88 protein-coding genes, 5 tRNA genes and 3 rRNA genes (2 of these 96 cut by a window edge) are annotated in these 101,955 nt (G+C 45.1%); 54 read left to right on the top strand and 42 right to left on the bottom strand.

What is annotated here, in order from left to right:
* From MTR11_RS17175 to MTR11_RS17135, 9 genes are all read left to right on the top strand, one after another.
* Window positions 1–307 (top strand): 16S ribosomal RNA (locus MTR11_RS17175) (it extends 1,246 nt beyond the left edge of the window).
* Between the two features lie 90 nt (window positions 308–397).
* A tRNA-Glu gene (locus tag MTR11_RS17170) sits at window positions 398–473 on the top strand.
* A 2-nt stretch (window positions 474–475) separates the two neighbouring features.
* Window positions 476–551, top strand: a tRNA-Lys gene (locus MTR11_RS17165).
* 30 nt (window positions 552–581) lie between these two features.
* Window positions 582–657: transfer RNA gene (locus MTR11_RS17160), tRNA-Val, on the top strand.
* 323 nt (window positions 658–980) lie between these two features.
* A 23S ribosomal RNA gene (locus MTR11_RS17155) occupies window positions 981–3,870 on the top strand.
* Between the two features lie 93 nt (window positions 3,871–3,963).
* Window positions 3,964–4,080: ribosomal RNA gene (gene rrf / locus MTR11_RS17150) — 5S ribosomal RNA — on the top strand.
* Together the 16S, 23S and 5S rRNA genes with 4 tRNA genes alongside form the textbook arrangement of a ribosomal RNA operon.
* 100 nt (window positions 4,081–4,180) lie before the next feature.
* Window positions 4,181–4,271, top strand: a tRNA-Ser gene (locus MTR11_RS17145).
* 277 nt (window positions 4,272–4,548) lie between these two features.
* On the top strand, window positions 4,549–5,310 hold the full coding sequence (locus MTR11_RS17140) for a hypothetical protein (protein WP_006741208.1): 762 nt from the start codon (window positions 4,549–4,551) through the stop codon (window positions 5,308–5,310).
* Window positions 5,311–5,413: 103 nt separating this feature from the next.
* Window positions 5,414–6,445: a hypothetical protein gene (locus MTR11_RS17135; protein ID WP_005374275.1), complete on the top strand. Its 1,032-nt coding sequence runs from the start codon at window positions 5,414–5,416 to the stop codon at window positions 6,443–6,445.
* Between the two features lie 163 nt (window positions 6,446–6,608).
* Here the strand turns inward: MTR11_RS17135 and MTR11_RS17130 are convergent, their stop codons facing one another.
* Both MTR11_RS17130 and MTR11_RS17125 read right to left on the bottom strand, forming a co-directional pair.
* On the bottom strand, window positions 6,609–6,965 hold the full coding sequence (locus MTR11_RS17130; RefSeq protein WP_005374274.1) for a YibL family ribosome-associated protein: 357 nt from the start codon (window positions 6,963–6,965) through the stop codon (window positions 6,609–6,611).
* 85 nt (window positions 6,966–7,050) lie between these two features.
* Window positions 7,051–8,046: a 2-hydroxyacid dehydrogenase gene (locus MTR11_RS17125; protein WP_047007948.1), complete on the bottom strand. Its 996-nt coding sequence runs from the start codon at window positions 8,044–8,046 to the stop codon at window positions 7,051–7,053.
* A gap of 289 nt (window positions 8,047–8,335) precedes the next feature.
* Between MTR11_RS17125 and MTR11_RS17120 the strand changes: the two genes are divergently transcribed.
* Window positions 8,336–8,818: a L,D-transpeptidase family protein gene (locus MTR11_RS17120; RefSeq protein ID WP_048624649.1), complete on the top strand. Its 483-nt coding sequence runs from the start codon at window positions 8,336–8,338 to the stop codon at window positions 8,816–8,818.
* 35 nt (window positions 8,819–8,853) lie between these two features.
* On the opposite strand, the gene MTR11_RS17115 is transcribed toward MTR11_RS17120, so the two are convergent.
* On the bottom strand, window positions 8,854–9,564 hold the full coding sequence (locus tag MTR11_RS17115) for a glycerophosphodiester phosphodiesterase family protein (RefSeq protein ID WP_048625142.1): 711 nt from the start codon (window positions 9,562–9,564) through the stop codon (window positions 8,854–8,856).
* Between the two features lie 239 nt (window positions 9,565–9,803).
* Between MTR11_RS17115 and MTR11_RS17110 the strand changes: the two genes are divergently transcribed.
* The 10 genes from MTR11_RS17110 to MTR11_RS17065 all read left to right on the top strand — a co-directional run bounded on the left by MTR11_RS17110 (window position 9,804) and on the right by MTR11_RS17065 (window position 20,204).
* Window positions 9,804–10,757 (top strand): lactate/malate family dehydrogenase, encoded by a 954-nt coding sequence (locus MTR11_RS17110; protein ID WP_243328106.1) that lies wholly within the window; start codon window positions 9,804–9,806, stop codon window positions 10,755–10,757.
* A gap of 147 nt (window positions 10,758–10,904) precedes the next feature.
* On the top strand, window positions 10,905–11,570 hold the full coding sequence (locus MTR11_RS17105; protein WP_046873911.1) for a response regulator transcription factor: 666 nt from the start codon (window positions 10,905–10,907) through the stop codon (window positions 11,568–11,570).
* A complete protein-coding gene (locus MTR11_RS17100) occupies window positions 11,570–12,943 on the top strand; it encodes a sensor histidine kinase (protein WP_243328105.1) in 1,374 nt (457 codons plus the stop codon). The genes MTR11_RS17105 and MTR11_RS17100 overlap by 1 nt, the downstream gene beginning before the upstream one ends.
* Window positions 12,944–13,150: 207 nt before the next feature.
* Window positions 13,151–15,250, top strand: a complete 2,100-nt coding sequence (locus MTR11_RS17095; RefSeq protein ID WP_243328104.1) for a TonB-dependent siderophore receptor — start codon at window positions 13,151–13,153, stop codon at window positions 15,248–15,250.
* Between the two features lie 74 nt (window positions 15,251–15,324).
* The gene (locus tag MTR11_RS17090; protein WP_054574483.1) at window positions 15,325–16,092 is read left to right on the top strand and encodes a DUF3450 domain-containing protein; all 768 of its coding nucleotides are present in this window, start codon (window positions 15,325–15,327) and stop codon (window positions 16,090–16,092) included.
* Window positions 16,093–17,460: a MotA/TolQ/ExbB proton channel family protein gene (locus MTR11_RS17085; protein WP_124007437.1), complete on the top strand. Its 1,368-nt coding sequence runs from the start codon at window positions 16,093–16,095 to the stop codon at window positions 17,458–17,460. It abuts the gene before it with no gap.
* Window positions 17,460–18,014, top strand: a complete 555-nt coding sequence (locus tag MTR11_RS17080; protein WP_006741219.1) for a MotA/TolQ/ExbB proton channel family protein — start codon at window positions 17,460–17,462, stop codon at window positions 18,012–18,014. Before MTR11_RS17085 ends, MTR11_RS17080 begins: the two co-directional genes overlap by 1 nt.
* A complete protein-coding gene (locus tag MTR11_RS17075) occupies window positions 18,011–18,415 on the top strand; it encodes an ExbD/TolR family protein (RefSeq protein WP_005374257.1) in 405 nt (134 codons plus the stop codon). The genes MTR11_RS17080 and MTR11_RS17075 overlap by 4 nt, the downstream gene beginning before the upstream one ends.
* Complete coding sequence (locus MTR11_RS17070) at window positions 18,415–19,035, top strand: energy transducer TonB (RefSeq protein WP_243328103.1); 621 nt, start codon at window positions 18,415–18,417, stop codon at window positions 19,033–19,035. The genes MTR11_RS17075 and MTR11_RS17070 overlap by 1 nt, the downstream gene beginning before the upstream one ends.
* Window positions 19,032–20,204 carry a tetratricopeptide repeat protein gene (locus tag MTR11_RS17065; RefSeq protein WP_243328102.1) on the top strand — a complete coding sequence of 391 codons (1,173 nt, stop codon included), beginning with the start codon at window positions 19,032–19,034 and terminating at the stop codon, window positions 20,202–20,204. Before MTR11_RS17070 ends, MTR11_RS17065 begins: the two co-directional genes overlap by 4 nt.
* Window positions 20,205–20,270: 66 nt before the next feature.
* On the opposite strand, the gene MTR11_RS17060 is transcribed toward MTR11_RS17065, so the two are convergent.
* Both MTR11_RS17060 and MTR11_RS17055 read right to left on the bottom strand, forming a co-directional pair.
* Window positions 20,271–20,759, bottom strand: a complete 489-nt coding sequence (locus tag MTR11_RS17060; protein ID WP_065645578.1) for a hypothetical protein — start codon at window positions 20,757–20,759, stop codon at window positions 20,271–20,273.
* Window positions 20,756–21,208, bottom strand: a complete 453-nt coding sequence (locus MTR11_RS17055; protein ID WP_243328101.1) for a hypothetical protein — start codon at window positions 21,206–21,208, stop codon at window positions 20,756–20,758. The genes MTR11_RS17060 and MTR11_RS17055 overlap by 4 nt, the downstream gene beginning before the upstream one ends.
* Window positions 21,209–21,489: 281 nt before the next feature.
* Between MTR11_RS17055 and MTR11_RS17050 the strand changes: the two genes are divergently transcribed.
* The 10 genes from MTR11_RS17050 to MTR11_RS17005 all read left to right on the top strand — a co-directional run bounded on the left by MTR11_RS17050 (window position 21,490) and on the right by MTR11_RS17005 (window position 29,094).
* Window positions 21,490–22,119, top strand: coding sequence for a PepSY-associated TM helix domain-containing protein (locus MTR11_RS17050; protein ID WP_048625143.1), 630 nt, complete (start codon window positions 21,490–21,492; stop codon window positions 22,117–22,119).
* Window positions 22,120–22,140: 21 nt separating this feature from the next.
* Complete coding sequence (locus MTR11_RS17045) at window positions 22,141–22,680, top strand: DUF2271 domain-containing protein (protein ID WP_243328100.1); 540 nt, start codon at window positions 22,141–22,143, stop codon at window positions 22,678–22,680.
* A gap of 15 nt (window positions 22,681–22,695) precedes the next feature.
* A complete protein-coding gene (locus tag MTR11_RS17040) occupies window positions 22,696–23,526 on the top strand; it encodes a DUF4198 domain-containing protein (RefSeq protein WP_104973341.1) in 831 nt (276 codons plus the stop codon).
* A gap of 42 nt (window positions 23,527–23,568) precedes the next feature.
* On the top strand, window positions 23,569–23,889 hold the full coding sequence (locus MTR11_RS17035; RefSeq protein WP_046873904.1) for a hypothetical protein: 321 nt from the start codon (window positions 23,569–23,571) through the stop codon (window positions 23,887–23,889).
* Window positions 23,886–24,440, top strand: a complete 555-nt coding sequence (locus MTR11_RS17030; protein WP_237309331.1) for a DUF6162 family protein — start codon at window positions 23,886–23,888, stop codon at window positions 24,438–24,440. The genes MTR11_RS17035 and MTR11_RS17030 overlap by 4 nt, the downstream gene beginning before the upstream one ends.
* A gap of 22 nt (window positions 24,441–24,462) precedes the next feature.
* A complete protein-coding gene (locus MTR11_RS17025; RefSeq protein WP_243328099.1) occupies window positions 24,463–25,389 on the top strand; it encodes a metal ABC transporter solute-binding protein, Zn/Mn family in 927 nt (308 codons plus the stop codon).
* Window positions 25,389–26,117, top strand: a complete 729-nt coding sequence (locus MTR11_RS17020) for a metal ABC transporter ATP-binding protein (RefSeq protein WP_243328098.1) — start codon at window positions 25,389–25,391, stop codon at window positions 26,115–26,117. The genes MTR11_RS17025 and MTR11_RS17020 overlap by 1 nt, the downstream gene beginning before the upstream one ends.
* The gene (locus MTR11_RS17015; RefSeq protein WP_182034865.1) at window positions 26,117–26,992 is read left to right on the top strand and encodes a metal ABC transporter permease; all 876 of its coding nucleotides are present in this window, start codon (window positions 26,117–26,119) and stop codon (window positions 26,990–26,992) included. The genes MTR11_RS17020 and MTR11_RS17015 overlap by 1 nt, the downstream gene beginning before the upstream one ends.
* 22 nt (window positions 26,993–27,014) lie before the next feature.
* A complete protein-coding gene (locus tag MTR11_RS17010; protein ID WP_243328097.1) occupies window positions 27,015–27,884 on the top strand; it encodes a metal ABC transporter solute-binding protein, Zn/Mn family in 870 nt (289 codons plus the stop codon).
* A 214-nt stretch (window positions 27,885–28,098) separates the two neighbouring features.
* Window positions 28,099–29,094, top strand: coding sequence for a porin (locus MTR11_RS17005; RefSeq protein ID WP_006741232.1), 996 nt, complete (start codon window positions 28,099–28,101; stop codon window positions 29,092–29,094).
* 213 nt (window positions 29,095–29,307) lie between these two features.
* Here the strand turns inward: MTR11_RS17005 and MTR11_RS17000 are convergent, their stop codons facing one another.
* The 4 genes from MTR11_RS17000 to speA all read right to left on the bottom strand — a co-directional run bounded on the left by MTR11_RS17000 (window position 29,308) and on the right by speA (window position 36,233).
* Window positions 29,308–31,473 carry a S9 family peptidase gene (locus MTR11_RS17000; RefSeq protein ID WP_243328096.1) on the bottom strand — a complete coding sequence of 722 codons (2,166 nt, stop codon included), beginning with the start codon at window positions 31,471–31,473 and terminating at the stop codon, window positions 29,308–29,310.
* Between the two features lie 310 nt (window positions 31,474–31,783).
* Window positions 31,784–32,989, bottom strand: a complete 1,206-nt coding sequence (emrD, locus tag MTR11_RS16995) for a multidrug efflux MFS transporter EmrD (protein ID WP_005393574.1) — start codon at window positions 32,987–32,989, stop codon at window positions 31,784–31,786.
* A gap of 411 nt (window positions 32,990–33,400) precedes the next feature.
* Window positions 33,401–34,321, bottom strand: coding sequence for an agmatinase (gene speB, locus MTR11_RS16990; protein WP_243328095.1), 921 nt, complete (start codon window positions 34,319–34,321; stop codon window positions 33,401–33,403).
* Window position 34,322: 1 nt separating this feature from the next.
* Window positions 34,323–36,233: an arginine decarboxylase gene (gene speA, locus MTR11_RS16985; protein ID WP_243328094.1), complete on the bottom strand. Its 1,911-nt coding sequence runs from the start codon at window positions 36,231–36,233 to the stop codon at window positions 34,323–34,325.
* Window positions 36,234–36,556: 323 nt separating this feature from the next.
* Between speA and MTR11_RS16980 the strand changes: the two genes are divergently transcribed.
* Complete coding sequence (locus MTR11_RS16980; protein WP_243328125.1) at window positions 36,557–37,282, top strand: MBL fold metallo-hydrolase; 726 nt, start codon at window positions 36,557–36,559, stop codon at window positions 37,280–37,282.
* A gap of 66 nt (window positions 37,283–37,348) precedes the next feature.
* Here MTR11_RS16980 and MTR11_RS16975 read toward each other — a convergent pair whose 3' ends face one another.
* The 4 genes from MTR11_RS16975 to MTR11_RS16960 form a co-directional block, all read right to left on the bottom strand.
* Window positions 37,349–37,777, bottom strand: coding sequence for an ATP-dependent zinc protease (locus tag MTR11_RS16975; protein ID WP_005393584.1), 429 nt, complete (start codon window positions 37,775–37,777; stop codon window positions 37,349–37,351).
* Window positions 37,778–37,839: 62 nt separating this feature from the next.
* On the bottom strand, window positions 37,840–38,745 hold the full coding sequence (gene rimK / locus MTR11_RS16970; protein ID WP_005393586.1) for a 30S ribosomal protein S6--L-glutamate ligase: 906 nt from the start codon (window positions 38,743–38,745) through the stop codon (window positions 37,840–37,842).
* A gap of 301 nt (window positions 38,746–39,046) precedes the next feature.
* Complete coding sequence (locus MTR11_RS16965; protein ID WP_065645588.1) at window positions 39,047–39,955, bottom strand: LysR family transcriptional regulator; 909 nt, start codon at window positions 39,953–39,955, stop codon at window positions 39,047–39,049.
* 529 nt (window positions 39,956–40,484) lie between these two features.
* Entirely contained in the window at window positions 40,485–40,730 is a 246-nt protein-coding gene (locus MTR11_RS16960) for a hypothetical protein (RefSeq protein WP_005393590.1), read from the bottom strand.
* Window positions 40,731–40,897: 167 nt separating this feature from the next.
* Between MTR11_RS16960 and MTR11_RS16955 the strand changes: the two genes are divergently transcribed.
* Entirely contained in the window at window positions 40,898–41,764 is an 867-nt protein-coding gene (locus MTR11_RS16955; RefSeq protein ID WP_104972222.1) for a helix-turn-helix transcriptional regulator, read from the top strand.
* A 648-nt stretch (window positions 41,765–42,412) separates the two neighbouring features.
* On the opposite strand, the gene MTR11_RS16950 is transcribed toward MTR11_RS16955, so the two are convergent.
* A complete protein-coding gene (locus tag MTR11_RS16950; RefSeq protein WP_005374208.1) occupies window positions 42,413–42,751 on the bottom strand; it encodes a YggL family protein in 339 nt (112 codons plus the stop codon).
* A gap of 266 nt (window positions 42,752–43,017) precedes the next feature.
* Here MTR11_RS16950 and MTR11_RS16945 point away from each other — a divergent pair, with 266 nt between their 5' ends.
* Complete coding sequence (locus MTR11_RS16945; RefSeq protein WP_243328093.1) at window positions 43,018–45,054, top strand: PhoX family protein; 2,037 nt, start codon at window positions 43,018–43,020, stop codon at window positions 45,052–45,054.
* Window positions 45,055–45,153: 99 nt separating this feature from the next.
* On the opposite strand, the gene MTR11_RS16940 is transcribed toward MTR11_RS16945, so the two are convergent.
* From MTR11_RS16940 to MTR11_RS16930, 3 genes are all read right to left on the bottom strand, one after another.
* A complete protein-coding gene (locus tag MTR11_RS16940; protein ID WP_243328092.1) occupies window positions 45,154–46,545 on the bottom strand; it encodes a glycoside hydrolase family 1 protein in 1,392 nt (463 codons plus the stop codon).
* 191 nt (window positions 46,546–46,736) lie between these two features.
* Complete coding sequence (locus tag MTR11_RS16935) at window positions 46,737–47,864, bottom strand: conjugal transfer protein TraF (RefSeq protein ID WP_243328091.1); 1,128 nt, start codon at window positions 47,862–47,864, stop codon at window positions 46,737–46,739.
* Window positions 47,865–48,077: 213 nt separating this feature from the next.
* Complete coding sequence (locus tag MTR11_RS16930; RefSeq protein WP_104972226.1) at window positions 48,078–50,150, bottom strand: sensor histidine kinase; 2,073 nt, start codon at window positions 50,148–50,150, stop codon at window positions 48,078–48,080.
* A gap of 169 nt (window positions 50,151–50,319) precedes the next feature.
* On the opposite strand from MTR11_RS16930, the gene MTR11_RS16925 reads away from it, so the two are divergent.
* A complete protein-coding gene (locus tag MTR11_RS16925) occupies window positions 50,320–51,669 on the top strand; it encodes a sigma-54-dependent transcriptional regulator (RefSeq protein WP_006741248.1) in 1,350 nt (449 codons plus the stop codon).
* Window positions 51,670–51,714: 45 nt separating this feature from the next.
* Here the strand turns inward: MTR11_RS16925 and MTR11_RS16920 are convergent, their stop codons facing one another.
* Complete coding sequence (locus MTR11_RS16920) at window positions 51,715–52,923, bottom strand: sensor domain-containing diguanylate cyclase (RefSeq protein ID WP_134645368.1); 1,209 nt, start codon at window positions 52,921–52,923, stop codon at window positions 51,715–51,717.
* A 103-nt stretch (window positions 52,924–53,026) separates the two neighbouring features.
* Entirely contained in the window at window positions 53,027–54,337 is a 1,311-nt protein-coding gene (gene brnQ / locus MTR11_RS16915) for a branched-chain amino acid transport system II carrier protein (RefSeq protein WP_104970290.1), read from the bottom strand.
* Window positions 54,338–55,172: 835 nt separating this feature from the next.
* Between brnQ and MTR11_RS16910 the strand changes: the two genes are divergently transcribed.
* The 3 genes from MTR11_RS16910 (at window position 55,173) to lhgO (ending at window position 59,630) form a co-directional block, all read left to right on the top strand.
* On the top strand, window positions 55,173–56,183 hold the full coding sequence (locus MTR11_RS16910) for a TAXI family TRAP transporter solute-binding subunit (protein WP_005374185.1): 1,011 nt from the start codon (window positions 55,173–55,175) through the stop codon (window positions 56,181–56,183).
* 88 nt (window positions 56,184–56,271) lie between these two features.
* The gene (locus MTR11_RS16905) at window positions 56,272–58,395 is read left to right on the top strand and encodes a TRAP transporter permease (protein WP_182036949.1); all 2,124 of its coding nucleotides are present in this window, start codon (window positions 56,272–56,274) and stop codon (window positions 58,393–58,395) included.
* 8 nt (window positions 58,396–58,403) lie between these two features.
* Window positions 58,404–59,630, top strand: coding sequence for an L-2-hydroxyglutarate oxidase (lhgO, locus tag MTR11_RS16900; RefSeq protein WP_243328090.1), 1,227 nt, complete (start codon window positions 58,404–58,406; stop codon window positions 59,628–59,630).
* Between the two features lie 47 nt (window positions 59,631–59,677).
* Here the strand turns inward: lhgO and MTR11_RS16895 are convergent, their stop codons facing one another.
* The 4 genes from MTR11_RS16895 to MTR11_RS16885 form a co-directional block, all read right to left on the bottom strand.
* Window positions 59,678–60,082 (bottom strand): cystatin, encoded by a 405-nt coding sequence (locus MTR11_RS16895; protein ID WP_243328089.1) that lies wholly within the window; start codon window positions 60,080–60,082, stop codon window positions 59,678–59,680.
* A gap of 76 nt (window positions 60,083–60,158) precedes the next feature.
* The gene (locus tag MTR11_RS24225) at window positions 60,159–60,257 is read right to left on the bottom strand and encodes a DUF2474 family protein (RefSeq protein WP_134645372.1); all 99 of its coding nucleotides are present in this window, start codon (window positions 60,255–60,257) and stop codon (window positions 60,159–60,161) included.
* Complete coding sequence (cydB, locus tag MTR11_RS16890; protein ID WP_243328088.1) at window positions 60,257–61,255, bottom strand: cytochrome d ubiquinol oxidase subunit II; 999 nt, start codon at window positions 61,253–61,255, stop codon at window positions 60,257–60,259. The genes MTR11_RS24225 and cydB overlap by 1 nt, the downstream gene beginning before the upstream one ends.
* 10 nt (window positions 61,256–61,265) lie before the next feature.
* A complete protein-coding gene (locus tag MTR11_RS16885) occupies window positions 61,266–62,654 on the bottom strand; it encodes a cytochrome ubiquinol oxidase subunit I (protein WP_243328087.1) in 1,389 nt (462 codons plus the stop codon).
* A 162-nt stretch (window positions 62,655–62,816) separates the two neighbouring features.
* Between MTR11_RS16885 and MTR11_RS16880 the strand changes: the two genes are divergently transcribed.
* Window positions 62,817–64,061, top strand: coding sequence for an NADH:ubiquinone reductase (Na(+)-transporting) subunit B (locus MTR11_RS16880; RefSeq protein WP_047007977.1), 1,245 nt, complete (start codon window positions 62,817–62,819; stop codon window positions 64,059–64,061).
* Between the two features lie 299 nt (window positions 64,062–64,360).
* A complete protein-coding gene (locus MTR11_RS16875) occupies window positions 64,361–65,761 on the top strand; it encodes a tryptophanase (protein WP_048624681.1) in 1,401 nt (466 codons plus the stop codon).
* Between the two features lie 74 nt (window positions 65,762–65,835).
* Here MTR11_RS16875 and MTR11_RS16870 read toward each other — a convergent pair whose 3' ends face one another.
* Both MTR11_RS16870 and MTR11_RS16865 read right to left on the bottom strand, forming a co-directional pair.
* Window positions 65,836–66,447 (bottom strand): DUF2913 family protein, encoded by a 612-nt coding sequence (locus MTR11_RS16870; protein WP_243328086.1) that lies wholly within the window; start codon window positions 66,445–66,447, stop codon window positions 65,836–65,838.
* 32 nt (window positions 66,448–66,479) lie between these two features.
* Window positions 66,480–66,563, bottom strand: a tRNA-Leu gene (locus MTR11_RS16865).
* A 562-nt stretch (window positions 66,564–67,125) separates the two neighbouring features.
* Here MTR11_RS16865 and MTR11_RS16860 point away from each other — a divergent pair.
* A complete protein-coding gene (locus tag MTR11_RS16860; RefSeq protein ID WP_005393641.1) occupies window positions 67,126–68,334 on the top strand; it encodes a NupC/NupG family nucleoside CNT transporter in 1,209 nt (402 codons plus the stop codon).
* A 54-nt stretch (window positions 68,335–68,388) separates the two neighbouring features.
* Here the strand turns inward: MTR11_RS16860 and MTR11_RS16855 are convergent, their stop codons facing one another.
* Both MTR11_RS16855 and MTR11_RS16850 read right to left on the bottom strand, forming a co-directional pair.
* Window positions 68,389–69,477, bottom strand: a complete 1,089-nt coding sequence (locus MTR11_RS16855) for a DUF3541 domain-containing protein (RefSeq protein ID WP_243328085.1) — start codon at window positions 69,475–69,477, stop codon at window positions 68,389–68,391.
* A gap of 69 nt (window positions 69,478–69,546) precedes the next feature.
* Window positions 69,547–70,152, bottom strand: a complete 606-nt coding sequence (locus MTR11_RS16850) for an alpha-ketoglutarate-dependent dioxygenase AlkB family protein (protein WP_243328124.1) — start codon at window positions 70,150–70,152, stop codon at window positions 69,547–69,549.
* A gap of 131 nt (window positions 70,153–70,283) precedes the next feature.
* Here MTR11_RS16850 and MTR11_RS16845 point away from each other — a divergent pair, with 131 nt between their 5' ends.
* On the top strand, window positions 70,284–71,639 hold the full coding sequence (locus MTR11_RS16845; protein ID WP_243328084.1) for a diguanylate cyclase: 1,356 nt from the start codon (window positions 70,284–70,286) through the stop codon (window positions 71,637–71,639).
* Between the two features lie 388 nt (window positions 71,640–72,027).
* Here MTR11_RS16845 and MTR11_RS16840 read toward each other — a convergent pair whose 3' ends face one another.
* A complete protein-coding gene (locus tag MTR11_RS16840) occupies window positions 72,028–73,584 on the bottom strand; it encodes a DUF3612 domain-containing protein (RefSeq protein ID WP_243328083.1) in 1,557 nt (518 codons plus the stop codon).
* 175 nt (window positions 73,585–73,759) lie between these two features.
* Here MTR11_RS16840 and MTR11_RS16835 point away from each other — a divergent pair, with 175 nt between their 5' ends.
* The gene (locus tag MTR11_RS16835) at window positions 73,760–74,338 is read left to right on the top strand and encodes a hypothetical protein (RefSeq protein ID WP_243328082.1); all 579 of its coding nucleotides are present in this window, start codon (window positions 73,760–73,762) and stop codon (window positions 74,336–74,338) included.
* Window positions 74,339–74,442: 104 nt separating this feature from the next.
* Here the strand turns inward: MTR11_RS16835 and MTR11_RS16830 are convergent, their stop codons facing one another.
* Window positions 74,443–75,456, bottom strand: a complete 1,014-nt coding sequence (locus MTR11_RS16830; protein WP_005393654.1) for a GGDEF domain-containing protein — start codon at window positions 75,454–75,456, stop codon at window positions 74,443–74,445.
* Window positions 75,457–75,821: 365 nt separating this feature from the next.
* Between MTR11_RS16830 and MTR11_RS16825 the strand changes: the two genes are divergently transcribed.
* Genes MTR11_RS16825 through MTR11_RS16815 form a run of 3 tightly spaced genes read left to right on the top strand, consistent with a single transcriptional unit; the run spans window position 75,822 to window position 79,411 of the window.
* The gene (locus MTR11_RS16825) at window positions 75,822–77,156 is read left to right on the top strand and encodes a DASH family cryptochrome (protein WP_243328081.1); all 1,335 of its coding nucleotides are present in this window, start codon (window positions 75,822–75,824) and stop codon (window positions 77,154–77,156) included.
* A gap of 3 nt (window positions 77,157–77,159) precedes the next feature.
* On the top strand, window positions 77,160–78,704 hold the full coding sequence (locus MTR11_RS16820; protein WP_243328080.1) for a cryptochrome/photolyase family protein: 1,545 nt from the start codon (window positions 77,160–77,162) through the stop codon (window positions 78,702–78,704).
* Window positions 78,704–79,411: an SDR family oxidoreductase gene (locus tag MTR11_RS16815; protein WP_167427216.1), complete on the top strand. Its 708-nt coding sequence runs from the start codon at window positions 78,704–78,706 to the stop codon at window positions 79,409–79,411. Before MTR11_RS16820 ends, MTR11_RS16815 begins: the two co-directional genes overlap by 1 nt.
* A 71-nt stretch (window positions 79,412–79,482) precedes the next feature.
* Here MTR11_RS16815 and MTR11_RS16810 read toward each other — a convergent pair whose 3' ends face one another.
* The gene (locus tag MTR11_RS16810) at window positions 79,483–79,629 is read right to left on the bottom strand and encodes a DUF2256 domain-containing protein (RefSeq protein ID WP_074189751.1); all 147 of its coding nucleotides are present in this window, start codon (window positions 79,627–79,629) and stop codon (window positions 79,483–79,485) included.
* Between the two features lie 51 nt (window positions 79,630–79,680).
* Window positions 79,681–80,823 carry a peptide-methionine (R)-S-oxide reductase MsrB gene (msrB, locus tag MTR11_RS16805; RefSeq protein WP_167427217.1) on the bottom strand — a complete coding sequence of 381 codons (1,143 nt, stop codon included), beginning with the start codon at window positions 80,821–80,823 and terminating at the stop codon, window positions 79,681–79,683.
* 203 nt (window positions 80,824–81,026) lie between these two features.
* On the opposite strand from msrB, the gene MTR11_RS16800 reads away from it, so the two are divergent.
* The 5 genes from MTR11_RS16800 (at window position 81,027) to MTR11_RS16780 (ending at window position 88,483) form a co-directional block, all read left to right on the top strand.
* Complete coding sequence (locus MTR11_RS16800) at window positions 81,027–81,425, top strand: OsmC family protein (protein WP_005393675.1); 399 nt, start codon at window positions 81,027–81,029, stop codon at window positions 81,423–81,425.
* Window positions 81,426–81,554: 129 nt separating this feature from the next.
* On the top strand, window positions 81,555–82,109 hold the full coding sequence (locus MTR11_RS16795; protein ID WP_005393677.1) for a sugar O-acetyltransferase: 555 nt from the start codon (window positions 81,555–81,557) through the stop codon (window positions 82,107–82,109).
* Window positions 82,110–82,196: 87 nt separating this feature from the next.
* Window positions 82,197–82,430, top strand: coding sequence for a hypothetical protein (locus MTR11_RS16790; RefSeq protein ID WP_005393681.1), 234 nt, complete (start codon window positions 82,197–82,199; stop codon window positions 82,428–82,430).
* 1,033 nt (window positions 82,431–83,463) lie between these two features.
* On the top strand, window positions 83,464–84,333 hold the full coding sequence (locus MTR11_RS16785; protein WP_005393683.1) for a hypothetical protein: 870 nt from the start codon (window positions 83,464–83,466) through the stop codon (window positions 84,331–84,333).
* A 31-nt stretch (window positions 84,334–84,364) separates the two neighbouring features.
* Window positions 84,365–88,483: a M66 family metalloprotease gene (locus tag MTR11_RS16780; RefSeq protein WP_167427219.1), complete on the top strand. Its 4,119-nt coding sequence runs from the start codon at window positions 84,365–84,367 to the stop codon at window positions 88,481–88,483.
* Window positions 88,484–88,553: 70 nt separating this feature from the next.
* Here the strand turns inward: MTR11_RS16780 and MTR11_RS16775 are convergent, their stop codons facing one another.
* The 4 genes from MTR11_RS16775 to MTR11_RS16760 all read right to left on the bottom strand — a co-directional run bounded on the left by MTR11_RS16775 (window position 88,554) and on the right by MTR11_RS16760 (window position 90,988).
* Complete coding sequence (locus MTR11_RS16775) at window positions 88,554–88,736, bottom strand: hypothetical protein (protein WP_005393690.1); 183 nt, start codon at window positions 88,734–88,736, stop codon at window positions 88,554–88,556.
* 164 nt (window positions 88,737–88,900) lie between these two features.
* Entirely contained in the window at window positions 88,901–89,587 is a 687-nt protein-coding gene (locus MTR11_RS16770; protein ID WP_005497912.1) for a helix-turn-helix transcriptional regulator, read from the bottom strand.
* A gap of 47 nt (window positions 89,588–89,634) precedes the next feature.
* Entirely contained in the window at window positions 89,635–89,949 is a 315-nt protein-coding gene (locus tag MTR11_RS16765) for a hypothetical protein (RefSeq protein ID WP_005497913.1), read from the bottom strand.
* A 115-nt stretch (window positions 89,950–90,064) separates the two neighbouring features.
* Window positions 90,065–90,988 (bottom strand): LysR family transcriptional regulator, encoded by a 924-nt coding sequence (locus MTR11_RS16760; RefSeq protein ID WP_005384329.1) that lies wholly within the window; start codon window positions 90,986–90,988, stop codon window positions 90,065–90,067.
* Window positions 90,989–91,126: 138 nt separating this feature from the next.
* On the opposite strand from MTR11_RS16760, the gene yjjG reads away from it, so the two are divergent.
* Entirely contained in the window at window positions 91,127–91,801 is a 675-nt protein-coding gene (gene yjjG, locus MTR11_RS16755) for a pyrimidine 5'-nucleotidase (protein ID WP_029800868.1), read from the top strand.
* A 51-nt stretch (window positions 91,802–91,852) separates the two neighbouring features.
* A complete protein-coding gene (locus MTR11_RS16750; protein WP_005393699.1) occupies window positions 91,853–92,392 on the top strand; it encodes an NUDIX domain-containing protein in 540 nt (179 codons plus the stop codon).
* Between the two features lie 79 nt (window positions 92,393–92,471).
* Here the strand turns inward: MTR11_RS16750 and MTR11_RS16745 are convergent, their stop codons facing one another.
* From MTR11_RS16745 to MTR11_RS16725, 5 genes are all read right to left on the bottom strand, one after another.
* Complete coding sequence (locus MTR11_RS16745; protein ID WP_005480927.1) at window positions 92,472–92,906, bottom strand: hypothetical protein; 435 nt, start codon at window positions 92,904–92,906, stop codon at window positions 92,472–92,474.
* Between the two features lie 20 nt (window positions 92,907–92,926).
* A complete protein-coding gene (locus MTR11_RS16740) occupies window positions 92,927–93,478 on the bottom strand; it encodes a YtfJ family protein (RefSeq protein ID WP_167427220.1) in 552 nt (183 codons plus the stop codon).
* A gap of 79 nt (window positions 93,479–93,557) precedes the next feature.
* Window positions 93,558–94,277: a carbonic anhydrase gene (locus MTR11_RS16735; protein ID WP_104972244.1), complete on the bottom strand. Its 720-nt coding sequence runs from the start codon at window positions 94,275–94,277 to the stop codon at window positions 93,558–93,560.
* A gap of 78 nt (window positions 94,278–94,355) precedes the next feature.
* Window positions 94,356–95,699 carry an OmpP1/FadL family transporter gene (locus MTR11_RS16730; RefSeq protein WP_243328079.1) on the bottom strand — a complete coding sequence of 448 codons (1,344 nt, stop codon included), beginning with the start codon at window positions 95,697–95,699 and terminating at the stop codon, window positions 94,356–94,358.
* 717 nt (window positions 95,700–96,416) lie between these two features.
* Window positions 96,417–97,673 carry a type 2 secretion system lipase gene (locus tag MTR11_RS16725; RefSeq protein ID WP_150917147.1) on the bottom strand — a complete coding sequence of 419 codons (1,257 nt, stop codon included), beginning with the start codon at window positions 97,671–97,673 and terminating at the stop codon, window positions 96,417–96,419.
* 466 nt (window positions 97,674–98,139) lie between these two features.
* Between MTR11_RS16725 and MTR11_RS16720 the strand changes: the two genes are divergently transcribed.
* Both MTR11_RS16720 and MTR11_RS16715 read left to right on the top strand, forming a co-directional pair.
* Complete coding sequence (locus tag MTR11_RS16720) at window positions 98,140–100,173, top strand: S8 family serine peptidase (protein ID WP_006741281.1); 2,034 nt, start codon at window positions 98,140–98,142, stop codon at window positions 100,171–100,173.
* Window positions 100,174–100,182: 9 nt separating this feature from the next.
* Window positions 100,183–100,530: a hypothetical protein gene (locus MTR11_RS16715; RefSeq protein ID WP_005395359.1), complete on the top strand. Its 348-nt coding sequence runs from the start codon at window positions 100,183–100,185 to the stop codon at window positions 100,528–100,530.
* A gap of 109 nt (window positions 100,531–100,639) precedes the next feature.
* Here MTR11_RS16715 and MTR11_RS16710 read toward each other — a convergent pair whose 3' ends face one another.
* Together MTR11_RS16710 and MTR11_RS16705 are read right to left on the bottom strand one after the other, a co-directional pair.
* Window positions 100,640–101,896 carry a PTS ascorbate transporter subunit IIC gene (locus tag MTR11_RS16710; RefSeq protein WP_047007992.1) on the bottom strand — a complete coding sequence of 419 codons (1,257 nt, stop codon included), beginning with the start codon at window positions 101,894–101,896 and terminating at the stop codon, window positions 100,640–100,642.
* Between the two features lie 9 nt (window positions 101,897–101,905).
* A protein-coding gene (locus tag MTR11_RS16705; RefSeq protein WP_104970272.1) for a PTS sugar transporter subunit IIB crosses the window boundary here: on the bottom strand, window positions 101,906–101,955 show its 3' portion. It continues 238 nt past the right edge of the window; only the last 50 of its 288 coding nucleotides appear in the window; the start codon falls outside the window, past its right edge; the stop codon is at window positions 101,906–101,908.

The raw sequence follows: 101,955 nt of genomic DNA, 5'->3' as shown, positions 1-101,955 counted from the left end.
ACAATGGCGCATACAGAGGGCGGCCAACTTGCGAAAGTGAGCGAATCCCAAAAAGTGCGTCGTAGTCCGGATTGGAGTCTGCAACTCGACTCCATGAAGTCGGAATCGCTAGTAATCGTGGATCAGAATGCCACGGTGAATACGTTCCCGGGCCTTGTACACACCGCCCGTCACACCATGGGAGTGGGCTGCAAAAGAAGTAGGTAGTTTAACCTTCGGGGGGACGCTTACCACTTTGTGGTTCATGACTGGGGTGAAGTCGTAACAAGGTAGCGCTAGGGGAACCTGGCGCTGGATCACCTCCTTATACGATGATTATTGCGATGAGTGTTCACACAGATTGATATGGTTTATGAAGTTTAAGAGATAGAACATCCCCCAAGATGTTCAACTTAGTGTCCCGTTCGTCTAGAGGCCTAGGACACCGCCCTTTCACGGCGGTAACAGGGGTTCGACTCCCCTACGGGATACCATTGGGTCGTTAGCTCAGTTGGTAGAGCAGTTGACTTTTAATCAATTGGTCGCAGGTTCGAATCCTGCACGACCCACCATTCTTCTCCACGAAGAATTAAAACTTATGTGGGCGATTAGCTCAGTTGGGAGAGCACCTGCCTTACAAGCAGGGGGTCACTGGTTCGAGCCCGGTATCGCCCACCATTCTCTAAGTATTTTTGGAATAAAACGTCCAAACCAGAACAAGCAATTGATACTGGTTGGCATTTTTGACTCTGAAAGTCTTTAGAAAATGTAACTTCCTTGTGAAGCAACATAGCTCTTTAACAATTTGGAAAGCTGACAAAACAACAATTTATTGTTGTTTGTAAAGTTCTCAAAGTATTCATTTATGAATACAACTAAAAACACATTCAAGTGTTCTTGGAATTTGAGTCCGGCAAAATCGATATGTCTCTCGCTCATTCAAATAATGAGAGACAACTTTGGTGATTTGAACATCAACTCGAAACTCCTTCGGGTTGTATGGTTAAGTGACTAAGCGTACACGGTGGATGCCTTGGCAGTCAGAGGCGATGAAGGACGTATTAACTTGCGATAAGCCCAGATTAGGTAGTAAAAACCACTTGAGTCTGGGATTTCCGAATGGGGAAACCCACTTACATAAGTAAGTATCGTTATGTGAATACATAGCATAACGAGGCGAACCGGGGGAACTGAAACATCTAAGTACCCCGAGGAAAAGAAATCAACCGAGATTCCGAAAGTAGCGGCGAGCGAAATTGGACTAGCCCTTAAGCTTTATAGGCGTTAGGTGAACAAGCTGGAAAGCTTGGCGATACAGGGTGATAGCCCCGTAACTGACGACGCATATTCAGTGAAATCGAGTAGGGCGGGACACGTGATATCCTGTCTGAATATGGGGGGACCATCCTCCAAGGCTAAATACTACTGACTGACCGATAGTGAACCAGTACCGTGAGGGAAAGGCGAAAAGAACCCCTGTGAGGGGAGTGAAATAGAACCTGAAACCGTGTACGTACAAGCAGTAGGAGCAGGCTTGTCCTGTGACTGCGTACCTTTTGTATAATGGGTCAGCGACTTATATTCAGTGGCAAGGTTAACCATCTAGGGGAGCCGTAGGGAAACCGAGTCTTAACTGGGCGTTCAGTCTCTGGATATAGACCCGAAACCAGGTGATCTAGCCATGGGCAGGTTGAAGGTTGAGTAACATCAACTGGAGGACCGAACCGACTAATGTTGAAAAATTAGCGGATGACTTGTGGCTAGGGGTGAAAGGCCAATCAAACCTGGAGATAGCTGGTTCTCCCCGAAAGCTATTTAGGTAGCGCCTCGGACGAATACTACTGGGGGTAGAGCACTGTTAAGGCTAGGGGGTCATCCCGACTTACCAACCCTTTGCAAACTCCGAATACCAGTAAGTACTATCCGGGAGACACACGGCGGGTGCTAACGTCCGTCGTGGAGAGGGAAACAACCCAGACCGCCAGCTAAGGTCCCAAATTACTACTAAGTGGGAAACGATGTGGGAAGGCTCAGACAGCCAGGATGTTGGCTTAGAAGCAGCCATCATTTAAAGAAAGCGTAATAGCTCACTGGTCGAGTCGGCCTGCGCGGAAGATGTAACGGGGCTAAGTAGTAAACCGAAGCTGCGGCAATGCACTTTAGTGCATTGGGTAGGGGAGCGTTCTGTAAGCGGTTGAAGGTGTGTGGTAACGCATGCTGGACGTATCAGAAGTGCGAATGCTGACATGAGTAACGATAAAGGGGGTGAAAAACCTCCTCGCCGGAAGACCAAGGGTTCCTGTCCAACGTTAATCGGGGCAGGGTAAGTCGACCCCTAAGGCGAGGCCGAAAGGCGTAGTCGATGGGAAACGGGTTAATATTCCCGTACTTCTTACAATTGCGATGGGGGGACGGAGAAGGCTAGGTGGGCCTGGCGACGGTTGTCCAGGTTCAAGTGCGTAGGCTGAAGAGTTAGGTAAATCCGGCTCTTCTTAAGGCTGAGACACGACGTCGAGCATCTACGGATGTGAAGTCATTGATGCCATGCTTCCAGGAAAAGCCTCTAAGCTTCAGATTGTAAGGAATCGTACCCCAAACCGACACAGGTGGTCGGGTAGAGAATACCAAGGCGCTTGAGAGAACTCGGGTGAAGGAACTAGGCAAAATGGTACCGTAACTTCGGGAGAAGGTACGCTCTCGACGGTGAAGTCCCTCGCGGATGGAGCTATTGAGAGTCGCAGATACCAGGTGGCTGCAACTGTTTATTAAAAACACAGCACTGTGCAAAATCGCAAGATGACGTATACGGTGTGACGCCTGCCCGGTGCCGGAAGGTTAATTGATGGGGTTAGACTTCGGTCGAAGCTCTTGATCGAAGCCCCGGTAAACGGCGGCCGTAACTATAACGGTCCTAAGGTAGCGAAATTCCTTGTCGGGTAAGTTCCGACCTGCACGAATGGCGTAATGATGGCCACGCTGTCTCCACCCGAGACTCAGTGAAATTGAAATCGCTGTGAAGATGCAGTGTACCCGCGGCTAGACGGAAAGACCCCGTGAACCTTTACTACAGCTTGGCACTGAACATTGACCCTACATGTGTAGGATAGGTGGGAGGCTTTGAAGCGCAGTCGCTAGATTGCGTGGAGCCGTCCTTGAAATACCACCCTTGTAGTGTTGATGTTCTAACGTCGACCCCTTATCGGGGTTGCGGACAGTGCCTGGTGGGTAGTTTGACTGGGGCGGTCTCCTCCCAAAGCGTAACGGAGGAGCACGAAGGTGGGCTAATCACGGTTGGACATCGTGAGGTTAGTGCAATGGCATAAGCCCGCTTGACTGCGAGAATGACAATTCGAGCAGGTGCGAAAGCAGGTCATAGTGATCCGGTGGTTCTGAATGGAAGGGCCATCGCTCAACGGATAAAAGGTACTCCGGGGATAACAGGCTGATACCGCCCAAGAGTTCATATCGACGGCGGTGTTTGGCACCTCGATGTCGGCTCATCACATCCTGGGGCTGAAGTCGGTCCCAAGGGTATGGCTGTTCGCCATTTAAAGTGGTACGCGAGCTGGGTTTAGAACGTCGTGAGACAGTTCGGTCCCTATCTGCCGTGGGCGTTGGAGAATTGAAAGGGGCTGCTCCTAGTACGAGAGGACCGGAGTGGACGAACCTCTGGTGTTCGGGTTGTGTCGCCAGACGCATTGCCCGGTAGCTAAGTTCGGGATCGATAACCGCTGAAAGCATCTAAGCGGGAAGCGAGCCTTGAGATGAGTTCTCCCTGATACTTTAAGTATCCTAAAGGGTTGTCGTAGACTACGACGTTGATAGGCAGGGTGTGTAAGCGTTGTGAGGCGTTGAGCTAACCTGTACTAATTGCCCGTGAGGCTTAACCATACAACACCCAAGGGGTTTTGATGGACTCAATGAAAGAACGTTGAATGTGTAAGAACGAGAATTAAGAAACAGCTTTCCGAATTAAAGAATTTGCTTGGCGACCATAGCGTTTTGGACCCACCTGATTTCCATGCCGAACTCAGAAGTGAAACGAAATAGCGCCGATGGTAGTGTGGGGCTTCCCCATGTGAGAGTAGGACATCGCCAGGCTTTAAATATCGCTTTCAAGTTTTATCTTAATTGAGATAACTTAAGGCAAAACTAAAAATTAGCATCGATAGTATAAGACTAAGTTTTAGTGACAATTTGTGGAGAGATGGCTGAGTGGTTGAAAGCACCGGTCTTGAAAACCGGCATACGTTAATAGCGTATCTAGGGTTCAAATCCCTATCTCTCCGCCACCTTTAAAAAACCGCTGTTCTTACAGCGGTTTTTTTGTATCTGCTGTTTTTTAACAGCTGTTATCGAAAACTTCTAATTGGCTTTTCTCCGGCCCTTTCTCTAAGTTCTTTAGCGTACTCACTTTGGGTTTAGTTTACGCAGTAATATCTGCAATCGAAGACATTTTCATAGGTCATTTAGGCTTTAAGTAGAGCTTTGTTAAGTCTCAACGTGGGATGCTTAAAAGCATTTTGATAGAGTTTCAGTCTAAATACTGCGGATGCACTTGGAGAAAAAATGAAGCTACTTTACTGGTTAGATGAATGGCAAGCGCTTACTCAACAAGAACAAGAGATGGCTTTACCTATCTCTGGCTACGATTTACTTGATGATGTATTTGTGAAGTATGAACTCGTCGATCTTAACAAGCCATTGTTGTTCACATTTTCTCCTTCCGGCACTGATGTGCAGGTACAAGATTTAACTCCGAATTTTTCTCCTTGGGGCTACGAGCTCGGAATACAACAAAAAGTAAACATTATTGCCTTTCAACATTTAGGACAAAGTAATTGGTTCCGTAGTCGGAATTTGATTTTCTTTCTGGAGCAGCTGTCTGAGTTGCTTCATCCCTTCCAATGTCGTTTGGGTTATGGGCAAAGTCGAGGTGGCTTTGCAATTGGCGCGTTCGCTAACTTGCTGAAATTAGAACATCTTTTGTTGTTTTATCCTGTGAGCACAAAAAATAAAGCTTTAGTGCCTTGGGATGATCGGCCCAGCACTGAGCTTGCTCAGCAGTTTGCTTGGGAAAGCGGCTACCATGATCGAGATTTGGGCAATGCCAAAGGTTATATTATTTATGACCCATCCAATCGTATTGATCGTCTTCATGCTGAACGTTACCCAGAGCTAACTCATTTAAAAGTCGTCGGTATGGGGCACGGCACTCAATCCACACAATTAGATAAATTAGAATTTTTTAATCTGGTGGCGAAGGAGTTTGTTCGTCATCAAACCATAGATATTGACCAATTTAATAAGCAAATTCACGCTTTGTTTTAAAAGAGGACTGATATCAGAGTCCCCTGTAACCAGGGGGAGATGATCACACACTAAAAACTAGATTTTTAACACAATTGCTAGGCGCAATTTAGATGGAGGATTAATGAAGTTACTGTACTGGTTGGATGAATGGCTGGCTCTTTCTCGTGAAGAACAGCAAACCAGGCTACCGATGTCCGGGGAGGACTTACTTGATGATGTGTTTGTTAAGTATGAGTTTGTCGACCGAAATAAACCGCTGTTGTTCACCTTTTCCCCTGCTGGTACGAATCTACAAGTACAGGACTTACACTCAGACTTTGCGCCTTGGGGCTATCGATTAGCCCAGAAACAAAAAGTAAATATTATTTCTTTTCAGCACCTTGGGAAAAGTAACTGGTTTCGCAGCCGTAATTTGATTTTCTTTCTAGAGCAGTTATCGACATTACTTGAGCCTTTTGAATGCCGTTTAGGTTATGGCCTTAGCCGCGGTGGTTTTGCTATTGGCGCTTTTTCCAATCTATTAAAGTTGGATCAAGTATTGATGTTTCACCCGGTCAGCACAAAAAACAAAGTGCTAGTGCCATGGGATGACAGGCCAAGTACTGAACTTGCCCAACAATTTGATTGGGAAGGAAAGTACCACGACCTCGACCTTGGAGATGCAAAAGGTTACATCATTTATGATCCAACCAATGAAATCGACCGCCTTCACGCCAAACGCTACCCAGAGCTCACTCACTTGAGAGTCTTCGGTATGGGACATGGTACACACGCGACGTATTTGAATAAATTCGGTTTTTATAAGCAAGTGGCTGTAGACTTTATACGTTATCAGAAGATAGATATAGCGCAGTTTCGTCATCAGACCAAAACGCTGCGATTAAAAGAAGATTACTATCAGTGCCTTAACAAGGCGAATGCGAGTTCACAGCATCGTTTGAACTTACTGAGTACCGCTCATAATGTGTTAATTGAAGAAAAGAAAGAACATGTGAAGGAGCATCAAGCGCAAATCGATATTCAGCCACTTGTTGATATTGCACTTAAGCATGAGTATGACAACCCGCAAGATGCAGTACAGCTTTTGGAAGTAGCTCAACAGCTGGTTCCGAATGATCCCGTTGTGGAGCACAAGTTGCAGCAACTGTCGTAGCGTTGAGATGTAATGCAGACGGTATTGGTCGAAATAGGTCAGTGGCTTTTGTCGCTGGCCTTTTTAATAGTTTATGGATTGATATGTAGATGAAATCTAATGAAGCAGTAAAAAATAAAAAGCCCAAGCAAATGCTTGGGCTCCATAAGTTTTAATACGAGTTTTAAAACTCTTTTGGCGCAAAGCCTGTCATCACATCAAGGCGAAGTTCTTTACCAACTTTTGTTAGTGGGTGAACGATTACTAAGCCGCGTACGCGTTTTTTCAGTTTGCCGATGTCCGCTTGTTCTGCTTTGGTGATTTCACGAGAGAATGGCATATCAAGTAAGCTTTTACGTTCTTTGTTCAGCTCATAGTTTTGCTTATGCTTTAACTGGTTAAGCTTTTTGGTTAGCTGTTCTACTTCATCCGTGAACTTTGTAATCATTTCGTGATCACCACGAGAACGTGCCGCATCAAGTTTACGTTGGCATGTATCTAAACGGTTGTGCAGCTTTTGAATATCAGTTTTTATGCTCATGGTAATTTGGCTCAAATTTTAAATAGTCGAGAAGTATAGCATAGCTGAGATCACACGCTCTACTATACTTCTCGATTGTCTGGCTTTAGTTAATCAGTTCATTGCCCGATACGTTACCAGAGAAGAAGGCTTCGACGTTATCAAGGGTCACAGAGGCAATATTATTAAGTGCTTCGTGAGTCAAGAATGCTTGGTGGCCAGTAAACAGCACGTTATGACAAGCCGATAAGCGACGGAAAACATCGTCTACGATGACATCGTTAGATTTATCTTGGAAGAACAAGTCTTTTTCATTGTCATACACGTCTAGACCAAGCGCGCCAATCTTACCTTGTTTCAATGCTTCTATCGCTGCTAGTGAATCTAGCAACTCGCCTCGACTAGTGTTAATGATCATCACACCATCTTTCATTTGTGCGAAGGCTTTTTCGTTCAATAGGTGATAGTTTTCTTCACTCATTGGACAATGGAGAGAGATAATATCCGCACTAGCGTAGATTTCTTCAAGCGAACAGTAACGCGCTCCCATTTCTAGTGCTAATGGATTTTCGTAAGGATCATAGCAAAGCAGCTCCATGCCAAGCCCTTTGAAGATACGCATCGTCGCGATACCAATCTTACCTGTACCAATGACACCAACGGTTTTTCCGTAAAAGTTAAAGCCAACTAGGCCCTCTAGCGAGAAGTTGGCGTCACGTGTACGTTGGTAGGCTTTGTGGAGGCGACGATTTAGGCACATCATCAAACCGACTGTGTGCTCTGCCACCGCCTCTGGTGAGTAAGCTGGAACTCGAACTACTTGTAAGCCAAGTTCTTTAGCAGCTTGTTGATCCACTTTATCAAAACCCGCGCAGCGCATGGCAATAAGCTTAGTTCCGCCTAGAGAAAGCTGTTTAAGAACGGGAGCTGAAAGGTCATCATTGACGAAAGCACACACGACATCGCAACCATGTGCCATTTTGGCGGTTTTTTCGGTTAGCCGGAAGTCGTGATAGTGGAATTCAAAATCTCGGTTATTTTTAATTTTATTAAAAGAGGCCTCGTCGTAGGATTTTGCACTAAAAAAAGCAATATTAATCATGGTTCCCTCTCAAAAAGTGCGGACTTTATAAATAAATATACTTATAAAGTAATGCAACTTCGCCGGAATGAATAGAGAAATCTTCTCTTTAACTTTTGCCATATCAAACAACGATAACGATCACGCCTTTCAATGAGTATTATCTTACGATTCTGCACTTGTGCGTTCATCACATTAGCTCCTGGGGTAATACAGGTTTTACTCTAGATACTGTTTGCTTTACGGGCGCTAACTGACTAGCATAATCGCTCTTTTCTTGTTCACTTTAGTTAGGTTAGGCGTTCCGGCAATGTCAGTGAAATGGTGCTCTATGTTCTTGTGTTGTGTGTTGGCTTCTGGCGTCCATGCAGCTGTAGATTTTGTTAAAGTCGACAAGTCAAAGCGTCGAATGTATTTAATGGAACAAGGCACAATACTAAAAGAATACCGCATTGCTTTAGGAGCGAACCCTAAAGGGCATAAACAAGAAGAGGGAGACAATCGTACACCTGAGGGCGAATACACCTTAGATTACGTCATAGAAGACTCGGCTTTTTATCGTTCTGTGCATATTAGCTACCCTGATGCGATTGATACGTTGGAAGCGAAGCGCCGAGGTGTGTCCCCAGGAGGGAACATCAAAATTCATGGTTTAAAAAACGGTGAGAGTCAGTTGCCGATTTATATCCAAAGCTTTGATTGGACCAATGGGTGTATTGCGATTACCAATGAAGAGATGGATGAATTTATCCAGCTTGTAGAGATGGGGACACCAATTCAGATTGAGTGGTAACGAAATGGTGCCTCTGAAGCTCAAGGTGGTATGTGCTATGGCATAAAGCGTTGTGGATGATCACTGAATATACCGTCTAACTGAGGTAGGTACTTCAGTTTGTTTGGATTGTTCACTGTATAACACATCACTTTGTAACCCGCCTGCTGGAGTTTGTTTATTTGGCGCGAGCGAACCCAGTTAATGTTTAGGTTGCAGCTATAGGCGTTAACTTCTTCCAAAAGGCGTTTATCTTTTCTCGTTAAGAATTCACTCAATACACCTAATCGATACTCATTGCAGTATTTATGCAGCGCTCTAATGACATCATGACTAAAACTGGAGAGTAGTACCTTCTCTTGCGGCATGGGACTTTTTGCTAGTACGTTGGCGAGAGCTTGTGCCACTTCTTCTGCTGGGTGGCGATCTACCTTAACTTCAATATTCAAGTTAAGTTTATGCTCAGTAGCTAAAGTGAGCAGCTCATCTAATGTCATGATTTTCTCACCTGAAAAATCTGCGCTGAACCAGCTACCAAAATCCAACGCCTTTAACTCTTCCAGAGTCAGTTCATCGACACGCCCTTGTCCATTACTGCATCGATTTATGGTGTGATCATGGCAAACCACTAAAACATTATCTTTGGTCGGTTGTACATCAACTTCAACCCAATTTAATCCGAGGTCAATGGCGGCCTGAACGCTCACTTTTGTATTTTCTGGGTATGAGCCAGCAACACCACGATGACCAATTACTAATGTTTCCATGTTCTTCATCTTCTGCTTTGTGATGAGCCGATTGTACTCGCTTTTTGCTTTGAAGATATACCTCAAGGTGCATGTTGTAAGATCGTCTTAATAAAAGCTACATCGCCCATTCGTCAAGGTAGGTCGTTGGAAGCACTCCTGTCGAATCATGAACCAAAGTTGGACTTTTATTCTCCTGCCGCTCATTTTTAAAGAGCAAGGTAGTTGCGAATGCATCATGGTTATCGGGAGAGAGAAATATGAAGATCGGTGTTATTGGTGCAGGTGCTGTTGGTGTGGGAGTATGTAATTACTTACTCACTCTGGGTGGTTTTAGCGAGCTTGTTCTACTTGATAAAAATTTAGAACGTGCCGAGGGTGAAGTGTTTGATTTTCGTCACACGATGGCACTGACTTTTTCAAAAAACACACGCATTATGCCGTCGGATGATTACTTAGATTTACTCGAAGCCTCTCTTGTTGTTATCACCGCTGGTACGCAGATTAAACAAGGACAAACTCGTTTGGATATTGCTGAGGTTAATGCTCAAATTGGAGTTGATATTGCGCGTCAAATAGAACGTGTAGCGCCAAATGCGGTGTTGATTGTTGTGTCAAACCCATGCGATATCGTGGCGCACTTTATTGTCACCAACACCGGTTTTGAGCCGAGTAAAGTTATTAGCAGTGGCTGTGTAGTTGATACCGCTCGTTTAATGAGTATTGTTGCTGGCCGTGTAGACCTAGACCCGAAGAACGTGTTTGGTTATGTATTAGGAGAGTATGGTAGCCATTGCTTTACTCCTAAGAGCTTAATTTCTATCGCTGGGCAACCGGCCGACTATTACTGCGATACCCATAACATTGAGAGAATTGATCCGCACGCACTTCTTGAGGCGGTGAAACAGGCGGGATACGAAATCTTTCGGCGTAAGCAGAACACCGTTCATGGCATTGCCGCCAGTGTCTTTCGAATCATTCAAGCTGTGACGATTAACGAACGATCGGTGTTGCCCGTCGGTACGATGATGTCGGGGCAATATGGTTTGCATGATGTTGTTCTCAGCCTACCTACGGTTATTGGAAAAAACGGAGCAAATTCAGTTCTGATGCATCCCTTCACTGAAGAGGAGCTTGTCACATTAAAAACGATCAGCGCCCACTTAAAACACATCGTCGAAAATGTCGCTAAGGAGACGAAGCTAAAGCCCTGATCTACCCTCATTATCAGGTGCTAGTTAGCTTAGCACTCCGGTCTACTGCTATAGAGCTATTTGTACTAAAGCCCTAGGATGTGTAGTTGTTTAATTTGTAAATGAGTAATAGAATGCGAACCATTTTTATTTGAATGGTGAGTGGTAATGTCTCGAGTTTTGATAGTGGATGATGACGTTCCTTTGTGTGAGCTATTAGAGGCAGTTTTGCAAGAGGAGGGCTATATTGTCTCTTCTGTACATTGCGGTGAAAGTGCTTTGCAATATATGGAAAAAACGCCGGTAGATCTTGTACTGCTTGATGTCATGTTACCAAACCTTAACGGCATGCAAGTTGCCCGTAGAATCTGTCAACGCTTCGCGACACCTATTCTAATGCTTACTGCTCTTAATGATGAAAACTCGATGCTTGATGGCTACCAAGCGGGAGCCGATCAGTACATAGGAAAGCCTTTTAATGTTGCTGAGCTTCTGATGCGCATCAAAGCGATTCTTCGTCGTGTTGGTTTAGAGCGCCAACGTCAGGCGATGTGCAGTACCGTTCAAACGATCAGTGATCAGCTCAATAGCTTACCACTCACAAGCACGGAAGCCGAGTTACTGAGCTATCTAGTCAAAAACCAGGGTGTGGTGATTTCAAAAGCGGAACTCCAAACCGAAGTATTAAAGAAAGAGCTAAGCCCTTTTGACCGCAACCTTGATATGCACATCAGTAATATACGCCGCAAGCTAGTAGAAGCAGGGCTCTCTAAGCAACATATCAAAACCTTCCGTGGCAAAGGTTACAGCTACCTAGAGGCTGTAAACAATTAATGAAGCTCACGTGCCCACCTTTTATCGCGAAACGTAAAGACAGCTTAGCGTTTAAGTTGTTTAGTTATATGACTGCAATTGTGATAAGTATTTTGGTCGTACAAGCAATGGCGGAGCAAGCTCTCGTGAAAGCCATGCTAAAAGTGCCGGACAGTGTGCGAGAAGAAATGCTCGATCTTGCACATCAAGCCAATGTGCTGATTGAGCACGGAGACATGGATGAACTTGCTGACTGGGCGAACGCGCAAAACTTTTATCTGTTTGTGCTGAATGAGCACCAGCAACCCGTCACTCACCGTTTAATGCATCCACACTTCGAGTTCAAGCTTCAATTTAAAAGAAGTATTGATGATCAACTTGAGGGAAAGGTAAATCGCCCGATTATCAATATCCCTTTAGTTAAAGATAATAGCTTGGTGATTCAACTGCCACATCGACTGCATCCCGCACATGACTTCATTTTATATTTCTCTATTCTCAAAGTGGTGATTGCGGTAGTTATTTTGGCGTTGTTCTCATTGCTAATGGCACGTAACTTACAACAGCCGCTTGATCGCTTAAGAGAAGCAAGCAAAAAGCTATCTAACGGCGACTTTAATGTCAGTGTGGTGAAAGAGTTAAAATCGAATACGCGCGAGTTTAACGAGCTGGCGCAAGACTTCGACCACATGACACAGCAAATTCATTCTCTTGCCGAAAAGCAGCGATTGCTTATAAGAGATGTCTCCCACGAGCTCCGAACGCCGTTGGCAAGACAGAATTTAGTTCTACACCTTTTGCGGAAGCGAGTTGGGGAGAACGAGCAAAGCTTGGTGACCAGGCTAGAAGACGAAGCTAAAGAGCTAAACCATTTGATAAGCGATATCTTGGAGTTCAGTCGCTTGGAAAATGCGCGTTTCGACAAAGGTGCGAAACGCCGTGATTTAGAGGTGTTGCTCGCACCGCAAGTAGAGCGGTGCAAAATCGATTTAAAACCAGAACAAGCATTGTCATTCCGTTCAGAAGCAACATGCGCCAAAGCTTTTTGCGAAGAAACGCTCATCATTCGTTGTTTGAATAACCTTGTTGGAAATGCCATCAAATATTCAGGGCAAGCATCTCAGATAGAAGTTTCTCTGGCTAATCATGTCAAAGATGGGCAGCAATTGATTTCCATGTCTGTATCCGACAATGGGCCAGGTATTCCAGAGAACAAGTTGGTCGATATTTTTGACCCGTTTACTCGCTTAGATGCATCAAGAGATAAGAAGCTTGGCGGCTATGGTTTAGGTCTCGCGATTGTCAAAGAATCCATGCGCATTATGGGTGGATCCGTTACGGCGAAAAATCGTGAACAAGGAGGTCTGAGTGTTACTTTGGTGTTCAAGCAGTAAGTATGGTTAAGTCTTATTAACTGTGATATTTATCACGTTATTGTGGCTCATCATCAGAGAGTACTTTACAAAAGTTTGCAAATGCAAAGAATGTAAATTTAATGCAAATGGTAATACTTATCACTTATATTCACCCGCGAAATAATTAAGAGGGAATCGCATTCAACAAGCATGTGACCCGAAAAATAATAATCGGAGTGAAAGGATATGTTTACTAAGAGCCATTTGGCGCTAGTGATCGGTGCGGTGTTAGCAACACCTGCAGTGGCGGACGTTCAAACAGACGAACATGTAGTTGTAGAAGGTCGAGAGTTCGGCTACAAGGCGGATACAAACAGTACAGCAATGCGCATGGAAATGACGCAACTGGAAACGCCAGGACAAGTAGCGGTTATCGATGAAACGGTAATTGATGAGCAGCGTGCAAGTACACTTGGTGAAGTGCTACGTAACGATGCAAGTGTTAGCGCGGGTGGTACAAGCCGTAACCGCGAACGTTTCTCTCTACGTGGTTTTGAACTTAGCAGTTCAGACGGTTTTCTTCGTGATGGCCGTCAACACTGGTCACACTACCGTCAGCCAATTGAGCTTTTAGAGCGTGTTGAAGTGCTTAAAGGTCCATCAGGCTTGCTATACGGTAAATCTGAGCCGGGTGGCTTGGTAAACATGGTTTCGAAAAAACCAACAACTCAAACACAAGCTAGTTTGAGTCAAGATCTAGGTTCGAATGATCACTCACGCACTGTGCTTGATGTGAGTGGCGCGCTAAATGATGCAGAGACACTGCGCGCGCGCGCAATTTTTGCCAAAGAAAGCTACGGCTCTTGGCGCAGCTACGGCGATGGTACCGAGCCAGAAACGGATCGTACGGTTGCGGGTCTAGTGGTTGAGTACGACATCACCGACAACTTTATGGTGTCAGCGCATTACGATCGCACGAAAGACGATGGTAGCGTGGATTCTGGTGCTTACATTGTGGATGGTAAAGCGGTTCGCGGTGACAAGCACATCTGGGATGCCCAGTGGTCAAAGATTGACAACGAAGTAGAAAACTACGGTATCGATATTAATGCTCAAGTGACTGACAATGTAAACGTAAAAGCGGGTTACAACCGTCAAGACTTTAAGCGTTTTGATGTGGAGTCTTACCCAGGTTTCGATACTTATGACCAAGATACTAAGATCGACCATTCTGGTAACGAACGCAAAGATAATTGGGTGTTTGATACTGCATATATAGATGTGACGACGGACTTTTCTCTGTTTGGTACAGATAACACGTTTTTGGTAGGTGCGAACTATCTAGAGTATACCTATGACCGTTTCCAAAAGTATTACAACCCTATAAGTATAGAAGCTGGTCAGTCTGTGCCTCGTCCTGGATACTCTGGGAAAGTTAAACAGTCCACAAGCGAGCACGACACTTGGGGTATCTACGCGCAAAACATGATGACGATTAATGATTACTGGCAAGTGCTTGCAGGTGTTCGTTATGACGAAAAGCGTGACGATGACCTGACTGAAAACCAGGTTTCTCCAAAATTTGGTGTAATTTTCCACCCAGCGACGAATGGCTCGGTTTACGTTCAGTACTCTGAAAGCTTTATGCCGCAAGGTGAAGTCAGCAGTGGTCGTGGCAAAACTTACGTGAACGATGGCGAGAAGCTAGATGCAGAGCGCGGAATTTCTTATGAAATCGGTACGAAGTGGGAACTTTTTGATCAGCGCTTATTTGTATCCGGTGCAGTGTTTGATATCACATTAGAGAACATCTCGCTGGATGTTGAAAGCGGCAAAGACGCGGGCGGTAACCTCCTACACAAGAAAACGCAAGGTGGTGAGCAAGTTCACAAAGGTGCTGAGTTAATGGCTCAAGGTTTTGTGACCCCAGAGTTGTCGCTAACGGCTTCTGCAATGTATTTGGATGCAGAGTTGACGAAAGCGGATAAAAAATTCGAGGGTAACCGCCCTGTAGACGTGCCAGAGTTCTCGGCAAGTCTATGGTCTAGCTACAAGGTTCAAGACAACACTAACTTAAACCTCGGTTTGATTTATGAAGGTGATCGCTACGGTGATGCAAAGAACACCTTCAAGAAAGATGGCTACGCTCGCGTTGATATGGGCGTGTCATACAAACATAAGTACGATGAAAACTTGGATATCATTGCTCGATTCAATGTCGAGAACTTATTCGATACCGACTACTTCGCAGGTGGCGGTAGCACGAATAGCGAGCAAAAAGGTGCGAGTGGGGTTGTGGTTGGAGAAGACCGCAACTACATGGCAACAATCCAGTTCAAGTACTGATAACAATTTGATTATTAAAGGGGAAGGGTAGTCTTCCCCTTTGGTCGTTTTTGGAACACAGAAATATAACTCGTATGAATCTAATGAAATCAAGTATCGCTCTGTTGATATCATCGGTTTTGATTCCCGCTCACGCGGCGAACTTAAACGATGCACAAGCTGTGCAGAGTAAAACAAACCAGTCGTCGGCGGTAAGCCAAAAACGTATTGATGCAAGCGCAGAAAAATCACTTACTCTAGAAGCTGAAATTGAGCAGCTGCAAGAGGAAGTCGGTAACTTGAAGATTTATCGCGATCATCTTGCAAGCCTTGTTGAGAGCCAAAATCAAGAAGTTGATAGCTTGAACGAGCAAATTGAGCAGATTGCTCAAACTCGTCAAGGTGTCGTGCCTTTGATGTATCACATGCTTGAAGGCTTAAAAGCGCTCGTTGCTAACGACAAACCTATACGCAAAGCGCAACGTGAGGAACGAATTGCAAAGCTGGATTCCATGATGACGCGTGCAGACGTTGCGGATGCAGAGAAGTTTCGTCGTATTTTAGAAGCGTACCAAATTGAAATGGATTACGGCACCAAGCTTGGCGTTTACCAAGGCAAGATTAACCTGGGTGACAATGAAGCTGTGGAGGCGGACATTCTCTATTTAGGGCGTTTGTCTTTGGTAGCACGTAGCTTATCTGGTGAGACATTCTGGAGCTGGTCACAGCAACAACAAGCATGGCAACAAGTGGGTTCTGAGCAAAAATCAGAGCTAGATAAAGCGTTCGCTATGGCGAATAAACAGATCGCGCCGAGTATGTTAACTCTGCCAGTGTCGTTAACCGCTGCGGAGGGCAAATAAATGATGAAAAAATGGTTATCGGTTGCACTAATCTCGACAGCCGCATTAATGCCTCATACAACTGTTGCTAGTGATGCGTTGTTACAAAAGGCGCAGCAAGAAAATCGTCAACAGCAATCGCACAATGTCACGCGTGAATCAGGTTTTAAGAAAACAGAGCAAGAGCTACAGGCTATAAAGAATAAATTGGCTGCAGAGCGGGCTGCTCTTCAAGCAGAAGCGGACTCATTAAGTGTTACTTTCGGTGAAAACGAAGCGGAACTGGCGCAGCTAGAAGAAAAGCTACGTCTAGAAACCGGGAGCTTAGGTGAGCTATTTGGCGTCGTTCGCCAGAACGCAAAAGAGCTAGAGTCAGAGCTCAAGAGTTCAGTAACGGGTGTAGATGCAAACTCATATCAGAAAGATATCGATGCTATTGTTGCGGCTAAATCACTGCCAACGTTGACCCAACTTCAGGCGATGTGGCACAGCATGGAAGAACAAATCAAAGCAAGTGGTGAGATGGCAAACGTCTCTTTCACACTGCTAAATGGCGAAGGTCGTGAACAAACAGTTAATGGTGTTCGTCTTGGTTCTATGGCGCTGCTGGATGACACTGGCTACGTTAAGTGGAATGGTCAACGCGGAGATGCGGTAAACTATCTTCGTCAGCCTGAAAGCGGTCCAACAGCGAATACTATTTCCTCTGGTGACATTGATGCGCTTGTCATTGACCCGTCACGCGGCATTCTTCTTGAGCAGCTCGCAAACTCACCGACTTTGGCTGATCGCCTAAATGCAGGCGGCGTTGTCGGTAAAATCATCCTTGGTTTATTAGCTATCGGCCTATTGATTGCTCTCGTACGTGGTGCATCTCTGATGATTTCGCGCCAGAAAATCATGAAGCAACTGAAAACTCCAGCGCAGCCAGGAGACAACCCTTTGGGTCGTGTGCTTGCGGTGTATCAGAAAGATAAGCATCGCAGCGTAGAAGCGTTAGAGCTACGTCTTTTGGAAGCCGTTGTTGATGAGCAAACCCACCTAGAAAAAGGGTTGTCGATGCTGAAGCTTCTTGCTGCGCTGGCTCCTATGCTTGGTCTACTGGGCACGGTAACGGGTATGATCGAAACCTTCCAAGTCATCACTCAATTTGGTAATGGTGATCCGAAAGTAATGGCGGGTGGTATTTCGATGGCGCTTGTAACTACTGTACTTGGCCTTGTTTCAGCCATGCCATTGTTATTGGCGCACAACGTATTGAGCTCTCAAGCAGAAAATATTCGCAGTATCTTAGAAAAGCAAGGCATCGGTTTAGTTGCAGAACAAGCTGAGCGTGATATGCCGAGCAACAAAAGTCACTCTAACACCTTAGCGGAGAACGCAGCGTAATGGAGCAGATCCTACTCAACACATTGGGTTTGATCAGTGAGGATTGGGCCACAACCTTGATGAGCTTTATGCAGCAAGGTGGTCAAATCCTATGGTGGCTGGCTGCCGTCGTGGCGGTGTGCTGGCTGTTGGTTATGGAGCGAGTTATTTATCTCACAACGGTTTTCCCTGGGGTAAAGAAACAGCTTTGTGAGCAGTGGCAAGCAAGATCAGAGCACCACTCTTGGTACGCGCATCAAATCCGTGAAGGATGGATTGCAAAAGCGCAAATCGAACTGCGCCAAAACCTATCGACTATTAAGCTGCTTGTGGCGGTTTGCCCAATGCTAGGGTTGTTAGGGACGGTGACGGGCATGATTACGGTGTTTGACGTAATGGCATCGCAAGGCAGCAGCAATCCGAAATTGATGGCTTCTGGTATCTCACTTGCTACGCTGCCAACCATGGCGGGTATGGTAGCAGCGCTTGCGGGCATGTTTATTCATGCTCGCCTTAGCAAAGTGTGTGAACGAAAAGCTATCCAGTTAGAACAATCTTTAAGGAGTCAAAAGTGAGACTCGGACGCAGACCTAACCAACAAGATGAAGCTCAAGTCGATTTAACGTCGATGCTTGATATCGTCTTCATCATGTTGATCTTCTTCATTGTGACCAGTTCGTTTGTACGTGAATCCGGTGTAGAAGTGAACCGCCCTCAGGCTTCTAATGTGGTAAGCCAAAAAGATGCGGGCATTTTTATCGCGGTAACGGCAGCAAATGACGTGTACATCGACAAACGAGTGGTTGATATTGAGCGTGTTGAGGCCTCTATTGAGCACTTGTTACTTGATCAGCCTGATGCTTCGTTAGTTATCCAAGCTGACGAGCATGCTTATAATGGCACTGTCGTGAAAGTGATGGACGCTGCAAAGGCGGCAGGTGTGAAAAACATTGCATTGGCGGCGGAGAAACCTTAATGGGCAGGCTGTTACTTGCACTACCAGCATCACTGTTAATTTCTGTGAGCTTGTTTAGCTTTATGGCGTGGATGGTTGATAAAGGCAACCAGCGTGCGTCAGAAGCTTCAGAAGCCGTTCGTTTTGATATGGTGATGGTAGAGAATGAAGCAGACGTGCAGCGTCGTCAACGTTCAGTGCCGGAGCAACCAGAACCACCCCAAGCGCCGGAGCCAATGGATCTGTCTCAAGCTGACACTCAAATGGAGCCAATGAGCCAGATGACGCCAGTCAGTGCTTTAGGTTTGAACACTGCTCTTGAAGGTATCGCGATCAGCGCGCCAAACTTGAAGGGAACAATGGGCAACCAACAAGCACTGCCGTTGTATCGTGTTGATCCTCGTTATCCAAGTAAGGCGCTGAAACGTAGAGTTGAAGGCTATGTCATTATGCGTTTCACGATCGATGCAACAGGACGACCAAAAGATATTGAAGTGATCGAGGCTGAGCCACAGCGTATGTTCGAAAGGGAAGCAATCCGTGCGCTTAAAAAATGGAAGTATCAGCCAAAAGTTGAGGATGGTGTGTCAATTGAGCAGTATGGACAAACCGCTAAAGTGGAGTTCAAGTTAGCCAAATGATGAAAAAATTCTTAATCGGTACGGTATTAAGCCTGAGTGCACTTTCAACCATTGCCAGTGAGTTAAGCCAATACACTGCCGCGAGAGTTCAACGAGCACACAACTTGGCTCAAGAGGAGAAACTAAAAGAAGCGATTTCATCTCTTGAAGCTATGGAGCTTTCTCGTGGATATGACCAAGCTTATGTCGCTCGAATGTTGGGTATTTTTTACTGGCAGAATGAACAAACTCAAGCAGCAATTAAGCAACTTGAGTTGGCAGTCAATAGTGGTTTGCTACAAGATGAGCAAGCATGGCAAACCCGAAAGATGTTGGCAGATATACTGCTGAACGAGCAACGCTTTTCTAAGGCGTTACCTCATTACTATGCCTTGAGCAAAAACATTCCTAAAGGTCAAAAAGCGCATGAGCTATGGCTGCGTATTTCCCAATCTCATTATCAACTGAGTCAGTGGCAGAAAGTGCTTTCAGCAATGGCTCGTTATGAGAAGTTTGGTCAGCCAGACAAGCTTGGCGCATTGTCGATAAAGCTTTCTGCTGAGCTAGAACTGAAAAAGTGGAAGCCGGCAATCTCGACCATCAAACGCTTGATCGCGATTGAACCTGAGCGAATTGAATGGTGGCGTCAGCTTGTTGCTCTTTACCTGCGTGTTGATGACAACAAACGTGCTCTAGACTCTTTGGCGTTGGCAAAACTGAAAGGATTACAACTTAGCCAAGATGACTTAAAGCTGCTGGCACAATTGTACGCGAAACGAGGTATTCCTGAGAGAGCTGCGTTGGTGATGAACGAGCTAGAGGATGTAAACTCGAATAGTAAACTGAAAGCTCAGCAAGCGACGTATTGGCAAATGGCAAAAGAGTGGGAAGAGTCTATCGATAGTTGGCGTGTTGCTGCTCAGTTAGACCGACAGTATTACTGGAACTACTCTCAATTATTGGTGCAAGAAGGCCACTATAAAGATGCCCTTGTCGCGCTCGATAAGGTCAGCGGTCGTAAAGCGGATGTCGCACTTATCAAAACTCGCGCTTACTACAAGCTTAAGCGGTTTGACGATGCACTTGCTAATGCCAAAAGAGCGGATGAGATAAAACCGTCGAATCAGGCAAAAAGTTGGGTTAAGTATCTATCTCAGCTACGCAAAGTAGAATCGACGCAAAACTCATAGCGAACATTTTTATTAAATACCCGAGCTCAGTCTCGGGTATTTTTTGTCTAAAGTCATAAAGGCTATTTACTGTATGAGCTTTTCATAAAAAGCTAATGCATCAAATGGTCGGGAGAAAAAAGGGCTTTTCTCTATATATTCTTGATGTACCTTGCTCAGTGTTTCAAACTTTTCTCTCGATGTAGGTTCGATATGAAAAGTAAGGCTTTCAGTCGATTCTACAAGCTTTAATGTTGAGGTTCTTGAAGCGTTATTTTTTGCTATTAATAGATAATATGCTAGCTCTTGCTTCTCTTTTAATACACAAGCCTCAAAAGCTTTCTCGCTTAAAAACGGCAGAACAGGAGTTAATGCTTCTATATGCTTCTTTGAATACTCTAGGGTTTGTTTGTCAGGTGTATTCTGGTCTGCCATAGATTCGCACAGCTTTATCTTAGCACCATAATTATCAATAGATTGGCTTACGTTTTTAAACAAACTGGCTTCAAATTTTTCACTTGCTAAAGTGGCACTTGAGAAAAGTGATAAGAGTATTATTACAACATTCTTGTTCATATTTTACATCCATCTGAGATCGCTTTCCAAAATCTATATTGCTTGCTATCGTGCACATGGTCAAGTGCTTGGAAAGTGGCGATTTTTTCGATTTCTCTTAGCTTGATTTGGTCTAAGGCACTATATGATTTGAAGTAATACTCCCAATTGGCTTGTGATATACTCCAAGCAGTTTGGCTCGCATCGGAAGAAATGCCTCTTCCTAATCCAACACTAACATTCTTAGCGGTTTCCAATCTTGCTGTGGCAGGAATAGCGGTAATTGCTTTAGAAAGACCACTACTCGCTGTCCCCTTCAGGGAGTTTCCTCCAAAAATACTCCAAAGGTTACCCAAGCTAATAAATACTTTGGCCGATCTCTCTAATTCATGTAATTCATTTATTCTATCGATAGCTTTCAAACTCTTTTCATCAAATACAACACCGATGATCGCAGGACATTTATTCATGTTTTGCACCGAAATTAGTTAAGTTGAAAAAGAACATACTAATTTATATTGGTATGCAATTTGTGTCATTTTTGCGAATTGAGAAAGTGGTTTAACTTTTGGTTATTTTAATTGAGATGATTGTTTCTAGAGAGTAAGCAATCGGTAACTCACATTGGCTCAAATAGTTACAACATGCGCCAGCCAAGCTGAATTGAAAAGGTAAACAATGTAAATTAAATGCCAATACGAATGATTATCACCTAAATTATGCCCCACATTTATTGGTGATGATTGTTTCTATGTTGCTTAAAAGCAAAGGTGTTCAAACTTGGGCTCGCCGCCTACATATCTATATTTCGATGGCTCTTCTCTTAGTTACGCTGTTTTTTGCAATAACTGGTATTACCCTCAATCGCCCCGAATTATTTGAACGCCGTGAACCTATCATTCAACAACATACTCTTACGGTTCCACACTCAGTTCTATTCTCACATTCAGATACTTTTCAACCTAGCCGTGAAGAACTGCTTGCTTTCCTGACTAAAGAAACCGAGCTTCGCGGCACTCCCTCTGCGTTAGATGTGTATACCGAAGTTGAGCAAGGTGAGTTGTTACTCGGAGAGTTGTCTATGGATTTTAAAGGCCCAGGTTATAACGCTACGGTCTTTATTGATATGACCACCGGTGCGGCAGAGGTTGAAACGACGCACTACGGTATTGTTGCGCTGCTGAACGATCTACATAAAGGACGCAACAGTGGTGGGATTTGGAAGTGGTTTATCGACGTCACTGCGCTTTTGATGGTGTTTTTTGTTCTAACAGGTGTGTGCTTATTACTGCCTAAGAAGAAGACGCTTAGAACGTCAATGCAATGGATGAGCTTTGGTACGTTACTGTCGCTCGTGATTTATTTTGTTGCTGTTCCATAACAGCTTTTTTAGAGAACACTTATGTTGAACACAGGAAGATTTTTCCGCCGTAATCACTTTTGTAAAGCCGCTTTGATCGCGGCTTTTGCTCCTTTCTCTCTTTCTGCGGCTCCTCTACCAGATAACGCGAAGATCGATTTCGAATTCGAACTTCCAAAGATAGACACTTCAATGTACGCACGCCCTTATGTGGCGGTGTGGGTTGAAAATGACCAGCGTAAATCGGTTAAAACCATTCAGCTATGGGTAGGAAAAGACGAATGGCTAAAAGACCTGCGCAGCTGGTGGAGAAAAGCGGGTCGTTATGATCGTGAACTTGTTGATGCGGTGACGTCTGCAACGCGCCCTGCTGGACAGTACCGTTTTGTCTGGGACGGAACCAATGATGCAGGAAAGCGTTTGGAGCAAGGAAATTACACGTTGTACGTCGAAGTTGTTCGTGAACATGGTGGGCGAAACTACTTACGTCAAAAAATAACGCTAGCGGACAGTGACGTGCGCTATGAGCTTAAACCAACACAAGAGACGGGTGTCATCACCGTCAATTATCAAGTTAAGTGATTAAAGGACACAACAATGAAAACCAAAATCAAAGCAGTGGCATTGGCGAGTGTAATGGCAATGGGATTGGCTGCAACAACCACCGCACAAGCGCATCCACGTTGGGTTCTGCCTTCTCACTTTACGGTTTCAAAAGAAGGCGGTGACTGGCTGACATTTGATGTTACTGCTTCTCACGGAACGTTTGTTTTTGATAAGCCTGCGGGTAGTGACCAAGCGTTCGTGGTGATGCCGGATGGCCGTTCTGAGCGTCCTAACTTTGTTGTTCGTGGCAAACGTCGTTCTATGTTTGATTTCTTTTTTACGGAAGAAGGCACGCACAAAGTCGCGATCAATAATCAGCCGAGCTACTACACCCAATACAAAGCGGGTCGTCGTGATACGGTGAAATGGGCGCGAGCAAACAAAGCTGAGCGTCATGATGTTCTTCCAGAACAGGCGCGTGATGTAGTTACTCAACTAAGCTACACCCGAGCAGAAAGCTACATCACGGTTGGTATGCCAACGGACAAAGCGTTGGAGATTGAAGGCAAAATGCTGGAGATGAAGCCGGTCACGCATCCATCGGACATCATTGAAGGTGAACCAGTCACTTTCCAGTTTTTCTTCAATGGTGAGCCACAAGAGGGCGTCACAGCGGAGATTACACGAGAAGGCACCATGTACCGAAATCATCAAGAACAAATCGATGTGGTGAGTGATAAAGATGGCAAAGTGATCTTCACGCCAGAGGTCGCAGGGCGCTACTTAATGAAAGCGAACTACAAAGGTGAATTAAAAGATAATCCATTGGCGGATAAAGCGAGTGCCAATGTTCACCTTACGTTTGAAACTCAACTTAACTAATCGAATTAGGCTCAGCAATCGCTGGGCCATTTTGGAATCATCATGAATAACACTTCTCTTCTAAAAGCTGCTTTGCTTTTTTCTGGATTTGCTTCTTTTCACGCTGCTGCACACTTCCCTCTGATGAGTTGTCACTTGGCGCAAGATAAAGTGATTTGTGAAGCGGGCTACTCGGATGGATCGACAGCGGTCGACTACGATGTCGAAATGTACGATTACGACGACAATCTGATCGCCAAAGAGAAAACAGATAAGCGTTCCATCGCAGAATTTACTCACCCTGAAACAGATTTCTATTTGGTATTTGATGCCGGACATGAAAGCCCGGTGGAAGTGGATATCGTTGAGCTGAAAGAGAAATGAGTGTACAGAAAGTTCGCCCCGATGATGGTAACCGAGAAGGAAAGTGGGTCGCACTGACAATCGCAGCGATTCTCAGTTCAGCAGCCATACTTATGCCCTACCATCAGGTTGCGACTGAAAAGCCAGACATACAGGCTCATCAAGTTTTAATCACGGACTTACATCAAAACGAGTTGGGTTTGATCGCTGAACTTAAGCTTGCTCATGAAGAGATTCGTGATTTGCAGCTAGAAACTGGAACTTGGCCTGAGGTCTCTGACATGGAGGCGATTTGGATTGCTCCATTCGTGAAAGACCAAAACTGGAAGCGTAAAGGTTCTCATCAGTGGCAACGAATTGATGACGGTGTCTACATTGGCGTGAAGACCAGTGCCCAAGGCTCTGCTTCCATGCTGTTGGATAGCCGCAGTTCTCAAGCTGATATTTGGTTTAATGATTCTAGCCGATCGTTAAATGCGGAGGTACTAAGCGATCTAGCAAAACGCCGCCAGCATGGCTGGCAACAAATCGTTCTGTCAGATTCCTCTTCTTCCCATTCTCACGCCCATTAAGACAACATAATTGATAACTACTATGATCAAACGCTCTCTTTTACGTCGTATTCTTACAGTCACCGCGTTATTGACGGTGTCTTCTACTGGCTTTGCTGCCGATAAACTCAGTATTGGTATTACGCTTCAACCTTATTACAGCTATGTTAAAGCCGTTGTTGGTGAGAAGGCGGACATCGTTCCTTTGGTTGATGCCGGTTTTAATCCTCACAACTATTTGCCACAACCTAATGATCTTAAGCGCTTAAATGAAATGGACGTAATAGTGATCAATGGTATTGGTCATGACGATTTTGCACTGAAAGTGATCAAGGCTTCTCAGCGTGATGATCTCGTGGTTATCGAAGCGAACAAAGAAGTGCCTCTGTTACCGGCGATGGGGCAGTCAGTTGGTCAAGGTGCAGTGAACCCTCACACCTTTGTTGGTCTATCGACCACTATTCAAAAGGTTTACACCATCGCGAGTGAGCTAAGTAAACTGGACCCAGACAACGCTACTTTTTATCGCCAAAATGCTCGTAAATACGCAAAAACATTTCGCCTGATGAAGCGTGATGCAATGTTGTCTCTTGGTGAGTTGGACACGGCTGGTATGAAGGTGGCGACAACCCATAATGCTTACGGCTATATCCTTCAGGAGTTTGGTGTTGACGTCGCAGCTGTCATTGAGCCTGCTCATGGCGTTGAACCAAGTGCCAGTCAGTTGCAGGAAACGATTGAGAAAATTCGTGAATCCGGCATTGATGTGCTGTTTTATGAGCTCAATATGCCGAACCGTTTTGTTGATACCATCGAAGAGGCGACAGGGGTGCAGCTTTATCGCTTTTCTCACATGACTCACGGTGAGTATGAGGCTGATAAAGTAGAGGTTGAGATGCGAGATAACGTGGAAACGCTCATTGAAGCAATGAAGTTTGTTGCGAGCAAGCGAGCAGGGGAAAAGGCGTAATGACAGGTCCTTCCGTTTCCTTAAATAACGTGGGCCTGAAATACGCCGACAATATTATTTTGCAGAACATCAACGCTGAATTCGAGAGTGCGAAATGCCACGTGATTATGGGGCCGAATGGTGGTGGGAAAACCTCTTTGCTTCGTTCGATACTTGGGCTAACACCATTTTCGGGAAACATTGCACTCAATTGGCCAGAGCAATCAGCTGCATCGGGTAAGATAGGATATGTACCACAAAAGGCGATGTTCGAGGCAAGCCTCCCGTTAACCGTGATGGATTTTGTGCTGCTTAATCAAACCCGTATCCCTCTATTTTGGCGACGTAAAACAAAGCAAACTCAACATGCTCTGGCCCAGCTGGATCGTCTGGGCATGGCAACGCGTTGCGATCGTCGTATGGGGCAACTCTCTGGCGGAGAGCAACAGCGTGTTTTGTTTGCGCAAGCTTTACTGGATGAGCCCAATTTATTGGTTTTAGATGAACCTACAACTGGGATGGACGAGCAAGGTGTTCGGTACCTTGAAGGTTTGATTCATGAAGTCGTTGGAGAAGGCAAAACGGTACTGGCAGTACACCATGACGTGACCGCAGTGCGCCGTTTAGATGCGCAGGTCCATGTCGTAAATCGTCAAATTGTGGCGTCAGGGCACCATTCAGATGTGCTAAGTCCTGATCGTATAGAAACATTATTCAAGCACTACACAGCAAAAGTGGAGGCTGCATAATGAATTGGTTACGAGAGTTAGCGGTTAGCGGCGTTGAAGCTGGATGGTTAAGCGATAGCTTTTCTTATGCCTTCATGGTGAACGCAATTGTGGCAGCGCTGATATTAGGACCATTACTTGGTGGCCTTGGTACATTAGTCATCGCCAAGCGACTGGCTTTTTTCTCCGAAGCGGTTGGGCACGCTGCGCTTACCGGAATCGCGATTGGTGTATTACTCGGTGAGCCGCCAGAGAATCCGATCATCGGATTGTTTAGCTTTTGTATGATTTTTGCGCTGTTGCTTCACTTTGTTCGTAATCGTACGAATGTACCTTACGACACACTGGTTGGGGTTTTTCTTGCACTAGCGTTAGCGGTTGGTGCTGCGCTGTTAATGTACGTCGCTCGTAAGATCAACATTCACATGTTGGAGAACGTGTTGTTTGGATCGATCTTGACGGTGACGGACAACGATATCCTTATTTTAGCGATCAGTTGTTTGATCATATTACTGCTTCTTATTCCAACGTTTAACCGCATTTTGCTGACTTGTATTAGCCCGGATATTGCACGTGTACGCGGCTTTAATACCAGCTTTTATGATTACTTATTTGTCATGATGATCACCTTGGTCACCATCGCCGCGGTAAAGATTATTGGCGCGGTATTGGTTGGTGCATTGCTACTGATTCCTGGTGCAACGGCTAGGTTATTGACTAAACGCATGGGCAGTTTTGTTCTCCTTTCTTCTTTATTGGCAACCATTGCGTGTTTAGTCGGAACCATACTGCCGATGGAGCTTGAGCTACCAGTGCCATCAGGCGCATCCATCATCATTGTTTCTGCGGCATTTTTCCTAACAGCAACGGTTTACCGAATTATCAAAAAAGCGTAACCCTTTTTATAAAGTAATGAACATGAAGATAAAAAAATTAGCGATAACTTTTGGTTTGGTTATAGCGACGACACTTCCATCGTTGGCAAGCGCCAAAGACATTTTAACCAGCACTCCCGTCACGTACATGTTGTCTGAGCAACTCATGAAAGGTACAGGGATAGAGACTCAGTATCTGCCTCCAAAGCGTTACGGCGTTGAGCGTCTTGAGAACTGGTTCGCAAATAAAGGTACAGAGCAAGTTAAGCAAGCGGGTCAAGCCGCGACGGTTGCTATTACTCTTGGTGCGATTTGGAAACAAGACCCGACTTATGTTTACGCTCGACAGGGCAACATTCACTTGATTGAAATCGATGCATCGCAGGCCATTTCTCCTAGAGCTCAAGGAGTTGCAGTACTGACATTGGAAAACGGGTCAACATCGAAGTACGCGTGGCTGAACCCTACAAACTTAATCCGAATGGCGGGCATTGTTGGAGAGGATCTACAACGTGTATATCCTGAGCACCAAAAGGCGATTCAAACGAATCAACAGGCTTTTATGCTCAATGTGCGTGAACTGATCAACCAACAACAGGCAGAGATCTTCGATAAAGGCATCGATTCAGTGGTACTGATGAGTGAGTCACTAGAGGACTTTGCCTCTGGCAACCAATTGTTTGTGGTTGGGCGCGATTTTAAGCCAGAACTCGAGTGGACAGAAGAAGACAAATTATCTTTAAAAGCTCAGTTTGAACAAGATAAAACGCTATGGTTAGTTACGGATAAACGACCGTCGAAAACCTTGACATCGCTTATTAAACCGAATCGTATACTGCAAATTGATGTTATTGACCGCTGGGGCAGTAAGGGTATCAAAACTGAGAAGCCACTCGCACGTTGGGAGATGTGACACGTAAAAAGCCACAGATTTTATGATGGGGAATGAAAGTTCCCTATTTTTTTGTGACTTAGTTCAAAACGTGAGCATTAATACCACTGGTTGCATAAGAAAGTGTTTGTTTCATTTCTATTTCATTACTACTTTGTTATGTGTTCGTTGCGATTGATTCGGATTTAATCTGTCTCTAAGCGAACCGGTACAAACAACTATACGGATGTTAACAATGAAAATGAAAACTCTAGCCGTTGCAGTGGCGGCACTAGCATGTGGTTCACAGGCCTTCGCAGCAGAAGTTTATAACAGCGATGGTACATCTTTATCGATCGGCGGTCACGTTTCAGTTGGCGTGGGTGAGTACTACGAGGAAGATGTGAAAGTTCATCAAGTGTCTCCACGTATTAACGTCGCGGGTAAGAAAGACATTGGCAACGGTATCACTATCGACGCTAAAGGCGAATGGGCGCTTAACTACCTAAATGGTGGTGAACAGTCATTCAAAACTCGTCTAGGTTACATCGGTGCAACTCACGAGCAGTACGGTCGCCTTGTTGCAGGTACTCAATGGTCACCTTACTACGATGTCGCTGGTGTTGCGGATCTACCAATCGCGTTTGCGAACGACTTTTTGTACGACAACCACGGCAACCTAGGCTCAGCTCGTGCTGATAAAATGCTTAGCTACCGTAAAGGTTTTGAATTTGGTGAAGGCTTTGCTTTCAACCTAGGTCTAGGTTGGCAAGGTGAGCAAACTTCAGATGCAACAACATACGAGCAACGTGGTCAAGTTGCACTGAGCGGTTCTGTAGCTGGCTTTGGCCTAGGCTACGTATACAGCGGCGGTGATGTTAAAAACGCGACTCTAGGTACTAAGAACGCTGAATCACACCTATTCTCTGTAAACTACGGTCAGTACGGTTCAGGTCTATACGCAGCAGTAGTATACGGTATGAACGATTACTTCTACGAGATGCGTAAAGAGACTTCTCAAATTGAAGCTCTTTTGGCATACGGCGTGAACGATTGGACATTCAGCGTTAACTACGAAGGCGTAGAAGACGAAGAAGACAACAAGACAGTTTCAAGCGAAACTGCGCTACAAGCAGAGTACGCTGTAACTCCTGCTTTCGTAACGTTTGCTGCTTACCAGTTTGACCTAGGTAACGATTACACTAGCGAAGAGAACGACTACTGGACTCTAGGTGCTCGTTACTACTTCTAATAAATAGGCCAGTTTCTACTGCCTAAACACATTTATTGTGTTAACGCCTACTCGTTGTGAGTAGGCGTTTTTCTTTCTGCTTTCCGTTGGCTATAAGAGACACTGGTAATGATGTGCTTAGGTACCCCAACTCTCTGTTTAGAGAGTGCGTCTATAAAAAATGCCCGCAACTGCGGGCATTTTGTTGTTAGAGATACAGTTCAATTGAAACGATTATTTTTTATCGAGTAAATCGAGAAAGAACGCATACTCTAGCGCATCTTCTTTTAAGCGTTTAAATCGACCAGATGCGCCGCCGTGTCCGGCTTCCATATCGGTTTTGAACAACAAGACGTTATCGTCTGTCTTCATTTCACGAAGTTTGGCGACCCACTTCATTGGTTCAAAGTACTGTACTTGAGAGTCGTGCAAGCCAGTCGTTACCAACATGTTTGGGTAGTTTTGCGCCTTGATGTTGTCGTAAGGCGAGTAACTCAACATATAGTCATAGTATGTTTTGTTATTTGGGTTACCCCATTCATCATATTCATTGGTGGTCAATGGAATTGATTCATCGAGCATGGTGGTTACCACGTCCACAAACGGAACATGTGCACCGATACCGCGATACAATTCTGGTGCTTGGTTGATGACTGCCCCCATTAAGAGACCACCTGCAGAGCCACCAACAGCGAAGACTTTATCTTTCGCGCCGTAGCCTTGTTCAACCAAACCTTTAGTTATATCAATAAAGTCGTTGAATGTGTTTTGCTTGGTGAGTTTTTTACCATCCTCATACCAAGGACGGCCAAGCATTTCAGAACCGCGAATGTGAGCGATGGCGTAAACAAAGCCGCGGTCTAATAGACTCAAACGTGTCGAGCGGAAAGTTGGCTCAATGGTTGCGCCATAAGATCCATAACCATATTGGTAGAGTGGATTCGTACCATCCTTCTTAAATAAGTCTTTACGATACACCAAAGAAACGGGTACTTCTTTACCGTCACGGGCTGTGATCATAATGCGTTCTGATTGGTAATTGTCAGGATTAAAATCACCAAGTACAGGTGTTTGCTTCATGATTTCTGACTCGCCCGTTTTTAGATCGAAATCGTAGTAGGTTCCTGGAGTGGTTAAACTGCTGTAATAAATACGAACTTTCTCGTTATCCAGCTCTAGGTTACCTGTCAAATAGGCTGCAAACGCATCGTCATTAAATGTGAGGGGGAATTCTTTTCCTGTAGAGAGCTGACGTACAGTGACGCTTGCTAGGCCGTTAGAGCGCTGCTCATAGACGAGGTGATCATCGAATAGCTCGAAGTCGACAAGTTGAGTGTTGTCGTCTGCGGCAATCACGTCTTGCCACTTAGAGCGATCGTGCATCTCTTCTTGCTTAACTTTCATCAAACGGAAGTTCACGGCTTGATAGTTGGTATAAATGTAATACCAATCGCCTAGCTTAGAAATGCTGTATTCAATGCCATTTTCACGAGGATAAAAAGGCTTCGCCTTTGCTTTAGGGTTGTTCGCATCGATGATGGAGACGCCGCTGGTTTCTGTACTGGAATGCCAGATATAAATATCTTCGCCATCTTTGCTTTTGTTTAGTGAGGTGTAATAGGCGCTGTCGGTTTCTTCAAAAATCAACTCATCACTGCTTTGTGGCGTGCCTAAAACATGACGATACACTTGGTAGCCCAGCAAGGTCTGTGGATCTTTTTTGATGTAGTAAAAGGCGTTGTTATCGTTCTGCCATGCAATCGCGCTTGAGGCGCCTTCGATTTCATCTTGTAGGTAATTGCCTGTTTTCAGTTCTTTGATCTTAAGAGTGTAAACGCGGCGGCTTAATGTATCTTCGCCATACGCTAGTAAGTTTTCATTCGGACTAACGTACAAGCCGCCAATACTGAAGAACTCATGTTCTTTTGCAAGTTCATTGACATCTAAAATGACTTGCTTGTCTTTGCCTGCAAAGTCTTTCGCTCGAAGATGAACTTCGTATTCGTTATCTCCGGTCACTTCACTTGAGTAGAAGTAGTTGCCTTTACGCACAGGAACGGAGTTGTCGTCTTTTGCTATGCGACCTTTAATTTCTTCAAATAGCTCATTTTGAAGAGCGTCAGTGTGCTTGAGAACGGTTTCCGCATACTGATTTTCTTGCTCTAGGTGCTGCAAAATTTCCGGATCTTTACGTTCGTCGTCACGCATCCAGTAGTAGTTATCAACGCGAGTATCACCATGAATAGTCATCGCGTGAGGGACTTTTTTCGCAACCGGAGCTTGAGTTTGTTGAGCAACGATCTGTGATTGGGAGTATTGAGTCATGCTGGGAGTTCCTTGATTGCTGCATCCGGCGACAAGCGCGACCGAGACGGCCAACGTAGTTAAAGTGAAACGCATCTGTTTTTGTCCTTATTATACACCCAAGTGGCCTCATCCTGAGGGCTGGGCTTTCATTTCGTTAGTGGTTTTCAGTTGTCCATTCTTTGTTATGAGGTATGCCAAAAAGTGAGAATCCTCAATATTTCCGAGTTGGCTACTCAATTTGAAGGGAGCTGAAAACACATTGTGTAAGTAGCTGTTATTTTTAACAAATATCAATTCGAAAGTTAAATCATTCTCATCGGGAAATCGATATAGTGTGATATGAAAAAAGGGACACACTTGTTGAGTGTGTCCCTTTTGGATTTTGAACGTTAGTCGATAATGATCAGATGACTTGCGGCACTTCGTTTGAGTGGTTGTGCGCTCGATTTACCCACATGAGCCCAAGCATTGCAATTACCGACATTGCCATCATCAAAACACCAAGCGGCATTTGGTTATGCGCTGGGAATAGCGATGCAAGCAAGGTTGCAATACCGGCGCCCAAGTTCTGCATGCCACCCAGAGTCGCACCAGCTGTCCCCGCGTGGTAAGGGAACGGAGCAATTGCTCCGGTTGTTGCGGCTGGGAATAGGATACCCGCACCCAAAAAGTACACGGTTGCGCCACCAACCAGCGTTAACGCCGTGGTTAAACCAAACAAGCCAGGGATGAGCACAATAGCAGAGCCAACAAAAATCGATACCAAGCCCACATTTAAAGCACGACGCTCAGAGCGACGCTGCGCTATGTAGCTAGATAAGCCGGCACCCACCAAGTAACCCGGGATCGGTAAGATAAACAGTAAACTTACCGTTGTTGCTGGTAATGCCAATACACCACCTAGCAATACCCCAGCTGCTGCCTCGAACACACCTACGCCAGCAAACGTCGCAACTAGGCAGATCAAAAAGCCTTGGAAGCGGCGGTCAGACAAAACGTGTTTGTAGCTTTTGGCTACTGGTTCGAACTTGCGTTTCTCTTTTGGTAGCGTCTCCATCATGCTGGTCATCATGGTAATCACCACTGCAATGCCAAACAGCGCTAAGAATAGGTAGCTAGAGCGCCAGCCAAACGCTTCGGTTAAGTAGCCGCCAAGTACGGGAGCCAACAATGGTGAGAAAATCACACACATGCTGATTAAGCTATTTGCTCTGTGTAGCTCAGAACCTTCAAAGCAGTCGCGAGTCAGAGTACGTGACATCGCACCACCGCAGCCAATACCTAAACCTTGGATGAAACTACCAATCAAGAACCATTCAAATTGGTGTGCAAAGAGCGCCACCAATGTACCTACGATGTAGATAAGTAGGCCTGCTATGATGATTGGCTTGCGACCTAAGCGGTCCGATAACGTACCGTACACGAATTGCGATAAGCCATATGGAATCAGGTAACAAGCCATCACAGCTTGAAGTGATGACGCAGACACCAAAAACTCACCCGCCATATGACCGATTGAAGGCACGTACATTGTTTGGGTCATTTGACCCACGGCAGTCAATATTGCGATTAAAAAGGTAAGTTTCGCTAATGGAAACGAAGCAGACATTTGCGTATCTCTCCAAAAAATTTAAGACGTAAAAACCCTTAGCGCTCTAATGCAGAGTGCCAACAGACTTTTGGTGTTACGGGGCTATTTGCGCGAGATATTAGTCTTTGCGTGTACAATTAGCAATCGAAAAGTGTGAAGTTGAGCAAGATAAAAATCTATAATATGCATTAGAAAAACTAATTTTAATTTGCATTCGGAAATAGGCTGCTTTTCTTTGTTGAATTACGTTAAATCTCTTATTTGTTGTGAATGTAAACCTACTTATAGGTCATTGGTTTTTATGGTTAAAATCGAGGGGAGAAGAATTTTTTTGGTTAGCCAGAGCAAGACATGGTTCGAACGAAGAAAAGACTGGAGAAGGCACCATGAACAAAAAGGGAGCCGAAGCTCCCTTAGAAATGATTATGTTTATTCGCGGCCAGATGCGTATGCGTAAAGCATTTCTAGTGCGATGGTTGCTCCCGCTAATGCGGTAACATCACTGTGGTCGTACGGAGGCGATACTTCTACAACATCCATACCCACAATATTCATACCGGCTAAGCCACGAATGATCTTCAGTGCTTTGTCTGAGTTCAAGCCACCACAAACGGGTGTACCTGTTCCTGGTGCGAAGGCTGGATCCAAGCAGTCGATGTCAAAAGTAACATACACTGGCTTGTCTGCGACGGTGCGACGAATCTCTTCTACGATCTCGTTCACCGACATGTCATTCGCTTGCATCGCATTAATCACATTGAAGCCGTGATCTTGCTGTTTGTATTCAGTACGAATACCGATTTGTACTGAGTTCTTCGCAGAGATCAAACCTTCTTTCGGCGCATGGTAGAACATTGTACCGTGGTCGTATGAACTGCCATTTGCGTAGGTATCCGTATGAGCGTCAAAGTGAATCAGAGCCATTTGACCATGATGCTTCGCGTAGGCACGCAGGATAGGCAGTGTGATGAAGTGGTCACCGCCCAATCCCAACATGGTTTTACCGCTTTTTAGAATTTCACTGGTTGCCGCCTCTAGACGGTAAGTGAAATCTTCCGCATCACCACAGTCAAACACGAGGTCACCCGCGTCGATCACTTTCAGCTTATCCAATACGTTGAAGTCCCACGGGAACTTCTTACCTTCCCATGCCAAGTTGACTGAGGCACGGCGAATCGCATCTGGCCCCATGCGTGCGCCTGGACGACCAGATGTAGCCATGTCCAGAGGAACCCCTAGCACCACAACGTCTGCGTCTGCCGATACCGGATTACGAATGTACGGTAGACGTAAAAACGACATAGAGTTGGAGTAAAGCGAATAATCGGTTTTAGTAAACAAATCATTCATATCAGAAGTCCTCTAAATAGGTGTATCCCGCTAGACCTTGTTCTAGTTCTGCTAGGATTTGTGCTTGTTCATTGGCTTCAACTCGTTGGGAAACCAATTGTTTGTAATTGTCACGAATCGCATCCACGTCGATATGAACGTAGCGCATCATGTCTTCTACACTATCACCTTCATTGATGTAACTGATCTCAAATTGACCGTGTTCATCAACATTGACTACTGCACTGTGGGTGTCACCAAATAGGTTGTGCATGTCACCAAGGATTTCTTGGTATGCGCCTACTAGGAAAAAGCCTATTAGGTATGGTTTGTCTTTGCTCCAAGCTGGTACAGGTAGCGTGCTCTCGATGCCTTGACCATCAACGTAGTGATCGATCGCGCCATCAGAGTCACAGGTGATGTCCAAAATTACCGCACGACGCTCTTCCGCATCGCCAAGGCCAGAAAGTGGTAGAACAGGGAACACCTGATCAATACCCCAAGCATCTGGTAGAGATTGGAAGAGAGAGAAGTTCACGAAGAACTTATCTGCAAGACGTTCGCTCAACTCGTCCAGAATCGGACGGTGGAAGCGATTTTTAGTGCTCATCTTGCGGCTTAGTTCGAAGTAAATGCGCAGTGACAGTTGCTCTGCCCACGCACGTTGCTCCAAGTTAAGCACGCCAGTTGCGAATTGAGAGTGTACCTCTGCCAAATCACTTTGGGTATCGTTGTAGATCTCAATTAACGCACGAGCGTCGGTACCATCTTGTAAGTTTTCCCAGTTTCGCCACATGTTTTGTAGTAAAAGTGGAGCATCTGCGCCAAGTTCATGCACTTCTTCCGGTTGGTATGTTTCTGTACCAATTACGTTAGAAATCAACACAGCGTGGTGCGCTGTCAGTGAACGACCGGATTCCGATATGATCACTGGCATCGGTTGTTCGTATTGCTGACACACGTCGCCCACTGTGTTGACGATATTACGTGCGTACTCTGCAAGGCCGTAGTTCATCGAGTTCGATGATTGGCTGCGTGTGCCGTCGTAGTCGACTGCCAAACCGCCGCCCACATCGAAGTATTCGATGTTTGCACCCAGTGCGCGCAGTTCGCAGTAGAAACGTGCAGACTCATTCACACCATTACGCACGTCACGGATGTTTGCCATCTGTGAGCCAAGGTGGAAGTGAACCAGTTGCATCGCATCTAGGCTGCCTTCGCGTTTCAGACGTCCAATAACGCTAAGCACTTGCGATGCAGACAAACCAAATTTCGATTTTTCACCGCCACTTGCTTGCCATTTCCCCGCACCTTGAGAGGCGAGGCGAATGCGCAAACCAAGGCGCGGTTTTACGCCCAAGCTTTTCGCTTCTTCTAGCACCAGATCCAGCTCAGAAAGCTTCTCTAGTACGATGAATACCTTGTGGCCCAGCTTTTCACCGATCAGTGCAAGACGCACATACTCACGGTCTTTGTAGCCGTTACACACGATCACGGAGCTGCCTTGTTGAGCCAATGCAAGTACTGCCAACAATTCTGGCTTGCTACCCGCTTCAAGACCAAGCTGTTTGGTTTCTAGTTGAGCTTGGCTCGCTAGAATTTCATCCACCACTTCACGTTGTTGGTTTACTTTAATTGGGTACACCAACAGGTATTTGTTTGGATATTGGTATTCTTCAATTGCTTGGTTGAAAGCGTGGCAAATTCCATGCACACGTTGGTGCACGATTTGCGGGAAGCGCACTAATACAGGCAGATTTAACTGCTTCGCTTCTAGCTCATTTACAATGGCACTGAAAGGGATTTGATGTGCACGATCACTACGAGGTGATACGTAAACCTCGCCTTGGTCATCAATACCGTAGAAACCTTGGCTCCAGTAGTGAACGTTGTAGTCCGCGCGGATGCGGTCTAATTTAGTTGCTTTTTCCAACTCGATTCTCACAAAAATGTACTTAAGTCCTTAATTAACTAGAAGGAAAAGTACAAAAAAGCAAATCATGAGGCATTAACCTCATACCCTGACACGAACTCCGTGTGCGCGCATTAACGGATAAAAGTGCCGCTGAGTCTAATGATTAAAATCTATCATCTCGATTATGATTTCTTGTCGTGCGCTGATGTGAACATTTGTTTACCAGAGCGTCCATTCAGCTGTTATAGTTGGTCTGACCAGCAAGGAAGCTGTCATGAAAAATCTCACTCAAATAAGGACATATTTTGCAGCTGCACAGAATTCAGGGATACATTCAGACCATGTATCTCGCCGAATATCCCGATAAATTAATGTTGCTTGATGGTGCAAGTCGAGCAGATATTCCTCACCTTAAAGATTTTATTGAACATCAACTCCATCGTCCTTTTTCTGACCTAAAGTTGGTCGTTGTAACTCACATGCATCCAGACCACGCTGGTGGCGCACACAAACTGCGTGATTTAACTGGATGTAAGCTATTGGCCGCAAAGCGAGAGAGCCAATGGTATAGCGGTGTAGATGGTTGGCTAATGCATTTGACCGATTTGATGTTAGCGCGCTGGATGGCGAACCGGATGCGTAAACCAAAGCAAAACCTGTGGTATTCGCGCAAGTTAAAGCCCGATATCGAACTCATCGATGGTGAGTGTATTCCGGGGTTTGATGATTGGCAGGTGCTAGAAACGCAGGGACATACCGATAGAGATTTGTCGGTTTATCATTCTGAACAAGATGTATTGTATGTGGCGGATTTGATGGTGCAGGTTAAGAAACAACTGATTGCGCCGTTTCCCATATTTCATCCAAACCAATATCGCCAATCATTAAAGCGTGTGTTTGAGATGGATCCGCAATGTTTGCTTTTGGCGCATGGGGGAGAGGTGACTTTTGATGAGAAAGCGTATCAGCACATTCTGCATACTGCGCCGACTAAGCCGATGACCCATTGGCGCGTCACAAAGGTTAAAGCGAAGGGATTGTTGTTTGCGCTATTTCGTAGGAAGTAGGCGAAGATAAAGCCAGACGAGTGATGCTCAACAAAAACGTTCGATCACTCATCTGAAGCTACGGGGTTAAGATGCCAATAAGTGAGATTGGCTAGGGTCGACCAGCACTTTGTCTGCCATACCCTGACGACCTAACAACATCATGTAAGTCATTTTTTCACGGTTGGTCAACGTAATGTCGATTGGCCATTGTTTGTCACCCATGCGCAGCATGGTGGTGATAACGCAGCGATGCTCAAAGGTACCGTTTGAAGATTTAACTTTACGGTTTGCCTTTAGCTTCGCTGTGCAGCGAACCACTTGTTCTAAATGATAAACATCCGGGTGTAGATCGAATGCAACGTAAGACTGACCATCTTTTTCAAAGCAATCAATGTTATCTACATGCAATGAAGAGGTTTGTGCGCCCGTATCAATGCGCGCTTCAAGGTGAGTAATCCCTAACTCAGGTAAGCAAATAGCTTCGGCGTTCCCAATGATCATTTTCTGATTCATAGTGTCATCCTAGCGATGAGTAATACGAGAGCCTACTGAGCAGGCTCTCACTCAAACAATTATCAACCTTTACCACGAGTACGGTTTGCGTGTGGTTTTGCGTTTTTCTCGATAAAGTCGAAAATCATACCAGCAACGTCTTTTTCTGTAGCGAGCTCGATACCTTCAAGACCTGGTGAAGAATTCACTTCCATTACCACTGGGCCGTTTTTAGATTGAAGGATATCTACACCGCATAGGTTTAACCCCATGACTTTTGCCGCGTTAATCGCAGTAGCGCGCTCTTCTTTGCTTAGTCGCACTAACTGTGCAGAGCCGCCGCGATGTAAGTTAGAGCGGAACTCGCCTTCTTTCGCTTGGCGCTTCATCGCTGCAATCACTTTATTACCGACAACAAAGCAACGTATGTCTGCGCCTTTAGCTTCTTCGATGAACTCTTGCACCATGATGTTTGCTTTCAACCCCATGAATGCTTCGATCACGCTTTCTGCTGCTTTGTTGGTTTCAGCAAGCACAACACCGATGCCTTGAGTGCCTTCTAGTAATTTAATCACTAGAGGTGCGCCACCAACATTTTTGATCACGTCCTGAATGTTATCAGGGTGGTGAGCAAAGCCAGTGCGCGGCAAGCCGATGCCTTTACGCGATAACAGTTGCAACGAGCGTAATTTGTCACGAGAGCGGCTGATCGCGACCGATTCGTTGACACAAAATGTGCCCATCATTTCAAACTGACGTACAACCGCGGTACCGTAGAATGTGATGGATGCACCGATGCGAGGAATCACAGCGTCGTATTGTGGCAATTCTTCACCCTTATAGCGGATCTTAGGGTTGTTGCTCGTAATGTCCATATAACAGTGCAGAGTATCGATGACGTCTACTTGATGTCCACGCTCTTCACCTGCCTGTTTTAGGCGCATGGTTGAATATAAATTCTCATTACGAGAGAGAATAGCAATACGCATGGCAATTCCTTAGTAAGTCAGTACCAAATTAAAAATATAAGTATAGAGTATAGAATGCAGCAGGTATGTGATATTTAGGTGATATTACCTACTGACTTCAACGATTTAGATGTGTGGTTGGACAACCACTTCGTTAGAGGTGCGCACCTTAGGTTTTTTTCTCGCGAGAAGAAAACGAAAAAAACTCGTCGTTACGACAAAAATAATTTGTTGAATCATCGGGCATTCTCAGCGTTGTAAGCCGGAAGTTGTCTGTGGACTTTTTTAAGCAAACGGATTACGACGAGTTTAAAACGCTAGGCTATTCTGTAGTTTGTTTTGAGTTTGTGATGACGTCCAATAACACATCTTTAATTGTTTGATAGCGCAGTGGCAGAACACGACTTCGTTTGCGAACTAAAAATAACTCTTCACACACGGTGTTTTTCAGTTGTGCGATGTGCAAGGTATCTTTTTGTGGGAAGTTGTCGACAGCACTTTGAGGCAGCACGGTGAAGCCGAGTCCTTTACTCACAGGTAGTAAAATTTGGCTTAATTGATTCACGTAGCCGGATAATGGTAAATCGCTCATCTTAATTTCTTGGAGCTCTTGTTCCGCGCATTGGTCAAAAAATAGCGTCATGTAGTGCTTGGCATCAGGATGGGCAATGACACCACAGTCGTGCAAGAGTTGTGGTGTTATCTGCTTTTCGCGGTATTGATTAGGTAGGACTAAGCACAACTGCTCCTTACCAATTCTTTCACTGTGAAATAAACCTTTGTGAGGAACATCAGTTACGATACCAATATCAATGCTTCCTTCCGTTATTGCATTGAGAATCGAGTGATTGGGTGCGGCTTCTAAATGCAGCGATAAGCCTGGGTGCTGTTTTTGCTTTTCTAAAAGAGGGCCATACAGCATCAATGCCATTGCGCCAGAACAGGCCAGTTTACAGTGACCTGAAAATGCATCATCAAAACTGAGTTCTTCGAGCAACGCTTTCTCTCTTTCTTCTAACTCCAGCGCGTAGGCGTAAACAATCCGACCTTGCTCTGTTAATTCGAAGCTTTTGTTTTCACGTTTGATCAGCGCATGCTGACAACTTTGCTCTAACTTTTTGATGTGTTGGCTGACACCAGGTTGGGTCATAAAAAGTTTTTCTGCCGTTTGTGTGAAATGACCGACTTCAATCAATGTCTTAAATGTATGTAACCAAACAGGATTAAGCATAATGTGAGATTTGCTGTGAGCTTGCTGAAAGACGTAGAGAAAATGATAGCACGGCACGAAATAAATCGACGCAAGAGAATCGGGTGCCTCGTGAATAATAAATAGCAGACAAAATAAAACCCCGCCTGGTTTCCCAGACGGGGCTTATTCTCTTTCGCAGCAATCCGGCTACTATAGGTGCTCCCTGCATCTATCCTTGATTGTGGCTAAGTCCTTTAACCGAGTTCCTTGTTCATCGCCTTCCTAGCGGTGTCCATTCTTGCCTATCATCCTGACGGGCGAACTCTATCCTAGAGCTTAACTACATCCTTGCTGATAACTCATCCTAAGCTACCAAATCTTCATCCTGAAGATACCTAGTCCATTAGGTTTTTTTCCTGTTCCCGCCAACATCCTGTCGACACAATCAGTATTGATGTTTTGCTGATTACTCTCAATTAGCTAGGTAAAAAAACTTTGGCAGCGAATATTGTTTGAAATGGTATAAGTGATGATTTTCAATGACTTATACTAACTTTTCGATTTTATCTTAGTCAATGATGGTCGTTTTGCTTACATTGCTTGTGAGAGATCTCGCACGTGGTGTCGAGCAAATGTCCGAATTGGCGTCGTTTTCATCCTGTTTAAGAATTTGCTCAAGATCACAACTCGATTTGTAGCCATAAAATTTGGCGATAGTATTAGGTGGAATTTCCATTTCTTTGATGGCGAATGTTGCCCATTCATCACGTGTTTTGTGCAGGACTTGGCGTAGCTTGACAGTGAAGTGACTCATGAAAGCCTCCTTAGTTATCTTGTCTTTCAAGGCAACAATAAGGAGCGTGACGACACAAAGTTGATAGTATGCCGCTTAATATCAATACTATTTCGGCGTGATGAAGATTAAGCTGGCAATACTGATATTATTTGAGCGTGAAACAATACTATTTTGTGGAGTAGCCAATGGCACACATCGAAAAAGTACCGCAAAGACCAGGTTTTTCTTGGCGCTATCGTCGCATTGATGAACCAGAAAAAGAGTACGATCTCCATTTTCACGATGATGTGTTTGAATTAGTCATCCATCGCCACTTCACTGGTAGTTTGCATATTGGTCATCACGAATTAGAAGTGACTCACAACCAAATGCTATTGATCGCGCCTGGTGTGCCTCATTCAATTCACTCCACATTGGTCGAGAGCAATTGCGAGACTCATGTGATTTGGTTTAAGCGTGAGTGGATTGCCAATTTGATGTTCTATTGCGCAGAGCTTAGAAAGCTTGATCCGCTTTTAAAAGCGGCCAACAAAGGTGTGGTGTTTTCTGAGCGGACAGCTCAGCACGTTGTGGATCTTCTGCATGAGCTCATGACGTTTCCTGCAATGGAGCAACTCTCGAGATTTCTCCATGTTTTGTCTTTGATTGCTCACGATGAAGGGGCGAAAACACTGATGACTCACTCTTACTTATCGATGAGTGAACACGAATTACAGGAAAGAGAACGAGTGGCAAGTGTCAACGCGTATCTCGAACAGCACTTTGCTAGCAAAGTGACGCTCGCGAACTTGGCGAACCATTTATCGCTGAGTGACAGTGCGGTCACAAGATTGTTTCAAAAGCACTTTAAAGAGCCGTTTAGCCAACGCCTAATGAAATTGCGGATCAATCATGCCGCAGATTTGCTGCAATCAACGCCTTTGCCGATTGGAATTGTGTTTGAGAGAGTAGGGTATCGAAACCAAGCCCTGTTTAATCGTCACTTCAAAACGTATAAAGGGCTTACGCCACGCGAGTACCGCCAGCAATATCAGCAGCGAATCCAGCCTTAATTGGGTTGCACACAACTGCGATCACGAACGCGAAAAGAGTTGCTCGGTTGAAAGTGATGGGCAATTGATATCTTACTTGCAAAATTTTTCAGGAATCATTATTAAGATTCAGTGACAGATAATATAGGGAACTTGATTGCCATTTTTCTGTCATATCTGGTGAGTAAGTTAACCGTGTCAGAGAGATAATACGCCGTTTACTAGTCAAAGATGACTGCAAGAAATCGGTAATTATCATTATGTTGTGAAATTGGTCACGGTTAAATAATTGGTTCCCTTATAGATTGAAGGGGATTCGACCTTAGACAATAAGCTCCATAAGGAGCGTTACTTATATAAGATGAGGGATTTTACTATGAAAAAGACTAGAAGAGCTCAGCTACATCGTGTGCGTATTCAATACTGGAAAGACACGAAAGACGCACCAGCTAAAAAATCATAGTTAATGATACCTAAAGGCACGAGCTGGCAGTGGAACGCCGTTTCCCGCTGATTGCCAGCTCAAAAACGCCACAATCACATTCACTCCGTACAACCTCCCAGAACTCTACTTTTACTATCACACACTTCCAAAAATAAAAAAGCCAGTCTTAAGACCAGCTTTCTCTACCATTTACTGAGCTCTGCGTATTACAGGTTGCCCTTTAGTTACAGGTAGTTGGCGTCAACTAGTTCGCCCGCTTGCGCGCTTTTCACTTCTGGGCGTGCTTCTAACCATTTGATAACTTGCGCTTTCTGTTCTTCAGTCGCACTGCCGTAACGGTCAGTAGAACATAGGAAGCCTTCAAACAGTTCTAGACCACCGCCACCGAAGCAAAGACCAAGCTCGTCAATGTAGTCGATAAAGTCATCAACGAATGCATCGTAACGGTCGAAGTCGTTAATGTCTGTTTCACAGCTGATCTCGAAACCTAGGATTGCGAACTCACCTAAGAACAGCTTTTTACGGATACGACGGCTCTTGTTATCGATCTTGTCTAATTTCATGATTATCTCTCGTAGATGATTTGATTTCGTACACCTTATACCTTCTATCACACTTTAGCCCAAGTAAAATCAGAATGAAGCGATACAGTTGGTGATTATGTGACCAAAACTTAATTGCTCAATTGGTAACGCTGCTGAGTTTGCTGAACTGCTGAAACACAAGTTTCATATGTTTTAAGCACTTTTGTCATTTTTCTTCTCCAAACTTCTTGCCGTTCAACTAATCACTTATTTATTAATTAAACTATAAGATCGGGAAAGTAAAAATGAGCAAGGAAACCTTTGACGCGACGCGTTATAACCAAAGTGAAAACAAACCATTTGAAGAAGTATTAGAAGCGAGCCTATCTCGACGCAGCATTCTGAAAGGTGGTTTAGGCATCAGTGCGATGACAGCGTTTGGTGCTTTCGGGTTGGCTGGTTGTAATTCATCGGACTCAGGGAGTACAGTAAGCAGTGGCTCGGGCGTATCTAAAGCCGTTCTTAACTTTGAATCTATCCCTGGCTCACTCACTGACGCCGTTTCAACTCCACAAGGCTACACTGCACAAGTATTGGTACCTTGGGGAACACCACTTAATGCACAAGGCAGCGCATGGCAAAATGATGGTACCAACACCAGTACCGATCAGTTAAATGCGCTAGGCATGCACCATGACGGCATGCATTTTTTCCCATTGAACGATAGCACCACAGATGGCTTGCTATGTATTAACCACGAGTACATTGATACATCAGCACTGCATCCAAACGGTCCGACGGTTGAAAATGGCGTACGTACCATTGTAGATGAAGTGCGTAAAGAGATTAACGCGCACGGTGTGTCAGTGGTTCGTATTCAGCTTGAAAATAACATGTGGAAGCTAGTCGATACTGATCCACTAAACCGCCGTTACACTGGTGCGACAGCAATGGACTTATCTGGCCCAGTGGCGCACACGTCACTAACCGTCACTCGTTTCTCGCCAGATGGTAGCCAAGCACGTGGTACGTTAAACAACTGTGGCAACGGCTACACGCCTTGGGGCACTTACTTAACTTGTGAAGAGAACTGGCCAGGTTACTTTGTTAACGCCGGGACTCGTACAGAAGAACAAGATCGCATTGGTGTTGATGACCAAAGCACACGCTACTTGTGGGAAACACTTGCAGGAAATGCAGAAGAGCGTCTCGATGAGTTCTCTCGCTTTAATGTGGCTCCAACAGGAGCAAGTGCAATGGATGATTACCGTAATGAAGCCAATGGTCACGGTTACATCGTCGAAATAGACCCTTACACGCAAAACTCGCGTGCGAAGAAGCGTACTGCACTAGGTCGTTTCCGTCACGAAGGCTGTACTTTTGGTAAGCTTGAAGAAGGCAAACCAGTGGTATTCTACTCTGGTCACGACTCTCGCTTTGAGTACCTATACAAATTTGAATCTGCGGCAGCGTGGGATCCAGCAGATGCTAACCCTGATAACCGTTTGGCGATGGGTGACAAGTACATGGACAAAGGCACACTGTATGTTGCGCGCTTCAATGAAGACAGCACAGGTACTTGGTTACCGTTGACGCTTGATAGCGTAACAAAATCTGGTGGTACGTTAGCGGATCACTTTAACTCATTGGCTGAAATTATCATTAATACGGCAGGCGCGGCTGACCTCGTTGGGGCAACTCCAATGGATCGCCCAGAGTGGTGTACGGTTGATCCATTTACAGGCTCGGTTTACTTAACATTGACGAATAATACGCGCCGTACTGATGAAACCAATCCTGCGAACCCACGTTTGAACAATAAGTTTGGTCACGTTATTCGTTGGGATGAAGGGGCTTCAGCTACAGACTTTACTTGGGATATTTTTGTCTTTGGTTCGCCAGCAAATGGTGATGCAGATACCAACCGTTCTGGCCTGAATGAGCTAAACCAGTTTGCTAGCCCTGACGGATTAGCGTTTGATGGCCGTGGTATTTTGTGGATTCAGACCGATAACGGCGCAGATGAAGTTACGTCTTACACTAATGATCAAATGTTGGCCGTTGTGCCATCTAAGCTAACAGATGAGAATGGTGACCAAGCAGTGATTGGTGCGGATAACCAAGCGGAGCTTAAACGCTTCTTTGTTGGACCAAATGGTTGTGAAGTGACAGGCTTTACTATCAGCCCTGATTACAAATCATTGTTTGTGAATATTCAGCACCCAGGCAACTGGCCATACAGTGAAGATGCCGCCGAAGAAACGCCTGCTGGTGTTTCTGTGCGTCCACGAGCGGCGACGGTTGTCATTCGACGTGAAGACGGTGGAGAGATTGCAGTTTAATCTCTAAATGCATTAACACCTTAAAATTCAAGCCCTGCAAATGCAGGGCTTGATGGTTTAGGCGAATGCCTAGTCGCACTTTATATCCAGACAACAGGCTTAGCTTTTCAATGAACCGCCTGAAGTACGAATCACGTCTTGATACCAGTAGAAGCTCTTCTTGCGTTTACGCTCTAGCGTTCCTTGCCCATCATCATGACGATCGACATAAATATAACCGTAACGCTTGCTCATTTCGGCTGTTGAGTTAGCCACCAAGTCGATTGGCCCCCAGCTGGTGAAGCCCATCAACTCAACGCCATCAAGAATCGCTTCGTGTGCTTGAACCAAATGATCATTAAGGTATGAAATTCGATAATCGTCTTGGATTTCCCCGTTTTCATCGAATTCATCGCGAGCGCCTAAGCCATTCTCGACGATAAATAGCGGCTTTTGGTAATGATCGTGAAGGAAGTTAAGCAAAACGCGCAGGCCTTTTGGATCGATCAACCAGCCCCATTGGCTCTTTTCAAGGTATGGGTTTGGTACGCTATCGACGATGTTACCCACTTCTTTCTGTTTCGGATCGGCACTCGCACAGCCACTTGCGTAGTAGCTGAAGGAAATAAAATCGACACTTGCTGAGGCAATTTCTTCTAAGTCGCCAGCTTCCATTTGTATTTCAATGCCGTTTTCACGGAAGTAACGTTTCATGTAGCCTGGGTATTGACCACGAGTCTGCACATCACCGAAGAACAACCACTTATTGTTTTCATGCATAGCAGCAAGCACATCATCAGGGTTGCAGGTGTATGGGTAGTTGATTGCGCCAAGCAGCATGTTACCAATCTTGCCGTTTGGTACGATTTGCTGACACAGTTTTACCGCTTTCGCGTTTGCTACAAGCTGGTGGTGAATCGCTTGATAAATGTCTTGTTCACTGGCGTCTTCTTGCAAGCCCACTCCCGTAAATGGCGCATGAAGTGACATGTTGATTTCGTTAAAGGTAAGCCACAGTTTGACCTTATCTTTGTAGCGTTCTAACACGGTTTTAGCGTAACGCTCGAAAAACTCGATCACTCGACGATCGCTCCAACCACCATAATTCTCAACCAAGGCGTAAGGCATCTCGTAATGAGAAAGAGTCACAAATGGTTGCATATCGTGTTTGGCTAGCTCATCAAAAATTTTGTCGTAAAACGCCAGTCCTTCTTCATTTGGCGCAAGCTCATCGCCATTAGGAAAAATACGGCTCCAAGCGATGGATAAGCGTAAACAGGTAAATCCCATCTCTTTAAACAGGGCAATGTCTTCTGGGTAGCGATTGTAGAAATCGATCGCAAGATCTTTGATACCAGGCGTTCGTTCTTCACGCGTTTGATGCGGGCTTAGAATGCCGTTTGGCAACATATCTGATGTTGATAAACCTTTCCCCCCAAGGTTGTATGCCCCCTCTACCTGGTTTGCCGCAATGGCACCACCCCAAAGGAAATTATCTGGAAACTTAATCATGTTTCTCACTCTTTATATCTAGGAAATGTTTGTGGATTTATTGCTTGAGAATAGTGTAGGAGACATCTCGATACTTGTAGCGAGATCGTGTTTTTATCAGTTCATCACCAAACGTCAGTAATGATAAACATTGAGATATAGGATGGTTGTTAACAATGCCAACCTAAGTGAATTTAGGTTGGCATTCGTATTCAAAACGTAAATGCTAAATTCGCCGCCGCGCCAAACTGGTTATCGCCAGCGTAAGACCCTGCTAGGTCTACACTGATCACATCAAAAGGACTGATGCCAATGCCACCTGTCACCGAGTTATCGAGATTATTTTCTAGGTCAACTTCATAACCAGCGCGGAGTTGCGCCCATCCCCAAGCATTCCCCTCGATACCAACGCGAATAAACTGGGTGTCATCGTCGAGCTCTTTAAAGCGCTTTTGTTTGGTGAGATCGGCGTCTAGGCTCAGAGCTACATAATCCCCGACATAGCCGATACCAAGGGTCGCTTGTGGCGTGAGTTCGTAGGTATAGTTGCCTAGTTTTGTTTCTATATCTTGCTCGAAGACGTCTTTTAACGAGAGACCAGCTCTAAATGCGTTGTGATACCAAGCGACCCCAAGATCCATATTGAACGTGTTCTTTGATACTTCACTTTTGTCGTAATCCTCGATATCAAAGTCATCTAGTGTTGTACGCTGCGTATAGGTTTTAAGTTGTTGGTATTTGGGCGTAATACCAAATGCGAATTGCTGCCCACCTATCGTGTATGCGCGAGCTAAGGCAACGCCATATTCCGCACTACCGAAAGCCGCTAGGTCGACGGCAGAATTGAGGTATCGATCTGCGGTGTTTGTTGAATTTGAGATATCGGGTGCCGCAAGTATCTCCACATAACCAGCGCTAAAAAGGTTTACCGACATGTAGCGTGTCGGAATCGCAATCGCGAGGCTCAGACCGCCATTAATGACGACTGGAGCACTCTTATCTAATTGATCGAGTAGTCGATTAAGTTCGGCTTCGTTCGCAGGTGTGGGAATGCCCTGAATACTATCGTAAAGGTCTTGAACATCATCAACGGCTAATAAAGCTTCATCTTCATCGTGAATATTGACGCCGAGAGCAGGAATGAGTAGGCCGATATCGTCATTTTCTCGATAGAGAGCGCCTAGGGCTGGGTTGTGTAGAGGAGCGGTTAAATAGTCAGCGGAAACGACGCCTGTATTTCCCATTCCGTGACTTCGAGCGTCTGCTGCGTAAGGTGCTGCAAAAGCGTGAGGTGATAAAATAAAAAGCGCCCCTGTTGCTGCTAAAGTTAGTTTTCTCATAACGCATCCATTCTTACTTTAAATAATTACTTATCAATAAATTAGATGGTGGGAGCTAAAACTTGGTGTCAACCACCAAAAATTGTGCTGATGAATAGCATGTGGCGATTCATCAAGTTAAGCGTAGGTTAGGCAACTCGCTTTATAAAGTTGATCAAGATTTATTGCTCTTTAATTGTGTGGAGAAAAGCTGAAGAGGTGGATGGTATTGGGTTAGCTACGATGAGGAGCGAGCTCAAACATTAAGGTGAAGGACATGCCTTTATCAGCGTTGAGCTGCGCACTGACTTTCCCTTGCATATCTCGCATATTGTTGGCGGTAATGGAAAGCCCTAGCCCCAGTCCTTCACCAATTTTTTTACTGGTTTGGAAAGGTTCGAACATGGTATCGAGTTGGTCTGAAGGTACCCCACACCCATTATCACTTACCACGACCTCAACATTATCGGTAGTGGGTGTAACGGCAATCATTAACTGGGGATCTTGGGTCTCTTTCATCGCATCTAATGCGTTGGAAATTAGGTTGCCGAGCACTTGTTGTAGGCGTTGCTCTTCACCAATGATATTGGGTAAATCGTTGGGAATGCGTACCCGAACATCTACCTTCGCGAGTTGAGATTGATAGACGCGTAGCGTCTCTTCTAAAGCGTTTGTCAGCGATATCTCGTGCAGTGTTTCTGGTTTATTGTAGGCAAACGTTTTTAGCTGACTGGTCATGCTTGCCATGCGGTCAATCAACTTTTGAATTAACTTGTTATTGGCTTTCATCATGTCTGTTTGTCCACGTTCTGCTAGCAACTCGTTGGTGGTTAAAAGGGTACGCAGGCCAGTCAATGGTTGGTTTAACTCGTGGGTAATCGCGCTCGACATTCTGCCCAATGCTGCCATTTTGCTTGATTCAATCAATTGCTCTTGGGCTTGTTTTAAAGCTTGAGTTCGCTCTTCCACCCTTTGAGCGAGCTCTTGGTTAATCAGCTGCAGCGATTGTTCCGCTTTTTTACGTTTGCTAATGTCGATTACGGTAGCAAGGAAATACTGCTCACCGTGCCATGGGAAGCTAGTGAGTGAAAATAGTACAGGAAATACGCTGCCATCACTTCGTCGCGCCATGGTTTCTACAGCGCTAATCTCTGCCAGTTCCTTATGCTTTGGCAGATCTCTAAGCAAAGTGAGTGTGGTTGAATTTGAATTACCTGCATCAAATAACTCCCAGGCGAAGGTATGACGATTCACACTTTCAGGAAGACAAAAAAGGCGTTTTGCCATTGGGTTGAGGTCGAACAATAGACCTTGTTCATCAATCAACAACAAACCAACATGTGTTTTATTGATCATCTGTTTAAGTCGGCGTTGCGATTCTTCTAGTAAGGCTTGAATACGCTGCTGATTGAGATGCTTTTGTCGACGCTGTAAACCAATGATCACCAACAGGATAAGGAGCAGGAGGAGCGCTGCGATGCTCCATCCAATGACACTAATCGTTTGCTGAACAGGTTTGGTCGGAATAAGGTAACTGACAAACCAGTTTAAGTCGTCCAGCTTTACTGTGTGTGCAAAGTAGCGCTGCTGATTGAGAGTCCAGAAATGAATCACCGTATTGTCATACAGCGTTTGAGTTTCGACTTTGACTTGGTTATTCGGTTCATTAAACCAGTCGGCGTTATAGTTTGTGCTGCTGGAGAGGAAGAAGCGTTGATGGCGATTTTGTAGCGTGATGATGTCTTGGCTGGTGATGGTCTGCTCCGTTAGCAAACTCAGGTTGATTTGAACAACAACGATGCCCGCTATCTCCAAACCATCAAAAATTGGTGCAGAGAGGTAGTAAAGGGGACTAGAACCTTTTGTTTTATTCACCAGTGAGACGCCTTCTCCCTGACGTTGTATTTGTTCGACAATCGCACGGCGGTCAGAGCGGCTGAACCGTTCATCGATCAGACTTGATACCAACACTTCTCCCGAGGTTGAAAGTATCAACCAGCCCTCTGTATTCGCGGCTTTATCGAGCTGTGTCAGTTGTGCTTGAAGTGGCTCGTAGTAGTTTAAATTACCTTTCACAAACGCAATTGTTTCTGGGTTATTCGTGACGAGATAGGGAAGGTGATAGAAACGTTTTAATGCTCGGCGGACTTCACCAATGTAGTCGAGGAGTTTCTGTTGTGCTTCTTGTTGAGTTTGGACGCTCAGCCATTGATGGGCCACCTCTCGGCTAGCACCGTAGAAAAAGATCACCAGCGCACTGATCAATACGGCGGTTAGCCACATTTTCCCATTCTTAGTGCGCTGCATTCGGACTCCGTTTGGCTGAATATAGTTATCGTAGTTGGTAGTGAAAGAGTGCGCTTAACTGATTGGATGTTAAAGAATTGTGATTAAGAAGTGGGATCTAGCTCCTTTTCTATAGCATGGTTTTTGCTAACTTTAGCAAAGACTTCTATCACCGATCAGGCAGTAACTCATGACTTTTGACGACATTCCGCGTATCGCCCTAATTGAAGATGATGACATCGTTCGTCAAGCAACAAGCCAATGGCTGCAATTGGCGGGGTTTGACGTCATAGCTTTTAGCTCGGGGGAGGAAGGCAAAACCGCCATTCTGAACCAAGAGTTTGATGCGATAGTTAGTGATGTTCGTTTGCCAGATACTGATGGAATTTCAATTTTAGAGAGCCTTATTGCGAATCACATTCCAACACCAATGATACTAATTACTGGTCATGGTGATGTGGATATGGCGGTGAATGCGCTACAAAACGGCGCGTTTGATTTTATTGAAAAACCTTTCCAGCCGGAGCGTTTGTCTCAACGTGTGACAGATGCGGTCGAGAGCCACCGCGCGCAAACATCGACGCTTCACCGCCAAGAGTATCTAGCTAGCGTGAGTGGTTTAGAAGAGGTGCTCATTGGTCAAAGTCGAGTGATGCAGCAATTACGCGAGCAAGTTGCGAAACTGGCGAAAATCGATACTAACGTGATCATTTACGGCGAAACAGGTTGTGGTAAAGAGCTGGTGGCGACCAGTTTACATAATGAAAGCCAAAGAAAACCTCATCACTTTGTGCCGATAAACTGTGGTGCGATTCCAGAACACCTTTTCGAGAGTGAGTTGTTTGGTCACGAAGCTGGGGCGTTCACTGGTGCAAACAAACGACGCATCGGCAAGTTGGAATACGCCGATAAAGGCACGTTGTTTTTTGACGAGATAGAAAGCATGCCGTTGTCGATGCAGGTGAAAGTGCTGCGAGCGCTTCAAGAGCATACCGTTGAAAGAGTGGGGGGGAATCAGCAGATCGGCGTTGATTTACGAGTGATCGCGGCGGCGAAAGAAGATCTCAATGATCATGAAGAGTTTCGGCAAGATTTATACTATCGGCTCAACGTCGCGCAAATTTATTTGCCGCCACTCAGGGAGAGAGAAGAAGATTCACTGATTTTGTTTGAGCACTTCACCTTGCAAACTAACCCTGAAACCCGACCATTGAGTGATGCCGACAGAAACGCAGTGCTTTCCTACGCTTGGCCTGGGAATGTTCGAGAGCTGCGAAACGTGGCTATGCGTTTTGCTTTGGATGAAACGGTATCTGTGATGGAAATTCTCTCTAGCCGTCCTTCGTCAACCACGGAGGAGACGCAAGTGGGTGTTCCACTGGTTATTCAATTACATAATTTTGAGCGCAAGGTGCTGCATGATTCATTGGTCAGGCATCACGGACGCATCAATGAAGTGATGCAGGAGTTGGATTTACCACGTCGAACCCTTAACCAAAAAATGCAAAAGTTTGGTTTAAATCGCTCTGATTATACTTAACGCAATTTTTAAGCTGACTTACCGCTATGGGCGTCACAAATATGATTATGCGCTTTTCGAGGGAGTCGGGACAAACTTATAAGTTAGGCCTTTCCCTTCTCCAAACAAGGTGACTTGGTTTCTGCCCGTATGTTTAGAGCTATACAGCGCTTCGTCTGCTTCAGCAACGACCTCGTGAAGCGATTGTCCCTCTGATAACTCACTGATTCCAAAGCTCATGGTGATCTCATTTTCGAATGACTGCAATGAGGCTTCAGTTTCCACCGCTAGGCGAATTTGCTCGGCAACAATTTTGGCGCGTTGTGCTTTTTCAAGTAAAACAATCATGAACTCATCACCACCAAATCGTACTGTGCAAGCTGACTCTGGGAGGTGTTTCTTAAAGATAGCGGCAATCGTAGCCATGACGGAATCGCCTACCGTATGGCCATAGTGATCATTAATCGCTTTGAACTCGTCCATGTCGGTCATGATGATGCTTATTGATTGGTTCCGTTTGTGCGCTTGATTAACAAGATTTGGAACAATTTCTTCCATCGCGCGACGATTATGAAGCCCTGTGAGGGCGTCTAAATGTGAGAGATCATTGATTGACTGTATCAAGCGGCCATTAATTAGCCACAACATGCTAAAGCTCATAGCGACAATCAGACAGATGCTAAGTAAAAACGTCATCTGGTGGATAAAACCTGCGGTCATAAAATTTGGCACTTCATTGGCGAAAGCGCTCCAAAGTGCTCTGAAGCCCATAAAAATACTGAAGCAAAAGAAGGAGCACGCCATCACTATGGTTGGGAGTTTTTGGTCTTGCTTGGTGCCTTTCAGCATGGCGATCCCACTAAAAAACGTAACGATGCAGATATAAACACTTAAGTAAATGATGCGGCTTTTAATTGAATGGTCATGGAAGGTGAAATAATAAAACGAACCGCTGAAAATGGGCGTTAAAAAAGCGAGTGAGTGGGCCAGTTTTAGAGGGAATTGACGAAAAATGCTTACGCTGTAAAGCGTAAGCAAGAAGCCGATTAATATGAGCGTATTAGCTATGACGATGGTAAGCCAATCTGGTGCGGAGCCTCTAAATCCCAGTAAAAAAGGCCCAAAACCAATAAATAACAGCGAGAGAGAAAAAGTCTTTAAGCCTTTGATTTTTTTCTGTGTGTATTGGTAACAAAGTAGACTGATTGAGTAAATGCAAGAGAACAGAATAACGATAAAGTTGAGCGTTCTGATGTCTAAATACTGATTGTCCATAAGCGCTCCACATCAATCCATAGTTCAGGCAACTCCTTTGCCTGATATCAATAAGCGAACTACATATTAACTTACTTATTGAGTGATGTCTTATGTTAAACGGCTATTCATTTACCAGCTCGAATTGTTCGGTTTGGTTGGTTTTCGTCGTAAACAGCAGACCAACAATCATCATAAATACGCTAGGCATAATCCAGCTAGCAAAGTCATTGTACAGAGGCATGTAATTACCCATCCACTCATCGGTGGAATCTGGCATGTAACCTAGGATGTGCAGCGCATCAACACAACCAAACGTTAGAGCAGTGAACGCCGTCGCGACGACCATGATTTGCGACATCTTGTTGCGCACTGGTGCCATGATCATCAACGCAATTGCTACTGGGTGAAGCGCCACAACCGCTGGCAATGTGATAGCCAATAGTTGCTCCAGACCTACGTTGGCGATCAAACCTGCCAATACCATGGTCGTGATAACGCAGCCTTTGTAGTTCACTTTGCTGAAAGTGTTGTCGTAGAACTCACTGCCTGCGGTGGTTACGCCGATAGCAGTAGTCAAACACGCCAATACCATCACGGCACCAAGTAATAGTGAACCAAATGCGCCGAAGTGGCTGAAGGTGAATGCCGTTAAGATGTCGCCACCATTGCTGAACTCAGAACCCAAGTACGAGCTCGTCGAACCAATGTAAGCCAATGAGATGTAAACAAATGCCATGGCAACCGCGTACATCAAAGCTGCGATTAGCGTGTATTTTGCGGTGGCTTTCGGGCAATCCACACCCATGCTGCGAATCGCACGGAAAATAATCCAACCAAAACCGATAGAGCCTAGCGCGTCCATTGTCATGTAGCCTTGAGTCAAGCCTTCAGCAAATGCACCAGATACGTATGGTCCCGTTGCGGCAGTTAGCTCGCCTGCAGGAGAAACCAAAGCAGTCACAGACATGATGATTAAGATAGCCATCAATGCAGGCGTTAAGATCTTGCCTAGGTTGTCGACCAACTTACCCGGATATAGGGCAAATAGAATGGTGATGGCACAGAAGGCAATAGTGAAAGGCACCAAAGCTGCATCACCAAACATTGGCGCAAAGCTGAATTGGTAAGCCACGGTAATTGCGCGCGGAATCACGAATGCAGGGCCAATCACGATAAATACCATCACCCAAAAACTGGTCGCCAAAGGTTTAGGTAGGGCGGCGGTTAATTTGTCTGAACCGTTTACGATAGCGACCATCACCAGCGCCATTGCAGGCAGACCTACGCCTGTTAAGAGGAAGCCAGACATCCCGCTCAGAAAGTTTTCACCTGCTTGATAACCCAAAAATGGAGGGAAGATCAGGTTACCTGCGCCTAAGTACATGGCGAAAGTCATGAAGCCCAAAGCGGCGATATTACGTGCGCTTAACATTGTTATTCCTCTTATGTTTCGCTTGGAAGAAACTGAAAGGAATGGGAGGAGTATGTGGTGTTCCCGTCAGCTTCTTCTCAAGCTGACAGAAAGTTTAGATATAGCCTGTCAGCTCTGAATCAGTTTCAGAGAGAGCAGGAGGGGCGCAGCAGCAACGCCAGATGGGCGTTTTAAAGCGAATTGTAATTGCGCAGTTGCTGACATGGGTGATCCTTAATGACGAAAAAAACCAAGGAATACGTTTGCCTTGGCGTGTTGTTACCCTAACGAACATGAGGCTATTGGCACAACCCCGAAGTAGAAAATAAGTTGATACGGTCAATGTTTGTTTCTGAACTGGTGGATCGAACTGCTTTTTAAATTCAAAATTAGAATAAATGACTTTTCATTTCTGTAACATGGCTTGTTTTGCTGTATTTTTGTGCTATTTGTAGTCGTTTAGGCTATAAACCTCCGCTGATAAAGTGAGCAGTTTAGAATGATGCGCTTTTTCTTCTTATTGTTAAGACGCTCATTAGTTGCAGTTCAATCCAAAATTGCATCGGCAAAATATTGCTTATCAGCCAATCGTGCATTTATTTTGTGTTGATCACATTTTATTAACCTTTTGCGCTCTAGGCGTGCAACCTCCTTCTCTTCAATGAGCAAGATCTTGCTCATTACTTTGCTATCAAATCAGCATGATTTTGCTCATTTCTGATGTCTTTCAGCACTTAGTTCAATAAATACAAAGGGTTAAAAGTTGGCATTTCAATTGCTCTAGGGAATGTGTTGTTAATAAAGATTTAACATGATGTAAATCCCCAATCGTGAAACGACTACACGGAGAGTAATAATGAAAATGAATAAGCTGGTAAAAGCTTTGGCTGTCGCTGTAACTTCTTTTGGTATTGCTGCTAACGCTGCGGCAGAAGATCGTAGCTACATTCTTGCAACGGCATCGACAGGTGGTACTTACTACCCTGTGGGCGTAGCGTTGGCGACGTTAAGCAAAGTGAAATTGGCACCAAAGCACCACTTCTCCCTTTCTGCAATCAGCTCTGCGGGCTCTGGTGAAAACGTTAAACTGCTGAACGAGAACGAAGCACAGTTCGCGATCCTACAAGGTCTTTACGGTGCTTGGGCTTGGTCTGGTGAAGGTCCTTATGAGAAGAGCGGTCGTCAAGAACAACTGCGTTCAGTCTCTATGCTGTGGCAAAACGTTGAGCACTTTATTGTTCGCTCTGACCTAGCAAAAACTGGCACAGTGACTGACCTGAACAACCTAGATGGCAAGAAGTTCTCTATCGGTAAGAAGAACTCTGGTACTGAGAACTCTGGTCGTCAAATCATGAAAGGTCTGAAGGTAGATCCTGATAAATTCAATCTTGCTTACATGGGCTACGGCGGCAGTGCGAGCGCACTTCAAAACGGCACCATTGACGGCATGAACACGCCTGCGGGTGTGCCAGTTGGTGCAGTAACCCAAGCTTTTGCTGCGCTGGGTAAAGACATTTCGATTCTTTCGTTTACTGACGAACAAATCAAAGAGGCGAACGGCAATTACAACCTATGGACGAAGTACGAGATCCCAGCGAACACGTACCCGGGTCTAGATAAGCCGATCACCACCATTGCACAGCCAAACTTCTTGGCAGTTCGTGAAGATATCTCGGAAGAAGACGTTTACCAGCTAACCAAAGCGATCTACGAGAACCTGCCTTTCCTACAAGGCATCCACAAAGCAACAAAAGCAATGGCGATTGAGAAAGCGATCGCTGGTTTGCCAGTGCCTCTTCACCCAGGTGCGGCGCGTTACTACAAAGAAATGGGCATCGAAATCCCATCAGACCTAATGGCGAAATAACGCTAACTTGGCCCCGAGTTTCAGCTCGGGGCATTTTATCCCTACCGATTTCTAAGATGGAAAAAGCCGCCAGAGCTTGGAGTATGAGATGAGCGACTCAATAGAAAAGGAATTGCAGAAGTTTGAGCTGCCCACGCGCACTGATTTTCCGTGGGTAACCACCACGATCACAGTGTTTGGCGTGGTGTTGTCTGCTTTGCACATTTGGTTTAATACCTTATCAACGTTACCAGAGTTATGGATTTCCGCGACCCACTTTGCTGGCTTTGCGGTGATTTGTGCGCTTTGGTATCCGGCTCATATCTCCCTCAAGCAGAGTAAGATTGCACTCGGCATTGATGTGTTAATTGCCATGGGCGCGGTCGCATGTTTACTCTACATTCCCTATGCCGAAGATGCGCTGTATGAACGTGGCGTGAAGTTCGTGACTAGCGATTGGGTCTTCGCCATCATGGCAATTCTGATTGTTATTGAGCTGATTCGACGCACCATGGGCTGGTTTATTCCAGTGCTGATTGTGGTGTGTTTGAGCTACGTTGTGCTTTGGGGTAAGTGGGCGACAGGTATTTTCCACTTCCCGGGTTTGAGCATGGAAACCTTGCTCTACCGCAGCTTCTATTCTTCTGAGGGCATGTTTGGCTCTATCTCGCGCATCAGTTGGACTTTCGTGTTCATGTTCATTCTGTTTGGGGCGTTTCTTGTTCGCTCTGGTGTCGGTGATTACATTATCAATGTGGCACGTGCTGCGGCTGGAAAAATCATTGGTGGTCCGGGTTTTATCGCAGTGATTGGCTCCGGTTTGATGGGCTCAGTGTCTGGCTCAAGCGTGGCAAATACGGTTTCAACCGGTGTTATCAGTATTCCTTTGATGCAAAAAGCAGGTTTTCCTTCGCGCTTCGCGGCGGGCGTTGAAGCTGCGGCGTCGACAGGTGGTCAGTTGATGCCACCAGTGATGGGAGCGGGCGCTTTCATCATGGCGTCTTACACGCAAATTCCTTATGTTGATATTATTGCCGTTTCTTTCATTCCTGCTCTTATCTATTTCTTGTCTGTGGCGTTCTTTGTGCGTATCGAAGCCAAACGTAGCGGCGTTCAAAAAATCACGACCAGCGATGAATCTCTATTGAAAGTGTTGATCAGCGGTTGGCACAACCTTATCCCACTGGCGGTATTGGTCACTTTGTTGGTTCAAGGTTTTACGCCAACTTACGCTGCGGGCTTGTCGATCATTTCAGTGGTGGTGGCTTCTTGGTTTTCGAAAGATCATAAGATGGGACCAAAAGCGATCATCGAAGCACTTTCGCAAGGTGCGAAAAACATGGCGACAACCGCCGTATTGCTGGTGGGTATTGGTTTGGTGATCAACGTGATCAGCACAACGGGCATTGGCAACACGTTCTCATTGATGATCGACGGCTGGGCGAATGGTGACTTGTTCATCATGATCGTTCTGATCGCGCTCGCTTCTCTTGTTTTAGGTATGGGTTTACCCGTTACAGCGGCGTATATTGTATTGGGTACACTGTCTGCCCCTGCGCTTTACAAGTTGATTGCGGAAAACCAATTGCTTGAATTGATGGTGTCAGGTCAATTGCCTGAACAAGCAAAAGCCATCTTTATGTTGGCAGCGCCAGAAAAGCTGGAACTGCTTAATGCACCAATGGCGTTGGAAACCGCGAAAGAAATGGTGGCGCTAGTACCTGCGGACTTTATGGAAACCCTACTAGAGCAAAGTTTGGGTATGGAAGCGGTAGGCTTGGCATTGCTGGCCGCTCACCTCATCATCTTCTGGTTATCGCAAGACAGCAACGTTACGCCTCCAGTCTGTTTGACCGCCTTTGCTGCGGCAACCATCGCGAAAACACCGCCAATGCGTACCGGTCTGATGGCGTGGAAAATCGCCAAAGGTTTGTATCTTGTGCCGTTGTTGATTGCTTACACAGGCTTAGTCAGTTGGGATGTGACGTCAGTCATTACCGTGGGCTTCTTTGCCATCATCGGTACTTATGCATTGATTGGTGCGATTGAAGGCTACTTAGAAGGCCCTCTAAACATTCTTACGCGTCTCTTGTTGGTAGTGGTGGGTACATTGCTGGTTTGGCACGACATACCAATGTTGGTTCGTGTGGCAAGCTGCGCGGTATTTGTCGCGATTTTTATTTACAGTGGTCGCAAGTTCAAATTGCAACAATCTCAACTATCGGTTTTATAAGAGGTCGTATGAAATCAGTCTATGACTACATCATTGTTGGTGGCGGTATCGTTGGCGTGTCGACAGCATGGCAACTGCAGCAACGTCACCCAGACAAATCCATTTTATTAGTTGAGAAAGAGTCCGGTTTTGCCAGGCACCAAACCGGACACAATAGCGGCGTGATTCATGCTGGGGTGTACTACGCACCGGGCAGCTTAAAAGCCGATTTTTGTAAGCGTGGGGTAGAGCGAACCATTTCGTTCTGCGCCGAGCACGATATTCCGGTGGAGAACTGTGGCAAGTTACTGGTTGCGACCAACGAGCAAGAAGTCGAACGCATGAATGCGCTTTATGAGCGCTGTCATGTCAACGGCATCGACGTAAAGCTACTCGATGAAGTTCAACTTAAACTGGCTGAACCAAACATCACGGGATTGGGCGCGATTTATGTCAAAACCACCAGTATTGTCGATTATCGTTTGGTCACTGAGCAGATGGCGGAAGAGTTCAAAAAGCTCGGAGGTCAAATCAGCCTGAGAACCAAAGTGGTGGCTGCCGAAGAGAAGGATGAGGAAGTCCAACTGACCTGCATTTCAGACGGTCAAACCATGCAGCTCAATGCCAAATTCTTGATCACTTGCAGCGGCTTGATGGCGGATCGCATGACTAAGATGATGTCTATTCCGACCGATTTCCAAATCATCCCTTATCGTGGTGAATACTACCGCTTAGATAGCAAACACGATCAAGTGGTGAATCATCTTATTTATCCAATTCCCGACCCTGATTTGCCATTCTTAGGTGTCCACCTAACGCGTATGATTGATGGCAGCGTGACCGTTGGTCCAAATGCGGTGCAAGGTTGGAAGCGAGAAGGGTACAACAAGGTTAATTTCAGCTTGCAAGATACCATGCAAATGCTCAGTTTCTCCGGTTTCTGGAAGGTGACACAAAAGCATCTAAAAACCGGACTGGATGAGTTTAAGAACTCGTGGTGGAAGCCGGGTTATCTCAAGCTGGTCAATAAATACTGCCCAAGCATCAAGGTGGAAGATCTCAAACCATATCCTGCGGGTATTCGTGCGCAAGCGGTGTTATCTGATGGCACTTTGGTTCATGACTTCTTGTTTGCCGAAAGCGCCAGAAGCCTGCATGTTTGCAACGCACCCTCTCCCGCAGCGACATCTGCAATGCCGATTGGGGAGTACATTTGCGATAAGGTGAATGAGAAGATAGAGGCTAAAACGGTATAAAACAAAGGCGACGTAACTGTCGCCTTTGCTATATTTGAAGCGAGGTTTTATGACTCGCCTTCTTTAGGGCAGAGTTCGCCTTTCTTAGCGTGTCTTTCGATCATGTAATCGCCTCGGGCACTGTGCAAGACTATCGCGTTCCAGACTTGGCCATCTTGCAACTCGAACTCAAACGCATAATGGGTGCCGCCGACCATTTTCGTTCTCACCTCATGAATTGCTTTCAATTTATCATCGGCATTCATTTGATAAAGCACCATGTTGAGTGAGCGTCTGGCGTCAGGAGTTGCTTGAGCAAGTTGCCAATGGCCCTGTTTGTCTGTTGTGGAGCAAATAGACCGCATTTTACCTTTCATGGCGGATGACATCTGCTTGTCTACGGACAATGCATTTGGTGAAAACAGTAGACCTGTCAAAGGAATCAAAGTTGCCAGAATCTGCTTTAAGGTCATAAAAACACTCCGTTGCTTTACTCTTGCTTGAGTATAGACCTCAATGACTTCAGATGTGGTGCAGTAGACTCTTGGTCTACAATATCGCAGTTCGTATCAGCGAACTGACGATAAACAAGGCGACCACGCTTGCCAGCCAAATGCCAATGAACCACAAAATGGGTTTTAGTTTCATTAGTGATATCCCTCTCCACGTTTCATCTTACCGCGGAAAACCCAATACGAATAAGCCGTGTAGGCTATGATAAGAGGAAGTAATACCACCGCACCGGCAAGTAAAAATGCCAAACTTTTATCTGGCGCGGCGACGTCTTGATAAGTGAGTGCGAATGGGACCAAGTAAGGAAATGTACTGACCCCGAAACCCATCGCGGAAACAAGAAACAGGCCGATGGCAAGTACATAGGCACGAACAGCTTTGTGGTCGAGTAAGGCTTTGAATAGCTGCCAAATGAGTGCCGCTGCAATAATTGGTAAGATGAAAAACAGCAGCGAGTTTGGTAATGAGAACCAACGTTCAAAGACGATATGTTGGCTCAATGGCAACCACAAACTGGCGATGAATATACAGGCTACCATTGCTAGCCCCCATCGTCGCGCGACCACGTAGTAACGCCCCATCAGCTCTTCTGGAAGCTTGATTAATAACCAGCATGAACCAAGCAGAATATAAGCACAAACAAGCGCCAAGCCACAAAATACGCTAAATGGCGAAAGCCAATCAAACCATCCACCTGCGTATGCTCGTTCACTAACCTCTATACCTTGGAGCAGGGTTCCGAGCATAATGCCTTGCATCAATGCCGCGGTGAGTGAACCAATGAAAAAAGCGCTATCCCATAAAAACTGTCCGCGTTGTGTTCGGAAGCGATACTCAAAAGAAACCCCGCGCAGAATTAACCCGAGCAGCATTAAAATCAGGGGAGCATAGAGTGCTGGCATAATGACCGCGTAGGCGAGGGGGAACACGGCAAAAAGCCCACCACCGCCAAGAACTAGCCAAGTTTCATTCCCATCCCAAACAGGAGCGATGCTGTTCATCATCATGTCGCGCTCTTCATCGTCATTAGCGCTGAGGAATAGGATACCAATACCGAGATCAAAGCCATCTAACACGACATAAATCAGAACGGCGAGCCCAATCAAAGCGTACCAAATTAATGCGTAATCCATGAGTTAGCTCCTAGGTTAGATGGTTAGAATGTGTGATGGCATCGGTTTTCGTGCCATCAGGAAGTCGGCTGTCTAAGCCTTCTTCATATCGAGTTGGAGACTTGCGCATCAAACGTAGGAGATAGAAGAAGCCAGCTCCAAATATCACAAAATAAACCACGATGAACGCCGTCAGGGAGACGCTCACCGCGGCGGCATCAATAGACGATGCCGAATTGGCTGTGGTTAAAAGACCGTATACGGTGTAAGGCTGTCGACCGACTTCGGTGGTTATCCAGCCTGCTAAAACTGCAATGAACCCCGCTGGGGCAAACAGGACACAAATACGTTGAAGTGCCCTTGAATCAAAAAGTTTGCGACGCTTTCTTAGCCATAGGCTCCACAAACCAATAACAAGCATGCCAAAACCAAGCGCGACCATTACTCGGAAAGACCAGAAAACGATAGAGACAGGAGGGTGTTCCTCCTCTGGAAAAGCATCTAATCCCTTCACTTTACCGTTGAGGTCATGAGTTAAAATCAAACTACCGAGTTTGGGGATTTCCAGTGCGTATTCCATACGTTTTTCTTCATCGTTAGGGATACCGAAGAGGATCAATGGCGCGCCTTGGTGAGACTCATAGTGCCCTTCCATCGCGGCAACTTTGGCGGGTTGATGTTCAAGGGTGTTCAATCCATGCATGTCTCCAGCAACGATTTGAATTGGTGTCACGATGGCTGCCATCCACATTGCCATCGAGAACATAATTCTGGCTAGTGGATTATGGTTTGCTTTTAGTAAGTGATAAGCGGCAACGCCCGCTACAACAAAGGCGGTAGTGAGGTAAGCGGCGAGCAACATATGAACGAGCCGATAAGGGAAGGAAGGGTTGAAGACAATCGCCCACCAATCTTCTGGGATAAACTGTCCGGCTTCGTTGATACTGTAGCCCGTTGGTGTTTGCATCCAGCTATTGACCGAAAGTATCCAAAACGCAGACAAAAACGTCCCGAATGCAACAATACAAGTCGCTGTGAAGTGAAGCTTCTTGCCTACCTTATCCATACCGAAGAGCATCACGCCTAAAAACCCCGCTTCGAGGAAAAACGCAGTGAAAACTTCATATCCCATTAACGGGCCTAAGACTGGGCCTGTTTTGTCGGCAAATACGCTCCAGTTGGTCCCGAATTGATAGCTCAACACGATGCCACTTACCACACCCATACCAAAACTGATGGCAAAGATTTTGAGCCAGTATTTATATATCTGCATGTACTGTTTGTTGCCCGTTTTTAAGTACAAGCCCTCTAACACGGCGAGGTAACTTGCCAAACCAATCGTAAACGCTGGAAAAATGATGTGGAAAGAGACAGTAAAGGCAAATTGGAATCTGGCTAAATCGATGGCGAGTGTATCCATGGGCATTCCCTTTTAAGTTTCGAATTAACAGTTCGCCGAATTAGAAGAGATGAGGGAGGAGCGACGAACAAAATGGAATACGAAGAAGGAAGGCTAAGAGATTAAAAAACGATCGCTTTTTACGGCAGTGCGTACCATCTTTTAGATAAAGGAGGAGTTGTTATGAGCCTTAAACACTACTTTGAGAAAGCGACACCTAAGTTTGGCCCAGGTGGGAAGTATCACAAGTTCTATCCATTGTTCGAAGCTGTCGAAACCATTTTTTACACGCCTGGTAAGGTTAACCAGGGCATGACTCACGTTCGAGATAGCATCGATTTAAAACGTATTATGATCATGGTGTGGCTGGCGGTCTTCCCTGCCATGTTCTGGGGTATGTACAACATAGGTCAGCAGTCCAGCGATGCTTTGTTGTATGGAATGGATCAAGCCTCAGCTCAGCAAGCGCTGGCCTCTTCGTGGCAACTGAGTTGGGTATGGGGCTCGTTAGATGCGGTTTCACAGGCGGGGTGGGCAAGTAAAATGTGGCTTGGCGCCACTTACTTTATTCCGGTTTATGCGACGGTGTTTATCGTTGGTGGTTTCTGGGAAGTTCTGTTTGCTATTGTTCGAAAGCATGAGGTGAACGAAGGCTTTTTTGTCAGCTCTATACTATTCGCGCTGATCCTTCCTCCGACAATTCCACTGTGGCAAGCGGCTTTAGGTATCACTTTCGGTATTGTTGTGGCGAAGGAGATTTTCGGTGGTACGGGGCGAAACTTCTTAAACCCGGCACTAGCAGGGCGAGCCTTCTTGTACTTCGCTTATCCCGCTAACATGTCTGGCGGGGCTGTTTGGGTTGCGGCAGATGGTTACTCTGGCGCTACACCGCTGAGCCAATGGTATGAAGGTGGACAAAGTGCCTTGATAAATAGTATGACGGGACAGCCAATTTCATGGGGAGATGCTCTTGTTGGTAATTTGCCAGGCTCGATGGGTGAAGTCTCCACGCTGTTGATTGCATTAACAGGCTTTATTCTTATCTTTATGAAGATAGCGTCGTGGCGAATCGTTGCAGGCGTGTTGGTTGGTTTAGTGGCGGCTTCATTATTATTGAATGCGATCGGTTCGGACTCTAACCCAATGTTCTCCATGCCGTTTTACTGGCACTTCGTGATTGGTGGGGTCGCGTTTGGTACCTTCTTTATGGCGACAGATCCTGTCTCGGCGGCTTTTACCAATGGCGGTAAATGGGCATACGGACTATTAATCGGTGTGATGACGATTTTTATCCGAGTGCTGAACCCAGCTTATCCAGAAGGCATCATGTTAGCGATTCTATTTGCTAACTTATTCGCGCCACTTTTCGATTATTTAGTCAAAGAAAGTAATATAAAACGCAGAATGAAAAGGGCGAGACCTTCTTAAAATGAGGGTGACTTCACTGAAAGTTGATTGAAAACTGCACTATATTGAAAAGGTCAGAAACATGGGGTTTCTGGCTTTTTATTTTTATCAGGAGGACGAAGACGATGAGAATAAAGGATATTCTCGATAGCCGTTTGGTGCTGTCGTTCTGGTACAACCTAGACTACTGCTTGTCTCTTCTTAGTAAAATCTCTTCTCGTTGATTTCCTCAATGCAACCGCATTGAAAAGCATTTTATCTATTTGTTTTTTTAGTCTTACGTGATAGCGCGTAGGGCAATGCGTATAAGGAAATTAACAATGAAACGTATTCCAGAACCTTTCCGTATCAAAATGGTTGAGCCAATCAAAATGACCACTTTGGCAGACCGTGAAGTCGCGTTAAAAGAAGCGGGTTATAACCCATTTCTTCTTCGTAGTGATGATGTTTATATCGATTTGCTGACTGACTCTGGCACTGGTGCCATGAGTGATAATCAGTGGGCTGGCATCATGATGGGGGATGAATCCTATGCGGGTAGCCGAAATTACTACAACCTGTGTGATGCAGTAGAGCACTTCTTTGGTTACAAGCTCACCGTGCCTGCGCACCAAGGGCGTGGTGCCGAGCAAATTTTGTTCCCAGCTTTGATTGAGCGTATGCGTCAAGTGCGTGGTGGTGAAACGCCAGTATTTATATCGAACTACCATTTTGATACCACCGCGGGTCACATCGAGCTCAATGGCGGTAAAGCAATTAACGTGGTAACGGAAGAAGCATTCGACACCACTACGCCTTATGATTGGAAGGGCAACTTTGATATCGATAAGCTGGTGGCAACAATTGAAGCGCACGGTTCACATAACATTTGTGCGATTATCACCACGATTACTTGTAATAGCTCCGGTGGCCAGCCTGTGTCGATGGAAAACATGCGCAGCGTGTACGAGATTGCAACCAAGTACGATATTCCAGTGGTGATTGACTCGGCTCGTTACTGTGAGAACGCCTACTTTATTAAGCAGCGTGAAGAAGGGTACGAAGATAAATCGATTCTGGAAATCATTCGCGAGATGTACCAATACGGTGACATGCTCACCATGTCGGCTAAGAAAGACCCGATGGTAAACATTGGTGGTATGTGTTGTATTCGTGATCATAAAGAGTTGTTCCAAGCAGTGCAGACACGTTGTGTACCCATGGAAGGATTTGTGACATACGGTGGTATGGCTGGGCGTGATATGGAAGCGCTCGCTCGCGGTTTGTATGAAGCGGCAGATGAAGATTTTCTTCACTACCGAATTAGCCAAGTTCAATACTTAGGTGAGCGCTTACGTGAAGGCGGTATTCCAATTCAATACCCAACGGGTGGTCACGCAGTGTTTGTGGATGCCGCTAAGATTTTGCCACATATTCCAACGGATCAGTTCCCTGCGCAGGTATTGTGTAATGCCTTGTACTTGGAGGCGGGTATTCGAGCAGTAGAGATAGGATCACTACTGCTTGGTCGTGACCCTGATACGGGTAAACAAAAAGCGTCAGAGTTAGAATTAATGCGTTTGACCATTCCACGCCGCGTCTATACCAACGACCATATGGATTACATTGCGGATGCGATTATCGAGCTGAAAAATCGTGCACATGAGTTAAAAGGGCTCACTTTTGAGTATGAACCACCAGTGCTGCGCCACTTTACTGCTCGGTTTAAAGAAATCGATTAATTAAGGTTTGAATATATAAAAGCAAAAGGCCGCGAGTTTCGCGGCCTTTTTCGATTTGTTTCTTAGCGTTACAGTTACGCCAACTCTAATGTAATGCGAACGAACTGATCGTCCTGGTACTGCACTTCATAATTGAATGTACCACTGGCGTAAATGCTGCCAAGGAAAAGTGAACGTTGGCTCATTGGTCCACGGAACAGCATCGAAATAGGAGCGATTAGGGCGTTATTATCATCGAAATGCTGATTTAAGTTCTCAGAAAGCACACATAGTAAACAGCCGTGTTGGTCGTGAGATAAGTCGACGTCTTCCGGTCGAGATAATAATACGGTAGTCCCCAACTTCTTCTCAATCTCGTTAATCAACAGCAAGTAGCTATCTAGATCGGGTTGAGGATTGCTGGGTTTGTCTGCACCGACACAGCGCTCGAGTAATGCTTCCAGATTTCCGTTCTCACCTTTTGCCTGCTGAGTCAAAGATTTTAACGGCTTTTTAATCAGCTTATAGCGATTACTCTTCAGTTTTGGTTTCAGCCATTTCTGAAGTAAGTCATTACGTTCTTTAAGGGAGAGGCCATGCGAGGACGCGTGAATTTTAAAGTGCAGGTGCAATAAAGCGTGAACCGCAAGCTCACTCAGAAGTTGGTTAGCATCTGTAGACTGTCTTGCCTGCTTAGAATTTTGCATTACACTCGAACAAAATTAGGGAAGAAGGATAATGGTGCCGAGAGAGGGACTCGAACCCTCACACCAAAGGCACTAGCACCTCATGCTAGCGTGTCTACCAATTTCACCATCTCGGCATCATGATGCTCTGAATACTCAGAGGCCTCGAAAAGAAGCACCGCGAATTGTATAACCAAAATCCATCTTTTGGCGAGAGCAAAATGACGAATTTTGGATCTTTCGAGTTTGATTGCGTATTTATTGGTCACTTTTGCGTTTTTTACCATAAAAGTCTGTCCTTATGCCCTTACTTTTATTAACAGTATGACGACAAAAGAACGTTTTTGCCTAAATTTTGAACGCTTGAACGTTTGCGTAAATAAATGTGATGAATATCTCTTTTTGTTGGCTATACTTGCGTCCCGTTTAAGCGGGAATTAGGGTTTAGTTGTTCAGGACCCTTACCCATACAAGCCGTCACATGGAGCAGGCCAAGCAATACGCTCGCCAGCAGTGAATGACCCCACGGACCGGACCAGCTACGTTCAATTGCTTGTATAAGGTAAAAATAAGATGTCGAACTATTCGTTCTGTCTACATTCTGGATCTGAAGGCGAGTTATCACTCGCTGCGTTGTCCCTTTCTTCTGCCAATTCCTTTGGCTCTTTTTTCTTTTTCAACGTTCAGTAGGTCCAGCTCATGAGTGTTCTATTTAGTCTATTTGGTATTGTTGCACTGCTAGGTTGTGCTTTCCTACTTTCTGAGGGCCGTTCTTCCATTAATTGGAAAACCGTATCTCGCGCCTTGATGCTACAAATGGGATTTGCTGCCTTAGTGCTTTATTTCCCATTAGGTCAGGCGGCGCTGGCGAGTTTAAGTAATGGTGTCGCGGGGCTACTCAGCTTTGCTGATGAGGGGATTAAATTCCTCTTTGGTGACCTCGCTTCTTCTGGCTTTATCTTCGCTATTCGTGTCCTTCCTATCATCATCTTCTTCAGTGCTCTTATCTCCGCCCTTTACTACTTGGGCATCATGCAAAAAGTGATTCAATTTATTGGCGGCGCTATCCAGAAGTTCTTGGGTACGAGCAAAGCAGAGTCTCTGGTTGCAACAGGTAACATTTTCTTATCTCAAGGCGAGTCCCCACTTCTTATTCGTCCATTTCTTTCGAACATGACTCGCTCTGAACTGTTTGCTGTGATGGCTGGTGGTATGGCTTCAGTGGCGGGCAGTGTGCTTGGTGGTTATGCCGGTTTAGGTGTCGACCTAAAATACTTGATTGCGGCAAGCTTTATGGCAGCTCCAGGGAGTTTGATGATGGCAAAAATCATTGTTCCTGAACGCCAAACGCCAAGCGATTACAACGATATTGAGCTAGATAAATCAGAAGAAAGCAACGTTATTGATGCGCTAGCAAGCGGTGCGATGGGCGGTATGAAAGTGGCCGTTGCTGTTGGTACCATGCTTATCGCTTTTGTTAGTGTTATCGCGATGGTGAACACGGGACTAGAAAACTTAGGTGACATACTTGGTTTCTCTGGTGTGACGCTACAAGCGATTTTTGGTTACTTGTTTGCACCTCTAGCGTGGTTGATTGGTGTGCCAAGCCACGAAATCCTTGCTGCGGGTTCATACATTGGTCAGAAAGTGGTGATGAATGAGTTTGTTGCGTTCATCGATTTTGTACAGCACAAAGCGACGCTCTCTGAGCATACTCAAGTCATCATCACTTTTGCGTTGTGCGGCTTTGCAAACATTGGTTCAATTGCGATTCAGCTGGGTTCTATCGGCGTGATGGCACCTGAGCGCCGCAAAGATGTAGCAAGTTTAGGCCTAAAAGCGGTTGCTGCTGGCACACTCGCTAACCTGATGAGTGCGTGTTTAGCGGGTATTTTCATCTCGCTCTAATTTAGATTGAAGATGCGCACTAAAAACCCGCCTAAATGGCGGGTTTTATTATTTCTAAGGCTTAGGTATTAAGCCGTAGGGTATTGATTTAAAAGCGTCAGGGTGCTCTTGATAAGTTGGCGCTTTATGTACCCCTTTCCAATCGAGCAGCATGATGGCTAGCACGTTACGGTGCTCGCCGTACTTGAGATCAAAACTCCCATCGACCGATGGAATCATTCCTTTTTCAGCGTTGATTGCGTGACGAATGGCTTGGCGGGTTTTCTCGACAACCGGATCGTGATCCAAGCCTGCTAACAAAAACGAAATGCCGACTTCTGCAATTACGTCTTCTTTGGCGCGCAGTAGGATAGTGTCGATGTTGTTGCGAAAGTAATCATAAATCCATTGGTGTTTCTTTTCGCTTACTCGTTCTTGATAGTACTGTGAGTCGGCAAAGATGATGTGCGTCATACCATAGAGTTTATTCCAATACTGCTGCGCTGAAAGCATCTTATCTTTATCGTCAGGATAGGTGTTACGGAAGGTTTGAGTGAATTCGTCGACCACATCTTGCTCGCCTAGCTGGCGAAGCCAGTAGACTTGGTTTGCGAGCTGAGCTGCCCACGCCTCTATCATTTCTTTGTCCGTAACGTAACGCGAGAAATCGTAGCGCCTCAGGATCTTTCTTAGCGTCTTGTCTTGCTTATGTTTCAGACCATATTCGTTTGCTCTTGCCATTGCGCCAAGCAAATCCACGCCAAGATAAAGATATTCAGGATGGTGTTTAGTGACGGTATAGCGTCGTTGCCCTCGCTCACTTTTTTTCTCTTGATACGCGGTCAATCTTTGTGATGAATAAAGAATTATGTCTTCAGGTTCAACGACTTCATTAGCAAATCGGTTTAATCGGCTAGCTACTTGTGCCATGTCGGTCCAAACGGCAGCGAGATATTTCTCATCTAACGTCTGGCGGTACATGCGTAAGCCAAAGTGCCCCTCTTTAAACGCAGGTAAAGTGAACAGTTCCTGCTCGTAGGTACTACGAATCAACTGTGCTGATTGAGCATTATCTAGGAGCGGTATCTCTTCTTGTGATGCCTGAACAGCAAAGGTAAGTGAGCAATAGAGTAAGACCGCTAAGCTAAGAGGTTTGATACGCATAAATCCATTCCCTATGAAGTCCTGAATCTAAACCTACCATCAATATTAATTAAGAATGTAAAAGCTGAGTCAATAGTTAAAAATCTGTCGAAAAGTCAGATTGATACGTTCACCTTTGGTTTTTGCGGTTTTTGGTACACAGTGTTTCCAGTGATGTTGGAGCTCGCCAGCCATAACCAATAAGGAGCCGTGAGAAAGCTCATATTCAATCTCAGTTTTACAATGTAAATTTCTGAGCAAAAATCGACGTGTTTCACCTAAATTCAAAGAGGCGATAACCGGGTTTCTACCTAGCTCTGGTTCATTGTCTTGGTGCCAGCCCATCGAATCTTGGCCGTGTCGGTATAGGTTGGCAAGTACAGAGTTGAAGGCTACATCCGCAATCGTCTCACAGCGCACTTTGAGCTGAGTTAACTCAGGAGTCCAAGGGTGAGGCTGCATGGTCAAGCCAGAGTAAGTATATGCTGCATCACCATGCCACGCTTGTAAACGAGGTTGAAGTACTGACTTGCCGAACATGGTAATGCGCTCTTGATGCCATGGCAGTGTTTTCAGAAGTTGGTCAAAGTAGTGCTCCGCTTCTAGATGGCTAAGAAAATAAGGATCGTAATAGAGTTTCCCCCTTTCTACTTCTTGCCACTGAGTACCGTCAAATAAATCGCCTTGTTGATGCATCATCTCATACCTAAAACATAAAAAATTTTAATCACTGTTACCTTTCCGATTGGGATTGGTTATTCTTGTAATAATAAGAATTTTAACAATAAATAAAAATCTCGTAACGATATACGAGTTGTGGGGAGAAAATGCGTTATTTACCCAGAAAGCGATGCTATTTTGCATTGTTCTTCCTCTGTTTTTTCGCTTTATGCGTTGGGGTTATTGAGCTGTTGCATCGAAATCAGCAAGAGCTTCACCAAGAGCGAGTTCAAGTTGAGGCCAAAGAACAACTTTCCACCCTCCGTTCCAATTTGGAAGCGGTACTTATGGCGGATATCTATAAAGCCAGTACCTTGGCGACACTCATTACTTTACTGCCTAAAAACCAAGAAGACGAATTGAACATTGCGGCTCACCGCATTCTGAACAAAAGCAAACATATTACGATCATTGGCATCGCGAAGAATGATGTTATCAGTCATATATTTCCCCGCCAAGGTAATGAGCGTTTAATTGGCCTCGATTACCGAACGGTGCCACAGCAGTGGGTGCAGGTGCAAAAAGCCAAGGATATACAAGAAATATTTATAGCAGGGCCTGTCAACTTGATTCAAGGCGGCAAAGGCTTGATCGTGCGGGTTCCGGTTTTTCTTGATCCACCGTTGAACCAAGATTATTGGGGTGTGATCAGTGCGGTGATTAATTTTGATGCTCTGATGCGAGAAACTGGCGTGATCGATTTCTCTTATCGCTATCCTTTGATGATTCGTGGTTACGACAGTGGCGGTGCTTTTGGTGACGTTTTCTTTGGCGCACTGAGTGAAACCAAAACGCCATACGCGAAAGAAATGGTTCATTTTCCTTATGGTGGGTGGAGTATGGTGGTTTTCTCCGGAGACAAACTCGACCGTCAAATTCCTTGGCATCAGCTTTATTTAGCAAGGCTCATCGGTTATCCCATTGTTTTTGCACTGAGCCTCGCGCTTATTGCGATTTATCGCTTGTACACCATTGCGGATGATAGAGCACTGCATGATGAACTGACGCACTTACCAAACCGTCGCTATTTTATGAAGTTTTACAAGCAGCAGTTTGAAATAGCGAAACGTTACAAAAAGCGTTACAGCTTCGCCTTAATCAATATAGATCTGGATAGGTTTAAACATATTAACGATACCTATGGTCATGACGCAGGCGACAAGGTCTTAGTCGCTACGGCTGAAAGAGTGAGAAGCTCTCTGCGTAAATCAGATATAGTGGCCCGAATGGGAGGGGATGAGTTTTTAGTTGTCGTTCATAACCCTGGGACGGAAGAAAATGTTCAGTCTCTGCTACAAAAGCTCAGGTTAGCTTTATGTTCGACGCCCGTGATTTACGATGAAGCGCTCATCTACCTGAGAACCAGCATTGGGTACGCGATATTTGATCCGGACATGTCATCTCCAGAGCAAATGATGAAAATAGCCGATGAGAGAATGTATCAACAAAAACATGGCGGATGAACCTGAGCCCAGTTTCAATCAGGGCTTTGGAGCAGTGGTAAGGTTAAGAATCCGAAATCTCACCATCATTTGGGTATAAGAATATATGACTTTACATGTTAATAGACTCTTTGCTGAGAGAGTCATTATTAGCAGTGCATGAAGTGGCATATTTGCATGTTATTGCATTTTGCAAATGCAGTTTGCGAAATTTATGGTCAATAAAGCAACGATATGCATCTGGATCTATTAAAAAACGGCCTTTTTAAAGTTGGCACGCATCGTGCTTTATCTAGAGTGACCCTTATTAAGCCGAGGGTCACCTAGCCAACTGACGTTGTTAGTGAATACACATTGTTCACAAGTATATACCGCCAATCACGATTATTGTGATTGGCGTTTTTTCTTTCTAGAGACCAATAATATTCACGTCGTCACCTGTCTCATCGGCTTCTCCGCACTTACTGTAACAACTAGGCTGCCTTGGACAAACGGCCCCTCTTGAGCAGATTAGCCTAGCTTGGGTTTGAATACCTCGTTCTATCCAATTGATGTTTAATATCTTAGCGATGGTTGTTAAGTCTTTTTTGATGTGGGGAGGAATGATACTACTTCCGCCGGAAGCGACACAAAGTGACTTCAGCTCTTCCGCAATAGAAACCGCATCACCACCTTGTGCAGAAATCGCAGGGTTTAAATCTATCCCCGCGCACAACACTCGGTTGTTCCCCGCAGGGTCAAATACGTTGACTGATTCACAACAGTAAATACGTGGCTCGTCGCCCACATTCAAAATCGAAATTTGCGCTGAACTGGTATCCAAAGGTTGGGCTAGACGTCTAAATACGGCCCAGTGTTGGCAAGGATCGTTCACTTTGCGCATATTGCCCCAAGGAAGCGGGATGCCATTTCCACGATATACCGCTTTCAACTTGCCCGGACCATAGGCATCAAAGTAGTGCCAATGAGGGTACGGAGAAACCACGGTCATACGACGCATCGCAACGGAAGGAGAAACGCCGGCCTTTTTGTGAACATCAATTTCGTAACCGGAACGATCAAGCAACTGACGAAATGGTACTTTGGGGCAAAGCAAGGCACCAGCAAAAAAGCTGGACTCAAAATCGCGCCAAGCTTGTAGGATATCTTGCGAGTTGAGCTCAGAGTTGGAAACTGGGCTGTCCATTTGCTCCCAGTTGTTTTGATGCCCAATAGATAAAACGTTATTCATTGCATCACTGCTATGGAGCACGCGATGGCCGATGTATACCGCCAAGTCATATTTCAATCGGGTTGGGTAGTCACGCATTCGTTTATTGAGATAAATGGTGCCAGGTGGCTCCATGAAAGACGTAATCAACTGTTTGGCGCTGACGCCCAGTTCATCAATCACATCCTGTGGTGCTCGGTCTACCCAGCGAATATCCAATCCCATGCTTTTCGCAATATCTATCAGATCTTCTACCGATAGATTCAGGCGTTTCAAGCCGACCTCTTCGGCTGCGCGTTCTAAATCAGGAAAATGGTTTTGATGGTTCTCTTGGTGCGCACGGATTAGCAAGTGGGCGAATTGACGTCCAGTAATACCCGTTTGAGACAACATCTCTGGAATCGCGATTTGGAGAATATCATTGGAGAACAAAAAGCTCGGCTCCAATGCCATACCGTTGATACCGCCACGATTCCCTTTGTTGGGTGTAATGGCTTCTAATTCCGGTTCATCATCTAAAAACCACGCAGGATCTTTTTGAAAAACTTCCGCGATTACTTCGAGCATATCAATACTCGGGACGCGTTTTCCGCGCTCTATCATCGAAAGGTAAGATACCGACGGTGCGTACTCAGGATTGATCCTTACACAGCGTGCAGATAAATCCTCCATAGTTAAATGGTTGTTTTTTCTTAGGTTTCTAATTTTTGTACCTAGAAAATGGGACTGACGAATAAGGCTTTTTGACACAGACATTTTGTAAAATTCACATTGTAAAATTTTTGTTGTGAAATTGTAGTCAATATTTCGCTAGTCTACATAATAAGCAGGCAAGGAAATTAACCATCAACTTCACAGAATTGCCTGAAACTTAAACGAAGGAATTAAGTTTTTACTCTAGGACGAGTTTTTTAAGTGCGAGGATATGACGATGAATATGCTGAACTTCGATAAAAAAGAGATGCAACAACAACAACGCCCATTTATCGCTGAAGCTGTATTTGCCGTCGAAGCGGTAAGTGCTGAGCAGCAGAGCGAGAAGCAAGTAAAAGCGAAGCAACTACTAGACCGCATGTTCCCATTGGAGAACGGGTCGCACCAAAATGTATCAAGTTACGTAATTGATTACCGCCATGTATTGGCTTACTTCAAAGACGGCACACACAGCGGCCTGAAAAGCCCAAAACACTTTGTGGCGTATACGGGTGAGAAAGAAGATCCAAAATCGATCTTGTTTAAAGACGATTCAGGTAACCACGTAGAAGTGCTATTTGGCTGTCATAAAGGCACCGGTTGTGTGGAGTTGATGGATATTGATGACATTCAACTGGAAACACGCACTACGTTTAATCCTGAACTGACGGGGAATGCGCCGACGGCGATGCGCCACTGGATCAGCTTAATCAAAGGCGACAAAAAAGGTAAGCCGATGGCATGTAGTGAAGATAAAGAATACACTGCGAAAAACGGTGACGACTATATTCTAAGCTACTGCTACAGTGTCGATTAAGATGTGAAGCGCCAGATAAATAGACCCCGCACTCAATAGTGCGGGGTTTTTATTCTATTTCGAAAAAGTCGGTCCTATTAACCAAGCTTACATAACAAGTTGATTTAAATGGGCATTACGCGGTTACGACCGAGTTGTTTTGCCTCATAAAGTTGCTTATCGGCTTTATTGACCAGAGCTTCAGGTGTATCACCCACCTCATATTCTGCTACCCCAAAAGAAGCGGTAATGCTGTGAACTTGTGTACCAGAACGCTTATCTCTGATGCGCAGTTTTTCTATCATGCGGCGTAGGGTGTCTGCATATTGGCGAGCAATTCGCAGAGACTTATTGGGCACAATTAAAGCGAACTCTTCACCACCAAAACGATACGCGCATATTCCATCTCGACAGCTTTGTTGTAGTCGACGGGCAATGGCTTTTAGCACCGTATCGCCGAAAAGATGGCCGTAATTGTCGTTAAATGACTTGAAATGGTCGATATCAAGCATGATCAAGGTCATTGCTTGATTTGATGCGATAAGCGAAGACAGATCTTTATCAAAAGCTCGACGGTTGTAAAGGTTGGATAGACCATCAAATAATGCGTCTTGCTGTACTTCAGCCAGCTGATTTTTGAGGCGAGAAATTTCTTCACTCGCATTAGTTAATTGGCTATTCAAAAACTTTGTCGAGTGACGAATTTCGTGTGACTCTGCGACAAGTTGACGAATCACCACCATCACTTCTTCAATACTTAAGCTGTTGTCTTCAACTTTTTCTAGCTTATTAAAACTTTTGTCTACCATTTCAGAAAAGGAAGAAGTATCTGAAAGTGTATCGCTCATCGAGCTGGACACTTCATGCAGCAGAACTTCTACATTGGTTCTAAGATCTTCAAGGCTAGTTTCTGCTTTACTGGCAACATAGTTGTTATAAAGCTGTTTATTGGTTGCAGGCGGGCAGATACCGTAGTTTTCTAACACCGTATCTAACTCAAAGTTGAGTTCAGGAATGGTCTTGTCAACGTAGGTATACCAAAGCGCATAGTTGGCTGGCGTGGCAGCAACATGATTTTTGATCATTAGTGGGACCGCTTTTTTCAAATTAGCGGTCGATTTTTTAAACTCGTCGGTCATTTCTGCGATGGTACTAGCAAAATGGAATTGGACTTAGATTAACGGATATTAACCAATATCGCTTTAATTTTTATCATTTTTGCATGGTTTATATAAAAAATGAGTGATTAAGACCGTTATCAATATCGCCAAATTTTAATTTTATAAAATCTTAGTATGAAACATGCGCAAACGATGTTTTGGTGTTAAGGGCTCTAAGATGACCAGCCAATTGGTTTAGTGAGATTGTCAGTAACCTAATGATCGTAAAGCTCTATTGCCCGTACAACAACGAGTGGAATAAAAGACTTAGCGCTTAGGCTATTTGCAACAAGAACGCGGGACTCCGAGTTTACAAAAACGAGTTTACAAAAAGAGGGTGCGACTTGGATAAGAAAATAGGACTGTATTGGTTCACTAATGACCTGCGTTTGCATGACAACCCGCTGTTGATAGACGCTTGTGCAGAAATGGATGAGTTAATTTGTTTATATTGTCGCCCCTCGGTGACACCTTACTTGCAGCACTTTGCGCAGGAGACCTCTTTAGGGTGTGCGAAATTGCAGTTTCTCGAGGCATCGCTTAATGAACTTAATCAATCTTTAGCTAAATTGGGGCAACGATTATGGACGGTTGAACTGACGCCCTATCAAGCGATCAAATATGCCATCAGTCATTTCGGTATCACTCATATTTATGCTGATGCGTTTGCTGGTTCGGATGAGCAACAGGCACTAGAGCTTGCAATTAAAGGCACTCCCCATGTGAACATCAAACAGCAAGCGATCCGCACTTTGTTGCGCGAAGAACAGTTGCCATTTGAATTAAGGCAACTGCCTGCGACCTTCACGAAATTTAGAAAGCAGGTCGAAGGTTTAGACCTCTCTCAACCTTACGAGAGCGTTCATGCTTTACCGCCAGTACCTTCAGGTATGAATTTTCCTACCGCCACGACATATTACTTTGACACCAAACCAGCATTTGATGGCGGAGAACTGAGTGGTCTTGTACATTGTCGACGCTATTTTGCTTCAAGTTTAGCGAGCGAATATAAACAGACGCGCAATGGGCTTGATGGGGTGGAGTATTCAACTAAATTTTCACCTTGGTTAGCTCATGGTTGCGTCTCTCCTACAATCATTTATGCCATGCTCAAACAATATGAGCGGAAGAACGGAGCAAATGATTCAACCTATTGGATCTATTTCGAGTTGTTGTGGCGGGAATACTTTTATTGGTACGCGAGAAAGTATCAACAGAAGTTGTTTCGATTTGGCGGTATCGCCAACCAGCCACCACTGACCAGTTTTTATGCGCAACGCTTTAAGCAGTGGAAGAAAGGCGAGACACCTTTTCCAATAGTTAACGCATGTATACATCAGCTTAATAAAACGGGTTATATGTCTAACCGAGGGCGCCAACTGGTCGCGAGCTGTCTGGTTCATGAACTCGGACTCGACTGGCGCTACGGTGCTGCTTATTTTGAAACTCAGTTGATTGATTACGATGTCGGCTCTAATTGGGGCAACTGGCAGTATTTGGCTGGTGTTGGCGCTGACCCACATGGCTCACGTCAGTTTAATCTAGAAAAGCAGACACAAACTTATGATCCAGATTTTTCATTTATCGACAAATGGCAGGGGAGATGCGTGGGCGTACATCTTGATAGTGTCGATATGGTGGATTGGCCGATTGCGCCAAAAAAAGAGAGCGGGAGATAACCAATGCATTACGAGACGGTTCGGCTCATTCTTGGTGACCAACTTAATAGCGAGCATTCGTGGTTTCAACGTGTAGACGACTCGGTGCTTTACCTTGTCGCTGAGTTAAAACAAGAAAATACTTACGTTACGCATCACATTCAAAAGGTGTGTGCTTTTTTCTCTGCGATGGTGAATTTTGCTAACGAGCTGCAGGAAGAAGGGCATCAAGTTTTACACCTCACGTTGGATGACACACAATCTTTCGAGGATCTTGCGCAAGTCTTACAACACTACGTGAGTGAAGTTGGTGCAAGTAAGTTTGAATATCAACGTCCCGACGAATACCGTTTACTAGAGCAGTTAGCCAAACTAAAGCTTGATGGGGTCGTGATGCGCAGCGTCGATTCGGAACACTTTTTGTTACCGTTTGAGGAAATAGAATCGCAGTTTCCTCAAGGTAAACACATCATGATGGAGCACTTTTACCGCCGGATGCGTAAGCGTTTCAACATTTTGATGCAAGACGGTAAGCCTATTGGTGGAAAGTGGAACTACGACGCCAATAACCGAAATAAACTTAAAGCAAAAGACATTGAACAGCTGCCAAAGCCATTAATGTTTAGTCATGACGTCAGTGATATTGTCGAGCGCTTAGGTCGGCACAACATTCAAACCATAGGTAAATTAAATGGTGATTTACTTTGGCCAGTAAGTCGCTCTCAAAGCATGTCTTTACTCGCGCATTTTTGTCAGGTCTGTTTGCCACTGTTTGGTCGTTTTCAAGACGCCATGACAGGTCAGCACGAGGCTAAATGGAGCTTGTATCATAGCCGGATTTCGTTCTCGCTGAACAGTAAGCTGCTGAATCCGCGAGAGGTGATTGACGCTTCACTTAAGGCATTTCATGCCAATGCCGACATAGACATTTCTCAAGTAGAAGGTTTTATTCGTCAGATCTTGGGATGGCGAGAGTACATCAGAGGCGTTTATTGGGCGAACATGCCTCATTACCCGAAAAAGAATGAACTGGAAGCGAGTAGAAAGCTGCCAGACTTCTTCTGGAACGGCGAAACCAAAATGGCCTGTATGCGCAACGCGATTGGTCAGTCTCTCGATTATGCCTACGCACACCACATCCAACGTTTGATGGTCACTGGTAACTTTTGTTTGCTAACCGAGATAGATCCAGACCAAGTGGATGAGTGGTATCTCGGTATCTATGTTGATGCGATTGAATGGGTAGAAATGCCCAATACACGTGGCATGGCATTGTTTGCGGATGACGGCATTGTTGGCACCAAACCTTACGCGGCGAGTGGTTCTTACATCAACAAAATGAGCGACTACTGTAAGGGTTGCCATTACGACAATAAGGCGAGGAGCGGGGAAGGATCGTGTCCGTTTAACAGCTTGTATTGGCGCTTTATGAACAAACACGACAAACGCTTAGCAACGAATCCACGTATAGGGATGATTTTCCGATCTTGGGACAATATGGAAGAGCAGCAACGCCAAGCGATATTAGATACCGCAGAGCACTATATGGAAAACTTGGAGAGCTTGTAATGGACATACTGATCGTTGGTGGAAATGGCGGCATTGGATTGGCGATGGTTCAACAAGCGCTAGTTCGCTTTCCCCAAGCTCGCGTGCATGCCACTTATCGTAATCACCAACCAGATTGGCAACACCCAAATGTATTTTGGCATCAAGTGGATGTATCGCAGGACGAGCAGGTGAAAGCACTCAGTGAGCAAATTGAACATGTTGATTGGTTGGTGAACTGCGTTGGTATGTTGCACACCCAAGATAAAGGTCCTGAGAAGAATCTTAGCTCGCTCGACGCAGACTTTTTTCAGCAAACCATCATGGTTAATACTTTGCCGAGTTTACTGTTGGCGAAATACTTCACGCCCAAGTTAAAACGCAGTGCCAACCCTAAGTTTGCGACCATTTCGGCCAAAGTTGGCAGTATTAGTGATAATCACTTAGGCGGTTGGTACAGCTATCGTGCATCGAAAGCCGCGTTAAATATGTTCCTCAAAACCATGTCGATTGAATGGCGGAGAATGGTCAAACACGGGACTGTACTCGCTCTTCACCCAGGCACAACAGATACGGCTTTGTCGGCACCTTTTCAAGCGAATGTACCTGAAGGAAAGCTGTTTAGCCCAGAGCGTGTCGCGCGAGACTTATGGGGATTGATTGACAAAGCAACCCCGCAGGATAGTGGGGCATTTTGGGCTTATGATGGTGCCTTGTTACCTTGGTGAAGCGCAGCTTGGTCTGGGCCACGTTACCTTGGAAAATAAGGCTAGCAGTGCGGCATAAAGTTTTTGTGGTTCTAACTTTTGACTGATTTGTTTCTTCGGCAGCGCTCAGAACAGTAAACGACTTCGTCCCAATTTCTTGCCCATTTCTTTCTCCAAGAAAATGGGCGATGGCAAACAGAGCAGATTTTGGTTGGTAATTGTGTTTTAAAACCTTTCATCTGGTCCTCCCCATTCGCCATCGTATGCCCTTGAAGTTGAATGAATACGAACTATTTATCAAAGAGATACAGATACTCTTCATACCCCTGCGTTTTCATTTCACTTACAGGTACAAATTTCATTGCCGCAGAGTTCATGCAGTAGCGTAATCCTGTTGGCTTCGGACCGTCTTTAAACACATGACCAAGGTGAGAATCGCCAAACTTACTGCGAACTTCCGTTCTTGGATAAATCAGCTTGTAATCGGTTTTTTCAACGATGTAACCTGGGTTGATTGGCTTAGTGAAACTTGGCCAACCCGTCCCTGATTTGTATTTATCGGTAGAAGAAAACAACGGCTCACCAGTTACGATATCAACGTAAATCCCCGCTTCTTTGTTGTCCCAATATTCGTTGTCGAACGGACGCTCGGTGCCTTCTTCTTGCGTTACGTAGTATTGCAACTCTGTTAAGTTTGATTTGATCTCGGACTTAGCAGGCTTACTGTACGCTTTCACTTTCGATAGCAACTTTTTTTCTTCGATCAACTGACGAAGCGTTTTTGGGGTCTCTTTACGATCATCACCAAATACTTCATCCAAGTATTTATCTCGACCAGACGCATAGCGGTAATACTTATACTTTAAGCTGCTCTTTTTGTAATAGTCTTGGTGATACTCTTCTGCAGGATAAAACTTCTCAAACTCGATCAGTTCTGTTTTCAACGGTTTGGGATAGATCATCGCCTTGTCGATTTCCATTATAAACTGTTCTGCGATCTGCTTTTGTTCCGCGTTATGATAGAAAATAGCAGGGCGATACTGTGGGCCACGGTCGACAAAAGAGCCTTTATCGTCAGTAGGATCGATATGACGGAAAAAGTAGTCCAACACTTGCTCGTAACTAACCACTTTAGGATCGTACTTAACTTCGATCACTTCTATGTGACCTGATTTACCTGATGAAACTTGGCGATAAGTTGGGTTTTCAACATGACCACCAGAATAGCCTGATACGACATCGACTACGCCAGTCAACTGTTCCAAATCCGATTCTGTACACCAGAAACAGCCGCCAGCCAGTGTCGCGATTTCTGCATTCTCTGAAGCCTTCATCTTATCCATCGTATCGGCGGTGCCTGCTTTACTCAAAAGTAGGAACAAGACAGGAAGTGCGAAAGAGAATCCGACCAATAACTTAGATATATTCTTCATAGCTACCTCAACGTTGTTTTCCGTAGAAAGTGTGACTGAAATAAAAAGTGTTACGTATAGAGAAAGGCAACCGAGCGAAAAAATTACAGCAATGTTGAAAATTCCGTTGCCCTTTTATGCGAGAAAGCTAAAGTATCGACACGAAATACACCGCTTGATAGGGCAACGATGTCTTCAACGAGCGATGCTAAATGAGGTAAATCATGCAAGCAGAAGTTAAATGGGTAGAAGATTTTAAATTCCTTGGGCAATCTCAGTCGGGTCACTCCGTAGTGATGGATGGCAATGGCGGTGCAACGGCACCAAGCCCAATGGAAATGGTACTAATGGCCGCTGGTGGCTGTAGCTCTGTCGATGTTGTCGACGGTTTGAAAACGGCAGGCCAAAAGGTCTTGTCAGTTAATGCCAAGCTAACCACAGAGCGTCGTGAAACCGCACCACGTATCTTTACGCAAGTGAATATCCACTTTGAAGTTTCAGGTGACGAGCTTGACCCAGAAGTCGTAGCAAAAGTGGCGGCTGACTCGCTAGAAAAATACTGCTCGGTTTGCTTAATGCTAGGTGAAGGTGTTGAGATGACCCACAGCTGGGAAATCGTGTAAGTCGACAGACTCCACAAAATATAAAAACAGGAAAGAGAAAAGTGCAGGCTTTTCTCTTTTTTTATTCCGCAATTCACGTACCGTGTGATTAATCTGAAAGTAGTAATCGCAGGTTTTAGGAGTCTCCCAGTGACAGAACTCGAAAAAATGATGTCTGGTCAAATCTTTGATGGCATGGACAAAGAAATTGACGCCATTAGAAGTCATGCTCTTCAAGCACTTAGAGCGCTCAATAACAATACCGACGAAAGTCAGCGCGACGAATTACAAAAACAGCTGTTTGGCAAAGCGGGTCTTTGCATTGTTCAAGCCCCTTTCCATTGCGAGTTCGGTAAAACCATCGAAATAGGCGAAGAAACCTTTATCAACATGAATGTGGTCATGCTTGATGGCGCTAAAATTACCATCGGGAACCACGTGCTAATCGGTCCAAGCGTGCAATTGTATACGGCTTCTCATTCTGTTGATTACCGAAGTCGCCGACGTTGGGAGACGTTTTGTAAACCTATCACGATTGAAGATGATGTGTGGATTGGTGGTAACTCCGTCATTAACCAAGGTGTAACGATTGGTGCTCGCTCGGTGATTGCGGCGAACTCGGTCGTCAACCATGATGTGCCGCCAGATTGTCTATACGGAGGCACACCTGCTAAGTTGATTCGTCGTCTCAACGAAGAAGAGTAAGAATCGATAGTGATGGTATGATGACTCGCTTTACAGGCATAAGAGAATCATGCCATCAGAAAGGGGTAATTCGCCAAGGAGTCTAAGATGTCGAACAAGACAGAAGTCCTCATGTGCCCTACATGTGGGGTAGAAACGCATCATGTAGTGGTGTTAGTCAGAAAGAAAAGTGGCTTTGAAGGCGATAAAAATCGCAACAAGAAAGAGTTCATCGCTGGATTTCTCAAAAGTGTAGTGTTCGGCGCCTTCCTTGCTTCTATGGATGAATTTGAACGTCACTTGATCTGCGAAAACTGTGGTCATAAAACCATTCAACAGTAACTGATAGTCCTTCTTTCTCTGCATAAGTTCATAAGTGCGGTTTGAAGCACTGGTTATTCAAATCGTATTATCCTCTTTTAGTGCTTTTGCTCTTCTTATGTTCCTCTCTCAAAAATGAGTCACATTAGTACGCATTTTAACCGCTTGGATACAGGTAACTCACTGCTATGTATAATAAATTTTGGTGGGAAATACGTGTTTCAGCTCGATGTTTAACCTCTGTTCTATCGACACGTTTTGAGTCAGTAAACACTTAAATTTCGTTTACTTTATGTTGTACGTAGTGCAATTGTGTGAAATTGGTCACATTAATGTTTAATTTATAAAAAAATAATTAATGAATAGTAATTCACAAATATGCTGACCGTGTGTGCTATTTAGTTTTGACTTATCTTTTTAGTATTCACTTGGTGAATGTTTTGTTGTTTTTAGATTGACTGAAGGTTTGACTTTCTATTCAAACTTGTGAAAGGTTGAATCGATATATTAGAAAACATGAATTTGATCTTGTTTCTATCTTTTGTTTTAAATGCGAAATTCATTATTAACAACGGATGGTTTTGATGATTTCTCTTATGTGTATCCCTCCAATTTTAGAAATTGAAAATTAAACTTTTTCAATAAAATAACGACTAAAATTAAACAGAATGATGTTCTTATATTTTTTATTGTATTTTAACTTATACATTTTTACTCATTCATTTTAACTGTTTTTGTTGATTTTAAGTTGTTGATAATAATTGTCTTTTGACTTTTGTTTTAATGGCGTTGCTTTGCTGCTTCTTTAATGTTGTGGTGAGTGGCTTTATTTATAAAAAGTCATTTTAAAGTACGTTTTTAAGCAAAGTGGAACGCGACAATACTCAGATAAATAGTATTAAAAAATTAAATAAGGATTTAACCATAAGAGTAATTTTATGGTTGATAGGTTTATTGAGGTTGATTATCTGAATTTTTATGGAATTTCATCCCAATAATCTGTTTGTCTTTAAGTTTATTCTAATAAACTTAATTCTCATGGAAGTTTCAAAACATGCAGCACACAACAAAGTGGATGATGACGCCGCTTGCAATGTTGTTGGGTACGCTGTTTTCAGCGCCATCATTCGCGGTGGAAACGAGTGTAATTGATAGCACTAGCACGCCTGAATCTACACAAAATGAAGGAGATGCGTCCTGTATTGTTTGTAAGTTTAGTGGGGCCGTTTACCTATCTTACGATACAAACATTTACGATAAAGACGACTACCGTTCTGTCCGCAATTTCTCGTGGGGAGGCGATCTCGTTTATTCCTTTTCGAGCGACACAAAAGCCTATTTTTCTACGGGTGGCTATCGTGCCCTAGAAGATGAAGTCGGCACCTACGCGACAGATTCGGTGTTGGGCTTGCAATACACGAACCTATATCGCTTTGGAGATACAGGGAAAATCGGCGTTGCGGGTCAGCTCACCATTCCAACTTCAGAAACATCTCGTAAAGATGAATTGCACACCGCGGTTCGTTTAGATGTGCCGATCTCTTTTTCAGCTTGGAGCGTCGATTTTTCGGTTTCGCCAAGACTGAGAAAAAATTTCCACGAATACAAAACCATGGGTGGACGCTCGCTGACTGAGTGGACTTACTCGTTGTTTGCTGTTGCGGAAAAGTCGTGGGAATCGTTCGCAGTGGGGATCACGGCGTTAGGTGGTAACAGCATCAGTTATCAAGGTACGCGCAGAAGCAGTTGGCAGTATGAAGGGGCGTTGTACGGCACATACGAGTTTGATGAAAGCTGGTCATTGCTACTCGCGGCGTCATCAACGGGTTTCTATCAAGATGCAGAGCGAGGCACCTTGGGCAACATCGATTTGTTGGACCAAGAGAAAGCGTCTTACATCGCGACAGTGACTTACTCCTTCTAGGAAAATAACAACAATTAAGGATATCCAAATAATGTTTAAAAAATTGACTCTGGTGTCAGCAATAACGGCCGCACTTGCAGGCTGTGGCGCAGATGATCAGGCGTATGACTATGTCGAAAGAGATGCAAAAGAAGTCGCAGTAAAAGATCTTAAAGACGGTCGTTGGTTTTACGTTCCGACGACTGGTGCCGCGCCACGCTTTGCTCTGAACCAATTCCCATTCTTGCAAGGTTCACCTCGTTACGTTGAGCTTTGTTTTACCAAAGAAGGTCTGGAAGTTCGCAGTTACGATAAAAACTACCCAGACGCGCATCTAAGCAAAGATGCCAATAATTACTGCGGTGAAGAGAAATTTGTCGCAGACGACGACGGCGTTAACTTCGCACAAGTGCTGACGATTCCGGGTGACTTTGCGGCGTATCGCTGTCAAGAAGACGCGCATGGTGATTGCACCAACAAAGAAGAAACCAACGAAGACGCAAGCTTAAACTACAAGAAGAAAACTCACTTCACTCCTCGTCCTGAAGATCTCGAAATTGCAGAATTCAATATGGAAGATCTGTATGGCATTACCGAGGGCATTGATGAAATTGGCACACCACGATTGATCTCGTGGGACTTTGACCCTAAAAACGGTCTTCTCAATTTCGAACTAGAGCGCACGTTCCGTATCGATTTAGATAATATTTCCGACTACATCAACTTTGCAACGAAAGCGAGCTTGGATGAAGCGCTTGTTGATGGCGCGTTTAAATCTCGTTTCTACTACTCGTTAGTGCACGAAAGTGAAGTGGCAACCGAAGGTTACCAACCGATCTTGTACCCAGTGGGTGATGAGAACGACATTGGCTTCTTCACTACGTCGACGAAAAAGCTTAACCCAGTCACGAATAAATACGACCGTGATGTGGTTTACCTCAATCGTTTCAACCCGAATCAAGGTTCTATCAAATACTACTTGAGCGATAACTTCTTTGAAGAGAAGAACAAGTTGTTCTTGGATGCAACGCTGCAATCGATCGACAAGATGAACCAAGCGCTGAATGTATTTGGGGCGGATGCAGGCAAGCCTGAAATCGAGATTGTGAACAAAACCAAAGCGGCTGGTATTCACCCAGGAGATCTGCGTTACAACGTGATTAATCTGATTGACGAGCCTCTAGCGAACGGTCTGCTTGGCTACGGCCCGTCGGTTTCTAACCCGATGACGGGGGAAATCATCAAAGGCCACGTGAACCAATACGCAGGCGTTGCAAGAACGGGTGTACCTTTCTATTGGGATAACTTGGCGCGATTCTACAATCGTAATCAGCTGGACTTAGATGGATTGGATCCACTGCCGACTAATAGTGAAACGGTGAAAACAGAGGTCGAGGATAGAGTTGAAGCCCTCTCGACAATGGCAGCAATGGCGAGCCTGAAATCGGATGAAAACATTTATGTGCCTTTCGTATCAAAAGAAGATATCGTTTCTGGCAAGGCGGCGACAAAGAGCCCAACTCAGCTAATGAAAAACTTCAATGATGATATGGAGTTTGAAAAGGTGGTTGAAGCTGAAGAGAACCGTTTGTCTTTCTGGGCAGAGAACAACGTCTATCCAATTGAAGCGTCGTGGGTTTCTTCAACTAACAAGGCCATGTTGGACAACTTGAAGTTGGACGACGAGCGTTACTTTGAGATCAAACTCGATGACGCAGGTAACGAAGTATCACGTCAGCTTAAGCGCTGGAAATACCTGCCAAAAGAGTTGCAAGTGAAAGTCGCAGATGCGATTACGGTTGCGACTTACAGCAATACGCTCGTTCACGAGCTTGGCCACAACATGGGTCTGCGCCATAACTTTAAAGGCTCAAATGACAAAGCGAACTACTACACGCTAGAGCAAGCGCATCAACTTGGTTTGAACAACATTCCTGCTTACAGTTCGACGATGGACTACGCGCCAAGCATGTTGGATGAAACGCCAACTTGGGGTCTGTACGACATTGCGGCCTTTAAGTTTGGTTATGGTCGTAAAGTCGAGACGATTCAAGATTCTTCAGGCTCAGCTCCCGCGCCTGTTGCGAAACCGGCAGACAGTGCGAGCGATGAAGACAAAGCGGCATACGCTCGTTACCTCGCTGATCAGCAAGCCTACCAACAAAGCTTTGCATACAAGTTTGGCAACAATCCAGACAACACATCGCTGATGGTGTGTTCTGAAGTGAAGGCATTAACGGGGAACGAGAAAGGCAAATCACTCTACAACTGTGACTTCAGCCGATTCGATACCGCCGCGTTGTCTGATGATCCTGAACTGAATGCGAAAACTCGTTATGGCGCACTTTACTACCTAGATAAAGTGAATGAAATTGAGCGTAAGTCTTACGATTTCTGTACCGATGGGAACGTTTCTCTAAACAGCGACTGTAACCGTTTTGACGAAGGTACAAACCTAGAAGAAATTGTTTCTTACGAGTGGCAGAACTATCTCGATAGCTATGAGCGACGCAACTTGGAGTTATATGGGACGACGGGATTATTCTCGTCCGATTATCCTGGTTACTTAGTGCGCCGTTACATGGAAATGAGCGCTATCCGTGACAAGATGGAAGATCTTGAGCGCATCGATAACCTGTACACCAATCTTGGTTACACTTCGTCAACGGATAAGCCGGGTGATTTCTTATTGCGCCTTGCTTCAAACCCTCAATACTGTAGCGAAGACAAAGCCGATAACTCATGGTTCTGTGATTACGCGAATGGGGCGAAAAAATCCGCGGCGTTCTTCCTTGATATCTTGCGCACACCAGAGCATCAATGTGTGATAGAAAATGCGGCAGGCAACCAAAAAGTGATTTCTTTTGGTCAACTGTTAGACAACAACTCACACCAAATTCCGGCTGATTACGATCTTTCAACAGCCAGCTGTTTTGATGATTTGGCAGCACGCTTTATCGAAGATTCAGATGAGGGCTATATAGCTGTTGCGGAAACTGCGAATGGACGCTTCCTAAACTCAATTGGTAGCTTTGACCCGGATTACCCTTGGTCAAATGCGGTGTCTGTGTTGGGTAACTGGCCAGACAAAGCGCTTGCGAGCTATTTCTTAGCACGTCGATTCTCGAACCGTTTTACTGATGAGGTGAGCTTTGCATCGCTGCTTGATATCCCTGGGGTGCAAGCTGAATACGAAGACATCATGGGCAACATCGTGGCAAATGACGCGTTAAATACGCCAGTCAAATTGGTGGGTAAAGACGGTAAGGAATACACCAATCTAAAAGGTGTTACCGTGAACCTACACATCACTGAGCAAATGGAGTCCCTACCACCAATGCCTCGTGGTATTGCAAGATTCCTTGATATTGGTGCAGAAGGTCGCGGACGTGTTGGCGATGTCATCTTGAGAATGGGTGTGAACCAAATGAAGTCTTACGATTATACAGTGAAGACTCGTGGTCAATCTCAGTTTGATACGTTTACGAAGCAGCAAGACCGCTACGGTATCATCGCGGGTGACAAGGTTGAGTTTGTTATCGACGGCGAGAAGTTTGTGGCAACAAAAGCAAACAAGCTGGCTTACGACTACGCAAATCAACTGGTGACGTCCAAAGGTTACGATCTAAAAACGTACCTAGATAGCTATGAGCCTGCAACACTAAACAAGGTTGCAGAGAGCATCGATAGCGCTTGGGGGCCATTCCGAACAGCGATTGTCCCAGCGTTCCACGATCCTGTATTGCTGCTGGATGCACCAATGGTCAACGCAATGAAGCGAACCATTGATGCGGATATCGCGGCAGGTATGCTGTCGTTTAGCCAGTCTTTCATCAACTTTACGACAGCGAATGTGACTTCGGGTGATTTGGTCATCGATGCAACTTCGGGCACATTGAGCTACAAAGGTGGTAAAGCGCACGATGAGCTGAAAGCGTTCGAAGCTTACACTGATGCGATGCTTTTGATTTACAACGATCACGCCGAAGACATGATGTTCGCGGTCGACAATGTGTACGCAGGGTACATGGCGTCTTCAGATGCTGACAAAGAACTTTGGCTGAAAGATCTCAATATGATTCAAGCGTATTTGCGTGGTGATATCGGCGCTGTGGCTGGTGATTACTACAAGATGCTTGATCGCCTACCAACTGCAGTGAGTTTCCAGTAAATAACTCTTAATTCACTCATACAAAGGCCTGCAGCAATGCAGGCCTTTTTCGTCATAGGACTGATGGAATTTAGGAGTGAAAGATGATCTGTCCGTCTTCTGTCATCACAAGTGTCGCTTTGCTTTGTTCGATAAGTTGGGCAGCATAAGAAGGGGTAACGGCCTGCATATCACCTTTAGATCGAAGAGTTAAAGATTCCCACGCTTGATCTCGATATTTCCCTGCTTGGGTGTATTGAATCAGTACTTTCATAGCTTCACGCTCCGGTGTGGTTGACGTGCTACTTAAGTTAACGATCTTAGGTTGGTTGCGCATCTGTTAAAAATGAAACATTAATTTAACCAAATGTGCCTTTCCAAATATCGCGCATTGAGCAGAGCAATTTAGAATCCTTGTGATGGAGGGATGAAAAACACTCAATCTTTCGATTCATACTGCGCAATATAATGTTTGAGAGATTTGGTTTCCGCACTCTGAAACTCTTCATCGTGCATACGCAGTGCTTGGATACGGTCGAGGCGGAACTGGCGGTAGTCATCGCGCAATTCGCACCAGGCGACCAGCGTCCAGACTTTGCCCCAAAAGAACTGGCCTAACGGTTGGATTTTTCTCTCGGTCACCTGTCCGCTTTCATCTTGGTAATCCAAACTGACCTTAAACTGATGATCAATCGCGTGGCGCAGAAGCTGCCCTCGTTTGGCAGTCTCGGATTGGGTATGATAATCGGGCACAATCAGCGGACAATCTTCCACTTGTTGTTTGAGCTTATCGGGCAATACCGAAAGTATTTTGGTGGACGCAGAGTGAGACGCTTCGGCAAGTTCGGCATCCGACCAGGCTCGAACCATCCGCATACCCAGTTCAAGCGCCATCATCTCTTTTTCTGAGAACATCAAAGGCGGCAGATGAGAGCCAGCTTGCAACAGGTAGCCGACACCTGCTTCACCTTGAATAGGAACACCAGAACTGAGCAACGACTGAATATCGCGATAAATCGTACGTTCGCTGACTTCCATCCTTTCTGCGAGCTCTTTCGCTGTCACGGCGTAACGCTTTGCGCGCAAAAGCGTCAGTAGCTCAAACAGTCGTTCTGATTTGCTCATGATGTTCCTTATCTAGACCTACTGGTTGTTAGTGGTAGTGTGGCTGATTACTTCTCTAGCTCACTGCACATTTTTAAGTTGTGATGTTTAAGCTCGAAGCTTTCGCAGTCAATCATTGATAACAGAGGCTGAAATTCAACGGCTTGCTTAATCTGTTTTCCCGCCTGTTTTGCATCGTCCATTGAACGCCAGTAAATGATGTCTGTCCACACATCGTCCGTCGCTTCGTGACTGAGTGAGCGATACAAAAAGCCCGGCAGATTCTTCACAAACGTTTGTGACTGTTTGGCAGCAGCGATCACGTCTTGCTCTGTTGTGCCTGCGGTTAGACGAAATTGCACAGTTTCGATAACGGTTTCCATATTGTGATTCCTTATTGGTTTTGGCGGATTGCCTGTTGAGTTCCAAATAAGGTTACGCGGATGGAATGTCAGAACATGTCAGTAGTGAAATCTCACTCACTTATCATCAATATGGTTATTTTTCTGGGCTGTTGTAACGATCCCAGTAAGGTAAATCTGTGCCGAGTTTTTCGCTGATAAAATCGATAAAGGCTCTTACTTTCAACGGCATGTGCTTGCGCTCAGGGAACACCGCATAAATGGCGTGTTCTGGTAGAGAATACTCTTCCATCACCGGTTTTAGATTTCCTGCGGCAAAGTCTCTTCCTGCAATAAACGTCGGCAGTTGCGCAATGCCCGAACCTCTCAACAGCAACTGGCGAATGGCTTCGCTGTTATTGACGATAAAGTTTCCTTTTGGAAGCACCTTGTATTCGCTGCCATTGTTGATGAACATCCATTCGACGCCGCCACGGAAATAGGAATAACGCAGGCAGTTGTGACTGACTAAATCACTTGGTTTTTGTGGTGTTCCAAACTCCGCTAAGTAATCTGGCGAGGCACAAAGCACACTTTTACAAGGGGCGAGACGTTTTGCGATTAGATTGGAAGAGGTGAGTTCACCAATACGGATCCCCAAATCAAAACCGTCTTTAACCAAATCGACCATTTTGTCTTCGAGGTTTAAATCCACTTCAATTTTCGGGTAACGAGCGAGAAACTCGCTGATCAAAGGCGCGATATGCAGCACACCGAAAGACATCGGCACGGTAATTTTGAGCCGACCTTGTGGAGAGCCTTGCAGTTCCGATACCGCGTCCACGCCTTGCTGGGCCAGATTGAGCGCTTGAGAAGCGTACTCAAAATAGCGTTCTCCCGCTTCGGTCAGGCTCAGCTTACGCGTGGTTCGGTTAAGGAGACGAATACCCAAATCGTCTTCTAGTTGGTTGATGCGTTTGCTTATCGCCGATTTCGTCAGATTCAGCTGTTTGGCCGCAAGGGAAAAGCTGCCGCATTCGACAACAGCAACAAAAACGGGCAGGGAGGCAATCGCGTTCACATCAATCTCCTATCATCGTGAAGCATTTATTGTTGAGCACAAGGATACAATTAATTTCCAATTATAGAGATTATCTTCAAGAAGAAAACAATCTAGACTATGCATCAGTATTACGACCTTGATTTTGGGAAGAAGAAAATGAAGTACGATTGGATCCTGTTTGACGCTGACGAAACCTTATTCCACTTTGATGCTTTCAAAGGTTTGCAGCTTATGTTTTCTCGCAAAGGCGTAGATTTTACTGAACAAGATTTTGCTCATTACCAAACCGTAAACAAACCGCTTTGGGTGGATTACCAAGACGGCAAAGTAACGGCAGATGAGCTAAAACATAACCGCTTTACCGAGTGGGCTGAGAAGTTGAATACCACAACAGCAGATCTCAATAGCGCATTTTTAGAAGCAATGGCCGATATTTGCAGTTTGTTGCCAGGTGCAAAAGAGCTGATGGAAGCGCTGCAAGGCAAAGCTAAAATGGGCATCATCACCAACGGTTTTACAGAGTTGCAAGCAATTCGCCTTGAGCGCACAGGGATGACTGAGTACTTCGATAAAGTGGTGATCTCTGAACAAGTGGGCGTCGCAAAACCGGACTTAGGCATTTTTGAATACGCGATGCAGCAAATGGGCAACCCATGCAAAACGCGTGTACTGATGGTGGGTGACAACCTGCATTCCGATATTCTTGGTGGCAATAACTTTGGTATTGAAACTTGCTGGTTAAATACCACAGGCGCAAGTGTCGATGAGCGTATCGCACCAAATTACACCGTTGAGTCTTTGAGTGAACTAAAGAATATTTTGGTGGCGTAACCGAATCGGGTATTATTCCGCAGTAACCCTCAGAAAAATCAAGGAATAACCATGCCAGACATCAAACAGCTAGACAGCAAAGTCGTTTACCAGAATAAGTGGATGACGGTGCGTGAGGACAAAATTTTACGTCCGAGCGGCGCAGAGGGCATCTATGGTGTGGTCGACAAACCTGATTGTGCTGCGATTCTGGCTATCGATAATGGGATGATTCACTTGGTTCAGCAGTACCGTTACACCGTAGGTCAACGTTGTTGGGAGATCCCACAAGGGGCGTGGGAATCAAACCCAGATGCGGATCACCTTGAGCTTGCCAAAGGCGAGCTGCGTGAAGAAACGGGCATGCAGGCGAGCGCAATGGCGTATGTCGGCGCGCAGTTTATCGCATACGGCTTTTTGAATCAGACATGTCACGTCTACTTCGCCAGTGATTTAACGGACGTGGGCAATCAACTCGACAGTGAAGAAGAGGATTTGATCACTCGCGCTTTTTCTGTTGAGGAGTTCGAACAGATGATGATCGACGGCACGATCAAAGATTGTGTCACCATCGCCGCTTATGGTTTGGCGAAGCTGAAGAAATTCATTTAGTTATCCATGACGATTTTTTAATGAAAACAGCGGCCTAGTGCCGCTGTTTTTAGTTTGGGTGAGTTCGTTGAGCCATCGCTTACTCGTCGATTTTCTTACCTAAGATTTCCACTTGCGCTTTTTTGGTCACCCCCGCGACTTGCAGCGCTGTGCTGCCAACCGATTCATAGTTCAACTCGATCTTGTCTAATTTCGCGTTATCTTTTGTTGGTAGGCTTAAGCTTCTTGATGACATGCCTTTAGTCAGAACACCTAAACTGTCGAACGTCTTTTCCTGACCATCTTTCATGATTACTTTAACGCTTTTCAGATCGACCGTACCTTGCGTACATTTGATTTTTATGTGGCTGAAACGAGCGTTAGCAAATGGGGACAGTGGATTGACTGTGTCGGTTTCCGATTTAAAACTGACGGTTTTATCTGCAATCTTGTCCCAATCGTTGTCTCCTGCAACCGATTGGAAAGAGGCTACAGCCGCTAAAAGACAGAGCGCGATGGTGTTGAACAGTTTCATAGCTTTTCCTTACCTTAGGTTTAAATATTCTGTTTAATCAGTTTGATGACGTGTGTGACTTCGTCTTGAGTTAAAGCCCCTTCTTTCACGAATAAAATTTCGCCTTGTTTATTTTGTACGATAATCGCAGAACTTTCTTGCTGCAGATCCCAAGTCGTTGCTAATACGCCATTTTTGTCCAACACCATGGAAGACCAAGAGAATGTCTTTTTGCTGTCCTCTGCCGACGATTTTACAAATGTACCGGTTCCCCATATGGCGTCTTCTTGGTTGATCACGGTTGTGGTCTGATACTGATCTTCAGGAAAGTGAGCGGCAGTGATTGCTGACATCAGCGGCGCGTTCATCTCTTTGGCTTTACTACGACCTGCAATGGCTTGTATCACACGGACTTTGCCTAACATCTGCTGAGTTGCCCAAGGTTTATAAGCCACATCGTCTCCTTGCAGCGTCATTTCGCCATAGGTATCAATGCTGACGGAAGGGGTGGTTTGACCGACAGAAAGGCTATGAGAGAAGGCGAGTGTCGGGGCGAGAGCGAGTAAGAATGACAGAACAGATGGCGTTTTCATTGGGGGTTCCTGTAACGAAGTGAGGTTAGAGCAAATTAAATTAAGGGGCAAATACGATGCCCCTTATCGGATGTGGCGATTAGTTAGAAAGTACAACGCGCGCATTTAGCGGTTGCAGCGGACGATTGTTTTGTCCCATGACTTCCATCAGTTTCGCGGCTTGATCTTTGGATAAGGTTTGAGTGTCTTTAAGCACAAACCAGCGCACACCTTCTGAACATGGTGGTGTGGTTAAAGAGCCGTTAAATCGATAGTAGTTTGCAGTTTTTGGCAGTAAGTCGTTAATCTCAAACGTATCTTTTAAGAACGTGGTTTGATTCTCTTGTGGGATTGCGTTGATCAGTTTAGACAGCGCTGCGTTTTGATCGCCAGCATCAAACATCACCGAAATTACCGCCAACTCGCCGTCTGCGTTGGCGTGTACAAAGTGCGCTTCAAGTGGATATTGGCGGCCTTTGATTTGGTTTTCTGATGGTGTGTGGAAATGGAACTGTTGCAGCTCGAACGTTTCGCCATCGATGGTGAAGCTGTTACGTCCGTTCACTTGCGCTTGCAGCGTATGACCATTATTGGTTAAGCCAATGACCTGACCAGTGTACGAAAGGTTCAATGCTTCCAGTTTTGCATCGGCAGGGTTGTCGATGTTGATTGGGCTTTGGTTTTTTGTGGTAGCACAGTCTTTGGCGATTTCTCCCCAGTGCTCTGGCCCGTGTTTGTCATTGCCATAGCCCCATTCCGAAGCCTGAGCAGCGCTTAGAGTGAGAAGTGAGAGTGAAAAAGCAAGTAGTGTTTTCTTCATAATCATGTCTCTGTTCGGTCGCTTCGATAAGCGTTGTTACAAGGCAATGACCTAGAGGTTTGATCACTGCCTGACAAATTAGAAACGGTGGCTGAGTTGGGCACCAATTAGGAACGCATTTGAATGGGTCACGCCTGTCACCATCGGTGCAGGAACACCTTCATACGCGCACTCTTCTACGTTGACATCTTCACCAATCAAGTACGTCATGCCGATGTCAACCGTGGTATCTGATGACCATTGGTAAGAGGCACCCGCAGATAACCAGTGACGGTTCGAATCTGGGATAGAAAGCGAAGTCAGCTCATCGACAGGTGTTTTGTCGAACATGTAACCCGTGCGAAGTGTCCAACGTTCATTGGCGTACCAAGTCGCACCGATGGAGTAGTGCGCGGAGTCTTGCCACTGAAAATCTTTTAGCAACTGATCATCAGCTTTCAAGCTGTCAAATGCTGACCAACCAATCCACTGCACAGAATAGTGCAGGGCAAATTTAGGTAAGACGCGGTGATAACCGGAAAACTCCGCAATATCCGGTAGCGGCATAGCAAGCGAGTCGTACGATTCGCCAGCAAAGTGGATGTCACCCTTGGCATCAATGTTAGGGCTGTGCTTGTAGCTTAAACCTAAGCGATGACGTTCGTTAAACTCGTACATCATGCCAATATTCGCACCAAGCCCAATGCCGCCAGCTTCCACATCAAGTGCGTTGCCTTTTACGGATCCACAGCGTTGTTCTAGTTCGTTTCCAAGTATGTTCCCACCAACGCAAACACCCACGTCCATATCGCGGTACAGCTCACCAGAGCCGTAAATCACATCAATACCACCACCGATACTAAAACGGTCGTTCACCTTGTATGCCAAGCTTGCGCCAAGGTTGACACTCGCTACGCTGGTGACACCGCCAAAAACAGGTGCGCCATAGTTTGGTTTAAACTTCATGTCAGTTCCGAAGTTGGAGTATGCCGATAGGCCTAGATACCAGTCGTCGTTGATAGGGTGAATAAAGTAAAAATTGGGTACAACGGCTGGTTGACCAACGCCATCGACGTCATCAATGTCGGTCACGGTTTGAGAGAAGGACGGGGTAATGTCAACTTGAGGGGACGGAGGAAAACCGCCCATACCAACATTGACATCTGCATTAATATTAGCTCGATGATATTGCGCATTTTTTACGGTAACGTCAGGTTTGACGTAAGTGACACCGAACGATAAGGCACTTTGTTTAAACAGCGTCATCGCTGCGGCGTTGCGGCTGACTACAGACGCATTATCACCAATGACGGCATCACCAGCAAAAGCACGACCAAGACCCGTCGCCGAATGTTCGTTAATTTGAAAACCACCGGCATACGCCGTCGATGAGGCTAAACCGATTAATAAATAAATCGGTGAAAGAGTGAATTGTCGCTGCATGTTTTTTCTCATGAATTAATTAGAGATTGTATTGCAACGAAAAGTAGTAAAATAAACAAATCTGACCAGTGTATTTAGGAGTAAAACTAACAGTATGTTGACAATAAATAAATTTAACTTAATAAATATTTATTGATGAATTTATTAAGGGTTCATGTCGTGAATGTGGTGATTATTTTACGTGTAAATTAAACTCATAGCCTCTATTTTTATTTTTGCGGTATTACTTCTCTATTTTTATTGTGCTGACTGTTCCCTAACAAATAGAGGGAAATCCAGCGATAAAGTGTCCGTGATGGAAACTCTGAGTCATTTGTATTTCCATTGCATCCCAACGTTGGTAGTTCGAATCAGCAAGAGAACTATCGTTTAAACCCACATGACACACTCCTCTCGGCCTTACCTGTGTTATGTGGGTATTTTTTATTTAACTTGTCACTTAACTCTTCTTTAAATTCAATAATCAAAAATGACCATGATGAAATTTAAATGGATTGCATGTTGAATAAGTTTAGATTTTACTGGTTTGCTGATATTTAAAAGTTTTGTTTATAATACTTATAACTTGAAATTTTGTATTTTAATTATTGTTAATCTATATTTAAATATAAAAGTAGACTCATGTATATGAAAACAAAATGACCACGATATTTCGTGGCCATTTTTATCATCAAAGTATTTATGATGATTAAGAATTTAACCTATAAGAAAGTCTTATTAAAAGCGAAACTCTTCTAAGTTATTGCTGCTTTCCAACATTTTTTCAGCAACATAACGATGCGTGGCTGTGGTTGGGTGAGTCACATCCCAGAACACAAACTTATCTGCGCCAGATGCCGCACACTCAGAGCGTAATGAATGGGTGTACATGTAATCCACAGAAGATGAGCGGTTGATGTCCAGACAAGGCTCACTTGCATTCACGAACCCGTGTTCTTCTGGTGCCGAGGTTAACGTCTCAAACAGTGCGTGCGTATCAAACAATGAAATGTTGTAACCTTGAGCTTTATAGTACATCGCTTGTGCTTTGATGAACTCGTTCATTTTCAATACTTTCGCGCGAATCGTTTCAATTTCTTCCTGCGTTGAGTATTTGAACTGTGGTGCTTTGGTTGCGTCTGGCAGTGTCATCAACATGAAGTTCTTCGCGCCCGCGTCTGTTAGACGAATCAGAGCTTCAGCGTAATCCGCTTTTACTTCCGGCACGCTACGGTTGTAGTTCATGAAATCATTTAAACCAAACTCCAACGTAAACAATGTGTTTGCTGGGTTGTAGTTTTTCGCCAGTTTTGTGTAGGTCAAGTAAGAAGAAACTTGTTCGCCGACACCTGTTAGCGCAATGTATTGGTTCTCACCTGCTGCGCCGCCAACTGCCCAGTTATAAAGCGGTAAGTTTTTGGCTTTAGCAACGTATTCCGTCCAAACAAAACCGTTCGAGAAGTGACCTAAGAACCAGCTGTTTGGGTTAGGGAAGCGCCATTGGGAAGCGTTAAAGATGTTGCCTGTATCAGATAAGCTGTCGCCCAAAGCCACTACTTTGTTGATTTGATCTGGTTGCATTGCAGCATCATTGCTCCAGATCGTGTGGTTATAAGAATAGCGATTGTCAGCAGCAAAAAACGTAATGTCTGCGTTCTCGTTCGCCAGATCTAGTGTTTCTTCACAGCGCTGGCGAATCACGTTTTGTGAAGTGTTGGTGTAGAACATGTTTTTAAATGAAACAGAGCTCCACCAATAACCGTCGATAGTGAAGTCACTACCATCTTGGTTTTTTGCCCATTTCCAGTCGGTAGCCGCATCATCCTTAGAGTGGCTCGTACGATACCAGCAGCGAACGTAAGTATAGGTTTGATTTTCTTGCGTGCTGACCACTTCAGACGCAGAAACCATTTCTGGTGATAATGTTGGCTCCTCTGCAACGGCAGAGGCAAGCGGAAGTAATGCAGTTAATAGTGTGATTGTTTTTTTCATCATTCACTCTTCTTGTAATGGTTATGGTTCCGAATACGTGAATACGCTCGGCTATAACAGTATTTAGATGAGAATTTTTCTCACTAAACCTTCTAATTCTGAGTAAATACTCAAGACAGTCAACAACTAAATATTCAATATTTCAGTTTTGGCACCACGGTCAAAAAATCCATTCAGCATAGCAATCGATTAAATGTGTGCTATTTAGAATAATTACTCACTAACATTAATTTAACATGCACTTTTTGTTAATTAAGTGATTGCTTTATAAGGTTTTGTTTATGCTTTTTGATGTTAACTAAAAATGTTTATTGAATGATCTTTTGTACAAAGTTGTATATTCATGAAACAAATTGTTTGGCATTTTTGGCCTATAAACTATAGCTGAAGCTCTCATGCAAACATCATGGTGATGACTTTTCATGGGAATATAGTGAATAAAAATTAGCTCAAATAAGGAATAGGGCAAATGCACTACACAACAAGTAAAAAACAAGGCTTATTTTCGTTGTCTGCCGTAGCGATAGCACTGACCACTTCTATGTCAGCGTTTGCGGCTCCACCAATGGGATTTGATGAATCTAAGTTACCGACGAAGTACATCGTCAAATTCAAAGAAGATGCAGTCAGCCGATCTTCAATGGGTGGTAACTCTTTTTGGGGACCACGAATCGCGCAGGAGTCTGTTTTAGAACAGGTGAAGGCACGTAAGGTGGAAAAACTGGGTAATCGCGCCATTTACAGCGTTGAGTTGGATGGTGATGACTTAGAACCACTTCGTAATCGCAGTGATGTGGAATATGTCGAAGTCGATCCGCCTCGCTATTTGCTCAGTGAAACTACCCCGTGGGGTTATGAAGCGGTTAATGCTCAACAGTTAGACGACTTCAATGCTGGTAATCGCACTGTATGTATTATCGATTCAGGGTACGACATCTCGCACAACGACCTAAGCGGTAACCGTGTTGCAGGTACCAACGATAGTGGTACAGGGTCATGGAGCGATCCGGGTAACAATAACGCCCACGGTACTCACGTAGCAGGTACTATCGCAGCGATTGCCAACACCGAAGGTGTGAAGGGTGTGATGCCAAACCAGAATGTGAATTTGCACATCGTGAAAGTATTTAACGAATCAGGTTGGGGTTACTCATCTGGACTTGTTAAAGCGATCCAAACGTGTGCAGATAATGGTGCCAACGTTGTGAACATGAGTCTTGGTGGTAGTCAATCAAGCCGAACTGAGCAAAATGCACTGCAAAACATTTACGATCAAGGCGTTCTGCTAATCGCCGCAGCTGGTAATGACGGTAACACCGCACACAGCTACCCAGCTTCTTACGATTCAGTTATGTCTGTTGCTGCTGTCGATAACCAAAATGATCATGCGGCGTTCTCGCAATCTACTGATCAAGTTGAGATCTCTGGCCCAGGTGTGGCGATCTTATCAACGGTTACGGTAGGCGAAGGTAAACTTTCTGATATTACCTTGAATGGTGTAAGCCAATTTGATCGCGGCATTGTCCCTCACAATCGTTTGATCAATAACGGTTCTTCGTATGTGCCAGATCCAATCGCTGGTTCAGTAACAGCAATGCTAGATAGCTGTGATGTATCTGGCGGTAACTTTAACTGTGGTGATATGTCGGGCAAAATTTGTTTGACTGAACGTATTGGCAACCAGTCTTCAGGTAACTACCCAGAAGTGGATGCGGTTCAAGCTTGTTACAATGCAGGTGCACGAGCGGCAATCGTATACAGCAACTCTGAACTACCTGGTTTACAAAACCCATTCTTGGTTGACACAAACAACGCTTATCGCATGGTGTCGGTGACGGTTGACCGTGCATTTGGTCAAGAGTTGCTGGGGTATGTAGGTCAAGAAATTACGGTTTCAACCACCTCTGGTGAAGATTACGAGTACTACAATGGTACATCGATGGCAACACCTCATGTAACTGGCGTAGCAGGCTTGGTGTGGAGTTACCACCCAACGTGTACAGCAGCGCAAGTACGTAATGCCCTAGTTCAAACGGCAACAGACATTGATGTTGCTGGACGAGACAACCGCACAGGTCACGGCCTAGTGAATGCGGAAGCGGCGAAACTGTTCTTGGATGCGGGCTGTAACGGTCCTGACGGTGGCGGTAGCTCTTCGGACTCTAGCTTCTCAAACACCAGCCCTGTTGCGATTCCTGACAACAAATCTTCTGGCGCAATCAGCGCAGTAGATGTCGATCGCTCTGGTGATTCAGGTACAGTAAGTATTGACGTTGATATTAGCCACACTTACATCGGTGACCTACGAGTGACGCTAACTTCACCGACTGGTGGAGAAGTCGTGCTTCACGATAATACTGGCGGCAGCGCTAACGATATCAAAGCCACTTTCCAAGCGGATTTCTCTGGTTTTGAATCACAAGGTTCTTGGGAACTAAAAGCGGTAGACAGTGCCAGAAGAGACACAGGCACAATCAACAGTTGGACTCTGACTTTTCAATAAGGAGTGGCTATGAAGAAGTTGACCTTACTTTCTTTGTCTGCGGTGAGTGCTACCGCACTATTGGCAATCGGACTAAGCTCGGCCAGCTTGGCGAACAATCAAGGGTTTCCGCTCGTGGATGAACGTTCCGAACAAGCTGAGCAACAACCTACGCGTTACTTTGTTAAGTATCACAAAGGGAAAGAGAGCGAAGTGAGAGCGCTTCTTCGTCAACATAACCTTAAAGTGGTTGATGCGTTGGTGAAGCAACAGGTACTGGTGGTGAGCGGCGAACAAGCGGACGTCGATAAGCTATCTGGTAACGAATCCGTTGAATACACTGAGCAAGAACCAACGAGAAAGTTGTTGTCTCAATAAGATAGCCTCAATATGAAAAACGCCCCTCACGTGAGGGGCGTTTTGTTTGAGTGCTTTTCTTAGAGATGAATGCCGACGAGCCTAATTCTGCATTCATAAGAATAAAAGCTTAGCGCACAATCAGGCCAAGTAGGATACCTACAATGCCGAAGTCAGCATCACTGAATGTTGTGTTTGCAAAGCCAAGATCACCCAGTACTGGCATTAGGAAGACAGGTAGGAAAGTAATCAGTAGACCTTGTGCAAACGCACCTAGAATTGCGCCGCGACGACCACCTGTTGCGTTACCAAATACACCCGCAGCCGCACCCACAAAGAAGTGTGGAACTACACCAGGGATAATCACAGTAAGCCCCATCACGTACAGCAGGAACATGCCCACTAGACCGGCTGCAAAGCTCGATAGGAAGCCCACCAATACCGCATTTGGTGCGTATGGGAACACAACCGGACAATCCAGTGCAGGTTTTGCGTTTGGAACCAGTTTGTCTGAGATGCCTTTAAATGCAGGAACGATTTCTGCGATAACCATACGTACACCTTGCAGGATAACGTACACACCACCTGCAAATGTGATGGATTGCATTAGCGCAAACATAGACCAATGTTTACCGCCACTGACTTCACGGACAAAATCACCGCCAGCGAACAAACACGTCACCACAAAGATGATGCCCATGGTGAAAGAGATCGCCACTGGCGTATCGCGCAAGAACAACAAGCTTTTAGGGACATTCATCTCTTCAGTAGAGTGTTCTTTGTTACCGAACTTGCTGCCAATAAAGCCAGCTAGCACGTAAGAAAGGGTAGAGAAGTGACCAATCGCAACGTCGTCAGAACCTGTAACTTGCTTCATGTACTTGTGAGCGATCGCAGGGAAGAACACCATTACAGAACCCACAACCACAGAGCCAAGCGCGATCAGTGGAACGCCTTTCATGCCGCTAGATGCCAGAATCGCTGCTACCATCATCGACATAAATAGTGTGTGGTGACCGGTTAGGAAGATGAATTTCCATGGCGTGAAGCGAGCGATCAAGATGTTCACTAACATACCGAAGAACATGATCATCGCCATCTCTTTACCAAACGCTTCTTGCGCGATAGAGACGATAGCTTCGTTGTTTGGAACCACGCCTGTAATGCCAAATGCGTGTTGGAAAATCGTCGCGAAGTCGCCTAGCGAGCTCACAACTAAGCCTGCACCTGCGCCAAGTACGATGAAACCAAGAATGGTTTTTACCGTGCCTTTAATGCACTCGGTGACTGGTTTTTTCTGGGCAATTAAGCCGATTAGAGCGATGAGACCGACCAGAACCGCTGGCTCTGATAGGACATCGTTCATTAAGAAACTGAAGAATTCCATAACGCCACCTTATAGAGCGCCAAGCTCTTGAAGTGCCAAAGATAAACGCTCTTTCATTG

The sequence above is a fragment of the Vibrio sp. CCB-PB317 genome (assembly GCF_022808245.1).
Lineage (GTDB): Bacteria > Pseudomonadota > Gammaproteobacteria > Enterobacterales > Vibrionaceae > Vibrio > Vibrio diabolicus.
Note: the sequence above shows the minus strand (reverse complement) of the source record. Positions and strands in the feature narration are given on the sequence as shown.

Bases quoted from the DNA above. Each gene is read 5' to 3' on its own strand.
- MTR11_RS17140 (WP_006741208.1), top strand. From the start codon at position 4,549: ATGAAGCTACTTTACTGGTTAGATGAATGGCAAGCGCTTACTCAACAA.
- MTR11_RS17135 (WP_005374275.1), top strand. From the start codon at position 5,414: ATGAAGTTACTGTACTGGTTGGATGAATGGCTGGCTCTTTCTCGTGAA.
- MTR11_RS17130 (WP_005374274.1), bottom strand. From the start codon at position 6,965: ATGAGCATAAAAACTGATATTCAAAAGCTGCACAACCGTTTAGATACA.
- MTR11_RS17125 (WP_047007948.1), bottom strand. From the start codon at position 8,046: ATGATTAATATTGCTTTTTTTAGTGCAAAATCCTACGACGAGGCCTCT.
- MTR11_RS17120 (WP_048624649.1), top strand. From the start codon at position 8,336: ATGTCAGTGAAATGGTGCTCTATGTTCTTGTGTTGTGTGTTGGCTTCT.
- MTR11_RS17115 (WP_048625142.1), bottom strand. From the start codon at position 9,564: ATGGAAACATTAGTAATTGGTCATCGTGGTGTTGCTGGCTCATACCCA.
- MTR11_RS17110 (WP_243328106.1), top strand. From the start codon at position 9,804: ATGAAGATCGGTGTTATTGGTGCAGGTGCTGTTGGTGTGGGAGTATGT.
- MTR11_RS17105 (WP_046873911.1), top strand. From the start codon at position 10,905: ATGTCTCGAGTTTTGATAGTGGATGATGACGTTCCTTTGTGTGAGCTA.
- MTR11_RS17100 (WP_243328105.1), top strand. From the start codon at position 11,570: ATGAAGCTCACGTGCCCACCTTTTATCGCGAAACGTAAAGACAGCTTA.
- MTR11_RS17095 (WP_243328104.1), top strand. From the start codon at position 13,151: ATGTTTACTAAGAGCCATTTGGCGCTAGTGATCGGTGCGGTGTTAGCA.
- MTR11_RS17090 (WP_054574483.1), top strand. From the start codon at position 15,325: ATGAATCTAATGAAATCAAGTATCGCTCTGTTGATATCATCGGTTTTG.
- MTR11_RS17085 (WP_124007437.1), top strand. From the start codon at position 16,093: ATGATGAAAAAATGGTTATCGGTTGCACTAATCTCGACAGCCGCATTA.
- MTR11_RS17080 (WP_006741219.1), top strand. From the start codon at position 17,460: ATGGAGCAGATCCTACTCAACACATTGGGTTTGATCAGTGAGGATTGG.
- MTR11_RS17070 (WP_243328103.1), top strand. From the start codon at position 18,415: ATGGGCAGGCTGTTACTTGCACTACCAGCATCACTGTTAATTTCTGTG.
- MTR11_RS17065 (WP_243328102.1), top strand. From the start codon at position 19,032: ATGATGAAAAAATTCTTAATCGGTACGGTATTAAGCCTGAGTGCACTT.
- MTR11_RS17060 (WP_065645578.1), bottom strand. From the start codon at position 20,759: ATGAACAAGAATGTTGTAATAATACTCTTATCACTTTTCTCAAGTGCC.
- MTR11_RS17055 (WP_243328101.1), bottom strand. From the start codon at position 21,208: ATGAATAAATGTCCTGCGATCATCGGTGTTGTATTTGATGAAAAGAGT.
- MTR11_RS17050 (WP_048625143.1), top strand. From the start codon at position 21,490: ATGTTGCTTAAAAGCAAAGGTGTTCAAACTTGGGCTCGCCGCCTACAT.
- MTR11_RS17045 (WP_243328100.1), top strand. From the start codon at position 22,141: ATGTTGAACACAGGAAGATTTTTCCGCCGTAATCACTTTTGTAAAGCC.
- MTR11_RS17040 (WP_104973341.1), top strand. From the start codon at position 22,696: ATGAAAACCAAAATCAAAGCAGTGGCATTGGCGAGTGTAATGGCAATG.
- MTR11_RS17035 (WP_046873904.1), top strand. From the start codon at position 23,569: ATGAATAACACTTCTCTTCTAAAAGCTGCTTTGCTTTTTTCTGGATTT.
- MTR11_RS17030 (WP_237309331.1), top strand. From the start codon at position 23,886: ATGAGTGTACAGAAAGTTCGCCCCGATGATGGTAACCGAGAAGGAAAG.
- MTR11_RS17025 (WP_243328099.1), top strand. From the start codon at position 24,463: ATGATCAAACGCTCTCTTTTACGTCGTATTCTTACAGTCACCGCGTTA.
- MTR11_RS17020 (WP_243328098.1), top strand. From the start codon at position 25,389: ATGACAGGTCCTTCCGTTTCCTTAAATAACGTGGGCCTGAAATACGCC.
- MTR11_RS17015 (WP_182034865.1), top strand. From the start codon at position 26,117: ATGAATTGGTTACGAGAGTTAGCGGTTAGCGGCGTTGAAGCTGGATGG.
- MTR11_RS17010 (WP_243328097.1), top strand. From the start codon at position 27,015: ATGAAGATAAAAAAATTAGCGATAACTTTTGGTTTGGTTATAGCGACG.
- MTR11_RS17005 (WP_006741232.1), top strand. From the start codon at position 28,099: ATGAAAATGAAAACTCTAGCCGTTGCAGTGGCGGCACTAGCATGTGGT.
- MTR11_RS17000 (WP_243328096.1), bottom strand. From the start codon at position 31,473: ATGCGTTTCACTTTAACTACGTTGGCCGTCTCGGTCGCGCTTGTCGCC.
- emrD (WP_005393574.1), bottom strand. From the start codon at position 32,989: ATGTCTGCTTCGTTTCCATTAGCGAAACTTACCTTTTTAATCGCAATA.
- speB (WP_243328095.1), bottom strand. From the start codon at position 34,321: ATGAATGATTTGTTTACTAAAACCGATTATTCGCTTTACTCCAACTCT.
- MTR11_RS16980 (WP_243328125.1), top strand. From the start codon at position 36,557: ATGTATCTCGCCGAATATCCCGATAAATTAATGTTGCTTGATGGTGCA.
- MTR11_RS16975 (WP_005393584.1), bottom strand. From the start codon at position 37,777: ATGAATCAGAAAATGATCATTGGGAACGCCGAAGCTATTTGCTTACCT.
- rimK (WP_005393586.1), bottom strand. From the start codon at position 38,745: ATGCGTATTGCTATTCTCTCTCGTAATGAGAATTTATATTCAACCATG.
- MTR11_RS16965 (WP_065645588.1), bottom strand. From the start codon at position 39,955: ATGCTTAATCCTGTTTGGTTACATACATTTAAGACATTGATTGAAGTC.
- MTR11_RS16960 (WP_005393590.1), bottom strand. From the start codon at position 40,730: ATGAGTCACTTCACTGTCAAGCTACGCCAAGTCCTGCACAAAACACGT.
- MTR11_RS16955 (WP_104972222.1), top strand. From the start codon at position 40,898: ATGGCACACATCGAAAAAGTACCGCAAAGACCAGGTTTTTCTTGGCGC.
- MTR11_RS16950 (WP_005374208.1), bottom strand. From the start codon at position 42,751: ATGAAATTAGACAAGATCGATAACAAGAGCCGTCGTATCCGTAAAAAG.
- MTR11_RS16945 (WP_243328093.1), top strand. From the start codon at position 43,018: ATGAGCAAGGAAACCTTTGACGCGACGCGTTATAACCAAAGTGAAAAC.
- MTR11_RS16940 (WP_243328092.1), bottom strand. From the start codon at position 46,545: ATGATTAAGTTTCCAGATAATTTCCTTTGGGGTGGTGCCATTGCGGCA.
- MTR11_RS16935 (WP_243328091.1), bottom strand. From the start codon at position 47,864: ATGAGAAAACTAACTTTAGCAGCAACAGGGGCGCTTTTTATTTTATCA.
- MTR11_RS16930 (WP_104972226.1), bottom strand. From the start codon at position 50,150: ATGCAGCGCACTAAGAATGGGAAAATGTGGCTAACCGCCGTATTGATC.
- MTR11_RS16925 (WP_006741248.1), top strand. From the start codon at position 50,320: ATGACTTTTGACGACATTCCGCGTATCGCCCTAATTGAAGATGATGAC.
- MTR11_RS16920 (WP_134645368.1), bottom strand. From the start codon at position 52,923: ATGGACAATCAGTATTTAGACATCAGAACGCTCAACTTTATCGTTATT.
- brnQ (WP_104970290.1), bottom strand. From the start codon at position 54,337: ATGTTAAGCGCACGTAATATCGCCGCTTTGGGCTTCATGACTTTCGCC.
- MTR11_RS16910 (WP_005374185.1), top strand. From the start codon at position 55,173: ATGAAAATGAATAAGCTGGTAAAAGCTTTGGCTGTCGCTGTAACTTCT.
- MTR11_RS16905 (WP_182036949.1), top strand. From the start codon at position 56,272: ATGAGCGACTCAATAGAAAAGGAATTGCAGAAGTTTGAGCTGCCCACG.
- lhgO (WP_243328090.1), top strand. From the start codon at position 58,404: ATGAAATCAGTCTATGACTACATCATTGTTGGTGGCGGTATCGTTGGC.
- MTR11_RS16895 (WP_243328089.1), bottom strand. From the start codon at position 60,082: ATGACCTTAAAGCAGATTCTGGCAACTTTGATTCCTTTGACAGGTCTA.
- MTR11_RS24225 (WP_134645372.1), bottom strand. From the start codon at position 60,257: ATGAAACTAAAACCCATTTTGTGGTTCATTGGCATTTGGCTGGCAAGC.
- cydB (WP_243328088.1), bottom strand. From the start codon at position 61,255: ATGGATTACGCATTAATTTGGTACGCTTTGATTGGGCTCGCCGTTCTG.
- MTR11_RS16885 (WP_243328087.1), bottom strand. From the start codon at position 62,654: ATGGATACACTCGCCATCGATTTAGCCAGATTCCAATTTGCCTTTACT.
- MTR11_RS16880 (WP_047007977.1), top strand. From the start codon at position 62,817: ATGAGCCTTAAACACTACTTTGAGAAAGCGACACCTAAGTTTGGCCCA.
- MTR11_RS16875 (WP_048624681.1), top strand. From the start codon at position 64,361: ATGAAACGTATTCCAGAACCTTTCCGTATCAAAATGGTTGAGCCAATC.
- MTR11_RS16870 (WP_243328086.1), bottom strand. From the start codon at position 66,447: ATGCAAAATTCTAAGCAGGCAAGACAGTCTACAGATGCTAACCAACTT.
- MTR11_RS16860 (WP_005393641.1), top strand. From the start codon at position 67,126: ATGAGTGTTCTATTTAGTCTATTTGGTATTGTTGCACTGCTAGGTTGT.
- MTR11_RS16855 (WP_243328085.1), bottom strand. From the start codon at position 69,477: ATGCGTATCAAACCTCTTAGCTTAGCGGTCTTACTCTATTGCTCACTT.
- MTR11_RS16850 (WP_243328124.1), bottom strand. From the start codon at position 70,152: ATGCATCAACAAGGCGATTTATTTGACGGTACTCAGTGGCAAGAAGTA.
- MTR11_RS16845 (WP_243328084.1), top strand. From the start codon at position 70,284: ATGCGTTATTTACCCAGAAAGCGATGCTATTTTGCATTGTTCTTCCTC.
- MTR11_RS16840 (WP_243328083.1), bottom strand. From the start codon at position 73,584: ATGTCTGTGTCAAAAAGCCTTATTCGTCAGTCCCATTTTCTAGGTACA.
- MTR11_RS16835 (WP_243328082.1), top strand. From the start codon at position 73,760: ATGAATATGCTGAACTTCGATAAAAAAGAGATGCAACAACAACAACGC.
- MTR11_RS16830 (WP_005393654.1), bottom strand. From the start codon at position 75,456: ATGACCGACGAGTTTAAAAAATCGACCGCTAATTTGAAAAAAGCGGTC.
- MTR11_RS16820 (WP_243328080.1), top strand. From the start codon at position 77,160: ATGCATTACGAGACGGTTCGGCTCATTCTTGGTGACCAACTTAATAGC.
- MTR11_RS16815 (WP_167427216.1), top strand. From the start codon at position 78,704: ATGGACATACTGATCGTTGGTGGAAATGGCGGCATTGGATTGGCGATG.
- MTR11_RS16810 (WP_074189751.1), bottom strand. From the start codon at position 79,629: ATGAAAGGTTTTAAAACACAATTACCAACCAAAATCTGCTCTGTTTGC.
- msrB (WP_167427217.1), bottom strand. From the start codon at position 80,823: ATGAAGAATATATCTAAGTTATTGGTCGGATTCTCTTTCGCACTTCCT.
- MTR11_RS16800 (WP_005393675.1), top strand. From the start codon at position 81,027: ATGCAAGCAGAAGTTAAATGGGTAGAAGATTTTAAATTCCTTGGGCAA.
- MTR11_RS16790 (WP_005393681.1), top strand. From the start codon at position 82,197: ATGTCGAACAAGACAGAAGTCCTCATGTGCCCTACATGTGGGGTAGAA.
- MTR11_RS16785 (WP_005393683.1), top strand. From the start codon at position 83,464: ATGCAGCACACAACAAAGTGGATGATGACGCCGCTTGCAATGTTGTTG.
- MTR11_RS16780 (WP_167427219.1), top strand. From the start codon at position 84,365: ATGTTTAAAAAATTGACTCTGGTGTCAGCAATAACGGCCGCACTTGCA.
- MTR11_RS16775 (WP_005393690.1), bottom strand. From the start codon at position 88,736: ATGAAAGTACTGATTCAATACACCCAAGCAGGGAAATATCGAGATCAA.
- MTR11_RS16770 (WP_005497912.1), bottom strand. From the start codon at position 89,587: ATGAGCAAATCAGAACGACTGTTTGAGCTACTGACGCTTTTGCGCGCA.
- MTR11_RS16765 (WP_005497913.1), bottom strand. From the start codon at position 89,949: ATGGAAACCGTTATCGAAACTGTGCAATTTCGTCTAACCGCAGGCACA.
- yjjG (WP_029800868.1), top strand. From the start codon at position 91,127: ATGAAGTACGATTGGATCCTGTTTGACGCTGACGAAACCTTATTCCAC.
- MTR11_RS16750 (WP_005393699.1), top strand. From the start codon at position 91,853: ATGCCAGACATCAAACAGCTAGACAGCAAAGTCGTTTACCAGAATAAG.
- MTR11_RS16745 (WP_005480927.1), bottom strand. From the start codon at position 92,906: ATGAAACTGTTCAACACCATCGCGCTCTGTCTTTTAGCGGCTGTAGCC.
- MTR11_RS16740 (WP_167427220.1), bottom strand. From the start codon at position 93,478: ATGAAAACGCCATCTGTTCTGTCATTCTTACTCGCTCTCGCCCCGACA.
- MTR11_RS16735 (WP_104972244.1), bottom strand. From the start codon at position 94,277: ATGAAGAAAACACTACTTGCTTTTTCACTCTCACTTCTCACTCTAAGC.
- MTR11_RS16730 (WP_243328079.1), bottom strand. From the start codon at position 95,699: ATGCAGCGACAATTCACTCTTTCACCGATTTATTTATTAATCGGTTTA.
- MTR11_RS16725 (WP_150917147.1), bottom strand. From the start codon at position 97,673: ATGATGAAAAAAACAATCACACTATTAACTGCATTACTTCCGCTTGCC.
- MTR11_RS16720 (WP_006741281.1), top strand. From the start codon at position 98,140: ATGCACTACACAACAAGTAAAAAACAAGGCTTATTTTCGTTGTCTGCC.
- MTR11_RS16715 (WP_005395359.1), top strand. From the start codon at position 100,183: ATGAAGAAGTTGACCTTACTTTCTTTGTCTGCGGTGAGTGCTACCGCA.
- MTR11_RS16710 (WP_047007992.1), bottom strand. From the start codon at position 101,896: ATGGAATTCTTCAGTTTCTTAATGAACGATGTCCTATCAGAGCCAGCG.